This window comes from Pseudomonas sp. NY15372 (assembly GCF_048068215.1).
Classification (GTDB): domain Bacteria; phylum Pseudomonadota; class Gammaproteobacteria; order Pseudomonadales; family Pseudomonadaceae; genus Aquipseudomonas; species Aquipseudomonas guariconensis_A.
Genome location: NZ_JBLUPY010000015.1, coordinates 1 through 93,934, shown reverse-complemented (window position 1 = coordinate 93,934; position 93,934 = coordinate 1). Strand labels below are relative to the sequence as shown.

Annotated in this window: 83 protein-coding genes; 49 read left to right on the top strand and 34 right to left on the bottom strand. The window is 64.9% G+C overall.

Features of this window, described 5'->3' with window-relative positions; genetic code table 11:
• Window positions 1-696: 696 nt before the first annotated feature.
• From ACNFG0_RS13450 to ACNFG0_RS13420, 7 genes are all read left to right on the top strand, one after another.
• Window positions 697-900: a DUF3077 domain-containing protein gene (locus ACNFG0_RS13450; RefSeq protein ID WP_230381297.1), complete on the top strand. Its 204-nt coding sequence runs from the start codon at window positions 697-699 to the stop codon at window positions 898-900.
• Window positions 901-1,173: 273 nt separating this feature from the next.
• The gene (gene ssuE / locus ACNFG0_RS13445; protein WP_196144194.1) at window positions 1,174-1,767 is read left to right on the top strand and encodes an NADPH-dependent FMN reductase; all 594 of its coding nucleotides are present in this window, start codon (window positions 1,174-1,176) and stop codon (window positions 1,765-1,767) included.
• A 93-nt stretch (window positions 1,768-1,860) separates the two neighbouring features.
• Window positions 1,861-2,826 carry a sulfonate ABC transporter substrate-binding protein gene (locus ACNFG0_RS13440; protein WP_416765189.1) on the top strand — a complete coding sequence of 322 codons (966 nt, stop codon included), beginning with the start codon at window positions 1,861-1,863 and terminating at the stop codon, window positions 2,824-2,826.
• Window positions 2,827-2,885: 59 nt separating this feature from the next.
• Window positions 2,886-4,034 (top strand): FMNH2-dependent alkanesulfonate monooxygenase, encoded by a 1,149-nt coding sequence (ssuD, locus tag ACNFG0_RS13435; RefSeq protein WP_196156200.1) that lies wholly within the window; start codon window positions 2,886-2,888, stop codon window positions 4,032-4,034.
• Window positions 4,035-4,044: 10 nt separating this feature from the next.
• Complete coding sequence (gene ssuC / locus ACNFG0_RS13430) at window positions 4,045-4,845, top strand: aliphatic sulfonate ABC transporter permease SsuC (protein WP_416765187.1); 801 nt, start codon at window positions 4,045-4,047, stop codon at window positions 4,843-4,845.
• Complete coding sequence (gene ssuB, locus ACNFG0_RS13425; RefSeq protein WP_196144190.1) at window positions 4,842-5,654, top strand: aliphatic sulfonates ABC transporter ATP-binding protein; 813 nt, start codon at window positions 4,842-4,844, stop codon at window positions 5,652-5,654. The genes ssuC and ssuB overlap by 4 nt, the downstream gene beginning before the upstream one ends.
• A 31-nt stretch (window positions 5,655-5,685) precedes the next feature.
• Entirely contained in the window at window positions 5,686-5,901 is a 216-nt protein-coding gene (locus ACNFG0_RS13420) for a TOBE domain-containing protein (RefSeq protein ID WP_003255829.1), read from the top strand.
• A 44-nt stretch (window positions 5,902-5,945) separates the two neighbouring features.
• Here ACNFG0_RS13420 and ACNFG0_RS13415 read toward each other — a convergent pair whose 3' ends face one another.
• The 5 genes from ACNFG0_RS13415 to ACNFG0_RS13395 all read right to left on the bottom strand — a co-directional run bounded on the left by ACNFG0_RS13415 (window position 5,946) and on the right by ACNFG0_RS13395 (window position 16,673).
• A complete protein-coding gene (locus ACNFG0_RS13415; protein ID WP_416765184.1) occupies window positions 5,946-11,339 on the bottom strand; it encodes a hypothetical protein in 5,394 nt (1,797 codons plus the stop codon).
• Between the two features lie 153 nt (window positions 11,340-11,492).
• Entirely contained in the window at window positions 11,493-12,119 is a 627-nt protein-coding gene (locus ACNFG0_RS13410) for a TetR/AcrR family transcriptional regulator (RefSeq protein WP_416765182.1), read from the bottom strand.
• Entirely contained in the window at window positions 12,119-13,696 is a 1,578-nt protein-coding gene (gene gshA, locus ACNFG0_RS13405; RefSeq protein ID WP_196144187.1) for a glutamate--cysteine ligase, read from the bottom strand. The genes ACNFG0_RS13410 and gshA overlap by 1 nt, the downstream gene beginning before the upstream one ends.
• 272 nt (window positions 13,697-13,968) lie before the next feature.
• Window positions 13,969-14,352, bottom strand: a complete 384-nt coding sequence (locus tag ACNFG0_RS13400) for a PaaI family thioesterase (protein ID WP_196144186.1) — start codon at window positions 14,350-14,352, stop codon at window positions 13,969-13,971.
• Window positions 14,352-16,673 carry a Tex family protein gene (locus ACNFG0_RS13395; RefSeq protein WP_196144185.1) on the bottom strand — a complete coding sequence of 774 codons (2,322 nt, stop codon included), beginning with the start codon at window positions 16,671-16,673 and terminating at the stop codon, window positions 14,352-14,354. The genes ACNFG0_RS13400 and ACNFG0_RS13395 overlap by 1 nt, the downstream gene beginning before the upstream one ends.
• Window positions 16,674-16,904: 231 nt before the next feature.
• On the opposite strand from ACNFG0_RS13395, the gene ompR reads away from it, so the two are divergent.
• Together ompR and ACNFG0_RS13385 are read left to right on the top strand one after the other, a co-directional pair.
• The gene (gene ompR, locus ACNFG0_RS13390; RefSeq protein ID WP_196144184.1) at window positions 16,905-17,645 is read left to right on the top strand and encodes a two-component system response regulator OmpR; all 741 of its coding nucleotides are present in this window, start codon (window positions 16,905-16,907) and stop codon (window positions 17,643-17,645) included.
• 124 nt (window positions 17,646-17,769) lie between these two features.
• On the top strand, window positions 17,770-19,083 hold the full coding sequence (locus ACNFG0_RS13385) for an ATP-binding protein (RefSeq protein WP_196144183.1): 1,314 nt from the start codon (window positions 17,770-17,772) through the stop codon (window positions 19,081-19,083).
• A 155-nt stretch (window positions 19,084-19,238) separates the two neighbouring features.
• Here the strand turns inward: ACNFG0_RS13385 and rimK are convergent, their stop codons facing one another.
• Both rimK and ACNFG0_RS13375 read right to left on the bottom strand, forming a co-directional pair.
• Window positions 19,239-20,144 (bottom strand): 30S ribosomal protein S6--L-glutamate ligase, encoded by a 906-nt coding sequence (gene rimK, locus ACNFG0_RS13380; RefSeq protein WP_084853683.1) that lies wholly within the window; start codon window positions 20,142-20,144, stop codon window positions 19,239-19,241.
• Window positions 20,141-20,623: an ATP-dependent zinc protease gene (locus ACNFG0_RS13375; protein ID WP_328306830.1), complete on the bottom strand. Its 483-nt coding sequence runs from the start codon at window positions 20,621-20,623 to the stop codon at window positions 20,141-20,143. Before ACNFG0_RS13375 ends, rimK begins: the two co-directional genes overlap by 4 nt.
• A 109-nt stretch (window positions 20,624-20,732) precedes the next feature.
• Between ACNFG0_RS13375 and ACNFG0_RS13370 the strand changes: the two genes are divergently transcribed.
• Window positions 20,733-21,134, top strand: coding sequence for an RNA-binding S4 domain-containing protein (locus ACNFG0_RS13370; protein ID WP_196144182.1), 402 nt, complete (start codon window positions 20,733-20,735; stop codon window positions 21,132-21,134).
• A gap of 161 nt (window positions 21,135-21,295) precedes the next feature.
• Here the strand turns inward: ACNFG0_RS13370 and ACNFG0_RS13365 are convergent, their stop codons facing one another.
• Window positions 21,296-22,096, bottom strand: a complete 801-nt coding sequence (locus ACNFG0_RS13365) for a phosphatase PAP2 family protein (protein ID WP_416765178.1) — start codon at window positions 22,094-22,096, stop codon at window positions 21,296-21,298.
• Between the two features lie 107 nt (window positions 22,097-22,203).
• Between ACNFG0_RS13365 and hslO the strand changes: the two genes are divergently transcribed.
• From hslO to ACNFG0_RS13350, 3 genes are all read left to right on the top strand, one after another.
• Window positions 22,204-23,103 (top strand): Hsp33 family molecular chaperone HslO, encoded by a 900-nt coding sequence (gene hslO / locus ACNFG0_RS13360; protein WP_416765177.1) that lies wholly within the window; start codon window positions 22,204-22,206, stop codon window positions 23,101-23,103.
• A gap of 179 nt (window positions 23,104-23,282) precedes the next feature.
• Entirely contained in the window at window positions 23,283-24,824 is a 1,542-nt protein-coding gene (locus ACNFG0_RS13355; protein WP_196144179.1) for a phosphoenolpyruvate carboxykinase, read from the top strand.
• A 418-nt stretch (window positions 24,825-25,242) separates the two neighbouring features.
• On the top strand, window positions 25,243-25,677 hold the full coding sequence (locus tag ACNFG0_RS13350) for an acyl-CoA thioesterase (protein WP_416765174.1): 435 nt from the start codon (window positions 25,243-25,245) through the stop codon (window positions 25,675-25,677).
• A gap of 74 nt (window positions 25,678-25,751) precedes the next feature.
• Here the strand turns inward: ACNFG0_RS13350 and ACNFG0_RS13345 are convergent, their stop codons facing one another.
• Together ACNFG0_RS13345 and fdhD are read right to left on the bottom strand one after the other, a co-directional pair.
• Entirely contained in the window at window positions 25,752-26,240 is a 489-nt protein-coding gene (locus ACNFG0_RS13345; protein WP_196156207.1) for a glycine zipper domain-containing protein, read from the bottom strand.
• Between the two features lie 188 nt (window positions 26,241-26,428).
• On the bottom strand, window positions 26,429-27,271 hold the full coding sequence (gene fdhD / locus ACNFG0_RS13340) for a formate dehydrogenase accessory sulfurtransferase FdhD (RefSeq protein WP_196166420.1): 843 nt from the start codon (window positions 27,269-27,271) through the stop codon (window positions 26,429-26,431).
• Window positions 27,272-27,445: 174 nt separating this feature from the next.
• Between fdhD and lysM the strand changes: the two genes are divergently transcribed.
• The gene (gene lysM / locus ACNFG0_RS13335; protein WP_196156209.1) at window positions 27,446-27,886 is read left to right on the top strand and encodes a peptidoglycan-binding protein LysM; all 441 of its coding nucleotides are present in this window, start codon (window positions 27,446-27,448) and stop codon (window positions 27,884-27,886) included.
• Window positions 27,887-27,982: 96 nt separating this feature from the next.
• Here lysM and yrfG read toward each other — a convergent pair whose 3' ends face one another.
• On the bottom strand, window positions 27,983-28,645 hold the full coding sequence (gene yrfG, locus ACNFG0_RS13330) for a GMP/IMP nucleotidase (RefSeq protein ID WP_196144174.1): 663 nt from the start codon (window positions 28,643-28,645) through the stop codon (window positions 27,983-27,985).
• Window positions 28,646-28,709: 64 nt separating this feature from the next.
• On the opposite strand from yrfG, the gene nudE reads away from it, so the two are divergent.
• Both nudE and cysQ read left to right on the top strand, forming a co-directional pair.
• Complete coding sequence (nudE, locus tag ACNFG0_RS13325) at window positions 28,710-29,276, top strand: ADP compounds hydrolase NudE (RefSeq protein ID WP_416765172.1); 567 nt, start codon at window positions 28,710-28,712, stop codon at window positions 29,274-29,276.
• Window positions 29,273-30,103, top strand: coding sequence for a 3'(2'),5'-bisphosphate nucleotidase CysQ (gene cysQ, locus ACNFG0_RS13320; RefSeq protein ID WP_416765170.1), 831 nt, complete (start codon window positions 29,273-29,275; stop codon window positions 30,101-30,103). Before nudE ends, cysQ begins: the two co-directional genes overlap by 4 nt.
• A 172-nt stretch (window positions 30,104-30,275) precedes the next feature.
• On the opposite strand, the gene ACNFG0_RS13315 is transcribed toward cysQ, so the two are convergent.
• The 3 genes from ACNFG0_RS13315 to ACNFG0_RS13305 are packed head-to-tail and all read right to left on the bottom strand — an operon-like array spanning window position 30,276 to window position 33,948.
• Window positions 30,276-30,731, bottom strand: a complete 456-nt coding sequence (locus tag ACNFG0_RS13315; RefSeq protein ID WP_196144171.1) for a YiiD C-terminal domain-containing protein — start codon at window positions 30,729-30,731, stop codon at window positions 30,276-30,278.
• A complete protein-coding gene (locus tag ACNFG0_RS13310) occupies window positions 30,728-32,137 on the bottom strand; it encodes a sigma-54-dependent transcriptional regulator (RefSeq protein WP_416765169.1) in 1,410 nt (469 codons plus the stop codon). Before ACNFG0_RS13310 ends, ACNFG0_RS13315 begins: the two co-directional genes overlap by 4 nt.
• Window positions 32,134-33,948 carry a sensor histidine kinase gene (locus ACNFG0_RS13305; protein ID WP_196144169.1) on the bottom strand — a complete coding sequence of 605 codons (1,815 nt, stop codon included), beginning with the start codon at window positions 33,946-33,948 and terminating at the stop codon, window positions 32,134-32,136. The genes ACNFG0_RS13310 and ACNFG0_RS13305 overlap by 4 nt, the downstream gene beginning before the upstream one ends.
• 148 nt (window positions 33,949-34,096) lie before the next feature.
• Between ACNFG0_RS13305 and ACNFG0_RS13300 the strand changes: the two genes are divergently transcribed.
• The 5 genes from ACNFG0_RS13300 to ACNFG0_RS13280 all read left to right on the top strand — a co-directional run bounded on the left by ACNFG0_RS13300 (window position 34,097) and on the right by ACNFG0_RS13280 (window position 41,093).
• A complete protein-coding gene (locus ACNFG0_RS13300; RefSeq protein WP_416765167.1) occupies window positions 34,097-36,994 on the top strand; it encodes an aminotransferase in 2,898 nt (965 codons plus the stop codon).
• A 242-nt stretch (window positions 36,995-37,236) separates the two neighbouring features.
• Window positions 37,237-38,343 (top strand): agmatine deiminase, encoded by a 1,107-nt coding sequence (aguA, locus tag ACNFG0_RS13295; RefSeq protein WP_196156214.1) that lies wholly within the window; start codon window positions 37,237-37,239, stop codon window positions 38,341-38,343.
• Between the two features lie 194 nt (window positions 38,344-38,537).
• Window positions 38,538-39,119, top strand: coding sequence for an alpha/beta hydrolase (locus ACNFG0_RS13290; RefSeq protein WP_196144166.1), 582 nt, complete (start codon window positions 38,538-38,540; stop codon window positions 39,117-39,119).
• 64 nt (window positions 39,120-39,183) lie between these two features.
• Window positions 39,184-40,131: a sigma 54-interacting transcriptional regulator gene (locus tag ACNFG0_RS13285; protein WP_416765164.1), complete on the top strand. Its 948-nt coding sequence runs from the start codon at window positions 39,184-39,186 to the stop codon at window positions 40,129-40,131.
• Window positions 40,132-40,307: 176 nt separating this feature from the next.
• Window positions 40,308-41,093, top strand: coding sequence for a MetQ/NlpA family ABC transporter substrate-binding protein (locus ACNFG0_RS13280; RefSeq protein WP_416765162.1), 786 nt, complete (start codon window positions 40,308-40,310; stop codon window positions 41,091-41,093).
• Between the two features lie 308 nt (window positions 41,094-41,401).
• Here ACNFG0_RS13280 and ACNFG0_RS13275 read toward each other — a convergent pair whose 3' ends face one another.
• Both ACNFG0_RS13275 and ACNFG0_RS13270 read right to left on the bottom strand, forming a co-directional pair.
• Window positions 41,402-42,220 carry an alpha/beta fold hydrolase gene (locus tag ACNFG0_RS13275; protein ID WP_416765160.1) on the bottom strand — a complete coding sequence of 273 codons (819 nt, stop codon included), beginning with the start codon at window positions 42,218-42,220 and terminating at the stop codon, window positions 41,402-41,404.
• A gap of 99 nt (window positions 42,221-42,319) precedes the next feature.
• Window positions 42,320-44,701: a penicillin acylase family protein gene (locus ACNFG0_RS13270; RefSeq protein WP_416765158.1), complete on the bottom strand. Its 2,382-nt coding sequence runs from the start codon at window positions 44,699-44,701 to the stop codon at window positions 42,320-42,322.
• 86 nt (window positions 44,702-44,787) lie between these two features.
• Between ACNFG0_RS13270 and ACNFG0_RS13265 the strand changes: the two genes are divergently transcribed.
• Window positions 44,788-45,354 (top strand): sugar O-acetyltransferase, encoded by a 567-nt coding sequence (locus ACNFG0_RS13265; RefSeq protein ID WP_416765156.1) that lies wholly within the window; start codon window positions 44,788-44,790, stop codon window positions 45,352-45,354.
• Here ACNFG0_RS13265 and ACNFG0_RS13260 read toward each other — a convergent pair.
• Window positions 45,333-45,896 carry a DUF6436 domain-containing protein gene (locus ACNFG0_RS13260; RefSeq protein WP_196144160.1) on the bottom strand — a complete coding sequence of 188 codons (564 nt, stop codon included), beginning with the start codon at window positions 45,894-45,896 and terminating at the stop codon, window positions 45,333-45,335. The genes ACNFG0_RS13265 and ACNFG0_RS13260 overlap by 22 nt on opposite strands.
• Before the next feature lie 95 nt (window positions 45,897-45,991).
• Here ACNFG0_RS13260 and ACNFG0_RS13255 point away from each other — a divergent pair, with 95 nt between their 5' ends.
• On the top strand, window positions 45,992-46,921 hold the full coding sequence (locus tag ACNFG0_RS13255) for an alpha/beta hydrolase (RefSeq protein ID WP_416765154.1): 930 nt from the start codon (window positions 45,992-45,994) through the stop codon (window positions 46,919-46,921).
• 1 nt (window position 46,922) lies between these two features.
• Here ACNFG0_RS13255 and ACNFG0_RS13250 read toward each other — a convergent pair whose 3' ends face one another.
• Window positions 46,923-47,675: a hypothetical protein gene (locus ACNFG0_RS13250; protein WP_416765152.1), complete on the bottom strand. Its 753-nt coding sequence runs from the start codon at window positions 47,673-47,675 to the stop codon at window positions 46,923-46,925.
• 114 nt (window positions 47,676-47,789) lie between these two features.
• On the opposite strand from ACNFG0_RS13250, the gene ACNFG0_RS13245 reads away from it, so the two are divergent.
• Window positions 47,790-48,419: a 2OG-Fe(II) oxygenase gene (locus ACNFG0_RS13245; protein WP_196156221.1), complete on the top strand. Its 630-nt coding sequence runs from the start codon at window positions 47,790-47,792 to the stop codon at window positions 48,417-48,419.
• A complete protein-coding gene (locus tag ACNFG0_RS13240) occupies window positions 48,400-48,909 on the top strand; it encodes a DUF523 domain-containing protein (protein WP_196144156.1) in 510 nt (169 codons plus the stop codon). The genes ACNFG0_RS13245 and ACNFG0_RS13240 overlap by 20 nt, the downstream gene beginning before the upstream one ends.
• A gap of 97 nt (window positions 48,910-49,006) precedes the next feature.
• Here the strand turns inward: ACNFG0_RS13240 and ACNFG0_RS13235 are convergent, their stop codons facing one another.
• A complete protein-coding gene (locus tag ACNFG0_RS13235; RefSeq protein WP_196144155.1) occupies window positions 49,007-49,489 on the bottom strand; it encodes a substrate-binding periplasmic protein in 483 nt (160 codons plus the stop codon).
• 226 nt (window positions 49,490-49,715) lie between these two features.
• Between ACNFG0_RS13235 and ACNFG0_RS13230 the strand changes: the two genes are divergently transcribed.
• The gene (locus ACNFG0_RS13230) at window positions 49,716-50,192 is read left to right on the top strand and encodes a DUF4399 domain-containing protein (protein ID WP_416765149.1); all 477 of its coding nucleotides are present in this window, start codon (window positions 49,716-49,718) and stop codon (window positions 50,190-50,192) included.
• A 183-nt stretch (window positions 50,193-50,375) separates the two neighbouring features.
• Here the strand turns inward: ACNFG0_RS13230 and serA are convergent, their stop codons facing one another.
• Entirely contained in the window at window positions 50,376-51,605 is a 1,230-nt protein-coding gene (gene serA / locus ACNFG0_RS13225; RefSeq protein WP_196144153.1) for a phosphoglycerate dehydrogenase, read from the bottom strand.
• 170 nt (window positions 51,606-51,775) lie between these two features.
• On the opposite strand from serA, the gene ACNFG0_RS13220 reads away from it, so the two are divergent.
• The 4 genes from ACNFG0_RS13220 to ACNFG0_RS13205 all read left to right on the top strand — a co-directional run bounded on the left by ACNFG0_RS13220 (window position 51,776) and on the right by ACNFG0_RS13205 (window position 56,034).
• Window positions 51,776-53,173 (top strand): FAD-binding oxidoreductase, encoded by a 1,398-nt coding sequence (locus tag ACNFG0_RS13220; RefSeq protein WP_196144152.1) that lies wholly within the window; start codon window positions 51,776-51,778, stop codon window positions 53,171-53,173.
• Between the two features lie 25 nt (window positions 53,174-53,198).
• Window positions 53,199-53,864, top strand: coding sequence for a fumarylacetoacetate hydrolase family protein (locus ACNFG0_RS13215; RefSeq protein WP_196144151.1), 666 nt, complete (start codon window positions 53,199-53,201; stop codon window positions 53,862-53,864).
• Between the two features lie 240 nt (window positions 53,865-54,104).
• Window positions 54,105-55,031, top strand: coding sequence for an SdiA-regulated domain-containing protein (locus ACNFG0_RS13210; protein ID WP_196156494.1), 927 nt, complete (start codon window positions 54,105-54,107; stop codon window positions 55,029-55,031).
• 91 nt (window positions 55,032-55,122) lie between these two features.
• A complete protein-coding gene (locus ACNFG0_RS13205; RefSeq protein ID WP_196144149.1) occupies window positions 55,123-56,034 on the top strand; it encodes an SdiA-regulated domain-containing protein in 912 nt (303 codons plus the stop codon).
• Window positions 56,035-56,255: 221 nt separating this feature from the next.
• Here the strand turns inward: ACNFG0_RS13205 and rpiA are convergent, their stop codons facing one another.
• Entirely contained in the window at window positions 56,256-56,930 is a 675-nt protein-coding gene (rpiA, locus tag ACNFG0_RS13200; RefSeq protein WP_416765147.1) for a ribose-5-phosphate isomerase RpiA, read from the bottom strand.
• A 143-nt stretch (window positions 56,931-57,073) separates the two neighbouring features.
• On the opposite strand from rpiA, the gene ilvA reads away from it, so the two are divergent.
• The 4 genes from ilvA (at window position 57,074) to ptsP (ending at window position 62,068) form a co-directional block, all read left to right on the top strand.
• Complete coding sequence (gene ilvA / locus ACNFG0_RS13195; protein WP_196156492.1) at window positions 57,074-58,588, top strand: threonine ammonia-lyase, biosynthetic; 1,515 nt, start codon at window positions 57,074-57,076, stop codon at window positions 58,586-58,588.
• Window positions 58,589-58,627: 39 nt separating this feature from the next.
• The gene (locus ACNFG0_RS13190) at window positions 58,628-59,053 is read left to right on the top strand and encodes a DUF2269 family protein (protein ID WP_196144146.1); all 426 of its coding nucleotides are present in this window, start codon (window positions 58,628-58,630) and stop codon (window positions 59,051-59,053) included.
• Between the two features lie 233 nt (window positions 59,054-59,286).
• Window positions 59,287-59,766 carry an RNA pyrophosphohydrolase gene (locus ACNFG0_RS13185; RefSeq protein ID WP_196144209.1) on the top strand — a complete coding sequence of 160 codons (480 nt, stop codon included), beginning with the start codon at window positions 59,287-59,289 and terminating at the stop codon, window positions 59,764-59,766.
• A gap of 22 nt (window positions 59,767-59,788) precedes the next feature.
• Complete coding sequence (ptsP, locus tag ACNFG0_RS13180; protein WP_196144145.1) at window positions 59,789-62,068, top strand: phosphoenolpyruvate--protein phosphotransferase; 2,280 nt, start codon at window positions 59,789-59,791, stop codon at window positions 62,066-62,068.
• 100 nt (window positions 62,069-62,168) lie between these two features.
• Here the strand turns inward: ptsP and ACNFG0_RS13175 are convergent, their stop codons facing one another.
• Window positions 62,169-62,915, bottom strand: coding sequence for an NRDE family protein (locus ACNFG0_RS13175; RefSeq protein ID WP_196144144.1), 747 nt, complete (start codon window positions 62,913-62,915; stop codon window positions 62,169-62,171).
• A 130-nt stretch (window positions 62,916-63,045) separates the two neighbouring features.
• Between ACNFG0_RS13175 and ACNFG0_RS13170 the strand changes: the two genes are divergently transcribed.
• From ACNFG0_RS13170 to ACNFG0_RS13160, 3 genes are read left to right on the top strand one after another with little or no spacing between them, the layout of a single operon-like run.
• On the top strand, window positions 63,046-63,828 hold the full coding sequence (locus ACNFG0_RS13170) for a sulfite exporter TauE/SafE family protein (RefSeq protein WP_416765144.1): 783 nt from the start codon (window positions 63,046-63,048) through the stop codon (window positions 63,826-63,828).
• A 28-nt stretch (window positions 63,829-63,856) separates the two neighbouring features.
• A complete protein-coding gene (gene lgt / locus ACNFG0_RS13165) occupies window positions 63,857-64,666 on the top strand; it encodes a prolipoprotein diacylglyceryl transferase (RefSeq protein ID WP_196144142.1) in 810 nt (269 codons plus the stop codon).
• Window positions 64,667-64,714: 48 nt separating this feature from the next.
• Window positions 64,715-65,686, top strand: a complete 972-nt coding sequence (locus ACNFG0_RS13160) for a thymidylate synthase (RefSeq protein ID WP_416765142.1) — start codon at window positions 64,715-64,717, stop codon at window positions 65,684-65,686.
• Between the two features lie 95 nt (window positions 65,687-65,781).
• Here the strand turns inward: ACNFG0_RS13160 and cadR are convergent, their stop codons facing one another.
• The gene (gene cadR / locus ACNFG0_RS13155) at window positions 65,782-66,225 is read right to left on the bottom strand and encodes a Cd(II)/Pb(II)-responsive transcriptional regulator (RefSeq protein WP_196144140.1); all 444 of its coding nucleotides are present in this window, start codon (window positions 66,223-66,225) and stop codon (window positions 65,782-65,784) included.
• Between the two features lie 184 nt (window positions 66,226-66,409).
• Between cadR and ACNFG0_RS13150 the strand changes: the two genes are divergently transcribed.
• The 5 genes from ACNFG0_RS13150 (at window position 66,410) to ACNFG0_RS13130 (ending at window position 73,629) form a co-directional block, all read left to right on the top strand.
• Window positions 66,410-68,641 (top strand): heavy metal translocating P-type ATPase, encoded by a 2,232-nt coding sequence (locus ACNFG0_RS13150; protein WP_416765140.1) that lies wholly within the window; start codon window positions 66,410-66,412, stop codon window positions 68,639-68,641.
• Window positions 68,642-68,651: 10 nt separating this feature from the next.
• The gene (locus ACNFG0_RS13145; protein WP_416765138.1) at window positions 68,652-69,521 is read left to right on the top strand and encodes a LysR family transcriptional regulator; all 870 of its coding nucleotides are present in this window, start codon (window positions 68,652-68,654) and stop codon (window positions 69,519-69,521) included.
• 261 nt (window positions 69,522-69,782) lie between these two features.
• On the top strand, window positions 69,783-70,847 hold the full coding sequence (locus ACNFG0_RS13140; protein WP_416765137.1) for a putative 2-aminoethylphosphonate ABC transporter ATP-binding protein: 1,065 nt from the start codon (window positions 69,783-69,785) through the stop codon (window positions 70,845-70,847).
• A gap of 1 nt (window position 70,848) precedes the next feature.
• Window positions 70,849-72,573, top strand: a complete 1,725-nt coding sequence (locus ACNFG0_RS13135; RefSeq protein ID WP_416765136.1) for a putative 2-aminoethylphosphonate ABC transporter permease subunit — start codon at window positions 70,849-70,851, stop codon at window positions 72,571-72,573.
• 30 nt (window positions 72,574-72,603) lie between these two features.
• Window positions 72,604-73,629, top strand: coding sequence for a putative 2-aminoethylphosphonate ABC transporter substrate-binding protein (locus tag ACNFG0_RS13130; RefSeq protein WP_196144135.1), 1,026 nt, complete (start codon window positions 72,604-72,606; stop codon window positions 73,627-73,629).
• 102 nt (window positions 73,630-73,731) lie between these two features.
• Here the strand turns inward: ACNFG0_RS13130 and ACNFG0_RS13125 are convergent, their stop codons facing one another.
• Window positions 73,732-75,096 carry a GTPase/DUF3482 domain-containing protein gene (locus tag ACNFG0_RS13125; RefSeq protein ID WP_416765134.1) on the bottom strand — a complete coding sequence of 455 codons (1,365 nt, stop codon included), beginning with the start codon at window positions 75,094-75,096 and terminating at the stop codon, window positions 73,732-73,734.
• On the bottom strand, window positions 75,089-76,480 hold the full coding sequence (locus tag ACNFG0_RS13120; protein ID WP_416765133.1) for a DUF2868 domain-containing protein: 1,392 nt from the start codon (window positions 76,478-76,480) through the stop codon (window positions 75,089-75,091). Before ACNFG0_RS13120 ends, ACNFG0_RS13125 begins: the two co-directional genes overlap by 8 nt.
• A gap of 53 nt (window positions 76,481-76,533) precedes the next feature.
• On the opposite strand from ACNFG0_RS13120, the gene ACNFG0_RS13115 reads away from it, so the two are divergent.
• Window positions 76,534-77,049 carry a dihydrofolate reductase gene (locus tag ACNFG0_RS13115; protein WP_196144132.1) on the top strand — a complete coding sequence of 172 codons (516 nt, stop codon included), beginning with the start codon at window positions 76,534-76,536 and terminating at the stop codon, window positions 77,047-77,049.
• Window positions 77,050-77,079: 30 nt separating this feature from the next.
• Here ACNFG0_RS13115 and ACNFG0_RS13110 read toward each other — a convergent pair whose 3' ends face one another.
• Complete coding sequence (locus ACNFG0_RS13110; protein ID WP_196156658.1) at window positions 77,080-78,471, bottom strand: L-cystine transporter; 1,392 nt, start codon at window positions 78,469-78,471, stop codon at window positions 77,080-77,082.
• Between the two features lie 245 nt (window positions 78,472-78,716).
• Here ACNFG0_RS13110 and ACNFG0_RS13105 point away from each other — a divergent pair, with 245 nt between their 5' ends.
• On the top strand, window positions 78,717-79,772 hold the full coding sequence (locus ACNFG0_RS13105; protein ID WP_196144130.1) for a haloacid dehalogenase-like hydrolase: 1,056 nt from the start codon (window positions 78,717-78,719) through the stop codon (window positions 79,770-79,772).
• A 123-nt stretch (window positions 79,773-79,895) separates the two neighbouring features.
• On the opposite strand, the gene ilvD is transcribed toward ACNFG0_RS13105, so the two are convergent.
• Window positions 79,896-81,737 (bottom strand): dihydroxy-acid dehydratase, encoded by a 1,842-nt coding sequence (gene ilvD, locus ACNFG0_RS13100; RefSeq protein WP_196144129.1) that lies wholly within the window; start codon window positions 81,735-81,737, stop codon window positions 79,896-79,898.
• Window positions 81,738-82,246: 509 nt separating this feature from the next.
• Between ilvD and mgtE the strand changes: the two genes are divergently transcribed.
• A complete protein-coding gene (mgtE, locus tag ACNFG0_RS13095) occupies window positions 82,247-83,302 on the top strand; it encodes a magnesium transporter (RefSeq protein WP_196144128.1) in 1,056 nt (351 codons plus the stop codon).
• A gap of 85 nt (window positions 83,303-83,387) precedes the next feature.
• On the opposite strand, the gene ACNFG0_RS13090 is transcribed toward mgtE, so the two are convergent.
• Together ACNFG0_RS13090 and ACNFG0_RS13085 are read right to left on the bottom strand one after the other, a co-directional pair.
• Entirely contained in the window at window positions 83,388-84,584 is a 1,197-nt protein-coding gene (locus tag ACNFG0_RS13090; RefSeq protein WP_196144127.1) for a class I SAM-dependent rRNA methyltransferase, read from the bottom strand.
• 377 nt (window positions 84,585-84,961) lie between these two features.
• Window positions 84,962-85,501, bottom strand: a complete 540-nt coding sequence (locus ACNFG0_RS13085) for a type 1 glutamine amidotransferase domain-containing protein (protein ID WP_196144126.1) — start codon at window positions 85,499-85,501, stop codon at window positions 84,962-84,964.
• Between the two features lie 193 nt (window positions 85,502-85,694).
• On the opposite strand from ACNFG0_RS13085, the gene ACNFG0_RS13080 reads away from it, so the two are divergent.
• Both ACNFG0_RS13080 and mutM read left to right on the top strand, forming a co-directional pair.
• On the top strand, window positions 85,695-86,507 hold the full coding sequence (locus ACNFG0_RS13080) for an HDOD domain-containing protein (RefSeq protein ID WP_196144208.1): 813 nt from the start codon (window positions 85,695-85,697) through the stop codon (window positions 86,505-86,507).
• A 4-nt stretch (window positions 86,508-86,511) separates the two neighbouring features.
• The gene (mutM, locus tag ACNFG0_RS13075) at window positions 86,512-87,324 is read left to right on the top strand and encodes a bifunctional DNA-formamidopyrimidine glycosylase/DNA-(apurinic or apyrimidinic site) lyase (RefSeq protein WP_196156656.1); all 813 of its coding nucleotides are present in this window, start codon (window positions 86,512-86,514) and stop codon (window positions 87,322-87,324) included.
• 204 nt (window positions 87,325-87,528) lie between these two features.
• Here the strand turns inward: mutM and ACNFG0_RS13070 are convergent, their stop codons facing one another.
• The 5 genes from ACNFG0_RS13070 to ACNFG0_RS13050 form a co-directional block, all read right to left on the bottom strand.
• Entirely contained in the window at window positions 87,529-87,780 is a 252-nt protein-coding gene (locus ACNFG0_RS13070; RefSeq protein ID WP_043208655.1) for a YfhL family 4Fe-4S dicluster ferredoxin, read from the bottom strand.
• 109 nt (window positions 87,781-87,889) lie between these two features.
• On the bottom strand, window positions 87,890-88,369 hold the full coding sequence (gene coaD, locus ACNFG0_RS13065) for a pantetheine-phosphate adenylyltransferase (RefSeq protein WP_014861498.1): 480 nt from the start codon (window positions 88,367-88,369) through the stop codon (window positions 87,890-87,892).
• A gap of 111 nt (window positions 88,370-88,480) precedes the next feature.
• Window positions 88,481-90,079 (bottom strand): GMC family oxidoreductase, encoded by a 1,599-nt coding sequence (locus tag ACNFG0_RS13060; RefSeq protein WP_196156655.1) that lies wholly within the window; start codon window positions 90,077-90,079, stop codon window positions 88,481-88,483.
• 25 nt (window positions 90,080-90,104) lie between these two features.
• Window positions 90,105-90,590, bottom strand: a complete 486-nt coding sequence (locus ACNFG0_RS13055) for a twin-arginine translocation pathway signal protein (RefSeq protein WP_416765129.1) — start codon at window positions 90,588-90,590, stop codon at window positions 90,105-90,107.
• 13 nt (window positions 90,591-90,603) lie between these two features.
• Window positions 90,604-92,034: a coniferyl aldehyde dehydrogenase gene (locus tag ACNFG0_RS13050; protein WP_416765127.1), complete on the bottom strand. Its 1,431-nt coding sequence runs from the start codon at window positions 92,032-92,034 to the stop codon at window positions 90,604-90,606.
• Window positions 92,035-92,256: 222 nt separating this feature from the next.
• Here ACNFG0_RS13050 and ACNFG0_RS13045 point away from each other — a divergent pair, with 222 nt between their 5' ends.
• Both ACNFG0_RS13045 and ACNFG0_RS13040 read left to right on the top strand, forming a co-directional pair.
• On the top strand, window positions 92,257-92,922 hold the full coding sequence (locus ACNFG0_RS13045) for a TetR/AcrR family transcriptional regulator (protein ID WP_196144121.1): 666 nt from the start codon (window positions 92,257-92,259) through the stop codon (window positions 92,920-92,922).
• Window positions 92,923-92,958: 36 nt separating this feature from the next.
• Window positions 92,959-93,813, top strand: a complete 855-nt coding sequence (locus ACNFG0_RS13040; protein ID WP_196144120.1) for a sulfurtransferase — start codon at window positions 92,959-92,961, stop codon at window positions 93,811-93,813.
• The last annotated feature ends 121 nt before the right edge of the window (window positions 93,814-93,934 follow it).

Genomic DNA, 93,934 nt, shown 5'->3' with positions numbered 1-93,934 from the left:
GAATCCTGAGCGAGCAGGGCTGGTTGAGTGCATGGTGATTACCCACACCGGGATGCGATCTGGCTTTGGGTAAAGGGTTGTCTTCATCGCCGGCAAGCCGGCTCCCACAGGATGTGGTTGGCGCTGTACCAGTGGGAGCCGGCTTGCCCACAACCATAGAATCTCCCACAGGTTCACCGCTGCTCTTGAGCTCTTGTGGGAGCCGGTCTTGCCGGCGATGGCTGCAAAGCATCCCCCGCGAACTCGGCTGTGTCAGACATTTCCGAACCTGAAACCAAATGCTTCAGCTTGCTGCAATTAGCGAACTATCCTACGTGCCTGCCGGAAGCCGCCTCATTGTTGGGGGAATACCCCGGGGATAACTTCACCGGGTCGTTACATTTGGCGACCGGGTGTGAGAACCCGATAGCGTAAAGAGCTGGCCTTCCTGTTATGGCAGCCGTGTCCGGGCAGACTTCGGTCTGGCCGAGTTTCTCTTGCGCCTCGGTTTCTCACCCCGTGTGCACGGCTGCCACCCTTGTCTCGTGAGAAAGACCCTGGCGGTAGCGACTTTCCAATCGCGCAGAGAACTTGATCATGAAAAAAATCGTTCCCGACCCACCCCCGCTTAGATTCCCTGACCCTTCCACCGACATTCCCGCTGACGCGCCGAGCGAACCTCCACCCTCTTGGAAGACCGCAGGCGTCCAGACCTGCCTGGACCTGTATCGCATCCAACCCGGCATCCCGTTCCAGCAGGCGTTCGACGAGCTTTCCGTATTGCTGGGGTGTATTCGCCACCTGGCCTGTGAGGCCGAAATGGAAGGTGATCGGATTGCGGGCAGCACGACCCGGATTCTCAGTGCGATGGCCAAGGCGCTGATCGACGACATGGAGATTGGGATGAGTCGCAGGGCCTAGGGGCCGCTTTGCGGCCCTTTCGCGGCACAAGGCCGCTCCTACAGCGGCCAATGTCGCCGATCCCCTGTTGGGGCCAGCGTACGCCGATCCCTGTAGGAGCGGCCTTGTGCCGCGAAGGGCTGCAAAGCAGCCCCAGAAACAACGAAATAAAAATGGCATAAGCAAATGAAAAAATATGATTTCTAGCTATATTTGACAGCCTGTTAATGTCGATTCCATTCCAACGAGGCCACTCCCTCGTGGCCTTGCAAACGAATCGAAGGAAGCGTTTTCATGCTGGTTGTTTCTCTTGGCGGTAGCCCCAGTACCCGTTCACGCTCCGGTGTGCTGCTCGAGCGTTCGCGCCAATGGCTACAGGACCGTGGTGTAGAAGTGGTGACGTTCCAGGTGCGTGAATTCCCCGCCGAGGACCTGCTCCATGCACGCTTCGACAGCCCGCAGGTAAAGCATTTCAACGAACTGGTCGCCCAGGCCGATGGCCTGGTGGTCGCCACCCCGGTGTACAAGGCGTCCTTCGCCGGCGCCCTTAAGACCTTGCTCGACCTGCTGCCTGAGCGCGCCCTGGAGCACAAGGTCGTGCTGCCCATCGCCACCGGCGGCAGCATCGCCCACATGCTGGCGGTGGATTACGCACTTAAACCGGTACTGTCTGCACTCAAGGCGCAGGAGACCCTGCAAGGGATCTTCGCCGACGACAGCCAGATCGCCTATGGCGAGCACGGCAGGCCCGCACAGCTGGCCGAGGCGCTGCAAGCGCGTCTGCTCGATTCGCTGGAACTGTTCCACAGCGCCCTGGCCCGCCGCCCCAAGCCCGTGCCGCCAGGCGTGCTCAACGAACGTTTGCTCACGGCTCGCTGGAGCATCTGAGCCTCCTTTACCGCTTCATCGTTTTCCCACCTTACTCGCCCGCCAACGAGGCAAGCAGGTGCAACCCGAACCCAACTCGCACAGGAGAGCGCCATGCGCACAGTCTTCTTGCGTCGTGGTCTGGTCGCCCTGTTCGCGGCGGCTGTGTCCTTCGGCGCCATCAGCCAGGCCCAGGCCGAAAGCCTGCGTATCGGTTACCAGAAATACGGCACGCTGGTGCTGCTCAAGGCCAAGGGCACGTTGGAAAAACGTCTGGCCGAGCAGGGCATCCAGGTCCAGTGGACCGAGTTCCCCGGCGGCCCGCAGCTGCTCGAAGGGCTGAATGTCGGCTCGATCGACTTCGGTGTCACCGGCGAAACACCGCCGGTATTCGCCCAGGCTGCCGGCGCCGACCTGCTCTACGTGGCTTATGAGCCGCCAGCCCCGCACAGCGAGGCGATCCTGGTGCCCAAGGGCTCGCCGATCCAGTCGGTGAAGGAGCTCAAGGGCAAGAAGGTCGCCTTCAACAAAGGCTCCAACGTGCACTACCTGCTGGTCCGCGCCCTGGAAGATGCGGGCTTGAAATACAGCGACATCCAGCCGGTGTACCTGCCGCCGGCCGATGCCCGCGCCGCCTTCGAACGCGGCAGCGTCGACGCCTGGGTGATCTGGGACCCGTACCAGGCTGCCGCCGAACAGCAGTTGCAGGCGCGCACCCTGCGTGACGGCAAGGGCCTGGTAGACAACCACCAGTTCTACTTGGCCACGCGCCAATACGCCACGGACCATCCGGCCGTGATCCAGACCCTGGTCGATGAGGTGCGTGGCATCGGCCAATGGTCCCAGGCCAACCCGCAAGTGGTCACCGAACAGGTGGCGCCGCTGCTCGGGCTGCCGGCCGACATCGTTCTCACCTCGGTCAAGCGCCAGGGTTTCGGTGCCACGCCGCTGACGCCCGAGGTGATCGCCGCACAGCAGAAGATCGCCGACACCTTCAAGGCCCTGAAGCTGATCCCCAAGCCCTTGAGCATCAAGGACGTGATCTGGACTCCCCCCGCCAAGGTCGCCAACGCGCCTTGACCGATTCGCCAGCGCCGGGGCGCCCCCCGGCTCGAGCCAACCTTGAGGAGACAACTCCAATGAGCCTGAACATCTTCTGGTTCCTCCCGACCCACGGTGACGGCAAGTACCTGGGCACCACCGACGGCGCCCGGGCGGTCGACCACGGCTACCTGCAGCAGATCGCCCAGGCCGCCGACCGCCTCGGCTTCGGTGGCGTGCTGATTCCCACCGGGCGTTCCTGCGAGGACTCTTGGCTGGTGGCGGCGTCGCTGATTCCGGTGACCCAGCGCCTGAAGTTCCTGGTGGCCCTGCGCCCCGGCATCATTTCGCCGACCGTGGCGGCGCGCCAGGCCGCCACCCTCGATCGCCTGTCCAATGGCCGGGCGCTGTTCAACCTGGTGACCGGCGGCGACCCGGACGAGTTGGCCGGCGATGGCCTGCACCTGGACCACCAGGCGCGCTACGAGGCCTCCGTGGAATTCACCCGCATCTGGCGCAAGGTGCTGGAAGGCGAGGTAGTCGACTACGACGGCAAGCACATCCAGGTCAAGGGCGCCAAGCTGCTCTACCCGCCGATCCAGCAGCCGCGCCCGCCGCTGTATTTCGGCGGCTCTTCCGATGCGGCCCAGGACTTGGCCGCCGAACAGGTCGAGCTGTATCTGACCTGGGGCGAACCGCCCGCCGCGGTGGCCGAGAAGATCGCCCAGGTACGCCAGAAAGCCGCCGCCCAGGGGCGAGAGGTGCGCTTCGGCATCCGTCTGCACGTGATCGTACGTGAAACCAACGCAGAAGCCTGGGCGGCTGCCGACAAACTCATCTCGCACCTGGACGACGACACCATCGCCCGTGCCCAGGCGTCCCTGGCGCGCTTCGATTCGGTAGGCCAGCAGCGCATGGCCGCCTTGCACGGCGGCAAGCGCGACAAGCTCGAAGTCAGCCCCAACCTGTGGGCCGGCGTCGGCCTGGTACGCGGCGGCGCCGGTACCGCGTTGGTGGGCGATGGCCCAACCGTGGCGGCCCGGGTCAAGGAATACGCGGACCTGGGCATCGACACCTTCATCTTCTCCGGTTACCCGCATCTGGAGGAGTCGTACCGAGTCGCCGAGCTACTGTTCCCGCACCTGGACGTGCAACGCCCAGAACAGCCCAGCAGCGGCGGCTATGTAAGCCCGTTCGGCGAAATGGTCGCCAACGACATCTTGCCCAAATCCGTGGCGCAGAGCTGAGGGGCAGGTCATGAGTCATGCAATTTCTGCCTCAGCCTGGCCGAAGCGCCTGGCGCCCTGGGCCCTGCCGTTGCTGTTGCTGGCGGTGTGGCAGCTGGCGGTTGCCAGTGGCTGGCTGTCGACCCGCATCCTGCCGGCACCGAGCGCGGTGTTCAGCGCCGGCGTCGAGCTGGTACGCAGCGGCGAGATCTGGACGCACCTGGCCATCAGCGGTTGGCGCGCAGCCCTGGGCTTTGCGATCGGCGGCAGCATCGGCTTGGTGCTGGGCTTCATCACGGGCCTGTCGAAGTGGGGCGAGCGCCTGCTCGACAGCTCGGTGCAGATGATCCGCAACGTGCCGCACCTGGCGCTGATCCCGCTGGTGATCCTGTGGTTCGGCATCGATGAGTCGGCGAAGGTCTTCCTGGTGGCCTTGGGCACCCTGTTCCCGATCTACCTCAACACCTACCACGGCATCCGCAATGTCGACCCGGCCCTGGTGGAGATGGCGCGCAGCTATGGTCTTTCGGGTTTCAGCCTGTTCCGCCAGGTGATCCTGCCGGGAGCGTTGCCCTCGATCCTGGTGGGCGTGCGCTTCGCCCTGGGCTTCATGTGGCTGACGCTGATCGTCGCCGAGACCATCTCGGCCAATTCGGGTATCGGCTACCTGGCGATGAACGCACGGGAATTCCTGCAGACCGACGTGGTGGTGCTGGCCATTGTCCTGTACGCCGTGCTCGGCAAGCTCGCAGACCTGGCCGCTCGTGGCCTGGAGCGTGTCTGGCTGCGCTGGCACCCGGCTTATCAAGCGGCGAAGAAGGAGGGCGTATGACCGTGCTCAAGGAACAACCGCCGCGCCTGCTGCGCGGCATCCCCCTGGCGGCCCAAGGCTTGCGCAAGGCCTTCGGCCAGCGCGAGGTGCTGCGGGGCATCGACCTGCACATCCCGGCAGGGCAGTTCGTGGCCGTCGTCGGCCGCAGCGGCTGCGGCAAGAGCACCTTGCTGCGCTTGTTGGCCGGCCTCGACCAGCCCAGTGCCGGCCAGTTGCTCGGCGGCGCCGCGCCGCTTTCACAGGCGCGCGAAGACACGCGCCTGATGTTCCAGGACGCACGCCTGCTGCCCTGGAAGAAGGTGATCGACAACGTCGGCCTGGGGCTTTCCGGCAATTGGCGCCCTGATGCGCTGCAAGCGCTGGAGGCCGTGGGGCTGGCTGAACGAGCCAACGATTGGCCGGCTGCGCTGTCTGGAGGGCAGAAGCAGCGGGTGGCCCTGGCCCGTGCGCTGATCCACAAACCGCGCCTGCTGTTGCTGGACGAGCCGCTGGGTGCGCTAGACGCGCTGACCCGGATCGAGATGCAGCAACTGATCGAGCGCCTGTGGCGCGAGCACGGTTTCACCGTGTTGCTGGTCACCCATGACGTCAACGAAGCGGTTGCCGTGGCCGATCGGGTGATCCTGATCGAGGACGGCGCCGTGGGCCTGGACCTGGCCGTCGACCTGCCTCGGCCACGCTCGCGGGGCTCCCATCGCCTGGCGGCGCTGGAAAGCGAAGTGCTCGACCGTGTTCTTGCCGTGCCGGGCACGCCGCCCGAGCCGGAACCTGTAGCCCCTTTGCCCACGCAGTTGCGTTGGGCGCATTGAACCCCTGAAGCCATCGAGAAGGAATCAAGCCATGACCATCAAAGCCATCAACGTACGCAACCAGTTCAAAGGCACCGTGAAGGAAATCCTCGAAGGGCCGGTACTGTCGGAAATCGACGTGCAGACCGCCTCCGGCATCGTCACCTCGGTGATCACCACCCGCTCGGTGCGTGAGCTGGAGTTGCAGGTAGGGAGCGAGGTGATTGCCTTCGTCAAATCGACCGAGGTATCCATCGCCAAGCTCTGATACAGGATGCCCGGGCCTTCTGCTGGCCCGGGCGTTCAGCCGTTTCAGGGCTGGTTCGGACGTAGGCCGTCGAACAGCGAAGTGGCTTGGGCCTCGGTCATGGGGCCGCGCCAGGCGCCTGCCCCCTGGTTTCGTTCGCTGGCCAGCTTCAGGTGCCCGGCCTCCAGCCTGCTGAACTGCTGGCGTGGCTTTTTCTTGAAATGGAAATGGGCATACCAGAGCGCAGCGTTCGTGGCGTTGTCGATGATTCGGTATTCCTCCAGATACTCGATAGGATGGCCTTGTCTGTTCTTGGCGGGCTCAAGCACGCGCGACCATTCGAGCGTCACTTGGCCTTCGGCATTGAGGTACTCCAGATGAGCGACCGTGGGATTGTTCGTGGCCTTGGTCTGCTCGATCCTCAGCCGCCGTCCAAGCGCGTCCAGTTGCGCCGCTGCTTGTCTGAGTTGGTTCACCGTGCTGCGCGAGGCATCGGTGATGGCCTGGCCCGCCTGGCGCTCAATCGACGTGGCGAGCTCACGCAGCGGGCTGGCACACCCTTGTGCATAGTCCTCCAGGTCCCTGGGCAGCATCTTCTGCGCCTTGTAACGCTGCAAGGCCGCCTCTGCCTCCGGGACCTTGGCCAAGTGGTTCCGGGCCGCCGATTGCAGCTGCTGCAGCGAGGCATTGTAGCCTTGGGGAGCGGGCGGGGTACGCTGCCATTGCCCTTGTGGCGTTCTGCCGAAGGTGGCATGGGGCTCGTTCGTGGCGCCGTTGGCAATCTGCATTTGCTGTTGGCCAGCCACTGTGTTTTCGCGGCCGATATACAGGCGCTGATCCTCGGTCTCGAACAGGATTGGCTGTCTCGGCCCTCTGTTGGGGCGCCGTGCGACTGGACGAGGGGCTATCGTGGCCAGGGACTGTTCCGTTTCAGTGAGCAGGCGCGATAGTTCAGTGCGCATTGTGCCGATCGCATTGGCCTGGACCTGGTTGGGGTAGGCGTCTTCCCAGATACGCATGCGGGTATCGAAGCGCTGGTACTGCTGCTGCAGCTGGGTCAGGAAGCGGTGTTCATTTCGTTGACTGAGTGGTGTCAACGGCAGGTCGCCGTGGCTGTACAAGGCGTTGCGCAGTGCAGCCAGTTCGTCGTTGAACTGGCGCCAGAACACCAGGTCGAAGGTCGCGTTCGGGTTCAGCAGGGTCGTGCCCAGGGCTGAGAGGCGCACCATTCGGTATCCGTTCGGGTTCAGTGGAATGTCCAGCTTGTCGAGTTTCTCGAGATAGTCGGTAAGGTTCTTTTTTTGTAACTGGTTGCGCATCTTCCCAATGCGTTGAAGTTCCTGTTCGATGTCCCTCAGTGCATCCGCCAATTGACCGTAGGCATGCTGTAGTTCCTTCACGTGGGCAGTTAGTCGAGCGGGGTCGAGGGTGGTGATGGCAGCCTCGAGTGGCGCAAGTCGCTCAAAGTGAGCAAGCATCCTGATATGCAATTGCTGGATCAGATTTGGATGCTGCCGTCCCATATCGAAAGCGAATTCCTCGATGATGTTGCGTGCGCCGGTTCGGCCGATTTCGGCTCGCAGTGACCTCAGGCGTTCCAGGCTCTGTTGGTGAAAGTCCAGGTAGCTGCGCAATTGGCTCACCACGTCGTTCCGGGCCCGGCTTATCTCGGCGGCCGAGGCAGCCGGCCTCACGGGGCCGTCGGGGCCCATGCCAGTGGCGCTGTTCAAGGCATCCACCTTGGACGAGAGCTGGGCCCTGTGGGCCTGTCTGTTGGTGTGGATGTCCTGCAGGATATCCAAGGGTGTGAGCTGCCTCGGTTGCAGGCCCAAGGCTCTGCGCAGAGAGGTCAGGCTGCGGTCGTACAGGGAACTGACATACCCGCCACCGCCTGCCAGGCCGCTATCGACCAGGTGTCCGCTCAAGCTGCCGTGCGTTTCCCATACGCCTGTCGTGCCGAGGCGTATGGGCTGTTTGTAGGTGCGGGTAGCGGTGGCTTTCAGGCGCCAGGTGAGATGGGTCGCGTCCCATTCGACCTGGTAATAGCGCCCGTTGCGGATAATGTAGTCGGTCTGGGAGCCCACATGATGGTGGATCCCGGCGCCATGAGCGCCTGCATGGGCAGCCCAGCGCCCTGTCGGTACTTCGGCTTCATAGCCGCTGAATGACGTCGAGTATCTGTGGTGTCCGTTGAGCGTGGCGCTAGTCAGTTGACGTTGCCGGGTTCTCAGGCGTGCCGTTGGTCGCGGTACTGCAGGGTGTGCCACGGCGGGCGTGAGGTCCATGATGGCGTCGAACAACGACAGGAACACACTGTTGAGGTGCTCGATACCGCTTGCCGAGTCGCCGCGAAGAAAGGCCTCGACACTGTCGGTGGCGGCATGCCAACCGTCGTACAGGGCGATGGCCGTGCCTACGACCGGCACGAAACCCAAGGCTATCTTGATGTAGTCGTACACCCGGCCATGGCGGATGGCTTCCGTTTCCAGATACAGGTCGACCTGGCTACGGGATGTGGCCCGGTTCTGGTGGATCAGGCGGCCCATGAGCAAGGTCGCTCGGTAGGCGGCGAGCTGGCCGGACAACGCTATGCCGGGCCCGATGAACCCAGAAAAGTTCCGGCTCAGGGCGGTGTCGATGTAGGCCAGGTGCTCGGCCTCGGCGCCATCGAGTGGCAGCTTGGCCAGGTATCGACTCATGCTATCGGTCAGTGCCCGGTGCTCGAGGGCTCGGCATGCCAGCGCTGGGGTCGCGTATTGGCTGATACTCTTGCCGTCGGGCGCATCGGGCACCAGCAACAAGGTCGGGCCTGTTGCCGCCTGCAGCAGGAAGATGCCCGCCAGGGTCACGGCATCGCTGGTGCCGTCCGCTGCAGTGCCAGGGCGCAGCAGCACCGTATGAAAGTCGATGGTGCAAGGTTCACTGGGGTTCTCCTGCTCCAGGCAGAAGCGCTCGAGCATGCGCTGGCCTGTTTCGTCCAGGGTGTCCGGTTGGCTCAGCGCGATGATCTTGAGCTGGTGTGCGAACGGGGTACGCAAGGCTTCCTTGCGCCGCTCGCTTTCGAACATGGACTCGCCAGGCAACCCTTTGAAGGTGTCTATGATGCGGTCTTCGTAAGCCTGGGCCAGATCCAGGGTCTTCATCACGTTGGCGATGTAGCTCAGGTTCACGCCCTCGCGAACCTTCGGTTCGACCGGGCCTTCCGCGAAAACGACGTTGGCATTGGTCAGGCGCAGTTTCAGGTCATCGTCGAGCGCCCATAAAAGGAAATCCGCCAGATCGATGAGGCTGCGCGACGTGCTGAACACGATCACTTCCTTGAAGGCATGGCCCACCCCGGACTCGCCCAGAGGCTCGCGTAGGCGGCGGAAGTGGTCGGCAATGTCCAGTTTGATGAGTGCAGTGGTCTCCATGCCGAAGTCGGCGCGCAGTTTCTGCTCCAGTGCACTGCGAACGAATTGCCCGCGCTCCGGGAGGTCGCGCTCGAGCAGTTGGTTGGATGTCAGCATGGCTTTGCGCAGCGCCTCTACCTGGGCCGCCAGTTCGACGCGTGCGTCAGGGGGCAGGCGCTTCAGGTGTTGCAGCCTGGCGCTGATCAAGTCGGTCCGGTTTCTTTCGGCCAGGCGTGCGAATGCATGGCTACGCGCCAGGTTGACGGCCAGGCCCAGGCGCGACACGACGGTATCCAGCGAGGGGGCCTGGGGCAGGCTGGCCAGCAGGGTTTGGGTGCAGTAATCGAATGCATCGGTGGTGATCGGCTCACAGACGAGTTCGAATGCTTGAGGCTGGTCGTACAAGGCATCGAGCAACGCCTGGGCGCCTTGCGGCCAGGCGCTCTGCACCAAGGATTCCGGCCAGGCGCCGTAGAGCGTCGCGCGCACCCGCTCGGCCAGTTGTGCCTGGCTGGCAAGGTGCATCAGCCCGCCGTCCCGCCCGGCCTTGTACAGCAGCCAGGAACGGTCCGGTTCCAGTGTGTCGGCGTCAGGCAAGCCTTGCAGTGCCAGCAGGTTGGTGAGCCGCCAGGATCTCGAGCCGAGCTTGATGCGTAGCGCATAGGGCTGCACCTTGCGCTGAAGGCTGGGTTTGGGGCGTGCTTCGAGTGCTTCCACCCAGGCAAGGTGTTCGTCCTTCAGCTCGCCCAACAGGTGCTGAAGGCGAGCCTCGCTACACAATGCACGGGCTCGGAGCTGACTCAAGTGATCGAACCGGCTGGTCTCTGCGTGTCGCTCGCCCCAGGTAGTCGCAGTGATCGTTGTCGGCAGTTGGGAAAACAATCGCTCGAACTCGGCTTCAATGGCCTCGAGCTGCGCCTGGTGCTCCCTGAGCCTGGCCATCTTGTTCGAAGAGGGGAGGGTATCGTCGCCCAGGTAGGTGGCGAGGAACTGCTCTTGCCGAGCGATGCGCTGCTTACGCCAGCCAAGGGGAAGCTGCTGGGGCAGGGCGTCGAAATGCAGTTCTTCAGTGGCGAGTTGCTGGTCATGGGCGATGAGCGTGTCGATCGTTTGTTCGCTCGTTGGAGGCAGGGCTGGGCGTGGTGCGATTGCCTGTTTTTCTTCCCAGGCCTGAAGTGCGGTCCAGTCCAGCGGGTCGGTCTCGCTTTCCTGGGCGGCCTGGATCAGGTGGTTCGATATGCTGCGTTGCGTGTCGTCCAGGGCTTCCTCGACCCAACTGGCAAACCCATCGGCGGTGATGTCCATCCAGTCGATGGCGCTTTCGCTGCTGCCTGGTACCAACGGGGCGGCGGGGGCTGGCCAGAGTATGTAGCGATTGGAATGCAGCCAGGTACGCAGTGTGTCGTGGTCTGCGAAGGTCTCGATCACGCTGTCGGCATCGGGCCTGTACAGCAACCAGCGAGTTTCTCCGGGCCAGGGCTTGACGAGCAGGGCAGCGATACAGGTCTCGGCCTTGCCGTTGGGGTGAACCCAACGCGCCAAGGCATATTCGGTGGTGGGGCTTGGCTGCCCCTGGCGCCAGGCCGCTGCATCGATCTGGTCGAGCCCGAATGCCAGGTCCAGGCTCGCGGCGAAGTGCTCGCGCAATAGCTGGGCGGCATGGGCTTGGCGGGAGATGGCCTGGCCAGGCATGCGCCCGGACCAATAGTCGGTCCAGGCCCTGATGCCGGTACCGGCCCAGACGGGCACCAAGCCGGACAGCCAGTCACCGGCTTGCCAAGTGGCGTACGGGGAGCCCTCGGGAAACCCCCAGGATGTCCAATCCGCGAAGGGGGCGGCGAATGTGGGGCTGGCAAGCATCCGGGCGGCCAGGGTCAACAGGGTGACCTGGCGTTCGTCGTGTTTCAGGCCGCAGGCATAAGGGTCTACCTTGAACTGGCGCTTGAGTTGGTCCTGCAAGGTGTTCTTCAGCCGCGGGGCTTGCTCGTCCAAGGCCTGCAGTGCCTTGGCTGCGTTCAGGCGGCGTTGTCGTGCGATGCGCAGCGTTTCGCTTCGTCCCGCGCTCACTGCTGTCACTTGCGTGGTGAGCGCAGCGGTGGCGTCAAAGGAAAAAAACTCCAGCGGGGTGGTTTGCGGCATGTTGTGCCTCTCCGAAAACGTGGCATGTGGAACCAGCATTTCAGCGAGAGGGGGTAAAGGCAGGTGTTACATATGCATCGATCAGCGTTTGGGTAGGAACGGCGGCAGGTACAGCCCCAGGTAGGCTTCGAACACCCGTTTGCCTTCCTCGGCCATGCGCGGGGTGATCTGCTCATGCAACTGCACCGACCGTGCATAGACCCGGTCGCTCAACTCCATGGCCAAGGCGAACACATCCACATCCGTCGGCATCGCCGGCAGCTGGAAGTGTTGGTCGAACAGCTTGTGCATCAGCTCGCCCAATTCCATGTCGTGCAGGCGATCGGCCTGGACCACTTCGCTCAACCCGTGCTGGGCCAGGATCAGCTGGCGCGCCGCGGCGTCCTTGTTGTAGATCTCCAGCATGCGTTGCTCGACCAGCCGCGACAGGTCGTGCCAGGTGCTCAACGTCGAGCTGTCTATCGGTGCGCAGAGCGCTTCGCGAAAGGCCAGGTGTACATCGGCGGTCAGCGCCTCGAGCAGCGCTGGGACGCTGGCGAAGAAGTGATATACCGAAGACGGCGGAATTTGCGCCCGCTCGGCCACGCTGTAGATCGACAGGCCCGCCACGCCGTGGTCGGCCAGCAGCTCGCGCGCCGCCGCCAGGATCGCGGCGATCCTGGCCTGGCTGCTGGCGCGGGGCTTGCGCGGGCTGGCGGTGCGGCTCATCAGTTGCTGATCGCCAGGATGCTGGCCTGGTAGGCGCCGACGAACAGGTCGAAGTCACCGACCTCCTGTTGCTCCAGACGCGATTGTTCGGCCAGCGATTCGCGCGCCAGGGTCTCGAAGGCCTGTTGGCGTTCCACGTCCAGTGGCCGCTCGCGGAAGGTTTCGGCGTGCAGGCGGCTCTGGCGCAGGGCGAACTGGACGAAAGTCTCGTCGTGCTCGGTCATGCGCGCCAGTACCTGGGCCGAGGGGGTCAGCGAGGCGTCGTCGACCTTCGCCTGCTGCGCGGCCAGCGCCTTGGCATGTTCGTCGCCACCCTGGGCGCGATCGAGCAGCTCGGCCAGCGGCGCGATGCGGGCGATCAGCTCGCTGGCCCAGTCACGCAGGCCGATTGGCTGGCCATCGCGGCGCAGTTCCAGGCCGGGTCGACGGCCTTCCTTGACCACGGTGAGGAAGTTGCTGGTGCATTGGCCGCATTCGCCGTTGCCCAGCTGCGGGCTGTCGTCGAGCGCGCAGAACAGCAGGAAGGCGTCGAGGAAACGCGCCTGGGGCAGGTCGATGCCCACCGGCAGGAACGGGTTGATGTCCAGGCAGCGCACTTCGACGTATTGCACGCCACGGGACATCAACGCCTGGATCGGACGTTCACCGGTGTAGGTGACGCGCTTGGGCCGGATGTTCGAGTAGTACTCGTTCTCGATCTGTAGGATGTTGGTGTTCAGCTGCACCCATTCGCCATCCTTGTGGGTGCCGATTTCCACATAGGGCGGGTAGGGCGTGCCCACGGCCTTGCGCAGGCTGTCGGTGTAGCTGGCCAGGTCGTTGTAGCACGGCGTCAGGCCTGCCTGGGCATTGCTCTGGTAGCCCAGGTCGCTCATGCGCAGGCTGGTGGCGTAGGGCAGGTACAGGGTCTCGGCGTCCAGCTCCTCGAGCTGGTGCGGATGGCCGCGCAGGAAACCTTTGTCCAGCGCGGGCGATGCGCCGAACAGGTACATCAGCAGCCAGCTGTAGCGGCGGAAGTTGCGGATCAGCGCGATGTACGCCGCCGACTGGAAGTCGCGGTCGTCCTGCTCGCTGCCTTCGGCTTCGCGCAGCAAAGGCCACAGCGCCTCGGGCAGGGAGAAGTTGTAGTGGATACCGGCGATGCACTGCATGGTGCGGCCGTAGCGCAGGGCCAGGCCCTTGCGGTAGACGTGCTTGAGCTTGCCGATGTTGGAGGTGCCGTATTCGGCGATCGGGATGTCCTCCTCGGCCGGCAGCGCGCAGGGCATCGACGGGCTCCACAGGTATTCGTCGCCCAGCTTGGTGTAGACGAAGCGGTGGATCTGGTCGAGGCTCTCGAGCACCTTGGCCGGGTCCGCCAGGGCTGGGGTGATGAACTCCAGCAGCGACTCGGAATAATCCGTGGTGATCTGCTCGTTGGTCAGCGCCGAACCCAAGGCTTCAGGGTGCGGGGTCTGGGCCAGGCGACCTTCGTCGGTTACGCGCAGGCATTCGCGCTCAATACCGTGCAGGCACTGCTTGAGCAGGGGAAGATTGGCGCCGAGCAGGCTCAGGCGGCGGTTGAGGAGTTCGCTCAAGATGGATTCCTTCACGCGTCAGTCGCCCCAATATGGGGGTAGAGATGACGGTCTACAAGGGTAGGGACAAAGGAACTGGCGTTGTCGCCTGGTTTACGCGGTTCCAGCGTCGTTACCTTGGGGCTCTGCGTATCCCCATCGCGGGGGCGGCCCCCCCCCGCCCCCCCGGGGGGGGCGCCGCGGGGGGGGGGGGGCCCCCCCCCGCGATGGGGCGCGTAGCGGCCCCACGATGTTCGATAACGCCGAAAATACCGCAGATCTCACTAGGTGAGCTAGAGAACCGCAAAGGTTCCTTGCGCCTTGGCCACCCGCTTGTCGCCCTGGAATACGTCGGCGTCGACTACGAGAGTGCGGCGTCCGGCGTGCAGCACGCGTGCCGTGCACACGACTTCGCCTTCGCTCACGGCGCGCAAGTAGTTGATCTTGCACTCGATTGTCACGCTCTGCTGGTCGAAGCCATGACTGGCCGAGCAGGCCAGGCCCATGGCGATGTCCACCAGGCTGAAGATCGCCCCGCCATGCAGCTTCTGGCCGCGGTTGCGCAACTGCGGCGTGAGCGCCAGGGCTACCTCGGCAACGCCCGTTTCCAGGCGTTGCAGGCGGCAGCCCAGGAGCTGGCTGAAGGCGCTCTGGACGTATTCGGCCGGAACGTCCATCACTTTTTCTTCAGCTGCTTGGCGTTGGCGAACAGCGCGGCCATGGCATTGTTGGCCGGGGCTTGTGTGGTCTCCCGCTGGCGTGGCGCCTGCTGCTGGCGATTGCCGCCATTGCCGCGATTGCCACCGCGGTTGCCGTCGACCTTCTCGCCCGGGGTATCGCTCATGCGCATGGACAGACCGACGCGCTTGCGCGGGATGTCCACTTCCATGACCTTGACCTTGACCACGTCGCCCGCCTTGACCGCTTCGCGCGGGTCCTTGACGAATTTCTCGGAGAGCGCCGAGATGTGCACCAGGCCGTCCTGATGCACGCCGATGTCGACGAAGGCGCCGAAGTTGGTGACGTTGGTCACCACGCCTTCGAGAATCATGCCCGGCTCCAGGTCCTTGAGGTCCTCGACGCCGTCCTGGAAGGTGGCCGTCTTGAACTCGGGGCGTGGGTCGCGGCCAGGCTTGTCCAATTCCTGAAGGATGTCGGTGACAGTTGGCAGGCCGAAGGTTTCGTCGGTGAATTTTTTCGGGTCCAGGCGCTTGAGGAAGCCGCTGTCGCCGATCAGCGAGCGGATGTCGCGGCCGGTGTCGGCGGCGATGCGCTGCACCAGCGGGTACGCCTCAGGGTGCACCGCCGAAGCATCCAGCGGGTTGTCGCCGTTCATCACGCGCAGGAAGCCGGCAGCCTGCTCGAAGGTCTTCTCGCCCAGGCGGCTGACCTTCTTCAGCGCCGCGCGGGTGGCGAACGGGCCGTTGGCGTCGCGGTGGGCGACGATGTTCTGGGCCAGGGTCGCGTTGAGGCCGGAAATGCGGGTCAACAGCGCCACCGAGGCGGTGTTGACGTCCACACCCACGGCGTTCACGCAGTCCTCGACCACGGCGTCCAGGCCGCGGGCCAGCTTCACCTGGGAGACGTCATGCTGGTACTGGCCGACGCCGATGGATTTGGGGTCGATCTTCACCAGCTCGGCCAGTGGGTCTTGCAGGCGGCGGGCGATGGACACGGCGCCACGGATCGAGACGTCCAGGTCCGGGAACTCGCGGGCGGCCAGCTCCGAGGCCGAGTACACCGATGCGCCTGCCTCGGAGACCATGATCTTGGTGATCTTCAGGGCTGGGTATTTCTTGACCAGTTCGCCCACCAGCTTGTCGCTCTCGCGGCTGGCGGTGCCGTTGCCGATGGCGATCAGCTCCACCGAGTGCTTGGCGCACAAGGCTGCAAGGATGGAGATGGTGCGATCCCAGTCATTCTTCGGCGCGTGCGGGTACACCGTGGTGTGGTCCAGCAGCTTGCCGGTGGCGTCGACCACGGCGATTTTGCAGCCGGTGCGCAGGCCTGGGTCGAAGCCCAGGGTGGCGCGCGGGCCGGCCGGGGCGGCCAGCAGCAGGTCGTGCAGGTTGTGGGCGAAGACGTTGATCGCCTCGCCTTCGGCGTTGTCGCGCAGCTCGCCGAACAGGTCGGTTTCCAGGTGGGTGTACAGCTTGACCTTCCAGGTCCAGCGCACCACTTCGGCCAGCCATTTGTCAGCCGGGCGGTTGCGGTTTTCCAGGCCGAAGTGGCTGGCGATCATCAGCTCGCACGGATGCAGGGTGCCTGGCAGCTCCTCGCCCACCTTCAAGGCGGCGCTGAGCACGCCTTCGTTGCGACCGCGGAAGATCGCCAGGGCGCGGTGCGACGGTACGTTGCGCAGCAGTTCGTCATGGGCGAAGTAGTCGCGGAACTTGGCGCCTTCCTCTTCCTTGCCGGCCACCACGCGGGCGCTGAGTACCGACTCCTGCTTGAGGAAACCGCGCAGCTTGTCGAGCAGGGCGGCGTCTTCGGCGAAGCGCTCCATGAGGATGTACTTGGCGCCTTCCAGGGCGGCCTTGACGTCGGCCACGCCTTTTTCGGCATCGACGAAGCGCGCCGCTTCGGTTTCCGGGGTCAGTTGCGGGTCGCCGAGCAGGCCGTCGGCCAACTCGCCCAGGCCGGCTTCCAGGGCGATCTGGCCTTTGGTGCGGCGCTTTTGCTTGTAGGGGAGGTAAAGGTCTTCCAGGCGGGTCTTGGTGTCGGCCAGCTTGATTTCGCGGGCCAGCTCCGGGGTCAGCTTGCCCTGCTCCTCGATGCTGGCCAGGATGCTGGCACGCCGCTCGTCGAGTTCACGCAGGTAGCGCAGGCGCTCCTCCAGGTGACGCAGCTGGGTGTCGTCCAGGCTGCCGGTCACTTCCTTGCGGTAACGGGCGATGAAAGGCACCGTCGAGCCTTCGTCCAACAGGGCCACGGCCGCCTCGACCTGCTGCGGGCGGACGCCCAGTTCCTCGGCGATACGGCTGTTGATGCTGTCCATGAGAACCACCTGACAAATTGTGAATGCTGGAGGCCGCGAAGGGGCGTTCAGGCCCGGCGGCGCTGGGTGAAAGCGGCGCATTATACCCATCGTGCCGGGCTTGCGGTGATAGCGCCGGGCCAGCGCGGGCCAGGTGGGAACTGGCGCCAGGGGAAAAATCTGCTAACAATGCACACGGCACGCATGGCGGTGGCTACGCCATAATGCGCGGCGATACCAAAGGAGTTATTCATGACCAGCACCGCAAACACCGCTGAAGGCGACAAGATTCTCATCGTCGATGACGATCCGGGGCTGAGCAGCCTGCTGGAGCGCTTTTTCACCAGCAAGGGCTATCGCGCCCGCACGGTGCCCAATACCGAGCAGATGGACCGCCTGCTGTCGCGCGAAGTCTTCAACCTGGTGGTGCTCGACCTCATGCTGCCCGGCGAGGATGGCCTGGCAGCCTGCAAGCGCCTGCGCGCGGCGAACAACCAGATCCCGATCATCATGCTCACTGCCAAGGGCGATGAACTCAGCCGCATCAAGGGCCTGGAACTGGGCGCCGACGACTACCTCGGCAAGCCGTTCAACCCCGATGAACTGGTCGCGCGGGTCAAGGCCGTGCTGCGTCGCCAGGCGCCGACCGTGCCGGGCGCACCCGGCAGCGAGGACGAAACCGTCACCTTCGGCGACTACGAGCTATCGCTGGCCACCCGCGAACTCAAGCGTGGTGAAGAAGTGCACATGCTGACCACCGGCGAATTCGCTGTGCTCAAGGCCCTGGTGATGCATGCCCGCGAACCGCTGACCCGCGACAAGCTGATGAACCTGGCCCGTGGTCGCGAGTGGGATGCCTTGGAGCGCTCCATTGACGTACAGATCTCGCGCCTGCGCCGCATGATCGAGCCCGACCCGTCCAAGCCGCGCTATATCCAGACCGTATGGGGCGTGGGCTATGTCTTCGTGCCGGACGGAAACGCCGGCAAATGACCTTCAGCCTGCAGGCTTGCCAGCACGCGGCAGGGCGACCCGAACGGGTCGCCCTGTTTGCGTCTGAGGCAGCCCGGCAGCCCGGCGAGCCTTCGCCCGTGACCGCAGCGCAGTAGTTGTCCAGATGAAAACGCCCCTTTGGTTCCCGCAAAGCTTCTTCGCCCGCACCTTGTGGCTGGTGTTGATCGTCGTCTTGTTTTCCAAGGCACTGACCTTGGTGTACCTGTTGATGAACGAGGACGTGCTGGTTGATCGCCAGTACAGCCACGGCGTGGCGCTGACGCTGCGCGCCTACTGGGCGGCCGACGAGGAGAACCGCGAGAAGATCGCCGAAGCCGCAGGGCTGATCCGGGTCACCGGCTCCGGCGTGCCCGAGGGCGAGCAGCACTGGCCCTACAGCGAGATCTATCAGCGCCAGATGCAAGCCGAGCTGGGCGAGGACACCGAGGTGCGCTTGCGCATCCATGCACCGCCTGCCTTGTGGGTCAACGCGCCGAGCCTGGGCCCTGGCTGGCTGAAGGTACCGCTGTACCCGCACCCGCTGCGTGGGCAGAAGATCTGGAACGTGCTGGGTTGGTTCCTGGCCATCGGCCTGTTGTCCACCGCTTCGGCGTGGATCTTCGTACGCCAGCTCAACCAGCCCCTCAAGCGCCTGGTGTTCGCCGCCCGGCAACTGGGCCAGGGGCGCAGCGTGCGCCTGCCGATCAGCGATACACCCAGTGAAATGACCGAGGTGTACCGGGCATTCAACCAGATGGCCGAGGATGTCGAACAGGCCGGGCGCGAGCGTGAACTGATGCTGGCGGGGGTTTCCCATGACCTGCGCACACCGCTGACCCGGCTGCGCCTGTCATTGTCGTTGATGGCCAACGACAGCGAGCTGACCGATGACATGGTCCGCGATATCGAGGACATGGATGCCATCCTCGACCAATTCCTGGCGTTCATTCGCGATGGGCGCGACGAGCCGGTGGAAGAAGCCGACCTGGGCGACCTGGTACGCGAGGTGGTGGCGCCGTACAACCAGCCCGAGGAGCGAGTGCGGCTGTGCCTGGAGCCGATCCCGCCGTTCCCGCTGCGCCGGGTGTCGCTAAAGCGCATGCTGGGCAACCTCATCGGCAACGCCCTGCACCATGCCGGCAAGGGCGTCGAGGTGGCGGCCTATGTATCGGGCGACCAGAGCGCGCCCTATGTGGTGCTCAGCGTGTTGGACCGTGGCGCCGGGATCGACGAATCGGAACTGGAGACCATCTTCAACCCGTTCATCCGTGGTGACCGCGCCCGTGGCGGCAAGGGCACCGGGTTGGGGTTGGCGATCGTCAAGCGGATCGCGGCGCAGCATGGCGGGAACGTGGAACTGCGCAATCGCTCGGGTGGCGGGATCGAGGCGCGGGTGAGGTTGCCGTTGGGGTTGTTGCTGCCGCGTAATGCGGTGTGATCATCCCCACCCAATCGCCGGCAAGCCGGCTCCCACAGCGGATCGTCACTGGCCGTTTGCTCTTTGCGCGACAGCGCAGCCCGAAAGTTTTGGGTGATCTCCCACAGGGATGGCGCAAGGCCTCTTGTGGGAGCCGGCTTGCCGGCGATTGGGGTTTACCCCTTGCCCTTGGTCCGGGTCTGGTTGGGCCCGCCGTTCTTCTCCAGGTGCCCGATGATCATCCCGGCCACGTCCTTGCCGGTGGTGACCTCGATGCCCTCCAACCCGGGCGATGAATTCACCTCCATCACCAGCGGCCCATGATTGGAGCGCAGGATATCCACGCCGGCCACGCTCAGGCCCATGACCTTGGCCGCGCGAATGGCGGTCATGCGCTCCTCCGGGGTGATCTTGATCAGGCTGGCGACCCCACCGCGGTGCAGGTTGGAGCGGAACTCGCCAGGCTTGGCCTGGCGCTTCATCGAGGCGATGACCTTGTCGCCGACGACAAAGCAGCGGATATCGGCACCGCCCGCTTCCTTGATGTATTCCTGGACCATGATGTTCTGCTTGAGGCCCATGAAGGCCTCGATCACCGACTCGGCCGCCTTGGTGGTTTCACACAGCACCACGCCGATACCCTGGGTGCCTTCGAGCACCTTGATCACCAGCGGCGCGCCATTGACCATCTGGATCAGGTCGGGAATGTCGTCCGGCGAATGGGCGAAGCCGGTGATCGGCAGGCCGACGCCGCGTCGCGACAGCAATTGCAGCGAGCGCAGCTTGTCTCGCGAGCGGGCGATGGCCACCGACTCGTTGAGTGGGTAGACCCCCATCATCTCGAATTGGCGCAGCACCGCGCAGCCATAGAAGGTGACCGACGCGCCGATGCGCGGAATCACCGCATCGAAGCCTTCCAGCGGTTTGCCACGGTAGTGGATCTGCGGCTTGTGGCTGGCGATGTTCATGTACGCACGCAAGGTATCGATCACCACCATTTCATGACCGCGCTGGGTACCGGCTTCGACCAGGCGGCGGGTGGAATACAGACGCGGGTTGCGCGATAGCACAGCGATCTTCATGCAGCACCTGTAACAGGGGAAAGGGTGGCCGGAAAGGCCGGTTTGTCCTGGACGTACTTCAGGCCGGGGTTGACCACCAGCTGGCCATGGATCAGCGCCTTGGAGCCCAGTAGCAGCCGGTAGCGCATGTTCTTGCGGCAAGCGAGGGTGAATTCCACTTCCCAGACCCGGTCGCCCAGCGCGAGCGGCGTACGGATCACGTAGCGGACCTGGGCTTGGCCGTTGGAGCTCTTGATGGTTTTCATCGTGACCAGCGGCGCCTCGCAACGGCGATGGCGCAGCTGCACCACCGACCCCAGGTGAGCGGTGAAGCGTACCCAGGGCTGGCCGTCGCGCTCGAACGGCTCCACGTCGGTGGCGTGCAGGCTGGAGGTGCTGGCGCCAGTGTCGATCTTGGCGCGCAGGCCCGCCAGGCCGAGGTCGGGCAGGGCGACCCACTCGCGCAGGCCGATCACAGTCAGATGGTCAAATGTCTTCACGAAACACACCCTGCGGATGAGGTGGTGAACTGTAAGCACGGCGCGGACTTTTTGCATCCGCAAGTTACGGTAGTACAGTTCCGTTAAAGACAGAATTCGAGGTATCGGGATGGCACACAAGCCAGAAGACGACGACAAGGTCCGCCTGGACAAATGGCTGTGGGCGGCACGGTTCTACAAAACCCGCGCATTGGCCAAGGCCGCGATCGAAAGCGGCAAGGTGCATTGCCGTGGCGAGCGTTGCAAGCCGGGCAAGGAGCCGCGGGTGGGCGATGAGTTCGTACTGCGCACAGGCTTCGACGAACGCACCGTGGTGGTCAAGGCGCTTTCCGGCGTGCGCCGTGGCGCGCCAGAGGCGCAGGCGCTGTACGAGGAGACCCAGGAGAGCGTGCGCAAGCGCGAGCAGGCGGCCGAAATGCGCAAGGCCGGGGCCATGGGCATCACCACCGACGGTCGCCCGACCAAGAAGCAGCGGCGGCAGATCCACCAGTTGCAGGGCAGTTATGACTAAGAGGCTGTGTTGCGGCCCGATCGCCGGCAAGCCGGCTCCCACAGGGGATCAGCGCTTGCCACGGGTTCTTTGCCAAAGAGCTGGGTGATCTCCCACCTGCCCTGCGCTATTACCTGTGGGAGCCGGCTTGCCGGCGATTGGGCTGCAAGGCCGCTGACCGCTCAGGCCGCGCGTACCACGCTCATCCGGCCGATGACCGGCAACCGCGCCAATACCCCGAACACCGGCGCTGTCCAGCGCATCAACGCCGCACTGGCCTTGGCCGCCAGCGGCGTATAACAACTCCAGCCCAGGGCCAGCACTGCCATCAGCAATCCGCCAATGTAGTCGTCCTGCCCCCAGTGGGCGCCGGCCACCAGGCGCGGCAGCATGAACAGCAGCGCCAATCCCCATATGACCAGACGCTGTACCAACCCACGGCTGAACAGGTTCATGAACAGCGCCCAGATCAGCAGCACCGAGGCGTGGTCACCAGGAAAGCTCTGGCTGGAGCGGTCCTTGAGTTCCCATTTCGCTTCCAGGTTCGGGTAGTAGTCGCTGAGGTGGACGACGTTGTTGAAGACCATCGATGGGCTGTTATGTTGCCAGCCCATGATCGCCACCCACTTGGAAAACAGCGCGCGAATCACCACTAAGAGGATCAACGTGACGAGAAAGCCCAGGAAGGCCTCGCGTACCTGGCCAGCCTTGAACACCCAATTACCTCGAATCAGCAGGGCCAGCAGGATGAGGCCGACGACGATATCGAAGGGGCGCAGGCTACCGACGGTCCAGATGTAGCGCCAGGCAGTGTTATCGGCCAGTGGCGCATTGAGGCTGTGGAACAGCCATTCGTCGAAAGTCAGGCACAAGATCTGGCCAATGGGCCATAACCAGAAACACAGTAATGCAACAGACACCAAGGTGCAGGTCAGCAAAGGTCCCCAGGACCACCTTGCTTGGAACAGTGGTCGATTGTCCATAAAATACCTCTATTACCAGCGGGTTCGAGCATTTCGTGAATGCTCTCCAACAGGGCCTCGTAAACCCTTGTAATCATTTTGTCATCATTTTTAGATAGCCAGAACCTATGAGCGATTTGCCTGATACCGATTTCACCCAGCGTTTCATCTTCGACGACCGCGATATCCGCGGCGAGTGGGTGGCGCTCGACCAGAGCTACGCCGACGTCCTGGCCCGTCACCCTTACCCACAACCCGTCGCCTCGCTGCTCGGCGAGCTGATGGCCGCCACCGCCTTGCTGGTGGGTGCGCTCAAGTTCGATGGCCTGCTGATTCTCCAGGCGCGCTCGGCCGGCCCTATCCCCCTGTTGATGGTGGAATGCTCGGGCGAACGCGATATCCGCGGCATGGCGCGCTACGAAAAAGACCAGATTCCCGCTGACGCGACCCTGGCCCAACTGATGCCCGACGGCCACCTGACCTTGACCATCGACCCGATCAAAGGCCAGCGCTACCAGGGCACCGTCGACCTCGATGGCGCCAACCTGTCCGAATGCTTCACCAACTACTTCGTGCAGTCGCAGCAGCTCAATACCCGCTTCTGGCTCAATGCCGAGGGCGGCAAGGCTCGTGGCCTGCTGCTGCAGCAGCTGCCCCGCGACCGCCAGCCTGACGACGAAGAGCGTGAAGGAAGCTGGCAGCATGTGATTGCCCTGGCCAGCACGTTGAAACCTGAAGAGTGGTCGCTGGACAACGAAACGCTGCTGCATCGCCTTTATCACGAAGACGCCGTGCGCCTGTTCGACATCCAGCCGCTGCGCTTCCGTTGCAGCTGCTCGCGCGAGCGTTCCGGCAACGCCCTGGTCAGCCTCGGCGAGCAGGATGCCAAGGCCCTGGTCGAGGAATGCGGCGGCAAGGTCGAGATCGATTGCCAGTTCTGCAACGAGCGCTATTTCTTCGATACGAGCGATGTGGCGCAATTGTTTGCCGGTGGCGGCACCGAGCCGCCGTCAGATACTCAGCACTGAAACGTTTAACTACAGGAGAATCTCCTGTCGAATTGCGCAAAAGCGCAGTTCTGACAGGAGGGGCCTACTTTTTTTGGGCTTTTCTGGCATAATCCGGCCACTTTTTTCGCTGTAGTAGTTTAAAACAGACGACTACAAAACGTTTGGAGCACTCGGCCTCGGGCCGGATGGGGTATCTCATGACGCAAGCCAACAACACCGTGTACACCGACCTGACCGTCGATGAGCTGGTAAAAGAAGCGCTGTCCCGCGGTGAAGGCGAGCTGGCCGATACTGGCGCACTGGTCGTGAAAACCGGTCATCGTACCGGCCGTTCGCCAGCTGACCGTTTCATCGTCGACGAGCCCAGCACCTCTGCTGCCATCGCCTGGGGCCCGATCAACCGCAAGTTCCCGGCTGACAAGTTCGATGCCCTGTGGGCTCGCGTCGAGGCGTTCAACAACGCCCAAGAGCACTTCGTTTCCCACGTTCACGTAGGGGCTGCCGCCGAGCACTACCTGGCCGTCAAGATGACCACCCAGACTGCCTGGCAGAACCTGTTCGGCCGTTGCCTGTTCATCAACCCGGCCCAGTACAACCCGGCTGGCCGTGAAGAATGGCAGGTGCTGAACGTCGCCAACTTCGAGTGCGTTCCCGAGCGCGACGGCACCAACTCCGATGGCTGCGTCATCATCAACTTCGCCCAGAAGAAGGTGCTGATCGCTGGCATGCGCTACGCCGGTGAAATGAAGAAGGCCATGTTCTCCGTGCAGAACTTCCTGCTGCCGGCCGCCGACGTACTGCCGATGCACTGCGCCGCCAACATCGGCGAGGCAGGCGATGTGACTCTGTTCTTCGGCCTGTCCGGCACCGGCAAGACCACCCTGTCTGCCGACGAAAGCCGCTACCTGATCGGTGACGACGAGCACGGCTGGGGCGAAGGCGTGGTCTTCAACATCGAAGGTGGCTGCTACGCCAAGTGCATCGACCTGTCCGAGAAGAACGAGCCGGTCATCTGGAAAGCCATCAAGCATGGCGCGGTGCTGGAAAACGTCGTCCTCGACGACGCCAAGCACGCCGACTATGCCGATGGCAGCCTGACCCAGAACAGCCGCGCCGCCTACCCGCTGGAGCACGTCGAGAAGCGTTCCGAGAAGAACCTGGGCGGCGAGCCGAACGCGGTCATCTTCCTGACCTGCGACCTGACCGGTGTACTGCCTCCGGTGTCGATCCTGAACAACGAGCAAGCGGCCTACCACTTCCTGTCCGGCTACACCGCGCTGGTCGGTTCCACCGAAATGGGCTCGGGCGGCGGCATCAAGTCGACCTTCTCCACCTGCTTCGGCGCACCGTTCTTCCCGCGCCCGGCCGGCGAATACGCCGAGCTGCTGATCAAGCGCATCAAGGGCTTCGGCTCCAAGGTCTACCTGGTCAACACCGGCTGGACCGGTGGTGGCTACGGTGTCGGCAAGCGCTTCAGCATCCCGACCACCCGTGCCGTGATCGCCGCGATCCAGAGCGGTGCCCTAGTCGGTGCCGAGACCGAGCACCTGGACATCATCAACCTGGACGTGCCGAAGGCCGTTCCGGGCGTCGAGACCGTCCTGCTCAACCCACGCAACACCTGGGCTGACTCGGCTGCCTACGACGAAGCCGCCAAGGGCCTGGCCAAGCTGTTCATCGAGAACTTCCAGAAGTTCGATGTCTCCGAGGCCATCAAGGCCGCTGGTCCGCAGCTGTAAGCGTTAAGCTACTCGGCACATCATTGGGGCTGCTATGCAGCCCATCGCGGGAAAAGCCCGCTCCTACAGGATCACGTGCACCTTACCAGTGGTGGGGTCCCTGTAGGAGCGGGCTTGTCCCGCGATGGGGCGCGTAGCGGCCCCAATTGCTTAACTGACCGGTATGACCTTTTTCATTCTGCTCAAGGCCATTGTTGCAGGCGCATCAGCGTCCCTTGGCCTTGAGCGCAGCGCAGCGTTGGGCAAAGTGCCGCTGGTGTCTTCGTCGCTGATTGGCGCTGCGGTATCAGCGAGGCTGGCCTGGACCTGATCGAGAAGCCAAGCGTCATACGCCGCCGCTTCATGGGCACGCGACTATAGGCCTTCCCAAAGGTTTGTGGGAAGCTTCCTTGTCATGTCGACAAGCCCGGACAACCCCATGACCGAATCTCCTCAGCGCAGCCATTTCAACCATTTCCACCCCATCCTCACCCGCCCTCAGGATAACGACCTCAACGGCCACATCGCCGGCGCCACGGTGCATGGTTATTTCGAGACGGCGCTGCAGGCGTTCCTCGTGGAGCAGGCCGAGCTGGACCTGCGTGACGGCGAGTTGGCGGGGGTGGTGATCAGTTCGGCGGCACAGTTCTATGCCTTGCCGGGGTTTCCCGATGTGTTGGAGGTGGGCCTGGGTGTGGCGCGCCTGGCGGGCAGCACCGTGGAATACCGCTTGGCGCTGTTCCGCCCCGGCGAGGCGCAGGCCTTGGCAGCCGGCACCTTGGTGCAGGTATTCGTGACGCGGGCTACCGGCCAGCCAGTGGCCTTGACCGGTGCATTGCACATGACCCTGGCGGGCCTGCAGCTCAACGGCTGAACATCGGTCTGCCGCGAACGAAAAGGCCCTGCCGGTCAGGGCAGGGCCTTCTTGTGGACTGAGCTGTTCAGCGATCAGTCGTCATAACGCCAGTGGCGCTTGTGCTTGCGATGGCCATAGTGGTGGCCGCGGTCCCAGTGACGGCGGTCGTCGTCATAGCCACGACGGTAGCGACGGCGATCGTCCCAGTCGTCTTCGTCGGCTTTGTTACCCAGGTAGTTACCCAGCGCACCGCCGGCGCCACCGCCTGCTGCTGCACCGATATAGCTACCGGTGGTGCCGCCCACCGAGCGACCGACCACGTTACCGCCTGCAGCGCCCAGTGCGCCGCCGATAGCGGCTTCACCGCGCTGACGCTTGTCGGCACCCAGGGCACCGCCTGCCGCGCCGCCCAGACCGGCACCAATGGCGCCGCCGGTGCTACCACCGATGGAGTTGCCCACTACGGAGCCGAGTACCCCACCCAATGCGCCGCCAATGCCGGCCCCGGTATTGCCGCCTGCCATGGCAACGCCGCTGAGCAGGCTAAAGGACAACAACAGAATCGAGGAGTACTTCTTCATTCAAGAGAGCCTCATAGGGATGACGAGGCGAATGTGAGGCTCGGCGAGGCGTCTGGCAATTGAAATCCGACGAGTAGCACGAGTTGTACACAATTCTCTAAGTTATTGTTTTTCATGCGGAACTTTCTTCATTTTTGCGTGTCTGAGCTATTTGTAACCAAGCCCTGCCCACCCCGGACAGGGCTTTTTTATGGCTGATTGCCAGCCTCAGTGGTCGGGCTGAACACGCGCGGCGGGCTGTGCTTGGGCAGGTGGATCAGGTTGAGGTTGTGTTTGCGCGCCCATTGCAGCGCCAGGCCGGTGGGGGCCGAGAGGCTGACCAAGGTCTGGATGCCCGCGCGCAACACCTTCTGGATCAATTCCAGGCTACAGCGGCTGGTGACGATGGCCAGGCCGCCGTCTGTGTCGATGCGCTGGCGCAGCAGGGCGCCGATCAGCTTGTCCAGGGCGTTGTGCCGGCCGATATCTTCGCGGCCCATCAACAGTTGACCCTGGCGGTCCATGAACAAGGCCGCATGCACCGCGCCGCAGTGCTGCCCCAAGGGTTGATAGGCATCGATGCGCTGGCGCAGGCCGGCCAGCCATTGGGCAGGCGGCAGCGGCGCACCGGGCAGATCGGCCAACTCCGGCAGTGCCTGCTCCAGCGCTTCGACGCCGCACAGGCCGCAACCGCTGGTGCCGGCCAACTGGCGGCGCTGGTTCTTCAGGTTCCAGAACGCGCGGCTGGAGATCTCGAGGTCCGCATACAGGGCCGAGCCGCTGCCGGACAGCTTCACGTCATAGATTTCATCAGTGCTTTCGACGATGCCGCTGCCGACGCTGAAGCCGACCGCGAAGTCTTCCAGGTCGGTCGGGCTGACCAGCATTACCGCCTGGTTCAGGCCGTTGTAGGCGATGGCCAGGGCGACTTCCTCGGCGAGCGGCGTCGCGCCTGCCGCACCATCGGTGAGCTGCACGTAGTCGTAGGTATTGCTGGCGGCCGGCAAGGCAGCAGGCATGGACGCCGCGCAGACCGGGGGTTTGCTGTTCATCAGGGTGGATCACCGGCGGCTTTGTTACGGCACAAGCCTATGCCCCTGGGGCACTGGCGTCCAGTTGCCAGGTTCTATGCGGTGATAGAGCGGGTTGATCGGTTCTTGGGCGGCAAATTGGGCAAAGCTGTCCTAGACTCCTGCTTCCTGGAATTCACCATCAAGGAGTGTGAGATGAGCCTGTTCAGTTTCGTGAAGGAAGCCGGCGAAAAGCTGATCGACCTGCTGACCCCCGGTAACGCCAATGCCGAGGAGCAACTCAAGAAGCACGTGGAAAGTGTTGGCCTGGGCAACCCGAACATTTCCGCCACGGTCGAGGGCGACACGATCATCCTCAAAGGCGAGGTCGCCAGCCAGGAGGAGAAGGAGAAGATCATTCTGGCCGCGGGCAATATCGACGGTGTCGCCACGGTGGACGACCAGATCACCGTCACCGGGCCGGTGGCCCAGGCTGCGCGCTTCGTCACGGTGAAAAAGGGGGACACCCTCAGTGCCATCGCCAAGGCCGAGTACGGCGATGCCAACCAATACAACAAGATCTTCGAGGCCAACAAGCCGATGCTCAAGCATCCGGACAAGATCTACCCGGGGCAGGTGCTGCGCATTCCCGACTGACCCGTAACCTGTACCGGCCCTATCGCGGGCAAGCCGCTCCCACAGAGGTCACCGCCACAGTGTGGGAGCGGCCGACTTGCCCCGCGATTCAGGGCCTCACAGTCCCGCCAGCAACGCCCGGTAATCCTCCACCGCCGCGAACTCCTGGGTATCGCGCGGCCCCGCCTTGCTGTCGGGTTCGCGCACCGCCAGCAGGTGCTGCACGCCAAAGCGCCGCGCACTGCGCAGGATCGCCAAGGTATCGTCGATGAACAGGCTGCGCGCGGGCTCGAAGCCGATATCCGCCTGCAGCGCATCCCAGAACTGCGCGCTTTCCTTTGGGTAGCCATAGTCATGGGAGCTGATCAGCCGCTCGAAGTACGGCGCCAGCTCCACCCGCTCCAGCTTCAACGACAGCGAGTCGCGGTGGGCGTTGGTGATCAATATCACCCGTTTGCCGGCCTTGCGTAGCGCCTCGAGGAACGTGTCGGCATCCGGGCGCAGGGCGATCAGGTCGGCGATCTCTTGCTTGAGCTCGCGGATCGGCAGCTTCAGCTCGCGGCTCCAGAAGTCCAGGCAGTACCAGTTGAGGGTACCGGCGTTGCGTTCGAACAACGGTTGCAATTCCAGCTCCGCCATGGCCCGGCTGACGCCGTGCAGCTCGGCATAGCGCTGGGGCAGGTGTTCCAGCCAGAACTGGTTGTCGTAGTGCAGGTCGAGCAGGGTGCCATCCATGTCCAGCAGGACGGTATCGATGGCGGACCAGGGAAGAACAGGCATGGGAAACTCTCGATCGGTCGGCAAGCCACGGTATAGTAACCCGTTCACGCCAAGGAGCCGCCCCATGCGCCAGAAACCCACCGTACTCGCTCGCGAAATCGTCGCCAGCAGCCGCCTGTTCCGCGTCGAAGCCGTGCAGTTGCGCTTTTCCAACGGCACCGAGCGGACCTACGAGCGCCTGGTCGGCCGCGGCAACGGCTATGGTGCGGTGATGGTGGTGGCCATGCTCGATGCCGAGCATGCGGTGCTGGTAGAAGAATACTGCGGCGGCACCGACGAATACGAACTGTCCCTGCCCAAAGGCTTGATCGAGCCGGGGGAGGACGTGCTGGCAGCCGCCAACCGTGAGCTCAAGGAGGAGGCGGGCTTTGGCGCACACCAATTGGAGCACCTGACCGAGCTGTCGCTCTCGCCTGGCTACATGAGCCAGAAGATCCAGGTGGTGCTGGCCACCTACCTGTATGAGGAGCGCCTGGAGGGCGACGAGCCCGAGCCGATGCGCGTAGACAAGGTCAACCTGCGCGAGCTGTCGGCCCTGGCCATGCACCCGCAGTTTTCCGAAGGTCGGGCGCTGGCGGCGCTGTACCTGGCCCGTGACCTGCTGATCCAGCGGGGGCAACTGAGCGCATGAACGACCAGCAACTGATGCTTGAAGTGGTGAAGCTGGCCCGCCTGGCTGGCGAGGCGATCCTGCCGTTCTGGCGCGCCGATGTGGCGGTGACCAACAAAGCGGACGATTCGCCGGTGACCGCAGCCGACCTTGCCGCCCACCAGGTTATCGCTGAAGGCCTGCAGGCCTTGGCGCCGCACATCCCGGTCCTGTCCGAAGAAGACTGCGACATCGCCCTGGCCGAGCGCCAGGCGTGGACGCGCTGGTGGTTGGTCGACCCTCTGGACGGCACCAAGGAATTCATCGCCGGCAGCGAGGAGTTCACGGTCAACATCGCCTTGATCGAACGCGGCGAAGTGGTGTTCGGCGTGGTATCGATGCCGACCAATGGTCGCTGCTATTTCGGCGGCCGCCAGCTGGGTGCCTGGCGCGCGCAAGCGGGCGCCGAGGCCGAGCCGATCCAGGTGCGCCAGCAACCGCCGCAGAACGGGCGTTTCACCGTGGTGGCCAGCAAGCGCCATTCCAGCCCGCAGCAGGAGGCATTGCTGGGCGGGTTGGGCAGTGCGGTCGGGGAGCTGGAGCTGGCCAACGTGGGCAGCTCGCTGAAGTTCTGCCTGCTGGCCGAAGGGGCAGCCGATTGCTACCCGCGGCTGGCGCCGACGTCCCAATGGGACACCGCTGCTGCCCAGGGCGTGCTCGAAGGCGCCGGGGGCGAGGTGATCGGCCTCGATGGCCAGCCGTTCCGCTACCCGGTGCGTGAGTCGTTGCTCAACCCGTTCTTCCTGGCTTTGCCGGCTACGGCGCCGTGGCGTGCGGCACTGTTGCAGTTGGCTGCTGCGATGGGTTGAGGTTGGGCGGTGCTGCGCCAGCCCCATCGCCGGCAAGCCGGCTCCCACAGGGAATCAGCGCTAGCCGCGCGACAGCGCAGCCCGAAGGGCTGGGTGATCTCCGACAGAAAGGGCCGTACACGTTCCGGTGGGAGCCGGCTCGCCGGCGATGGGGCGCGAAGCGGCCCCTGTTTCAGCGATGCAACACATACTGCCCACTGAAGGTCACCGCAGGCGCGTCGCTGCCAGCGTTGCACACCACCGTCTCCAGCGTCAGCCGCGCCCGCCCACGGCGCTGGTACATCGTCAGGAACCGCTCCCATGTCTTCTCGTCCGGCGCCGGGCAACTCGCGACCGCCACCCCGGTGACCGGCAGCGGATAGCTGATCTGGCCTTCCTGGATGACGATATGCCCATCGTCGATGCCCAGCTCGCGCAGGCGCAGGTGCAACCAGCCCCAGCCCACCAGCACCGCGGCGCAATACAGGCTGCCGCCGAACATGGTGCTCTTGTGGTTGACGTTAGGCGCCAGCGGCAACTGCAGGCGCAGGCGCTGGTCGTGCCAGTCGATGACCGCCATGCCCATCTCGCGGGTCAGTGGGATGTCATTGTGCAGTACGGATTGCAGGTACTGGCTGTCGCTGGTCATGGGCGGTTGTCCTCCGGGTCGTCTTGCCCGCTGGCGCTGTCGGCGAAGCTCAGGCCGTGCTTGCGCAGCTTGTCGTGCAGGGTCTTGCGCGGAATGCCGAGGGCCTCGGCCAGGCTGCGCATGGAGCTGTGCGGCTGGGCCAGTTCGGCGGCGATCAGCGAGCGCTCGAAATGCTCGACCTGTTCGCTGAGGTTGCCGGCGCGCACAGGGGCGGCGGTGGCGGGGGCAGCAGGCGCCTGGCCATCGAGGGCCAGCTCCAGGCCCAAGGCGAAGCGTTCGGCGGCGTTCTGCAGCTCACGCACGTTGCCGGGCCAGTCGTGGCGCAGCAGCAGGGCGCGGTGGGCCGGTTGCAGGCTGTTGGCCGGCAAGCCATGGCGCTGGCTGGCGGCATCGGCGAAATGCTGGAACAGCACCAGGATATCGTCGCCGCGCTCGCGCAGCGGCGGGATGCGCAGCGGCGCGACGTTCAGGCGGTAGTACAGGTCGGCACGAAAACGCCCTTGGTCGGCGGCTTGGCGCAGATCTTCCTTGGTGGCGGCGATGATGCGGATATCCAGCGGGATCAGCTGGTTACCGCCCAGGCGCTCCACGACGCGCTCCTGCAGAAGGCGTAGCAGCTTGACCTGCACGTCGAGGCTCATGCTCTCGATCTCGTCGAGGAACAACGTGCCGCCGTTGGCGAACTCGAATTTGCCGATACGCCGCTTCTGCGCGCCGGTGAAAGCACCCGGTTCATGGCCGAACAGCTCGCTTTCCACCACCGACTCGGCCAGGGCGCCGGCATTGATTGCCACGAACGGGCCGTCGCGGCGACTCGACAGGTCATGCAGGGCGCGGGCCACGACCTCCTTGCCGGCACCGGTTTCGCCGAGGATCAGCACGTCGGCGCGGGTAGCGGCCAGGGCACCGATCTGTTCGCGCAGGCGCTGCATGGCCGGCGACTGGCCGACCAGGCGCGTGGACAGCTCCTGACGGTCGCTCAAGGCCAGGCGCAGGCTGCGGTTGTCCAGCACCAGGCGTCGCAGGGCCAGGGCGCGGCGCACGCTGTCGAGCAGGGCATCGCTGGCGAAAGGTTTCTCCAGAAAGTCATAGGCGCCGGCGCGCATGGCCTGCACGGCCAGCGGCACATCGCCGTGGCCGGTGATCAGCAGCACCGGCAGTTCGTTGTCGCGCCCGTGCAGGTGTTCCAGCAGTTGCAGGCCGTCTATGCCGGGCATACGGATGTCGCTGACCACCACGCCGGGCCAGTCCGGCTCGATACGTTCGGCCAGCCCCTGGGCATCGGCCAGGGCCACGACCTTGAGCCCGGCCAGGTCCAGGGTCTGGCCCAGGGCCTGGCGCAGGTGCGGATCGTCGTCCACCAGGATGACCTGGGTGCGGCTGTCGATCTGTGTCTCGGTCGTCATGCCGAGGGGTCCTCCGAAGATTGCAGGTTGGCGCCGGGCTTGGCCACGCGCAGTCGCAGGGTCAGCAAGGCGCCGCCTTCCGGGTGGTTGCCCAGCAGCAGTTCGCCGCCCAGTGCATGCATCAGGCTCTCGCAGATGGCCAGCCCCAGCCCCAGGCCCTGGGTGCGGGTCTTGGTGGTGAAGAAGGGTTCCTTGGCATGCTCCAGCGCCTGGCGGCTGAAGCCCGGGCCATTGTCGCGAATGTACAGGTAGACGCAGTCATCCTGGCGTTCGGCACTGAGCCACAGCTTGCGTGGGTTGGCTTTTTCGGTGAGCGCGTCGAGGGCGTTGGCCAGCAGGTTGCCGAGCACCTGGCGCAGGCGCGTTTCGCCGGCCTGCACCCACAGCGTGGCCTCGGGCAGGTCGCGCACCAGCTCCACGGCCATGGCCCGGCGGCGCTTGGCCAGCAGCGCCAGGGCATCGTCCAGCGCCGGTTGCAGGGCCACGCTTTCCGGTGCGTGCTGGTCGCGGCGGGCGAACGCGCGCAGGTGGGTGATGATCGAGGCCATGCGTCCGGTCAGCTCGCCGATCAGCTTGAGGTTGCCGCGCACGTCTTCGGTGCGCTGGTGGTCGAGGAGGATCTCGGCGTTCTCGGCATAGCTGCGGATCGCTGCCAAAGGCTGGTTGAGCTCATGGCTGATGCTCGCGGACATGGTCCCGAGCACCGACAGCTTGCCGGCCTGGACCAGTTCGTCCTGGGCGCGCACCAGCTCCTGCTGGGCCTGTTCGCGTTCGAGCACTTCCTTCTTCAGCCGGGTGTTCAGGCCTTCTAGGTCGGCGGTGCGCTCCATGACGCGTTGTTCCAGCTGCTGGCGCCCGCGCGCCTCGAAGTCGATGCGGTCGATGTAGTGTCGCCGACGCTGCATCACCAGGCCGGCCAGCAGCATCAGTACCAACAAGGCACCGGCGCCGATAGCCATGACCGTCTGCACCGAGCGGTCGACCAGCGTACGCGGGGCGAGGATGCTGACTTGCCAGCCTGTTTCCTTGATGTCGCGGGTCTGCACCAGCCAGGCGGCGGGGTTGAGGTTCAGCGGCTGGGGCGCTTGGGTCGGGTAGGGCTGGATGGCGACGATCGCCTCGCGTTCGGCCGGTGTCAGCTCGCGGGTGGCGCGGAAACGCCAGTCGGGGCGGGAGGTCAGCACCACCACGCCGTTCTGGTCGGTCAGCAGCAGTTGTTCGGGCGTACGCCCCCACAGGGTCTCGGTGTGGTCGAGGTCGACCTTGACGACCAGCACGCCCACGACCTTGTCCCGGTCATGCACCGCCGCAGCGAAGAAGTAGCCGCGCTTGGCCGACGTGGTGCCCTGGCCGAAGAAGCGCCCCAGGCGCCCGTCCATGGCTTCGAGGAAGTAAGGGCGAAAGGCGAAGTTGCGGCCCACGAAACTGTCGTGCTTGTCCCAGTTGGACGCCGCCAGGGTATTACCGCTGACATCCATCAGGTACATCACCTCGGCGCCGGTCTGCCTGGTGATTTCCTTGAGCAGACGGTTGGCGTTGGTGATCGCCTCGGTCTTGAACGGGTCGTGCAGCGCACCGCGCAGGGCCGGCAGGTCGCCAAGGATCCGTGGCAGGGTCTCGTAGCGGTGCAGGGTGCCCAGCAGGTTGGCGACGTAGAGGTCGAGGGTCTGGCGATTCTGCGAGGCCAACTCGTCCTGGTAGTAGCGCTCGGCCAGATGATGCAGTGGCCAGAGCAGGGGCGCCAGGCACAGGGCCAGCAGGGCGAGGCTGCGCCAGCGTGGGCGTCGTGGAGGCGTTTGGGTTGGAATCATCTATCGGGCGCCAGAAGGATCTGGCGCAATTATGCGCTACTTGCGCTCGTCCATCAGCGCCGAGTGGCCATGCTTTTGTCATTGGCCTCTTGTATATCGCTGTGAGCAGTGGCGATATAGGCGACAAAAAAAACCGAGGTTCCCTCCCATGCCCTTGAGCACCCTGATCCAGCGTTCCAGCCAGCCCAGCCCCTCGCTGAGCGAAGCCCAGGCCCATGCCCTGCTGCGGGCGCACTACGACCTGGAAGGGTGCCTGCAACCGTTGGGCAGCCAGCAGGACCTGAACCTGCGGCTGGATAGCGACCGGGGGCGTTTCGTGCTCAAGGCTTGTCACGGCAGCTATGCCCAGGTGGAACTCGAGGCGCAGCATGCGGCGCTGGCCTACCTGGGCGAACAGGGCCTGCCGGTGCCACAGGTACGCCGGGCGCGCGATGGCCAGGACCTGCTGGCCGTGGAGGTCGACGGCCAGCCGCTGCGGGTGCGCCTGCTCGACTACATCGAGGGCCAGCCGCTGACCCGTCTTGCGCACATGCCGGCAAGGCTGGTCGCCGAGCTGGGCGCGCTGTGCGCCCGGGTCGACCAAGCCCTGGCCGGCTTCGAACACCCGGGCCTGGAGCGTACCTTGCAATGGGACCCGCGCCACGCCAAGGCGCTGATCGAACACTTGCTGCCGGTGTTGGACGGCGAGCGTCGCCAGCGTGTCGAGTGCGCCACTGGCCTGGCCGCCACACGCCTGCAACCACTGGTGGCCGGCCTGCCGACCCAGGCCGTGCACCTGGACATCACCGACGACAATGCCGTCTGGGCCCGTGATGATGAGCGCCAATGGCAGTTGCAGGGCGTCATCGACTTCGGCGACCTGCTGCGCACCTGGCGCATCGCCGACCTGTCCGTCACCTGCGCGGCGCTGCTGCACCACGCCGAAGGCGACCCGCTGCGCATCCTGCCGGCCGTTCGCGCCTACCATGCCGTCAACCCGCTGCAGGACGCCGAGCTGCGCGCCCTCTGGCCGTTGGTGCTGATGCGCGCCGCGGTGCTGGTGCTCAGCAGCGAGCAGCAACTGCGAGTCGACCCGGGCAACCAGTACATCCGCGACAACATCGACCACGAGTGGGCGATCTTCGATACGGCCGCCGCCGTGCCGCTCGCCCTGATGGAAGCTGCGATTCTCCAAGCCACGGGCAGCGCGCCAGCGCCCCTGGGGCTGGACGATTGCGCGCCGCTGATCCCGGCCCTGGCGGGGCAGGCGGTGACGCGCGTCGACCTGGGTGTGCTCAGCCCGCACTGCGAAGCGGGCAACTGGGAGCAGCCGGGCTTCGACCAGCGGCTGCTGGCGGCCCAGGCTGGCCCGGCCTGCACCCTGCACGGCCAGTATCGGCTGTCGCAGACCCATATCGACCGCCCCGAAGAGCCGGCCACCTGCGCCTTGGGCGTGGAACTCAGCGTACCGGCCGGCACCGCGCTGCAGGCGCCCGAGGCGGGCACCTGGGAGCGGGCCGGCGACGGTCGCGGGCGGCTGCGCACTGCAACCTGGAGCCTTTGGCTGAGTGGGCTGGAAGAGGCGCCGGCAGATGGTCAGGCGCTGGCCAAGGGGCAAGCCCTGGGCCTGACGTGTGGCTTTCTCAACGTCCAGCTGTGCCGGAGCGACGAACAGCGCCCGCCGTTCTTCGTCACGCCGTCGCATGCCGACGCCTGGCTGGCCGTATGCCCGTCGCCACGCCCATTGCTCGGGTTCGATTGCGATGCCGAGCCGCTGGTCGATGCCCAGGCCCTGCTGGCACGCCGCGATGCCAGCTTCGCCCGTTCGCAGAAGCACTACTACGCCCAGCCGCCACACATCGAGCGTGGCTGGCGCAACTACCTGATCGATATGCAGGGCCGTTCCTACCTGGATATGCTCAACAACGTCGCGGTGCTCGGCCACGGGCACCCGCGCATGGTCGCTGAGTCGGCGCGCCAGTGGTCGCTGGTCAACACCAATTCGCGCTTCCACTACGCGGCCATCGCCGAGTTCTCCGAGCGCCTGCTCGAATTGGCACCGGAGGGCTTCGACCGGGTGTTCCTGGTCAACAGCGGCACCGAGGCCAACGACCTGGCCATCCGTCTGGCTTGGGCCTACAGCGGTGGGCGCGACCTGCTCAGCGTGCTGGAGGCCTACCATGGCTGGTCGGTGGCCACCGACGCCATCTCCACCTCCATCGCCGACAACCCCCAGGCCCTGGAGACCCGCCCGGACTGGGTGCACCCTGTGGAGGCGCCGAACACCTTCCGTGGGCGCTTCCGTGGCCCGGACAGCGCCGCCGACTACCTGCGCGACGTCGATGCCAAACTGGCTGACCTGGACGCGCGTGGTCGCCAGCTGGCGGGCTTCATCTGCGAACCGGTGTATGGCAATGCCGGCGGTATTTCCTTGCCGGCAGGTTACCTGCGCGACGCTTACGCCAAGGTACGCGCCCGCGGCGGGGTGTGCATCGCCGACGAGGTGCAGGTCGGCTATGGCCGCCTGGGCGAGTACTTCTGGGGCTTCGAAGAGCAAGGCGTGGTGCCGGACATCATCACCATGGCCAAGGGCATGGGCAACGGCCAGCCGCTGGGCGCGGTGATCACCCGGCGGGAGATTGCCGAGGCTCTGGAGGCCGAGGGTTACTTCTTCTCTTCGGCGGGCGGCAGCCCGGTCAGTTGCCGGATCGGCATGGCGGTGCTGGATGTGATGCAGGAGGAAGGCCTGTGGGAAAACACCCGGGAAGTAGGGCGCTATTTCAAGGCGCGCCTGCAGGCGCTGGTCGATAAACATCCGCTTGCCGGTGCCGCTCACGGTTCCGGCTTCTACCTCGGCCTGGAGCTGGTGCGCGACCGTCAGACCCTGGAACCGGCCACCGAAGAAACCATGGCCCTGTGCAACCGCCTGCGTGACCTGGGCATTTTCATGCAGCCGACCGGCGACTACCTGAACATCCTCAAGATCAAGCCACCCATGTGCACAACGCGCGCCAGCGTGGATTACTTCGTCGATTGCGTGGATCGGGTACTCGGCGAGGGGCTCTAACACTTGCATTAGGCGGCCACCTGAATCGATTGTTATCGGTTTAGGTGGCTTTTTTATGGCGAAATATTTTGAGTTTCGGCTTCTAAGTTCGATTTTTATCGAGTATATAATGGTGCATCTAATGGGGCCGCTGGGCGGCCCCTCGCGGCACAAGGCCGCTCCTACAGGGGCCGCGTCTCTCCGGCGCGCCGATTGATCAACGACCTGGCGCAGTCGGCGCCGGGCTTTTGCAGAGGTTACCGATGAAGACCCTCAATTCGACCCCGCGTGCCGACGGTTTCCACATGCCCGCCGAATGGGCGCCGCAGTCCCAGGTGTGGATGGTCTGGCCGGAGCGTTCGGACAACTGGCGCCTGGGCGGCAAGCCGGCGCAGGCCGCCCACGTGACCCTGGCCAAGGCCATCGCCCGCTTCGAGCCGGTGACCGTGGCGGTTTCCGCTGGCCAGTACGAGAACGCCCGTCGCCAACTGGACGTGCCGAACATCCGTGTGGTGGAAATCAGCAACGACGACGCCTGGGTGCGTGATACCGGCCCGACCTTCGTCATCAACGACCACGGCGACGTGCGCGGCGTGGATTGGGGCTTCAACGCCTGGGGTGGTTTCGACGGCGGCCTGTACGCGCCCTGGAACCGTGACGAGGAGCTGGCTGCCAAGGTCCTGGAGATGGAGCGCTGCCAGCGCTACCACACCGAAGGCTTCGTGCTCGAAGGCGGCTCGATCCATGTCGATGGCGAAGGCACCTTGATCACCACCGAAGAGTGCCTGCTCAACCGCAACCGCAACCCGCACCTCTCCCGCGAGCAGATCGAAGAGATCCTGCGCGAGCACCTGGCGGTGGACACCATCATCTGGCTGCCGGATGGCCTGTACAACGACGAGACCGACGGCCACGTCGACAACTTCTGCTGCTATGTCAGCCCAGGTGAAGTGCTGCTGGCCTGGACCGACGACGTCAACGACCCGAACTACGCCCGCTGCCAGGCTGCCTATGAGGTGCTGAAGAACAGCCGCGACGCCAAGGGCCGTGAATTCGTCGTGCACAAGATGCCGATCCCGGGCCCGCTGTACGCCACGGAAGAGGAATGTGCCGGTGTCGACCAGGTGGCGGGCAGCCAGGAGCGTGACCCGTCGGTGCGCCTGGCCGGTTCCTACGTCAACTTCCTCATCGTCAATGGCGGCATCATCGCGCCGAGCTTCGACGACCCGGCGGACGCCGAGGCGCGGACGATCCTGGCCAAGCTGTTCCCGAACCACGAAGTGGTCATGATTCCGGGGCGTGAGCTGCTTCTGGGGGGCGGCAACATTCATTGCCTGACGCAGCAGCAGCCGGCGCCAGTCAAGCGCTGAGATTCGCTGTTCCGGGGCCGCTTTGCGGCCCATCGCCAAAGGCTGCTCCCTATAGGAGCGGCCTCGTGCCGCGATGGGTCGCGCAGCGGCCCCTTTGTCTATCTGGTTATAACCAAATATCTTCTTATTCCTTTACGTATATATCCGCCTCCCTATACTTGAGCCCAAGCACGCAAACTTCTGGAGGCGTCCCCATGCGCAATGAGTCTATTCGTTACCTGATTGTGCCGGGCTGGCAAGGATCGCCAGACAACCATTGGCAAAGTCACTGGCAGCGTAGCCTGCCCAACAGTGCCCGGGTCGAGCAGCACGACTGGCTCACCCCGCAGCGGCATGACTGGGTGCACGCGCTGGAGCAGGCGATCATCGCCGAACGCTCGCCGGTGATCCTGATCGCCCACAGCCTGGGCTGCATTACCGTCGCCCACTGGGCTGCGCAGGCAAACCCAGCCCTGCTGCGTCGGGTGCATGGGGCGCTGCTGGTGGCGCCGGCCGACGTTGAGCGGCCGACCTGCGCACCGGCGCTGCGCAACTTCGCGCCGATTCCGCTGCAGGCCTTGCCGTTCCCCAGCCAGGTGGTCAGTTCCGACAACGACCCGGCGGTGAGCGTGCCCCGTGCGCTGCACCTGGCACGGGCGTGGGGTGCCGAGGCGGGGCTGCTGGCCAATGCCGGGCACATCAATGTCAAGTCCGGGCACGAGCGTTGGGAGCAAGGCTTCGCCTACCTCTACCGCCTGCAGGGGCGTATCGAGCAGCGGGCCTTGCGCCGCGCCTGATTCGCCACCGCTTCCCTGAATACCTTGACGCCCGGTCGGCAACGGCCTCGGGCGGGAGCTCGTCATGACTGTGCACAACGCCTTCGGCCAGCCGCTGCTGACCTTTCCCGAACTGGACAAGAGCCCACTGAGCATCCGCGCCAAGGCGCTGGTGTTCATCGACCCCCGCTCGCAGCAGCTGCGCGATGCCTTGGAGCGCCTGGCGCCGCAACCGGTGCCGGTGCTGATCCGCGGCGAGACCGGCACCGGCAAGGAACTGCTGGCCCGCCAGGTGCACCGGGCCAGCGACCGCGGCGGGCTGTTCGTCTCGGTGAGCTGCGCGGCGATCAGCCCGACCTATGCCGACGCCGAGCTGTTCGGCTACAGCGCCGGTACTCAGGGCGGGACGGCCAGCGGCCGGGCCGGCTGGTTCGGCTCGGCCAACGGCGGCACCTTGTACCTGGACGAGATCGCCGACCTGCCCCTGGCGATCCAGGGCAAGCTGCTGGCGGCGCTGGAAAACCGCGAGGTCACCCGCGTCGGTACCCAGCGGCCGCAACCGGTGGACGTGCGCCTGGTCGCCGCCTCCAGCATCGACCTGGCCCAGGCCGTGCGCGCCGGGCATTTCAACGAACGCCTCTACCATTACCTGCACGAAGGCCAGCTGGAGCTGCCGGCGCTGCGTGAGCGGGTCGGGGATATCCTGCCGCTGGCCGAATATTTCGTGGGCATCTACAGCGTGCGCCTGGGGCGCCCGGTGCCGCTGATCAGCGAGGCCGCACAGCAAGCCCTGGAAGCCCATGCGTGGCCGGGCAATACCCGGGAGCTCGAGAACGTCATCCACTTCGCCTTGCTGGTGAGCGAAGGCGAGCAGCTCCTGCCAGAGCATCTGGACCTACCGGACACCACGCCCTTGGCCAGCCTGACCCGGCAACTCGAGCAGCTGACCCGCAGCCGCGAGCCGCAAACCCGTCTTGCCTTGCGTCGGTTGCTGGAAGGCAGGCTGTCGGACTTGGATGCGACCGCACGCTAGAGCGGGGCCGTCCGTCATGCCCGAAGCCCGTAATGGCCATTTGTTTTTGGAATAAGCAGCTAAGTAAAAGATATTGTTAAGGAATAAAAATTCCCGGTATCGTCCACTTCACGCCCCTGTCGAAGGGGCACCGACTTCGCCACATCGATGGCATCAGCTTGATAACAAGGATCACCATGAAAAAGACCCTGCTGACCGCAGCCCTGGCCGCAGCCCTGTCGCTGACCGGCTTCGCCAATGCCGCTGAAAAACTGGTGGTAGCTGCCACCCCGGTGCCCCACGCCGAGATCCTCGAGCTGATCAAGCCGACGCTGGCCAAGGAAGGTGTGGACCTGCAGATCAAGGTCTTCACCGACTACGTACAGCCCAACGTCCAGGTCGATCAGAAGCGTCTGGATGCCAACTACTTCCAGACCCTGCCGTACCTGAAGAACTTCAACGAAGGCAAGGGCACTCACCTTGAGACCGTCGTCGGTGTACATGTCGAGCCTTTCGGCGGCTACTCGAAGAAGGTCAAGAACCTGGCTGACCTGGAAGAGGGCGCCACTGTCGCGATCCCCAACGAAGGCAGCAACAGCGGCCGTGCGCTGCTGCTCCTGCAGAAGGCTGGCCTGATCACCCTGAAAGACCCCAAGAACGCCCTGGCCACCCCGAAAGACATCGCCGAGAACCCGAAGAGGCTCAAGTTCCGCGAGCTGGAATCGGCCATGCTGCCGCGTGTGCTGGACCAGGTCGACCTGGACATGATCAACACCAACTACGCCTTGGAAGCCGGCCTGAACCCGGCCAAGGATGCCCTGGTGATCGAAGGCAGCGACTCGCCCTACGTGAACTTCCTGGTGGCCCGCCCGGACAACAAGGACAGCGAGGCCATCCAGAAACTGGCCAAGGCGCTGACCAGCCCGCAGGTCAAGGAATTCATCGCCAAGAAGTACAGCGGTGCGGTATTGCCGGCGTTCTGATTCAGGCGCCTGGAAACAAAAACGCCGACGCATTTTGCGTCGGCGTTTTTGTTTGTGCAGGGCCAATCAGCGCGAATTGGCCAGCGCCCGGCGCAAGGCCAGGAGCCATTGAAGCTGTTCGTTGGAAACCGGCGGGCAAGAGCTGTTCATTGTTGTCGTTCCAGGTGGGGCCGTACGGGTCAGAGCTCTTGGAAAAGGTTTTTGCAGGAAAGATCCCTCGCCACGCATAAATTTCCTGGTCATCCGACGAACGTGATGCGCAGGGCGGCGATCCGGCCCGATCGCCGCCCGAAGCGGTGGCTTCTGGCTCAGGCGTTCCGGGGCAGCCAGTTCAACAGGAAGTCGATTATGACCTTTGGGTTTTCCAGGCTTGAGATATGCCCTGCAAACGGAACCTGTGCCGCCAGGCAGCCGATCAACTGGGCCATCTCGTTGGACTCCTCAGGCGGGCGCGGGATATCTTGATCGCCGCACAACACGATGGTGCGCTCGGCGGGCAGGTTCTCAAGGCGCTGAAGCAGGTCCGGCCGGCCGAAGATCACCCGGCCCAACGGGTCCAGGCTCATGCGGATGGTGTCTGCGCTGCAGGCCTTGAGCGCGGCACGAAATGCCTCGCGAATGTCTGGCACGGTCTGGCCGCCCGCATGGAAGAAGATCGGTACGATGATATCGAGCAGATCATCGGTGAACCCGCCTGCGGCGCTGGCGGCATCCAGCAGTTCGAAGTACTTCAGGCGCGTGGCTTCGGGTTCGGCGCCCAGGTAGGTGTCCATCAGGACGAGGCGGTCGACGCGCTCGGGGTGATCGAGCGCTAACTCCGCGCCCCACATGCCACCGACCGACAAGCCGACCAGGTGGCACTTCGGAATATCCAGGGCATCGAGCAGAGCCAGGTGCTGCTGCGCCAGCGCACTCATGTCACCCGTATTGGCCGGTGGTGCATCGGAGTCGCCATGGCCCCAGAGCTCCGGGACGATGACACGAAAGTGTTGCGACAGCGCGTCGATTTGGGGTTGCCACATGGCTGCGGACCACAGGTAGCTATGGCCCAGTAGCACAGGGAAGCCCTGGCCTTGGTCGACGTAGCTCATGCGCGCGCCGTCGATTTCCACGAAGTGTTTTTGCATCGGTCGTTCCTAACTCAGTCAAGTCGCAAAGTTGGAACGGTAGCGATGCCAAAGGCGTTTCGCTACTGGCAGGCCTCCCAGCTAGTGGTCAGATATTTCCTAAGGTAATGCATTTGTACGGGGCGCCGGCACCAGCCGCAGCGTGCTCTGGGCCGGAATCTCGCCCATCCGTACCCTGTGATAGCGCCCTTCGATGTAATCCTGCGCCTGGTCACCGTAATGCCGGTCGAAGGGCACGCCGCTTTGGCCTACGGGGTTGATGGTCAGCGCGGCGCCAGGGTCGGCGAAGTCGACCAGGCGCCGGGTCGAGGGGCCGTAGTTGACCGCCCAGGGTGCCGGGCCGATCTTCGCCGACAGGTTGTTCGGCACCTCGTGGCTGCCGGGCGCGGCGAACGGGCCGACATTGAGCAGCAGGTTCAGCGGCTTCTTCGCCCCCAGCGGGTGGCTGTGGGTAAGGGTGTGGGCCTTGCCCCATTGCCAGCTGGCCGGGTCCTTGCCCATCACGTCGCGCAAGTGCGCGATGCTGCGCTGCCAGGCCAGCCGGGCGATGGCGGTACGGTCGGTATGCGCGTTGCTGCCCTGCGTGTTCCACCAGGGCGCATCCGGGTCGGCAGCCAGGCGCGGCAGGGCGGCATCGATGACGCGGGTATTGATCAAGGCGGGGAACCAGGTGTCGCCGAGTTCATCGTGCAGGGCGGCGAAGGCCAGTTCATAGAGGAACTGGTTGAACAAGGTCGCGCTGGTCGAGCCCAGTGGGTAGTCGCCGCGCCAGGCCGCCAACTGTTCCACCAGCTCCTTTTCCTCATCGCCCTGGGCGATGGCGCGCAAGGTGCCCAGCAGCGGCGCCAAGGTCCGCGGGCCGTAGTCCGTGGCGTCGTCGAGCTGCAGGGCCTGGCTGTTCTGGGTATCCCACTTGATGCTCGGGTCGGCCAGGTGCCGGTCGAGTTGCCGGCCGCGGTCCGGTAGGTTGTAGTAGCCCGGGATCGGCACCACCGCCGGGGGTTGCACGTTCGCCGAGACGATGTAGCCGCTGGCGGGATTTTCCTGCTGCGGGTTGACGCTGAAGGGGTAGAAGCCGAGCTTGTCGGCCTGGGCCGTGCTGCCGTCGAGGATGAAGGCCGGGTCGACGCCATCTGGGCGGATCGGCAGCTGGGCGGCCGCCCACCAGCCGATATCGCCCCGGGCATTGGCCCACACCAGGTTCAGCCCGGGCGCCTGGACCTTGGCCGCCGCCTCGCGCATCTTGGCCAGGGTGTCGGCGCGGTTGATCTGGTAGAAGGCGTCCAGGATCGGGTTGTCGGTCTCCAGGAATGCCCACCACATGGCAATGGGCGTGGCGCCTGCGGTCTCACCCAGCACGGTGTTGACGATCGGGCCGTGGGGCGAACGCTGCAGGGTGATGTTCACCGGCGCCTCGCCCTTGACCGCGATCTGCTGTTCGCTTTGCTCCAGCGGCTGCCAGCGGCCATCGATACGCACCTGCTTCGGGTCGCTCGGGTTGACCTGTTCGGCCACCAGGTCGACGTCATCGTTCTGGAACATGGTCAGGCTCCAGCCGAAATCGCGGCTGTGGCCGAGCAGGGCGAAGGGGTTCAAGGCCTGGAAGTAGCCGTACAGGTTGAAGCCCGGCGCCGACAGCTCTGCTTCGTACCACACGGCCGGCACGGCGAAGCCGATGTGCGGGTCGCCTGCCAGCAGCGGGCGGCCGCTGCGGGTGCGGCTGCCGGCGACGGCCCAGGCGTTGCTGCCTTCGAACTGGGGCAGGCCGGCATCGCCGAGAGCTTCGTGGCTCAAACGCGCCAAGTGTTCCAGGCTGCGCCAGTCGGCCGCCGCCAAGGGCGTGGCCAGGGCGCCTTCGGGTTGCCAGCTCAGGTCGAAGATCTTCAGGTAGTCGGGGCCGAGCTGGTCGCGCACGTAGGTGAGCGCCGGCTCGGTGCGGAATGCGGCGGCGAAGCTGTAGGCCAGGTAGCCGGCGATGCTGAGGGTGTCCTCGGCGGTGAAAGGGCGCGGCGCGATGCCCAGCAGGTCGAACTCCATGGGTTTGGGATGGCTGGCCTGCCACTGGTTGATGCCGTCCAGGTAGGCTTGCAGGGCCTGCCAGGCAGGGGATTGCCGGTCCTGGCGCTGGGCCATGCGCGTGGCCTGCTCGCGAATGCGCAGGCTGCGGAACAGGGTATCGGTGGGCAGCAGCGTGGCGCCCAGCACCTCGGCCAGCTCGCCCCGGGCCAGGCGGCGCAGGATTTCCATCTGGAACAGGCGGTCCTGGGCATGCACGTAGCCCAGGGCGCGGTACAGGTCAGGCTCGTTGTCGGCCAGCAGGTGGGGCACGCCGCGGGCGTCGTAGCGCACGCTGACCGGCGCCTGCAGGCCTGCGATGGCGGCCTCGCCCTCGCGTTGCGGCTGCTTGCCTTGCACGTACCAGAAACCGGCGCCCACGGCGGTGGCGAGCACCACGGCCAGCAAGGTCAGGCTGCGCTTCATCGAGACTCCTTGTGCACTCGAGCGAAAAATGTGGTCCGATCATCGACGGATTCGCGAACTCAGCATAGCCCCTGGAAGGAGTCTCCATGTCCCTGAGCGAAAAACAGAAAATGCTGGCTGGCCAGCTCTACCACGCGGGATGCCCCGAACTGCAGGCCGAGCAGATCGCCAACAAGCACTGGATGCATCGCTACAACAACAGTACCGACCTGCTCAACGATGCGCGCCACGCGCTGTTGGTCGCGCACTTCGCCCATGCAGGCAGCGGTGCGGTGATCCGCCCGCCGTTCTACTGCGACTATGGCTACAACATCAGTGTTGGCGCCAATACCTTCATGAACTTCAACTGCGTGATCCTCGACGTGCTGCCTGTGCGTATCGGCCAAGACTGCCAGATCGGCCCGGCGGTGCAGATCTACACCGCCGACCACCCGCTCGATGCCGAGGTACGCCGCACGGGGCTCGAAAGCGGGCGGCCGGTGACCATTGGCAGCAATGTGTGGATCGGTGGTGGGGCGATCATCCTGCCGGGGGTGACCATCGGTGACGATGCGGTGATCGGCGCCGGCAGCGTGGTGACCCGTGACGTGCCGGCAGGCGCGATCGCGGTGGGCAACCCGGCGCGGGTGCGTCAGCCGGCCCAGGGGCAGTAGCAGCCCTGTGCCAGGGTGTTGGATGCATCGACCGAGCGGCCGTCTAGCAGTGCCTTGAGGATCGGTTCGACGAAGCTGTTGCTGGCATTGCACACCGCGCCCTCGCTATAGGGGCCGAAGTAGGCCAGGCGGCCATTTCGGTCCCAGATCGCCACGGCGGGCGAGGCCGGGATGCGCTCGCTGCCGGGCAGTTGGGGCAGGGGCTCGAGGCCGGCGAGGTTGGCGGGCAGCTGGCCGTTGCTGCCGGGTTTCTGCACGACATGGAAGCTCACGCCCTGGGGCGCGAAGTGTTCGACCAGCTCGCCCAGGTGTTGCTGGTTGCCAACGTTGCAGGGGCAGGCCGGGTCCCAGAAATGCACGACCCGGATCGGCCCTGGGCCGGCGAGCTCCGGTGGCAGCCGCAGTTGGCCGCCTTCGAATAACGTGGCCGGGTTGTCGAACGGGCGCAGGTAGCGGGCCTGGAAGCTGGCGTAGGCCCACCAGAGGGCGGCACCGCAGAGCAGCAGGGCGAGGGTGGTCAGCAGGGTTTTCCGGATGGGCATGGTGTGTCCGCTAGCCGCGTGGTGCATCAGCTTGCCATGATGCGGCCCAGAGCTGAATATCACAGGTCAATACTCGCTTCGCTGTGGATGTACCGATGCCCGCTTGCTTTCACCCCGACCTGCTGCGCACCAGCCTCCGGCCCTTGGCCGACCGCCAACCGCTGTCGCCCCAGGCCCGGGACTACCAGCACTATTACGGCCTGGACCTACCCGCAGGGCAAAGCTGGCTGGGTGTCTTCCAGGCAGCGGGGTTCGAGCTGGTGGGGCAGGTCTGGTTGCCGCCGCAGCCGCTGGCGACCCTGTTTCTGCTGCATGGCTACTACGACCACATGGGCCTGTACTGCCATGTGATCGAATGGGCCTTGCAGCAGGGGTTCGCGGTCATCAGCTGCGACCTGCCCGGGCATGGGCTGTCCAGCGGCGAGCGGGCCAGCATCGCCGACTTCGGCATCTACCAGCAGATGCTCGATGCCTTGTTCGAACAGGCGCGAACGCTCGACCTGCCACGCCCCTGGCACCTGTGCGGGCAAAGCACCGGCGGGGCGATCGTGGTCGATCACCTGCTGCACCGCGGCGAGCAAAGCCCGGCCGATGGCCAGGTGATCCTGCTGGCGCCCCTGGTGCGGCCACGGGCCTGGCATTGGTCCAAGCTCAGCTATTGCGTGCTGCGCCATTTCGTCAACGGCATCGAGCGGCGCTTCAGCGAGAACAGCAACGACCCGGCCTTCCTGCCGTTCCTCGAGGCCGACCCGCTGCAGCCACGCCAACTCCCCACCGCCTGGGTCGGTGCCCTGGTGGCCTGGGTCAAGCGTATCGAGGCCGCGCCGCGCAGCCTGCGGCGGCCATTGATCGTACAGGGGGAGGCAGACGCCACGGTGGATTGGCCCTATAACCTCAAGGTGCTCAAGGCCAAGTTCGCTGACCCACAGATCCTGCTGCTGCCCGAGGCCAGGCACCACCTGGCCAACGAACTGCCGGGCATCCGCCAGCGCTACTTCGCCTTCCTCGACCAGCGCCTGGGTTGACTCAGTTCAGGTTGGCAGCGTTCTGGCCCACGGCCAGGCCCGCACGCACGGCGGCGATGGCGGCTTTGTAGTAGGCCTGGCCGTCGGCCGATTCGGCGAAGGTGGCGAACTCTTCCAGCTCGGTGTCGGAGAGGTCGCGGTAGACATACAGCAGGGTATTGTTGAGATCTTCGCCGATCTGCTGCATCAGGCGTTGCCGCTGGCCATCGAGCAGGCCTTGGGCCTGGCCTGCGCCGAACAGGCCGGGCAGCATCGAGCTCAGGCTGTCGGCTGCCACGCCGGCAATCGCCAGGCTGACTTCGGCACCCGCTTCTCGGGCCGGCAGGGCCTGGGCCAGGTGGCCGATAATCAACAGGCGGTTGTCGCTTGCCTGGATCTTCGGCAAGCCCTTGGCATGCTTGGCCAGTTGGTCCTTGCGTGTGGCCAGCAGTTCGGCGGCCACCACCTTGCGCCCCAGCGGCGACTGGAAGAACGCCAGTGCGGGTGACGGGTTCGGCAGGTTGGCGCGCAATTGCGCCTGGGCCCGGCGGTCGATGGCCTGGGCCTGGAAGCGTTGGTTGCTGTTGTTGACCAGCGCCTGGTAGACAGCCGGGGGCAGGCTGTTCTTGTAGCGTTGCTGGGCGGCGCTCACCGCGTCGGTGAAGTGGGCGCGCTGGTCCGGCCAGCCGGCGGCCTTGTACAGCTGGTCGAGGCTGTCTGCCCAGACAGGCATGGTGCAGATCATCAGCAGCAGCAGGGGAAACAAACGGCGCATTCAGGACTCCTGTCGGCAGGCCGCTATTGTCCGTGGCGCGGCGGGGCTTTGTCGAGACGCCGATGACGGTTGGCGGCCAAGTGGCGCTGTCGGTTTTCATGGCGAGTGGATACTATGCGTCATCACCTCTCTCTTGAGTATCCAATGCTTTCTAACATTGTCGATGAGCTGGCCAACCATGGTTGGAGCCGGCAGCCCTTGTTTGTGCCCGCTGCACTGACTCGCGCCTTGGCGGCCGAGTGTCGACAACGTTCTGCCGAGGGCGAGCTGAGCCCTGCCAGCGTGGGCCGCGGTATCGGGCAGGAGGTGCGCGAAACGATCCGTGGCGACCACATCCAGTGGCTCGAGCCGGGCCAGTCCGAGGCCTGCGACCGTTACCTGGACATCATGGAAGGCTTGCGTCAGGCATTGAACCAGGGGCTGTACCTGGGGCTCGAAGATTTCGAGTGCCATTTCGCGCTGTACCCGCAGGGCGCGTTCTACCGCCGCCACCTCGATCGCTTTCGCGATGACGACCGGCGCGCGGTGTCGGCGGTGCTCTATCTGAACGAAGATTGGCAACCCGAGGATGGAGGGCAATTACGCATGTTTCTCGCCGATGGGGTGGAGCACGACGTGCAGCCCGAAGCGGGCACCCTGGTGGTATTCCTGTCGGGCGACATCCCTCACGAAGTGTTGCCGGCCGGGCGCGAGCGCCTGTCCTTGACCGGCTGGTTCCGTCGCCGTGGCAACGACCTCTTCTGATTTGGCCAAGGTCCTGGTCAGCGCCTGCCTGTTGGGGCAGCCGGTGCGCTACGATGGGCGTGACAGTGGGCACCCCGACGTGCTGCAGCGCTGGCAGGCCGAGGGCCGCGTGGTAGCGCTCTGCCCGGAAGTGGCCGGCGGCCTGCCGACACCGCGCCCGCCGGCGGAAATCCCGGGCGGGCAGGGTGGTGCTGTGCTGGACGGCCTGGCCCAGGTGGTGACGGTCGTCGGAGACGATGTCAGCGCAGCCTTCCTGGCTGGCGCGCGGCAGGCCCTGGCCTTGGTCCGCGAGCATGGTATCCGGGTGGCGGTGCTCAAATCGGGCAGCCCGTCCTGTGGCAACCGGCTGACCTATGATGGGACGTTCAGCGGGGTGAAGGTCGCGGGTGAGGGCGTGACCACGGCGCTACTGCGGCGCGAAGGGGTGCAGGTGTTCAGCGAGCTGGAGCTGGAGGCTGCGCAGCGGGCCTTGGCTGGCCTGGAGATTTGAGGCGCCTGTTCGGCCCAATCGCCGGCAAGCCAGCTCCCACACCATGGCGCCATTCCATCTGTGGGAGCCGGCTTGCCGGCGATTGGGCAGGACAGGGTCACTGGCCGGCAGATGTTTCTCGCGCCCCCTTGAGCCACTTCTGCTCCAGCGCCGCCAGCCGGCCGTCTTCCTTGATTCGTTGCAGGGCGTTGTTCACCGCGGTTTCGAAGGCTGGGTTGTCTTTCTGGAACGGAATCACCCGGGCCTCACTGCCGTAAGGCTCACTGGCGGCCAGTTGCGGGGCCTGCTCGGGTTCGGGTTGGTCGAGTGCGATGTCGAATTTGCCGCTCTCGACGCCCGGGATCGCTTCTTCTGCGGGGGCTTCGATGAACTCGGCGCGTACGTCCAGCTCCTTGGCCAGTGCCTGGCCCAGCTCCACGTCGAAGCCGGTCAGGTGTTCGTTTTCCTTGAACGCGTAAGGCGGTGTATCCGCTTGCACGGCAATGCGCAGTTCGCCCCGGTCGTTGACCTCGTCTATGAGTTCGGCCTGGGCCAGTGGGCTGATCGCAAGTGCCAGCAGTACGCCAATGCTCAACCGCATGAATGCCCCCATTCTCGTTTGGCAGATGAATTTGATGCCGCAGCTTTGTGTCATGCCGCGGTCACGGTGCAGGCTATGACCTCCACTCGCTTCCAATGTTTAGTTGAAGTTCAAATATTTCTGGCCATGGCCGGCGAGACCTTTGCACACAATTGAACTATGTTGTTCTAGCGCCGCCGTTCGTCGATGGACAGTGGTCAATGGAAGTGAAACACAGGAGAAGTGAATGAACAGCCTATTTTCGCGTGCTGCCGTTGCCGGCCTGCTGATGGGGGCGTCGGTTCTGGCTAGCGCCGCGGATGCCCTGAAGAGTCAGGTGCCGCCCCAGGGCGCCAAGGTCTTCATCGTTGCCCCTGCCGATGGGGCTACCGTCGACAAGACCTTCACGGTCAAGTTCGGCATCGAAGGCATGGGGCTCAAGCCTGCGGGCGACCAGACGCCGCATACGGGCCATCACCACTTGCTGGTGGATGTGGACAAGGCGCCCCTGGCCGACCAGCCGTTGCCGACCAGCCTGATGCCGGAAAACAACGCCCCGCTGCCGGCCGGCCCGCAAGTGCTGCACTTCGGCAAGGCACAAACCGAGGCCACCATTACCCTGACGCCGGGCAAGCACACCTTGCAGCTGGTGTTGGGCGACATGTACCACGTGCCGTTCAAGCCGAGCGTCGAGTCGCAGAAGATCACCGTGAACGTGAAGTAACTGCGAAATGCGGTCGCTGCACGCCCATCGCCGGCAAGCCGGCTCCCACAAGTAACGCGTCAGCCTTGCGGCCAGCACTGTCTCTGTGGGAGCCGGCTTGCCGGCGATGGGCTGCGTAGCAGCCCCAAGTGCAGCCGATAAGGCTTAACTGACGGGCATTAACCCTTCACGCAGCGGTATGGCTTAGAACAGCACGCGGGAACGGATGGTGCCCTTGACCTGCTGCAGCTTCTCCTGCGCCAGGTCGGAGTATTCGGCATCCACGTCGATGACCACGTAACCGACTTTCTCGTCGGTCTGCAGGAACTGGCCGGAGATGTTGATACCGTTCTCGGCGAACACCTTGTTGATCTCGCTGAGCACACCTGGGATGTTTTCGTGGATGTGCAGCAGGCGGTGCTTGCCAGGGTGCGCCGGCAGGGCGACTTCCGGGAAGTTGACCGACGACACGGAAGTACCGTTGTCGCTGTACTTGACCAGCTTCTCGGCCACTTCCAGGCCGATGTTGGCCTGGGCTTCGGCAGTGGAACCACCGATGTGCGGGGTCAGGATCACGTTGTCCAGGCCGCGCAGTGGGCTTTCGAACTGCTCGTCGTTGGAGCGCGGCTCGACCGGGAACACGTCGATGGCGGCGCCGATCAGGTGCTTGTCCTTGATGGCGGCAGCCAGGTGGTCCAGCTCGACCACGGTGCCACGGGCGGCGTTGATCAGGATCGAGCCCTTCTTCATCGCGCGGATTTCCTTCTCGCCGATCATCCACTGGGTGGACGGCAGCTCAGGCACGTGCAGCGAGACGATGTCGGCCAGGCCCAGCAACTCGTGCAGGTTGGTCACCTGGGTGGCGTTGCCCAGCGGCAGCTTGGTCAGCGGGTCGTAGAAATACACCTGCATGCCCAGGCTTTCGGCCAGGACCGACAGCTGGGTGCCGATCGAGCCGTAGCCGATGATACCCAGCTTCTTGCCACGGATCTCGAAGGAGTTGGCCGCGCTCTTGATCCAGCCGCCGCGATGGCAGGACGCGTTCTTCTCGGGGATGCCGCGCAGCAGCAGGATGGCTTCGGCCAGCACCAGCTCGGCGACGGAACGGGTGTTGGAGTAGGGGGCATTGAACACGGCGATGCCGCGCTCGCGAGCCGCGGCCAGGTCGACCTGGTTGGTGCCGATGCAGAAGCAGCCGACGGCGACCAGCTTCTTCGCGCAGTCGAAGATTTCTTCGGTCAGCTGGGTGCGGGAGCGGATGCCGATGAAATGGGCATCGGCGATCTTTTCCTTCAGCTCGGCTTCCGGCAAGGAACCAGTGAGGTACTCGATGTTGGTGTACCCGGCAGCCTTGAGGGTATCGACCGCATTCTGGTGCACACCTTCAAGAAGAAGGAACCTGATCTTGCTCTTGTCGAGAGAAGTCTTGCTCATCTGCGTAAACCTGTATCCCGGAGAAAAAATGGCAGGGGGGTAAAGCGGCGCGGCGTCGGCCTTAGCACGAACGGCGGGAGCGCTATGCTAGCATACGCGACAGAATCTGAGCTTATCCCGACAGGTGAAGAGTGCTCAGGGTGACTATGAATAGTTCGAGAGTTCTACCGATGACCAACACAGCGGTACTTGATGAGCTGATGACCCTGGTCGACCCGAGCAAGGTCCTCACCGACCCAGCTTCGCTGGAGGCCTACGGCAAGGACTGGACCAAGCACTATCCACCGGCACCTTCGGCAATCGTCTTCCCGCGCTCGATCGAGCAGGTGCAGGCCATTGTCGCCTGGGCCAACCGCCACAAGGTCGCGCTGGTGCCCTCTGGCGGGCGTACTGGCCTTTCCGGCGCTGCGGTCGCGGCCAATGGCGAAGTGGTGGTGGCCTTCGACTATATGAACAAGGTCCTGGACTTCAACGCCTTCGATCGCACCGTGGTGTGCCAGCCAGGCGTGGTCACCCGCCAGTTGCAGCAGTTCGCCGAGGAGCATGGGCTTTACTACCCGGTCGACTTCGCCTCGTCCGGCTCCAGCCAGATCGGCGGCAACATCGGCACCAATGCTGGCGGGATCAAGGTCATTCGCTACGGCATGACCCGCAACTGGGTCGCGGGCCTCAAGGTGGTGACCGGCAAGGGCGAGGTGCTCGAGCTGAACAAGGACCTGATCAAGAACGCCACCGGCTACGACCTGCGCCAGCTGTTCATCGGTGCCGAGGGCACGCTGGGCTTCGTGGTCGAGGCGACCATGCGCCTGGACCGGGCCCCGCGCAACCTCACCGCCATGGTCCTGGGCACCCCTGACTTCGATTCGATCATGCCGGTGCTGCACGCCTTCCAGGGCCGGCTCGACCTCACCGCCTTCGAGTTCTTCTCCGACAAGGCCCTGGCCAAGGTCATGGGCCGCGGCGACGTGCCGCCGCCGTTCGAAACCGATTGCCCGTTCTATGCCTTGCTGGAATTCGAAGCCTGCAACGAGGACGTGGCCAACGAAGCCCTGGCCACCTTCGAACAGTGCGTCGAGCAGGGCTGGGTGCTCGATGGCGTGATGAGCCAGAGCGAGACCCAGCTTAAGAACCTGTGGAAACTGCGCGAGTACATCTCCGAGACGATTTCCCACTGGACGCCCTACAAGAACGACATCTCGGTCACCGTCTCCAAGGTGCCGGCGTTCTTGCGCGACATCGATGCCATCGTCGGCCAGCACTACCCGGATTTCGAAGTGGTCTGGTACGGCCATATCGGCGACGGCAATCTGCACCTGAACATCCTCAAGCCCGACGACATGGCCAAGGACGAGTTCTTCGCCCGCTGCGCCACGGTGAACAAGTGGGTGTTCGAGATCGTCGAGCGCTATAACGGCTCGATCTCCGCCGAGCACGGCGTGGGCATGACCAAGCGCGACTACCTGGGCTACAGCCGCTCTGCCGCCGAAATCGCCTGTATGAAAGCGATCAAGGCGGTATTCGATCCAAACGGCATCATGAATCCGGGTAAGATCTTCGCTCCTGAATAAAAAGCAGTATCCAGAGGAGTCGGCCATGAGTTACCAGCACCAGTACCTAGACGGCACGCGCATCCACTTCCCGCTGGGCAAGGTGGTATGCATCGGCCGTAACTACGCCGAACATGCCAAGGAGCTGGACAACCCCATTCCCAGCGAGCCGCTGTTGTTCATCAAGCCGGGCAGTTGCGTCGTGCCTCTGGAAGGTGGCTTCAAGATCCCGAACGACCGTGGTGCGGTGCACTACGAGGCGGAGATCGCGGTGTTGCTGGGCAAGCCGCTGTCCACCCATCCATCCGAGGAAGAGGTGCGTGACGCCATCTCCGGCTTCGCCCCGGCCCTGGACCTGACCCTGCGCGACGTGCAGGCCAGGCTCAAGGAAAAGGGCTTGCCGTGGGAGTTGGCCAAGAGCTTCGATGGCGCCTGCGTACTGCCGCCGTTCGTGGTCGCCGACAGCTTCGAGGACCTGGCCGATATCGGCATCCGCCTGTCGATCAACGGCCAGGTCCGCCAGGACGGCAATAGCGCCCTGATGCTCAACCCCATCGTGCCGATCATCCAGCACATCGCGGCGCATTTCTCGCTGCAGCCGGGCGATGTGATCCTTACCGGTACGCCGGCTGGCGTGGGGCCGCTGGACGTTGGGGATGAGCTGGTGCTGGAGCTGCCGGGGGCGAGCCGGTTCGAAAGCCGGGTGCTCTGACACCGCGTATGGCGTGAGTGTGCTGGGGCCGCTGGGCGGCCCTTTCGCGGCACAAGGCCGCTCCTACAGGGCGCGCCCGTACCCCTGTAGGAGCGGCCTTGTGCCGCGAAAGGGCTGCGAAGCAGCCCCCTAATCGACGATTTGCCATTTTTTTCACAAAGCATCTGGATAATCCTGCCGATCACCCTCATCCGCCGGCGTTATGGAGAACTTCGGCAACAGATCCAGGAAGCATCGTCGATGGTCGTCTCCCCCAGCGCTCCCGTTCCTCCCCTGCACAAACGCAGCCTCTTGCGGCGCTGGCAGCTCTGGCTCGGCCTGGCCGTGGTGCTGGGTTACGGCCTGTCGGTGATCATGCACTGGGATGACCGTGGTCTGCTGTGGATCAAGGAAGGCATGCAGAGCAAGGCCGAGCGGGTGGAAAGCGTCTGGTTGCCGAACTACGTGGCGGACATCCAAGCCAAGGTGCTCCCTGGCATGTCCGACGACGAACCGTCGGACCTGGCGTTCAACCCGCTGACCCGGACCCTGTTCTCTGTCATGGGCAACAACCCCTTCCTCGTCGAGTTGGACCTGGACGGTGAGGTGCTGCGCAAGATGCCGCTGGTGGGCTGGGACAACCCCGAAGGCGTCGCCGTATTGGCCAACGGTCAGCTGGCGATCGTCGACGAGCGTAAGCACGACCTGACCTTGGTGACCGTGGATGCCCATACCGCCAGCTTGAATCATGCCGACTTCCAGCACTACGACCTGGGCAAGTCAGCCAACAAGAACAAGGGCTTCGAGGCGATTGCCTGGGACCCTGCACGCCAGCGGTTGCTGATCGGCGAGGAGCGTCCGCCCAAGCTGTACACCTGGGCCACCGACGGCAAGAGCCCGCTGACGGGCGACAAGCAGGCGCTGCCCAGCGACGAGCTAGACCTGCGCAACCTCTCGGCGCTTGGCGTGGACCCCCGCACCGGCCACGTGCTGGTGCTGTCCGCGGATTCCAACATGCTGCTCGAGCTGGACGAAAAAGGTGAGCAGGTCAGTTTCATGACCCTGTTGGGCGGTTTCAATGGGCTCAAGCATACGATCCCGCGGGCCGAAGGCGTAGCCATGGACGACCAGGGCACGCTGTACATGGTGAGCGAACCTGATCTTTTCTACCGATTCAGAAAAAACTGACTGAGCCCGTCGTTTTTTGGGTAGTGGCATTAAGCTTTATTTCAGCTGATTCGTGGTTAGATTCGTCATTCCTTTGTCGAGCCTGCCCTTCATGCGCCTTAGCCCACGCCTATTTCGTTTCCTGATCGTCCTCTTGGTGGGGGGGCTCGTGCTCGCTGGGCTCGCGGCGCAGGAGTTTCGCCTGTTCGAGCGCGGCTGGTTCAATCTGCGCACCTGGTGGCAGCCCGCCGAGCTGAGTATGGGGCTCGATCGCTACCAGGTCGTGGTCGAGGGGCAGCCCATCGAGGGGCTGGATGACGACCTCTCGGCGTTGACCTACGACCCGGACCGCAAGAGCCTGTTCACCGTCACCAATGCCCGTTCGGAACTGATCGAGCTTTCCCTGGACGGGCGCATCCTGCGCCGTGTGCCGCTGACAGGGTTCGGCGACCCGGAGGCCGTCGAGTACGTGGGGCCCAACAGCTACGTGATCACCGACGAACGCCAACAGCGGTTGATTCGCGTGCGCCTGGACGACGACACGCTGTTCCTCGACGCCAACGATGCCGAGCAGCTCACGCTGGGCATTGGCTTGAACGGCAACAAAGGCTTCGAGGGCCTGGCCTATGACTCCGTGGGCAAGCGCCTGTTCGTGGCCAAGGAACGCGACCCCATGATGATCTACGAGATCCACGGTTTCCCTCACGACAAGCCCGAACAGCCCTACGCCGTGCATGTCGTGCAGGATCGCAAGCGCGATTCACGGTTGTTCGTGCGGGACCTGTCGAGCCTGCAGTTCGATGAGCGCAGCGGCCATCTGCTGGCCTTGTCGGACGAGTCGAGGCTGGTGCTGGAGCTGGATGTGAAGGGGCGGCCGCTGAGTACCCTGTCGCTGAACAAGGGCTTCCAGGGCCTCAAGCGCAGCGTGCCGCAGGCCGAGGGCATCGCCATGGACGATGCCGGGACCATCTACCTGGTCAGTGAGCCGAACCTGTTCTACGTGTTCAAGCAGCCCGCAGATTGAGGGGCGTTTGCTGCCCATCGCTGGGCAAGCCCGCTCCCACAATGACCGCAGCGACCTCTAGGCATGAGCCGACTTGTGGGAGCCAACAGTCTTGGGTTGCTTGCCCCGGCCCTATCGCCGGCAAGCCGGCTCCCACAGGTACGGCGGTGTCTCTGAAAACAGCGCAGGCCTGGTGGGAGCGGGCTTGTCCCGCGATTCGAGGGCGAAGCCCTCGTGGGGGATTACTCGGCCTTGAGGCTCTTCACGCCTTCGGCGGTCCCCAGCAACAGCAGATCGGCCGGGCGTGCCGCGAACAGGCCGTTGGTGACCACGCCGACGATGGCGTTGATCTTCTGCTCCAGGCCCACCGGGTCGGTGATCTGCAGGTTGTGCACATCGAGGATGACGTTGCCGTTGTCGGTCACCACGCCTTCGCGGTACACCGGGTCGCCGCCGAGCTTGACCAGCTGGCGCGCCACATGGCTGCGGGCCATCGGGATCACTTCCACCGGCAGTGGGAAGGCGCCCAGCACCGGCACCAGCTTGCTGGCATCGGCGATGCAGATAAAGGTCTTGGCCACCGCCGCGACGATCTTCTCGCGGGTCAGGGCCGCGCCGCCGCCCTTGATCAGGTTCAGGTGCGCGTCGCTTTCGTCGGCACCGTCCACGTAGAACTCCAGCTCGCTGACGCTGTTGAGCTCGTAGACAGGAATGCCATGGCCCTTCAGGCGCTCGGCGGTGGCCTCGGAGCTGGCGACAGCGCCGTCGAAGGCGATCTTGTGCTTGGCCAGGGCGTCGATGAAGAAGTTGGCGGTCGAACCGGTGCCGACGCCGACGACGCTTTTCTCATCCAGCTTGGGCAGAATGAAATCGACGGCGGCCTGGGCGACGGCCTGTTTGAGTTGGTCCTGGGTCATGCGGGCTCCGAGAGGGGCGGGAGTTTGAAAGCTGCCTATTATAGCGGCAAGCGCCAGCAAAACCTCGGTTTCGCTGTGGTCGCCCGACGTGGCGCTGGGGTAGACTCCCAGGCCTTGTCCCGCGGCCCAGTGATGCTTTCCCGATGCTCGAACAGTACGTCAAGAAGATCCTCACCTCGCGCGTCTACGACGTTGCCGTCGAAACCCCGCTGCAGAGCGCCGGCCAGCTGAGCAAGCGGCTGGGCAATCAGGTCCTGCTCAAGCGCGAGGACCTGCAGCCGGTGTTTTCCTTCAAGATCCGCGGGGCGTACAACAAGCTGGCGCAGCTGAGCCCGGAAGAACTGGCCCGTGGCGTGGTCACCGCCTCGGCCGGCAACCACGCCCAGGGCGTGGCCCTGGCCGCGCGGGAGCTGGGTATCAAGGCGACCATCGTGATGCCCAAGACCACCCCGGAAATCAAGGTCGAAGGCGTGCGCTCGCGCGGCGGCAAGGTGGTGCTGCACGGGGATTCCTTCCCCGAGGCGCTGGCCTATTCCTTGAAGTTGGTGGATGAAAAGGGCTTCGTCTATATCCACCCCTACGACGACCCGCACACCATCGCAGGGCAAGGCACCGTGGCCATGGAAATCCTGCGCCAGCACCCAGGTCGCCTGGACGCGATCTTCGTGCCGGTCGGTGGCGGCGGCCTGATCGCCGGCATCGCTGCCTACGTGAAGTACCTGCGTCCGGAGATCAAGGTGATCGGCGTCGAGCCGGACGACTCCAACTGCCTGCAGGCCGCCATGGCGGCCGGCGAGCGGGTGGTGCTGCCGCAGGTCGGGTTGTTCGCCGACGGCGTGGCAGTGGCGCAGATCGGCCAGCACACTTTCGATATCTGCCGCCATCATGTGGATGAGGTGGTGACGGTCAGTACCGATGAAATCTGCGCAGCTATCAAGGATATATACGACGATACCCGCTCGATCACCGAACCTGCCGGCGCCTTGGGCGTCGCAGGCATCAAGAAGTACGTAGAGCTGCATGGCGTGACGGGCCAGACCCTGGTGGCCATCGACTCGGGCGCCAACGTCAACTTCGACCGCCTGCGCCATGTGGCCGAGCGCGCCGAGCTGGGCGAGAAGCGCGAGGCGATCATCGCCGTGACGATCCCTGAACGCCCGGGCAGCTTCAAGGCCTTCTGCGAGGCCATCGGCAAGCGCCAGATCACCGAGTTCAACTACCGGTACCACGCCGACAAGGAAGCGCACATCTTCGTCGGTGTGCAGACCCACCCGGAAACCGACCCGCGCGCCGCCTTGGTGCAGCAGCTGGTCGAGCAAGGCTTCCCGGTCACCGACCTGACCGATAACGAGCTGGCCAAGCTGCATATCCGCCATATGGTCGGTGGCCATTCGGCAGGCGCCAGCGACGAAATGGTGCTGCGCTTCGAGTTCCCGGAACGCCCGGGCGCCTTGTTCAACTTCCTGACCAAGCTGGGCGGGCGCTGGAACATCTCCATGTTCCATTACCGCAACCATGGCGCGGCCGATGGCCGGGTGGTGGCAGGCCTGCAGGTGCCGGACGACGAACGCCACCTGGTGCCGGCGGCCCTGGCCAAGATCGGCTATCCCTACTGGGACGAGACCGACAACCCGGCGTACAAGCTGTTCCTGGGCTAAAGCGACTAAGCTTGGCCTAACACTCAAGGACGTGAAGCAATGGAATACCTGACCACCCTCAAGGCCGTGCACATCGCCGCCACTGTGTTGCTGCTGGCCGGCGCCTTGGGCCTGGCCGCCTGGACTGTCCTCGCGCGCCGGCGCGGCGACGCCCAGGCTTATGGCAAGCTGCTGCGCCGGCCGCTGGTGTTCGTCTGGCTGCTGATGGGGCTGTGCCTGGTGAGCATGCCGTTCACCGGCTGGTGGCTGGTGCACCTGGTCGGCTGGCCGCTGGGCCAGACCTGGATCCTGGCTTCGAGCGTCATCTATACCCTGGGTGCGTTCAGCGCCTGGTGGCTGCTGGTACGCCTGAACCGGCTGCGCAAGGCCGAACCGACCGGGCTGCGCTTTACCCTGGCGTTGGCGGTGATCAGCGGGGTGTGCTTCCTGTCCATCGCCGGGCTGATGGGCGCCAAGCCGGTTTGACCTTTGGGGGCGCACGCTGTCTCTGTAGGAGCGGCCTTGCGCCGCGAATGGGCCGCGCAGCGGCCCCGTCCTGTCACCTGCCTTTCACCAAAGCCAGGTATACCAGTGTCCCTGGACAGACCCTCGCAAAACACAGAGTTTTCACCTCGCCGCACATAAGCTTGGCGGGCGCGTTGCTGCGCTCGTGAGCTTTGTGGAACAATGCGATGACATGCGTTTGCGAGGTTGCTGCCGTGATCGACCCGGATGGTTTTCGCCCCAATGTCGGGATCATTCTCACGAATGATGCCGGGCAGGTGCTATGGGCTCGCCGGATCAACCAGGATGCCTGGCAGTTCCCCCAGGGTGGCATCAACCCTGAGGAGACGCCGGAAGACGCCCTGTACCGCGAGCTGAACGAAGAGGTGGGCCTGGAGCGCGAGGATGTGGAAATTCTTGCCTGCACCCGTGGCTGGTTGCGGTATCGTTTACCCCAGCGGCTGGTGCGCACCCATAGCCAGCCATTGTGCATCGGCCAGAAACAGAAGTGGTTCCTGCTGCGCCTGGTGTCCAACGAGCAGCGGGTGCGCATGGACCTGACCGGCAAGCCGGAATTCGACGGCTGGCGTTGGGTCAGCTACTGGTATCCCTTGGGCCAGGTGGTGACGTTCAAGCGCGAGGTCTATCGCCGCGCCTTGAAAGAGCTTGCCCCGCGCCTGTTGACGCGCGACTGACGACGGAGTCCGACCCCGAGCCATGCTCAATACGCTGCGCAAGATCGTCCAGGAAGTGAACTCCGCCAAAGATCTCAAGACGGCGTTGGGGATCATTGTCTTGCGCGTCAAGGAAGCCATGGGCAGCCAGGTCTGCTCGGTCTACCTGCTCGACCCGGACACCAACCGCTTCGTGCTGATGGCCACCGAAGGCCTGAACAAGCGCTCCATCGGCAAGGTCAGCATGGCCCCCAACGAAGGCCTGGTCGGCCTGGTCGGTACTCGGGAAGAGCCGCTGAACCTCGAGGACGCCGCCGCCCACCCTCGTTACCGCTACTTCGCCGAAACCGGCGAGGAGCGCTTCGCCTCCTTCCTCGGTGCACCGATCATCCACCACCGCCGCGTAGTGGGCGTGCTGGTCATCCAGCAGAAGGAGCGCCGCCAGTTCGACGAAGGCGAGGAAGCCTTCCTGGTCACCATGAGCGCCCAGCTCGCCGGCGTGATCGCCCATGCCGAGGCCACCGGCTCCATCCGCGGCTTGGGCCGCCAGGGCAAGGGGATCCAGGAGGCCCGTTTCGTCGGCGTGCCTGGTTCGCCGGGCGCGGCCGTCGGCAGGGCCGTGGTGATGCTACCGCCGGCCGACCTGGACGTGGTCCCGGACAAGACCGTCGAGGATATCGACACCGAACTCAAGCTGTTCAACAACGCCCTGGAGGGTGTTCGCGCCGACATGCGCAAGCTGTCGGCCAAGCTAGCCACCCAGCTGCGCCCCGAAGAACGGGCGCTGTTCGACGTCTACCTGATGATGCTCGAAGACGCCGCCCTCGGTGGTGAGGTGATCGAGGTCATCAAGACCGGCCAATGGGCCCAGGGCGCCTTGCGCCAGGTGGTGGGCGAACACGTCAATCGCTTCGAACTGATGGACGACGACTACCTGCGCGAGCGGGCCTCGGACGTCAAGGACCTTGGCCGCCGCCTGCTGGCCTACCTCCAGCAAGCGCGCTCGCAGTCGCTGGTGTATGCCGACAACACCATCCTGGTCAGCGAGGAGCTGACCCCGGCCATGCTGGGCGAGGTGCCCGAAGGCAAGCTGGTAGGCCTGGTCTCGGTACTGGGATCGGGCAACTCGCACGTGGCGATCCTGGCGCGGGCCATGGGCATCCCGACGGTCATGGGCCTGGTCGACCTGCCGTATTCGAAGGTCGACGGCATCGAGCTGATCGTCGATGGCTACAAGGGCGAAGTGTTCACCAACCCGGGCGAGGTGCTGCGCAAGCAGTACAGCGACGTGGTCGAGGAAGAGCGCCAACTCGCCCAGGGCCTGGACGCGCTGCGCGAACTGCCCTGCGTCACCCCGGATGGCCACCGCATGCCGCTGTGGGTCAACACCGGCCTGCTCGCCGATGTGGCCCGTGCCCAGCAGCGCGGTGCCGAAGGCGTGGGCCTGTACCGCACCGAAGTGCCATTCATGATCAACCAGCGCTTCCCCAGCGAGAAGGAACAGCTGGCGATTTACCGCGAGCAGTTGCAGGCCTTCCACCCGCTGCCGGTGACCATGCGCAGCCTCGACATCGGTGGCGACAAGGCGCTTTCGTATTTCCCGATCAAAGAAGAAAACCCGTTCCTTGGCTGGCGCGGCATTCGCGTCACCCTCGACCACCCGGAAATCTTCCTGGTGCAGACCCGCGCCATGCTCAAGGCCAGCGAGGGCTTGAACAACCTGCGTATCCTGCTGCCGATGATTTCCGGCATCCATGAGCTGGAAGAGGCGCTGCACCTGATCCACCGCGCCTGGGGCGAGGTGCGGGACGAAGGCACCGACGTGCCGATGCCACCGGTCGGGGTAATGGTCGAAATCCCTGCGGCGGTCTACCAGACCCGCGAACTGGCGCGCCAGGTGGACTTCCTCTCGGTCGGCTCCAACGACCTGACCCAGTACCTGCTGGCGGTCGACCGCAACAACCCACGGGTCGCCGACCTTTACGACTACCTGCACCCCGCCGTGCTGCAAGCCTTGCAGACGGTGGTGCGCGACGCCCACGCCGAAGGCAAGCCGGTGAGCATCTGCGGTGAAATGGCCGGCGACCCGGCCGCGGCCGTGCTGTTGATGGCCATGGGCTTCGACAGCCTGTCGATGAACGCCACCAACCTGCCGAAGGTGAAGTGGATGCTGCGCCAGATCAACATGAGCAAGGCCAAGGAACTGCTGACCGAGGCCATGGCCCATGACAACGCGCAAGTTATCCACAGTGCGTTGCAGTTGGCCCTGAAGAACCTGGGGCTGGCGCGCATGATCGGGCCCGGGGCCAACAAGACCTTGTAGCCAAGGTATCTCAAACGCCGGCAAGCCGGCTCCCACAGAAGCGGGATTGCGCTGTCATGTAGGGCTTGCCCCGCGATGGGCCGCAAAGCGGCCCCATTCGCTAGGCCAGAATCTCCACCTCGCCCAAATGGCCACCAAACGGCCCGAAACTGCGCTCGATCATCCGCCGCCGCCCTTGGGCATCGACGATCAACACCGTGCTGGCCCGCGTCCCATAGTTCTGGCTGGCGATAAACACACTCGACAGCAACTTCTCGGTCGCCAGCCCCACACCGGTTTCCGGCAGATCCGCCTCTGGCGCGGGCTCGCCATCACCCAGCAACCCCAGCAGCCGCTGCGGGTCCGGGTTGTCGAGCATGCCCTGCAACCCTCTGCGTGCCTTGACCAGCTTGGGCCAGGGTGTATCCAACCCAGCATTGGACACTCCGTATATACCCGGCTCGAGCAGGCGCGGCGCTGCCTCGCGGGCATGCAGGTAACCCAGCCGCTCGCCGTCGCCTACCAGCAGGTTGAACCCTGAATACTGGCTGGCGCGGCTGGCCACTTGGTCCAGGTAGGCGTCCACGCCCAGCGTTCCGCTCAGATACGCTGCCACCAGTTCCCCGCGGGAGCGGGGGCCAAGGGGCTGGCCAGGGTCGCGAATGTTGGTCAAGGCGGCGAACCGGCCGTTCGGGCCGACACCCAGCCAGGTGCCGCCGGCCTCCAGATCGCGCCCGGCATGTACGCCGGGGGCATCCTCCCAGGCGCCCAGGGCCTGGGTGGGGCGGGCATAGAACTCGTCGCGGTTGGCCGCGACGATCAGCGGCAGGGCGTGCCCTGGCCGCCAGGCGAACACGATCAGGCACATGGCGGGGCCTCGGTTGTTTTGGCCACTCTACCGGCTGCTCCCGTGTCGATCCATCATCTAACGCAGAGTTCACTAGAGCCCCAGGGCTGGCATCCGTTACCATGCCGGATTGTTTCCATGGGGGCGGCGAATGGAATTCGTACTCTATCTGTTGTTGGGCGCATGCGCCGGCGTACTGGCCGGGCTGTTCGGCGTGGGTGGCGGCATCATCATCGTGCCGGTGCTGGTGTTCAGCTTCACCTTGCAGGGCTTCGACCCGTCGGTGCTGACTCACCTGGCCGTCGGTACTTCGTTGGCGACCATCGTCTTCACGTCCATCAACGCCGTGCTTGAGCACCAGCGAAAGGGCGCGGTGCAATGGCCGATCTTCGCCTGGATGACCCTGGGTATCCTCATCGGTGCCGGCATCGGCGCCAAGACCGCCTCGCTGATCCAGGGGCCGATGCTGCAGAAGATCATCGGCGTGTTCGCCCTGGTGATCGCCGTGCAGATGGCTCTGGATCTCAAGCCCAAGGCCAGCCGTGGCATCCCCGGCAAGCCCGGGTTGGTCGGTGCTGGCGGAGTGATCGGCTGGGCCTCGGCGATCTTCGGCATCGGCGGTGGTTCGCTGACCGTGCCGTTCCTGACCTGGCGCAGCCTGCCGATGCAGAAGGCGGTGGCGACCTCGTCGGCCTGCGGCTTGCCGATCGCCGTGGCCAGCGCCCTGAGCTTCATGTGGTTGGGCTGGCATGACGAGCACCTGCCGGCCCACAGCCTGGGTTACGTCTACATCCCTGCGTTGGTGGGCATCGCCGTGACCAGTATGTTCTTCGCCCGCTTCGGCGCGCGCCTGGCACACCGGTTGTCGCCACGCCTGCTCAAGCGTCTGTTCGCCGCGCTGCTGTTCTGCGTCGGCCTGAGCTTCCTGATCTAGCTTCCTGATTTGACCTAGAGGAACCACCATGCTGCCTTACCCGCAGATCGACCCCGTGGCCGTGGCCATCGGGCCGCTGAAAATCCACTGGTACGGGTTGATGTACCTGATCGGCATTGGCGGTGCCTGGCTGCTCGCCTCGCGTCGGCTGAACCGCTTCGACCCCACCTGGACCCGCGAAAAACTCTCCGACCTGGTGTTCTGGCTGTCCATGGGCGTGATCGTCGGTGGGCGCTTGGGCTACGTGCTGTTCTATGACCTGCACCAGTACCTGGCCAACCCGACCTTGATCTTCGAAGTGTGGAAGGGCGGCATGTCGTTCCATGGCGGCTTCATCGGCGTGATGCTGGCGGCGCTGTGGTTCGGCAAGCGCAACAACAAGTCGTTCTTCGAGCTGATGGACTTCGTCGCCCCGTTGGTGCCGATCGGCCTGGGCGCCGGGCGCATCGGCAACTTCATCAACGCCGAGCTCTGGGGCAAGGCCACCGACGTGCCCTGGGCGATGGTCTTCCCGCCGTTCAGCGACCCGGCCCAACTGCCGCGTCACCCGTCGCAGCTGTACCAGTTCGCCCTCGAAGGTGTGGCATTATTCGCCATCCTCTGGCTTTACTCGCGCAAGCCGCGCCCGACCATGGCCGTTTCCGGCATGTTCGCGCTGTTCTACGGCATCTTCCGCTTCATCGTGGAGTTCGTGCGGGTGCCCGACGCCCAGCTGGGCTACATCGCCTTCGGCTGGTTGACCATGGGTCAGCTGCTCTGCGTGCCGATGATCGTCGGCGGCATCTTCCTGATCTGGTGGGCCTACAACCGTAAACCGACGGCCAAGGCCACCGTTTGATTTCCACGGCAGGGGCGATCCTCCTGCCGTTCTTGCTACAGGTAAGCCATGAAACAGTATCTAGACCTGGTCCGCGACGTCATCGAAAACGGCACGTTGCAGGAAAACCGCACCGGCATCCGCACCATCAGCCTGCCGGGCGCGATGCTGCGTTTCGACCTGCAGAAGGGCTTCCCAGCCATCACCACCCGTAAGCTCGCGTTCAAGTCGGCGATCGGCGAGATGGTGGGCTTCCTGCGTGGCGTGAAGAACGCCGGCGAATTCCGCGAGCTGGGTTGCAAGGTCTGGGACCAGAACGCCAACGAAAATGCCCAGTGGTTGGCCAACCCGTTCCGCCAGGGCCATGACGACCTCGGCGAGATCTACGGCGTGCAGTGGCGCCAGTGGCCGGGTTACAAGCGCATCCCGCTGAGCAACCCGGCGGCCATCGAAATGGCCGAGAAGGCAGGGTTCCGCCGGATCGCCCAAGACGAGGAGAACGGCCAGGCGTTCGTCATCCTGTACAAGGCCATCGACCAGGTGCGCCAGTGCCTGGACACCATTGCCAATGACCCGGGCAGCCGACGCATCCTGTTCCACGGCTGGAACTGCGCCCAGCTCGATGAAATGGCGCTGCCGCCGTGCCACCTGCTGTACCAGTTCCACCCCAATGTCGAAACCCGGGAAATTTCCCTGACGCTGTACATCCGCTCCAATGACCTGGGCCTGGGCACGCCGTTCAACCTCACCGAAGGGGCGGCGCTGCTGTCGCTGTTCGGTCGCCTGACCGGCTATACGCCGCGCTGGTTCACCTACTTCATCGGCGATGCCCATGTGTACGAGAACCACCTGGACATGTTGAACGAGCAGATGAAGCGCGAGCCGCTGGCGGCGCCCAAACTGGTGATCAGCGACCGCGTGCCTGAGTTCGCCAAGACCGGCAAGTACGAGCCAGAATGGTTGGAGAAGATCGAGCCGAGCGACTTCAGCCTGGAAGGGTACGAGCACCATGCGCCGATGACGGCGCCGATGGCGGTCTGATCCCAAGTTGCCGGGGCTGCTTTGCAGCCCATCGCCGGCCAGCCGGCTCCCACGGAGCCTGGTGGGTGCCGGCTTGCCGGCGATGGGGCAATCCATCAATGCCCGTGGCTTCTTCCCACATGGGAATGCTCGGTCTCCGGTAGCGACACCGCGCCATTGGTCTCCAGGCGCTGCAAGATCGCGCACTCCGATCCCTTGGCATTGCATCGCTGGCGCAACTCCACCAGTTGCGCCTGCAACGCCATCAACCCATCGATCCGTGCCTGTACATGCTCGATATGTTCGTCGATCAGCGCATTGACGCTGCCGCACGAGCCATCGGGGCTGTCGCGTAGCGTCAACAGGCTGCGGATTTCGTCCAGGGTCATGTCCAGCGTGCGGCAGTTGCGGATGAAGGTCAGGCGCTCGACATGGGCCTGGGTGTAGAGCCGGTAGTTGCCTTCGGTACGTGCCGGTTCGGGCAGCAGTCGCTCGCGCTCGTAGTAGCGGATGGTCTCCACGGCGCAATCGGTGGCCTTGGCCAGTTCTCCGATCTTCATGGCGAATCTCCAGGAGGGGTTGACCCTATAGTGACTACAGGGTGTTCACTTGGCAACAACCCCTTCCTGTAGGAGCGGGTTTGCCCCGCGATGCGTCAGCCGCAACGACGCGATTGCCTGACCGGATGCCATCGCTGGGCAAGTCATTCCTACAAAGGCCAGTGCTCACGTTAAGGATGATTCCATGAACCAGCCTGTCAGCCCCGAACACAAGCATGACCACGATCATGGCCATGAACCCCATGCCCACCGTTGCTGCGGCGCCAGTGCCGCGCCGGCCTTGGTGCAACTGACCGAAAAGGCCAGTGGCAGTGCGCGCCTGAGCCGTTTCCGCATCGAGGCGATGGATTGCCCCACCGAGCAGAGCCTGATCCAGGACAAGCTCGGCAAGCTGGCCGGGGTCGAGCAGTTGGAGTTCAACCTGATCAATCGGGTGTTGGGTGTGCATCACACCTTGAACGGCACCGCCGAGATCGAACGGGCCATCGACAGCCTGGGCATGCGCGCCGAGCCCCTGGCCAGTGAGGACGACGGTACCCACACCGCGCCGCAGCCCGGCAAGACGCGTTGGTGGCCGCTGGCGCTTTCCGGCGTGGCGGCGATTGCCGCCGAGGTGGTGCACTTCGCTGGCCTGGCGCCGGAATGGGTCGTTGCCGCGCTGGCGCTGGCGGCCATCCTGGGCTGTGGCCTGGGGACCTACAAGAAGGGCTGGATCGCCCTGAAGAACCGCAACCTCAACATCAACGCATTGATGAGCATCGCCGTGACCGGCGCGGTATTGATCGGCCAATGGCCGGAGGCCGCGATGGTCATGGTGTTGTTCACTGTCGCCGAATTGATCGAGGCGCGTTCGCTGGACCGCGCCCGCAATGCCATCGGTGGCCTGATGCAACTGAGCCCGGACATGGCCACGGTGCAGCAGCCCGATGGCCAGTGGCGTGAGGTCGAGGTTCGCGAGGTAGCCCAGGGGACCTTGGTGCGGGTGCGCCCGGGCGAACGCATCGGCCTGGATGGCGAAGTGGTCAGTGGGCAATCGAGCGTCGATCAGGCGCCGATCACTGGCGAAAGCCTGCCGGTCGAGAAAGCCGTGGGCGACAAACTGTTCGCCGGCACCATCAACCAGGCCGGCGCGCTGGAATACCGCGTCACGGCCCTGGCTGGCCAGTCGACCCTGGCGCGCATCATCAAGGCCGTGGAAGAGGCCCAAGGCGCCCGGGCGCCGACCCAGCGCTTCGTCGACCAGTTCTCGCGCATCTACACCCCAGTGGTGTTCGCCGTGGCCCTGGCGGTGGCGATCTTCCCACCCTTGTTCATGGCTGGCGCCTGGTTCGACTGGATCTACCGTGCCTTGGTGCTGCTGGTGGTAGCGTGCCCGTGCGCACTGGTGATCTCCACCCCGGTGACCATCGTCAGCGGCCTGGCCGCTGCGGCACGCAAGGGCATCCTGATCAAGGGCGGGGTCTACCTGGAGGGCGGGCGCAAGCTGGACTTCCTCGCCCTGGACAAGACCGGCACCATCACCCATGGCAAGCCGGTGCAGACCGACAGCAAAATTCTCGACCCGTTGTTCGAAGGCCGTGCCCAGGCGTTGGCCGCGAGCCTCGCCGGGCGCTCCGACCATCCGGTGTCCGGTGCCATTGCCCAGCATGCCCGCGAACAGGGCCTGGCCTTGGGCGAGGTGAGTGACTTCACCGCCCTGGCCGGTCGCGGCGTGAAGGGCGAGATCGACGGCACCCTGTATCACCTGGGCAACCACCGCCTGGTCGAGGAACTGGGCCTGTGCTCGCCCGCGCTGGAAGCCGAGCTCGACCAACTGGAACGCCAGGGCAAGACCGTGGTGCTGCTGCTCGACGGCTCCGGCCCGCTCGCACTGTTCGCCGTGGCCGACACGGTCAAGGACAGCAGCCGCCAGGCCATCGCTGAGCTGCACGCGTTGGGTATCAAGACTGTCATGTTGACCGGCGACAATCCGCACACGGCCCAGGCCATCGCCGCCCAGGTGGGCATCGACCGCGCCGAGGGCAACCTGCTGCCTGCGGACAAGCTCGGCAGCATCGAGCAGCTGTATGCCCAAGGGCATCGTGTGGGCATGGTCGGCGATGGCATCAACGACGCGCCGGCCCTGGCCCGTGCCGAGATCGGCTTCGCCATGGCGGCAGCGGGCACCGACACCGCCATCGAGACCGCCGATGTAGCGCTGATGGACGACGACTTGCGTAAAATCCCCGCCTTCGTCAGGCTGTCGCGCCAAAGTGCGGCGATCCTCACCCAGAACATCGTGCTGGCCCTGGGTATCAAGGCGATTTTCCTGGCGATCACCTTCGCCGGCATGGCGACCATGTGGATGGCGGTGTTCGCCGACATGGGCGTGAGCCTGCTGGTGGTGTTCAATGGCTTGCGCCTGCTGCGCAAATAGAGGTAACCCGATGCTGAGCGCCGAGCTCAAGGCTTTCTACATGGTGGCTCGCCTGGGCAGTATTACCTTGGCCGCGAAGAAGCTCGGGCTCAGCCAGCCCACGGTGACCACGCAGATCCGCAACCTGGAGAGCCAATACGCGGTAGAGCTGTTCTACCGTGGCGGGCGGCGCCTGGTGCTGAGCGAGGAGGGCGCGCGGCTGTTGCCGATGGTCAAGGCGTTGCTCCAGCAGGAAGCCGACATCGAGTTCGAGCTGCGCAACAGCGGCCAGGCCCAGGGCGGCTTGCGCATCGCGGCCACCGCGCCGTACTACATCCTCGACCTGGTGAAGGTCTTCCGCGAGCGCCTGCCCCAGGTGGAACTGACGGTGGAGATCGGCAACTCCCAGCAGGTGCTGGAAATGCTCGAGGACTACCGCGTGGACATTGCGGCGTCGTCGCAGTTGGTGGAGGACAACCGCCTGGTGCGCAAGGTATTGGGGGCCGACCCGTTGGTGGTGGCGGTGCACCGCAATCACCCCTTGGCCCATCGTGAGGCGGTGTCGATCGAGGCGCTGGCCGGGCATTGCCTGCTGATGCGCGAGCAGGGCTCGACCACCCGCAAGCTGACCGAGCGGATGCTCGAGGACGCCGGGATCGGTGGTGGGACGCTGCTGGAGATCGGCAGCCGCGAGTCGATCCGCGAGGCGGTGCTGCGCAACATCGGCATCAGCATCATCGCCCGTCATGAAGTGCCGCATAACCCGGAGCTGCGGGTGCTGGCGCTGGACAACGCACCGGTGATGCATGAATACCTGTATTGCCTGAAGGAGCGCCGCCAAGCGCGACTGCCGGCGGCGTTCCTCGGGGGGGCGCAAGAGGTGGCTGGGTCGCGGTTCTGAGCACCCAATCGAGGGGCAAGCCCGCTCCCACAGGGTTTGCGCAATGCCTGTGGGAGATCACCCAGTCCTTCGGGTTGCGCTGTCGCACAAAGAACGAGTGGCAAGCGCTGCCCTCTGTAGGAGCGGGCTTGTCCCGCGATTGGGCCGGTGAATTCACTACAAAATTTTTGAATAGCACTATCGGCAGCTTTTACCTCCAAGCCACATAACCTTCGCATTGAGTTCCTAGCATGGGCCCCATCTGTTCGATGAGGCCCTGTCATGAACAACGTCATCACCACCCCAGGCGCACAAATGAAAGTGCGCGGCATCCACAAGCGCTTCGGCGCCTTCACCGCACTGAACGATGTGTCCCTGGACATCGCCGCAGGCGAACTGGTCTGCCTGCTCGGCCCTTCGGGCTGCGGCAAGACCACGCTGTTGCGCTGCATCGCCGGCCTGGAGCGCCAGGATCGCGGTGAGCTGTACATCGGTGAGCGCGACATCTCCGAGCTGCCACCCCAGGCCCGTGACTACGGCATCCTGTTCCAGTCCTACGCGCTGTTCCCCAACCTCACCGTCGAAGCCAACATCGCCTACGGCCTGACCGGCTGCAGCCGCGAAGAGGCCCGCCACCGCGTGGCCGAGATGCTCGAGCTGGTCGGCCTTTCCGGCAGCGAGAAGAAGTACCCCGGCCAGCTATCCGGTGGCCAGCAGCAGCGCGTGGCCCTGGCCCGCGCCCTGGCGCCGGCACCTTCGTTGCTGTTGCTCGACGAGCCGATGTCGGCCCTCGATGCTCGCGTGCGCGAACACCTGTGCACCGAGCTGCGCCAACTGCAGCGTCAGTTGGGCATCACCACCTTGATGGTGACCCACAACCAGGACGAAGCCATGCTGATGGCCGATCGCATTGCCGTGATGAACCACGGCCAGGTCGAGCAGTACGCCACCCCGCAGGAAATCTACGACCAACCCGCCACCCCCTTCGTCGCCGAGTTCGTCGGCCAGGGCAACTGGCTGCCGTTCCAGCGCAGTGGCGAGCATCATGCCCAGGTCGGTGACGTGAACATGCGCCTGGCCCCGGGCGCTGTGCAGGCGGGCAGTGGCCGCCTGTTCTGTCGGCCGGAGGCGATTACCGTCAACCCGCCGGTGCATGAGGAAAACCTGTTCCCGGCTCTGGTTCGGGAAATCACCTTCCTCGGCAACCGCTGCCGCATGAGTTTCGAACTCAAGGCACTGCCAGGCCATTCCTTGCTGGCGGAAGTGGCCCCGGAGGCCATGCCGCGCCTGGGCTCCCAGGACATCTGGGTGGCCCTGCCGCCGCGCAGCCTGCAGGTCTTTGCCTGAGATGGCCGCGCCAATGTCCGTGCCGATCGCTCAGGCCAAGGCCGCGCCCCGCAGTGGTGTGGCGCTGGGGGATCGCCTTTTCGTCGTCGGCGGCAAGAGCCTGCTGCTGGCCCTGCTCATCCTCGCCGTGCTGATGCCGCTGCTGGCGATTTTCTGGCGCGGCTTCAATGGCGACGCTGGCCAAGGCGGCGGCCTGGTCGCTGCCCGCGAGTTGTTCGCCAGCGAGAACTTCCACTGGTTGCTGGGCAACAGCCTCAAGGTGGCCTTCAGCGTCGCGGCCATCGTCGTGCCGCTGGCCTACCTGTTCGCCTATGCCCTGCAGCGCACCCTGATACCGGCCAAGGGCCTGTGGCGCGGGATTTCCCTGTTGCCGCTGCTGGCGCCGTCCATGCTGCCGGCCATCGCCCTGGTGTACCTGTTCGGCAACCAGGGCCTGTTGCGCGGGCTGCTGACCGACAACGTCTACGGCTTCTGGGGCGTCGTCCTGGGCGAGGCCATCTACACCTTCCCCCATGCCTTGATGATCCTGCTCTCGGCGCTGTCGCTGGCCGATGCCCGGCTGTTCGACGCCGCCTCGAGCATGGGCGCAGGGCCATGGCGGGCGTTTCGCAGCGTCACCTGGCCGGGCACGCGCCAGGCGGTGTTCGCCGCGTTCTGCCTGGTGTTCACCTTGACCATCACCGATTTCGGCGTGCCGGTGGTGGTGGGCGGCGACTATCAGGTGCTGGCGCTGGAGGCCTACAAGGCCGTGGTCGGCCAGCAGCAATTCGGCCGCGGTGCGCTGATCGGCATGGTCCTGCTGGTGCCGGCGCTGCTGAGCTTTGCCGTGGATGCCTGGCTGCGTCGTCGCCAGGGCGAGGCCATGAGTGGCCGCGCCCAGGTGTTCCAGCCCAAGCCTTCGGGCAGCCGTGATGCCTGTTTCCTGGCCATCGTGTTGCTGGTGTGCGCGGTGCTGCTGATGGTCATCGGCATGGCGGTGTACTCGTCGCTGGTCACGTTCTGGCCTTACAACCTGTCGCTGTCGTTCAAGCACTATATGTTCGACGATACTGCCGGTGGCGGCTGGCTGGCCTATCGCAACAGCGTGACCATGGCCCTGGCCACCGCCGTGATCGGCAGCGCGGTGATCTTCACCGGTGCCTACCTGATGGAGAAGACCCAGGGCCAACGGCCGCTCAACCAGGCCTTGCGCCTGCTGAGCTTCATCCCCATGGCCGTACCTGGGTTGGTGCTTGGGCTGGGCTATGTATTCTTCTTCAACCTGGCGGGCAACCCGCTGCACGTGTTCTATGGCGGCATGGCGCTGCTGGTGGTGTGCACCATCGCCCACTACCTGACCACCGCGCAGATGACCGCGACCACTGCGTTGCGCCAGCTGGACAGCGAGTTCGAGGCCGCGGCGCTGTCGCTCAAGGCTCCGCTGTACAAGCATTTTGCCCGGGTCACCGTACCGATCTGCCTGCCAGCGCTGCTGGACATCATCCGTTACCTGTTCGTTTCGGCGATGACCACGGTGTCGGCGGCGATCTTCCTGTACAGCCCTGACACCATCCTCGCCGCCGTCGCCGTGCTGAACATGGACGACGCCGGCAACGTGGGCGGCGCCGCCGCCATGTCGACGTTGATCCTGCTGACCAGCGCGACTGCTTCGCTGCTGCTGGCCGGTGCTTCCCGCGGCCTGCTGCGCCGCTCCCAGGCCTGGCGCCAGCGCGCCCCCGGCCATTGACCGACTGCCAACCCTGTAAGGAACCGCATCATGTTCAAGCCCCTCGCACTTGTCGCTGCCGTATCCGCTGTGTTCAGCCTGCAGGCTTCGGCTGCCGCGACCCAGTTGACCGTATACACGGCCCTGGAGGCCGAGCAGCTCAAGAGCTACAAGCAGGCCTTCGAGAAGGCCAACCCGGACATCGAGATCAAGTGGGTGCGCGACTCCACGGGCATCATCACCGCCAAACTGCTGGCCGAGAAGGACCGCCCGCAGGCCGATGCGGTTTGGGGCCTGGCCGCATCCAGCCTGGCGATCCTCGACCAGAACGGCATGCTCGAGGCCTATGCGCCCAAAGACCTGGGCAAGATCTCGCCGAACTACCGGGATGCGGCTAACCCGCCGGCCTGGGTCGGCATGGACGTATGGGCTGCGACTATCTGCTTCAACACCATCGAGGCCCAGAAGCAGGGGCTGAGCAAGCCGGTGAGCTGGCAGGACCTGACCAAGCCTGAATACAAGGGCAAGATCGTCATGCCGAACCCGGCGTCGTCCGGCACGGGCTTCCTGGATGTCAGCGCTTGGTTGCAGACCTTTGGCGAACCGCAGGGTTGGGCCTACATGGACGCCCTGCACCAGAACATCGGCCAATACGTCCATTCCGGTTCCAAGCCGTGCAAGCTGGCGGCTGCCGGCGAGTTCCCGATCGGTATCTCGTTCGAATACCCGGCCGTGCAGCTCAAGCGCCAGGGTGCGCCGCTGGACATCGTCCTGCCCAAGGAGGGCCTGGGCTGGGAAATCGAGGCCACCGCAGTGATCAAAGGTTCGCCGAAGGCCGATGCGGCCAAGCGCCTGGCCGACTTCTCGGCGAGCCCGGCCGCCATGGAGCTGTACAAGGAAAACTTCGCGGTGCTGGCTGCGCCGGGTATCGCCAAGCCTCAGACCGAGCTGCCGGCGGACTACGAGCAGCGCCTGATCAAGAACGATTTTGCCTGGGCCTCGAAGAACCGCGACCAGATCCTCGCCGAGTGGCGCAAGCGCTATGACGGCAAGTCGGAGAAGGTTGCCCAACAGTAAAGGTATCGCGAGGCCTACGGCCTCGAATCGCCGGCAAGCCGGCTCCCGCCTGTCCTGCGCTTGCCGCCGTACTTGTGGGAGCCGGCTTGCCGGCGATTGGGCCTAAAGGTCCTTCACCAAGGCGTCGAGTTGCTCCTGCCGCTCGGTCTGGTTGAGGCGCGCCCCAGGGTTGAGCGACGACCACTGCGGATGTGCCCGCGCACGCTTGAGCGCCTCGGGTAGCTTGCCCTCGCGCCAGGTGCTTTCATCCAGCTCACCCAGGCGAATGCTGTCTTGCGCCGCGTGCCCGCGGCTGTCGAGCGCGGCGATCAGCTGCTGTTGGCGCAACGCCAGCAGGCGCAGCACGGTGTCGTCCACGGTCAGTTCACGCTGGCCCTTGAGCTTGCCCATCAACCGCGACCCATAGTTGCGCGCGGTCTGCAGCGCACCTCCGGCAATGGCCCCGGCCAGCGCTGCGGCGCCCAGGGTCAGGCCGCCCACCAGCAGGTCCACCCCGGCTCCGGCGGCGGCTCCGGCGGCGACGCCGCTGCCCAGGCGCACCCCCAGCAGCTTGAGGGTTTCGGGGTTGAACAGGTCGTCCCCCCAGCGCCCGTCCAGCAAGGGCAGGTCGCTGGCATGGGCGTCCTCGCGGCGGAAGGCGTAGAGTTTGAGCAGCGCCTCGACGCAACGTTGCTCCCGCTGGCGCACTTCGTGATGCAGGGCTTCGATGGCCTGCGCCTCGGCGGCTGGCTCGGCGGGTACGCTGCGCCGGCAGGCGGCGCAGTCGAGCAGCAGCTCGGCGACCAGGCGCTTGGCACCCTGGCGCCGGGCCAGACGCTGGACCTGTTGGTCATCGACCAGGCGCTGCAGGGCCGGGCGGGCATCTTCCAGGAGCAAGGCCAGACTCTCGTACAGGCGGCGCTCGCCATCTTCCGGTGGCGCCACGCTGTCGAAACGCACCAGCGCATGCAGGCCCAGACGGGCCAAGGCCTCGCGCCACTCCGGCTCACGGTGCTGGTTGCTGGCGACGAAGTTGAGCACCGGCAGCAATGGCTTGCCGCAACTGGCCAGGACTTCCAGTTCGTCGCGGTACTTGGCCAGCACCGGCTCGCGCGCATCGATCACATAGAGCCCGGCATTGCTGGCCAGCAGCTGGCGCAGCACCTTGGCTTCCTGCTCGAAGCGCTGACGGGCCTCGCTGCCCTGCAGGAAGCGCTCCAGCCGCGCCGGGCCATCCAGGCGTTCGCCGGGGCGTTCCAGGCGCTCCAGGTAGTCGAGCAGGGCGATGGCATCTTCCAGTCCCGGCGTGTCGTACAGCTCCAGCAAGGGCTGGCCGTCCACCGACAGGCGTGCGCCTTCCACGTGGCGGGTGGTGCTGGGGCGATGGGAGACCTCGCCGAAGCCGACGTCACGGGTCAGGGTGCGCAGTAGCGAGGTCTTGCCGACGTTGGTATGGCCGACCACGGCCAGCTTCAGGGGCTCAGTCATGGCCATGCTCCAGCCAGGTCAAGGGCGCGGTGTCGGCGTGGGGCAGGCCGAGACGGTCAAGGGCGTCGTGCCAGTCGCCCAGGCGGTCGGCATCCAGCGGCTGGCCGGGAAGCGCCTGGAGCAGCCAGATTCGCGTGGCGCCGGCGTTGCGTGCCAGCTCGGCCAACAGCGCGAGGCTGCCGCGATCCGGCGAGCGGCGCGGGTCGCAGGCGATGGCCAGGCGCGCCGGCGGGAAGCGGCTGAGCTGCTCCAGCAGCTTGTGGCGCGACTCGCGGCTGTCGAGCACACCGGCATTGCCGATGCTATGAGGCAAGGCCGGTGGCCAGGGGCGCTGGTCGTCCAGCTCCAGGCCGACCAGCAGGGCGCCGCCGTCCTGGCTTTCGCGCTGGGCTGCCTGGAGCTGCGGCAGGGCCTCGGGAGCCGCATCCTGCACGCCGAGCCGCTCGCTGCTGGGCATCAGCACATCGCGCAGCTGGCTATAGCCCGGCAGGTTCAGGTCCAGGGCCAGGCGTTCGCGCCCCTGGCGCCAACGCCACAGGCACAGGGCGGCCAGCAGCAGGCGTGGCAGCAGCCCATACACCAGCACCACGCCGAGCAGCCAGCTGGCCCAGGCCTGGCGTGCCAGCTCCAATGCCGGCAAGGTATCGCCGCTGGCGCGGATCATGGCCTCGTCCGGCACCGCGAAGCCCAGCAGCGACGGTAGTGCGCCCAAGGCTTGGGTCAGGCCGATGAAGGGTTCGGCGGCCAGCAAGGTGGTTTCCCAGACGAAGCCGTAGCGCCGGGTGGCCAGCAGGGCCAGCAGCATGCCCAGCGCGACCGCCATCGCCAGCGACCACAGGCTGTGCACCAGAACGCCCAGCAACCAGCGGTTCAGGCGTTGGCGCTGCAGCATCACCAGCAAGGCCGGGGCCAGGTGTGCGGCCTTGGCGTCGCGCGCCAGGCGTTCGCTGAGCCATAGCCATAGGCGGCCAAGGCCCGCACCGTGCTCGCCGGCCAGTAGCAGGCCCGCAGCCCAGCCCAGCAGCATCAAGAGGTTCAGGCCAAGCAAGCTGCCCAAGGCCCAGAACACATTCACCGGGCGCTGGCCATCGCCCAGGGCAGCCAGGCCCAGGCCTGCGCCGCTGAGCGTGGCGAGCAGCGACAGGGCCAGCAAGGCCAGGCGCGCGCCTTGTTTCCAATGCCGCAGGGCATCGGCCATGCCATCGCGTTCGGCCAGCCACAGGGCGCGGGTTTCGATGCGCGCCGCCAGGTCGCCGCCCTGCTGGCGGGCGCGACGGTTGGCTTCCTGGTCCTCCAGGGGGCCGGCCTGTTCCTCGCGCAGGCGCACCGCTTCGGTAAGCCAGCGTTTGTCGAATCGGGTGGGTGCAGTCACGAGCTCTTCCATTGCACAAGTCAGGGCAAAGCATAACCCAGGCGCCGGGTGCTATCCTCGCCCCCATGAATACATCACTCCCTCTCAGCCTGATCGCGGCGCTCGCCGAGAACCGCGTGATCGGCATCGACAATTCCATGCCCTGGCACCTGCCGGGGGACTTCAAGTACTTCAAGGCCACGACCCTGGGCAAGCCGATCATCATGGGGCGCAAGACCTGGGATTCGCTCGGGCGACCGCTGCCGGGGCGGCTGAACATCGTGGTCAGCCGCCAACCGGGCCTGACGCTTGCCGGGGCTGAAGTGTTCCCGTCGCTGGAGGCCGCGGTGGCGCGCGCCGAACAGTGGGCACGGGAGCAGGGGGTTGGCGAGCTGATGCTGATCGGAGGCGCGCAGCTGTATGGGCAGGCGTTGGAGAAGGGGCTGGTGAACCGGATGTACCTGACCCGGGTGGAGCTGTCGCCGGAGGGGGATGCGTGGTTCCCTGAGTTCGACAAGGCGCAATGGACGCTGACCTCGACTGAGCCGCAGGTCGAGGAAGGCAAGCCTGCCTATCATTTCGAGGTGTGGGATCGGGTTTGAGCACTGGGGCCGCAAAGCGGCCCCAACGCCTTAGGAGTGGCTCAGCTCAGCATGCGCATCGTCGCCCAGCACCTGCTGGTCGGTCTGCTTGAGCAACTGGCTGGTCACGACGCCCGCCATCATCGACCCATTCACGTTCAACGCCGTGCGGCCCATGTCGATCAGCGGTTCCACCGAGATCAGCAGCGCCACCAGTTCCACCGGCAGGCCCATGGCCGGCAGCACGATCAGTGCGGCGAAGGTCGCGCCGCCGCCGACGCCGGCCACGCCCGCCGAGCTGAGGGTGACGATGGCCACCAGGGTGGCGATCCACAGTGGGTCGAAAGTGTCGATGCCCACTGCCGGGGCGACCATCACTGCCAGCATGGCAGGGTACAGGCCGGCGCAGCCGTTCTGGCCGATGGTCGCGCCGAACGAGGCGCTGAAGCTGGCGATCGACTGCGGCACACCCAGACGACGGGTCTGCGCCTCGATGTTCAGCGGGATGCTCGCGGCGCTGGAGCGGCTGGTGAAGGCGAAGGTCAGTACCGGCCAGACCTTGCGGAAGAAGCGCAGCGGGCTGACGCCGGTCGCGGCCAGGACCAGGCCATGAACCACGAACATCAGCCCCAGGCCGAGGTACGAGACCACCACGAAGCTGCCCAGCTTGAGGATGTCGTCCAGGTTGGAGCTGGCCACCACCTTGGTCATCAACGCCAGCACGCCGTAGGGGGTGAGCTTCATCACCAGACGCACCAAGCGCATCACCCAGGCTTGCAGGGTGTCGATGGCGGCCAGCGCACGGTTGCCCTTGTCGGCATCGTCCTTGATCAGCTGCAGCGCTGCCAGGCCCAGGAACACGGCGAAGATCACCACACTGATGATCGAGGTCGGCTTGGCCCGTGCCAGGTCGCCCACCGGATTGCTGGGGATGAACGACAGCAGCAGCTGCGGGATGTCGAGGTTGGCGACCTTGCCGGCATAGTCGCTGTGGATAGCCTGCAAGCGGGCGCTTTCCTGAGCGCCGGCGACCAGCCCCTCGGCACTGAGGCCGAACAGGTTGGTCAGGACGATGCCGACCAACGCGGCGATGGCGGTGGTCAGCAGCAGCGTGCCGATGCTCAGCACGCTGATCCGGCCCAACGAGGAGGCATTATGCAGGCGGGCGACGGCGCTGAGGATCGAGGCGAAGATCAGCGGCATGACGATCATCTGCAGCAGGCCGACATAGCCGTTGCCGACCAGGTCGAGCCAGCCGATGGTGGCCTTGAGGACCGGGTGGCCGGCGCCGTAGAGCGTGTGCAGCACCAGGCCGAACAGCACCCCCAGCACCAGGCCGAGCAATACTTTCTTCGCCAGGCTCCAGTCGGTACGGCGGGTTTGCGCCAGGCCCAGCAGCAGGGCCAGGAACGCCAGCAGGTTGAGTGACAACGGCAGGTTCATTGAAGCTCCAGGGTAAAGCAGAAGGGGCATCGCCTCTGCATGAGCGATTGCGAACGGAAATGCTAACAGCCTGAAAACAAACGAAATTATATCTAAATCGAATTTGCTTAGTCGCTATTGGAATATGCAGGTGTCGTTTTTGCGATGTTGCGTGGCGCTCGAAGCGGGTTGAAGGTCGTTGTAGGAGCTCCGGGCAGGGTGGGGGTTGTCTAGCGTTGCAGGTCCACTGTTCAGGAGAACTTGCAATGAAGTCTGCTCCGAAAGTCCTCGCCGCGGGCCTGGCCCTGCTGCTCAGCGTCGAGACATGGGCCACCGAGCTCAAGCACTGGCCCGCAGAGGCCGCCAAGCAGTTGGACAGCATGATCGCGGCCAATGCCCACAAAGGTAATTACGCGGTCTTCGACATGGACAACACCAGCTACCGCTTCGACCTCGAAGAAGCCTTGCTGCCGTTCATGGAGAACAAGGGGCTGATCACCCGTGACAAGCTCGACCCTTCGTTGAAGCTAATGCCGTTCAAGGACACCGCCGAGCACAAGGAGAGCCTGTTCAGTTACTACTACCGGCTGTGCGAAGTCGACGACATGGTCTGCTACCCCTGGGTCGCCCAGGTATTTTCCGGCTTCACCCTCAAGGAGCTGAAGGTCCAGGTCGACGAGATGATGGCTTCCGGCAAGCCGATCCCGACCACCTATTTCGAGGGCGACCAGGTCAAGCGCATGGAGGTGCAGCCGCCGAAGGTCTTCACCGGGCAGACCGAGTTGTTCAACAAGCTGATGGAGAACGGCATCGACGTCTACGTGATCTCCGCCGCGTCCGAGGAACTGGTGCGGATGGTCGCGTCCGATCCCAAGTACGGCTACAACGTCAAGCCGCAGAACGTCATCGGCGTGAGCCTGCTGCTCAAGGACCGCGCCAACGGCCAACTGACCACGGCGCGCAAGCAAATCAGCGAAGGGGGGTATGACCCGAAGGCCAACCAGAACCTGGAGCTGACCCCTTACCTGTGGACCCCGGCCACCTGGATGGCAGGCAAGCAGGCCGCGATCCTCACCTATATCGATGAATGGAAGAAGCCGGTGTTGGTCGGCGGCGACACGCCCACCAGCGATGGCTACATGCAGTTCCATGGTGTGGATGTGAACAAGGGCGGCATCCACCTGTGGATCAACCGCAAGGCCAAGTACATGGACCAGATGAATGGCATGATCGCCAAGAACGCTGCGGCCCAGGCCAAGGAAGGGCTGCCGGTGACGGCGGACAAGAACTGGGTGATCGTGACGCCGGAGCAGATCCAGTAAGACTGTGTAATGGGGCTGCCTTGCAGCCCTTTCGCGGCACGAGGCCGCTCCTACAGAGATTTGCGTGATCCCTGTAGGAGCGGCCTCGTGCCGCGAAAGGGCCGCGAAGCGGCCCCTTGGCCTTTACAGCCCTTCGAGCATCGCCTTGTTACGCACCGCACCCTTGTCGGCACTGGTGGCCAGCAGGGCATACGCCTTCAGCGCGGTGGTCACCTTGCGTGGGCGGGCTTCGGCCGGCTTCCAGCCTTTCTTGTCCTGCTCGATGCGGCGGTGCGCCAGCTCCTCGTCGCTGACCAACAGGTTGATCGAGCGGTTGGGGATGTCGATGAGGATCTTGTCGCCATCGCGCACCAGGCCGATGGCACCGCCTGCGGCGGCTTCCGGCGAAGCGTGGCCGATCGACAGGCCCGAGGTACCGCCGGAGAAACGGCCATCGGTGAGCAGGGCGCAGGCCTTGCCCAGGCCCTTGGACTTCAGGTACGAGGTCGGGTAGAGCATTTCCTGCATGCCCGGGCCGCCTTTCGGGCCTTCGTAGCGGATGATGACCACATCGCCTGCCTTCACTTCGTCGGCGAGGATGCCGCGCACAGCGCTGTCCTGGCTCTCGAAGATCTTGGCGGTGCCTTCGAATACCAGGATCGACTCGTCGACACCGGCAGTCTTCACCACGCAACCGTCCATCGCGATGTTGCCGTACAGCACCGCCAGGCCACCTTCCTGGGAGTAGGCGTGCTCGACGCTGCGGATGCAGCCTTCGGCGCGGTCGGCGTCGAGGGTGTCCCAACGGGTCGACTGGCTGAACGCGGTCTGGGTCGGGATGCCGGCCGGGCCTGCCTTGAAGAAGGTGTGCACGGCTTCGTCATCGGTCTGGGTGATGTCCCACTTGGCGATGGCTTCTTCCATGCTGCGGCTGTGCACGGTCGGCAGGTCGGTGTGCAGCAGGCCGCCACGGGCCAGCTCGCCGAGAATGCTGATGATGCCGCCGGCGCGGTGCACGTCTTCCATGTGGTACTTCTGGATGTTCGGCGCCACCTTGCACAGCTGCGGCACCTTGCGCGACAGGCGATCGATGTCACGCAGGTCGAAGTCCACCTCGGCTTCCTGGGCCGCGGCCAGCAGGTGCAGGATGGTGTTGGTCGAACCGCCCATGGCGATGTCCAGGGTCATGGCGTTCTCGAAGGCCTTGAAGCTGGCGATGTTGCGCGGCAGGACCGATTCGTCGTTCTCGCCGTAGTAGCGCTTGCACATTTCCACGATGGTGCGCCCAGCGGTGAGGAACAGCTGCTCGCGGTCGGCGTGGGTGGCCAGGGTCGAACCGTTGCCCGGCAGGGCGAGGCCCAGGGCTTCGGTCAGGCAGTTCATGGAGTTGGCGGTGAACATGCCGGAGCAGGAGCCGCAGGTCGGGCAGGCGCTGCGCTCGTACTCGGCGACCTTCTCGTCCGATGCCGAGGAGTCGGCGGCGATGACCATGGCGTCGACCAGGTCCAGGCCGTGGCTGGCCAGTTTGGTCTTGCCGGCTTCCATCGGGCCGCCGGAAACGAAGATCACCGGGATGTTCAGGCGCAGGGCGGCCATCAGCATGCCGGGGGTGATCTTGTCGCAGTTGGAAATGCACACGATGGCGTCGGCACAGTGGGCATTGACCATGTATTCCACGGCGTCGGCGATGATCTCGCGGCTCGGCAGCGAGTACAGCATGCCGTCGTGGCCCATGGCGATGCCGTCGTCGACAGCGATGGTGTTGAATTCCTTGGCCACGCCACCGGCGCGTTCGATCTCGCGGGCGACCAGCTGGCCCAGGTCCTTCAGGTGCACGTGCCCCGGGACGAACTGGGTGAACGAGTTGGCGATGGCGATGATCGGTTTCTTGAAGTCTTCGTCCTTCATCCCGGTGGCGCGCCACAGGGCACGGGCGCCGGCCATGTTGCGGCCTTGGGTGGAAGTCTTGGAACGATAATCAGGCATGAAGCACTCCTGGCGGCTGAATCAGGTCACGAATAGGGGAGTGAGCTTCTCTTTTCCTTGACGCCGAGGCCGGTTGCCGCTGGCACGGATGGGGGTCGAAGACCGCGCGGGATCGCCGCAGGCTCGACCAGAGCTCATAAACCCGCCGGGGATGACTGGCGATGAATGGGTCGATTCTACACCGCTGGCGCCCGGAGGGAATGGGCATATGGATGGTCGGCGGCCTCTGTCCTGGGGTTCGGCGATGTTTTCGTCTTCCCTGGTGTTTGTAGGACGTTTCCCAAATCTGCAAAACCTACCCTGGCGGCGCTGACGCACCCGTTTGCTTGGCCTATTATCCCGGCGCCGCATGTGCGGCTTCACGAGACATGACCTCAATGGACCTTCCCAGTTTCAGTTCTTCACGAACCTGCAATCTGGCACTGAGCGCGCCGTCGCCAGGGCTTCCGAAGGCTTGAGCCTGTCTGGCTGAGGTCTGCGGGCGCCTGTCACGGCGCCAGGAGAACCTCATGCAACACACCACCGATACGCTTGTTTCGCCCCTCGACCTGCGCCTGGCCGCCCAGGCCCGCCGCGACCACCTGCTGGATGGTCGTCGCTACCCCGAAGGCACCGCCGGCGCGTTGATGACCAGCGAATACTCGAGCCTGGACAGTGGCCTGAGCGCCAGCCAGGCCATCGACATGCTGCGGCGCGAAGCCGCCGATGCCGAGACCATCTATCAATCCTACGTCCTGGATGCCCAGCGCAACTTGCTGGGTACCGTATCCCTGCGCGAGCTGATCCTCGCCGCCCCTGACCAGCCTATCGACCGGATCATGGTGCGCAAGGTCATCTGCGTGTGCACCGCCACCTGCCAGGAAGATGTGGCGCGGCTGATGCGCGAGCACGACCTGCTGGCCGTGCCGGTACTGGACGAGCAGGGGCGCCTGGTGGGTATCGTCACCTACGACGATGCCCTGGACGTGGTGGTCGACGAGGCCACCGAGGACTTCCACAAGGGCGCGTCGATCACCAACCATGTCGGCAACCTGAAGGACGCGACCATCGGCCTGCTGTATCGCAAGCGCGTGTTGTGGCTGGTGCTGCTGGTGTTCGGCAACCTGTTCTCGGGCGCGGGTATCGCGGCGTTCGAGGAAACCATCGCTGCACATATCGCCTTGGTGTTCTTCCTGCCGTTGCTGGTGGACAGCGGTGGCAATGCCGGTGCGCAGTCGGCGACCTTGATGGTTCGTGGCCTGGCCACTGGCGAGGTGGTGATGCGCGACTGGTTGCGCATGCTGACGCGCGAATGCGGCGTGGCGTTGGCGCTGGGAGGCACCATGGCGGTGGCGGTGGCGTCGCTCGGGGTATTGCGCGGCGGCCCGGAGATCGCCGTGATCGTGGCCAGCAGCATGCTGGTGATCGTGTTGGTCGGCAGCCTGATCGGTATGAGCCTGCCGTTCCTGCTCAGCCGCTTCAGGCTCGACCCGGCTACAGCCAGTGGGCCCTTGGTGACGTCGATCGCCGATGCGGCGGGTGTGCTGGTGTATTTCGGGATCGCGTCGCAGGTGTTGGATATTTGAGTGAAACGGGGCCGCGTTGCGGCCCTTTCGCGGCACTAGGCCGCGCCTACAGGGGGTAGCGTTGTAGGCGCGGCTTTAGTGCCGATCAGCTATTGGGCAGCAACCGGCAGGTGATGCTCTTGATGTAGCGGGTCTCGGCGATGGCCGGGTGTACCGGATGATCCGGGCCCTGGCCACCGCGCTCGAGCAGCTGCAGGTTGCGGTCCAGGTGGCGGGCGCTGGTCAGCAGAATATTGTGCAGGTCGTCCTCTGGCAGGTGCATCGAGCACGAGGCGCTGACCAGGATGCCGTCCTTGGTGAGCATGCGCATGGCCTGTTCGTTGAGGCGGCGGTAGGCGGCCTCGCCGTTCTTCAGGTCCTTCTTGCGTTTGATGAAGGCGGGTGGGTCGGCGATGATCACGTCGAAACGCTCCTCGGCCGCCTTCAGCTCGCGCAGGGCCTCGAACACGTCGCCTTCGATGCAGGTCAGCTTCTCGGCGATGCCGTTGAGCGCCGCGTTGCGCTCCACGCCATCGAGGGCAAAGCCCGAGGCATCCACGCAGAACACTTCGCTGGCGCCGAATGCGCCGGCCTGTACGCCCCAGCCACCGATGTAGCTGAACAGGTCCAGCACGCGCTTGCCCTTCACGTACGGAGCCAGGCGCGCGCGGTTCATGCGGTGGTCGTAGAACCAGCCGGTCTTCTGGCCGTCACGCACCGGCGCCTCGAACTTCACACCGTTTTCTACCAGCGGCACCCAGTCCGGTACTTCGCCATAGACTGTCTCGACGTAGCGTTCCAGGCCTTCGGCATCGCGGGCGGCGGAGTCGTTCTTGAACAGGATGCCGCTGGGCTTGAGCACCTGCACCAGGGCGGCGACCACGTCGTCCTTGTGGGCTTCCATGGTGGCCGAGGCCAGCTGGACTACCAGGATGTCGTGGAAGCGATCGACCACCAGGCCCGGCAGCAGGTCGGAGTCGCCGTAGACCAGGCGGTAGCAGGGCTGGTCGAACAGGCGTTCGCGCAGGGACAGGGCGACGTTCAGGCGGTGCACCAGCAGCGACTTGTCCAGCGGCAGCTTGGCGTCGCGCGACAACAGGCGGGCGCAGATCAGGTTGTTGGGGCTGACCGCCACCACGCCCAGCGGTTTGCCGGTGGCCGTCTCGAGGATCGCCTGCTGGCCGGCGCGCAGGCCTTGCAGCGGGGTCGCGGCGACGTCGACTTCATTGCTGTAGACCCACAGGTGGCCGGCGCGCAGGCGGCGGTCGGCATTGGCTTTGAGGCGAAGGCTGGGCAGGGACATGACGTCGCTCCGGGAAAAAAGAGCGGGATTATAGCGTGTTGGCCGAGGCGTGGGCGGTGGCCCTGTCGGGATTTCAACGCGCTTGAAGGCCCAATCGCCGGCAAGCCGGCTCCCACAAGTTGCTCTGTTCCTTGAGCCTGCGAGATCCCTGTAGGAGATTACCCAGCCCTTCGGGCTGCGCTGTCGCGCAGAGGACAAGCTGCTAGCGCCACCTCCTGTGGGAGCGGGCTTGCCCCGCGATCAAGGGCGAAGCCCTTGCCAGGCGACGGTGATATCGGGCCCGGCCCAATCGCGGGACAAGCCCGCTCCCACAGGGCCTGCGAAATCAAATAGTTATGCGTTGTTCTATGAGAGCCGGCTTGCCGGCGATCAGGGGTTCAGGCCGCCAGGGCCTTGACCAACTGTTCGCTGAACGCCGGGATGTCATCGGGCTTGCGGCTGGTGATCAGGTTGCCGTCGACCACCACTTCCTCGTCCACCCAGTTGCCGCCGGCGTTGCGGATGTCGTCCTGCAGGGTCTTGTAGCTGGTCAGCCGGCGTCCCTGGGCCAGTCCGCACGACACCAGCAACCAGGCGCCGTGGCAGATCACCGCCAGCGGCTTGTTGGCCGAGTCATGGCTCTTCACCAGTTTTTGCGCCGCCGGGATGATTCGGATGGTGTCTGAGTTCTGCACCCCGCCTGGCAGTACCAAGGCATCGTAGAGGTCGAGGCTGGCCGCTTCGAAGGTGGCATCCACGGCAAACTCCTCCGCGGGTTTGTCATGGTTCCAGCCGCGCACGCTGCCCTCTTTGTCGCTCAGGATGTCGACCACCGCACCGTTGCGTTCCAAGGCCTCGCGCGGGCCGGTTAGCTCCGCCTGCTCGAAGCCGTCGGTCACCAGGAAAGCCACGCGCTTGCCGTTGAGTGTTGCGCTCATGGGAGTGTTCTCCTATTTCGGGATGGGCCTGTGAAAGGAGGCCTGCAAGGCATGGGGAAAGTTCCGACGCAACGCACCAGTGGGTGTCCTGCCGGGCGGACGAGGGTAGAATTCGTCGTCCTTACCAAGTGTGCGCCCCATGTCCCAGGAACTCAGCCCCGAACAGATCCAGCAAGCCCTGCAAGGGATCAGCATTCCACCGCAGCCGCAGATCATGGTCGACCTGCAGTTCGAGCAGTACATGCCCGACCCGGACCTGGAGACCATCGCCCGGCTGATCGCTCAGGACCCGGGTCTGTCCGGTGCCTTGCTCAAGCTAGTGAACTCGCCGTACTTCGGCCTGGCCAACAAGATCGGCTCGATCCAGCGCGCGGTGAACTTGTTGGGCAGCCGCTCGATCATCAACCTGATCAACGCCCAGTCGATCAAGGGCGAGATGAGCGACGAAACCATCGTGACCCTCAACCGCTTCTGGGACACCGCCCAGGACGTGGCCATGACCTGCCTGACCCTGGCCAAGCGCACGGGTATCCAGGCGGTGGACGAAGCCTACACCCTGGGCCTGTTCCATGATTGCGGCGTGCCTTTGATGCTCAAGCGCTTCCCCGATTACATGGGGGTGCTGGAAGCGTCTTATGCCAACGCCGGCATGGACACGCGAGTGGTGGACACGGAAAACCGCATCTTCAACACCAACCATGCGGTGGTGGGCTATTTCACCGCCAAGTCCTGGCGCCTGCCGGAGCACATCAGTTCGGCGATCGCCAACCACCACAACGCCTTGGCGATCTTCCGCGACGAGTCTTCGCGCAACACCCCGCTCAAGAACCTGCTGGCGGTGCTGAAGATGGCCGAGCACATCTGCGCATCCCACCGGGTGCTGGGCAACCAGGCCCAAGACCATGAGTGGAACGTGGTCGGCCCGCTGGTGCTCGACTACATCGGGTTGTCGGAGTACGACTTCGAACACCTCAAGCAAACCATTCGCGAACTGGGCGGGCACTGACACCATGCCGGAACTACCTGAAGTCGAGACAACCCGGCGTGGCATCGCGCCGTACCTGGAAGGCCAGCGGGTCAGCCGTGTGCTGGTGCGCGACCGGCGCCTGCGCTGGCCAATCCCCGAGGACCTGGACATCCGCCTGTCCGGGCAGCGCATCGTCACCGTGCAGCGGCGCGCCAAGTATTTGCTGATCAATGCCGAGGTGGGCACCTTGATCAGCCACTTAGGGATGTCGGGCAACCTGCGTCTGGTAGAGCAAGGCCTGCCGGTGGGCAAGCACGAGCATGTGGATATCGAGCTGGAGTCGGGGTTGGCGCTGCGCTACACCGACCCGCGCCGTTTCGGCGCCATGCTGTGGAGCCTGGACCCGCTCAACCATGAGCTGCTGGTGCGCCTGGGCCCGGAGCCACTGACCGACCTGTTCGATGGCGAGCGTTTGTTCCAGCTGTCCCGCGGGCGGTCCATGGCGGTCAAGCCGTTCATCATGGACAACGCCGTGGTGGTGGGCGTGGGCAACATCTACGCCACCGAGGCGCTGTTCGCGGCCGGCATCGACCCACGCCGCGAAGCCGGGGGGATTTCCCGGGCCCGCTACCTGAAGCTGGCGATCGAGATCAAGCGCGTGCTGGCCGCGGCGATCGAGCAAGGCGGGACCACGCTGCGCGATTTCATCGGCGGCGATGGGCAGCCGGGGTATTTCCAGCAGGAGCTGTTCGTCTACGGGCGCGGCGGGCAGCCGTGCAAGGTCTGCGGCACGACATTGCGGGAAGTGAAGCTGGGGCAGCGGGCGAGCGTCTATTGCCCACGCTGCCAGCGCTGAATTGGCAGGCCCAATCGCCGGCAAGCCGGCTCCCACAGGGGCCGCAATTCAGCCTTGTAAGAGCCGGCAGGCCGGTTGCCATAGGGGCCGCAATTCAGCCTGGTACCACATGGGCCGCAATTCAGCCTGGCTACCACATAGGCCACAATTCAGCCTTGTGGGAGCCGGCTTGCCGGCGATTGGGCCCTGCAGGCTGGCCTGGGCTCAGGCCTTGCCGGTGATGCGCTTGTACTTTTCCATCAGCTCGTCGTGGGTCTCCGGGTGGGCTTCATCCAGAGGGATGCAGTCGACCGGGCAGACCTGCTGGCACTGCGGCTCGTCATAGTGGCCTACGCACTGGGTGCACAGGTTGGGGTCGATCACGTAGATCTCTTCGCCTTGGGAGATGGCCGCGTTCGGGCACTCGGGTTCGCAGACGTCGCAATTGATGCAATCGTCGGTGATGATCAGGGACATGGGGGCTCCGGCCGGGGCTCTTGGCCCGGGCATGTATCAAACCAGTGGGCACAATTGTGCCGCATTCGCGCCCGCTGTGCACGCGGGCGCGATGATCAGGCAGTGGCGGTCACTTTTTGAAGCGTTCGGTCAGCGCCTCGGCCACCACCGGGTGGACGAACTTGCTGATGTCGCCGCCCAGCGCGGCGATTTCCCGGACCAGGGTCGAGGAAATGAACGAGTAGCGCTCCGAAGGCGTCAGGAACAGGCTCTCGACGTCAGGTGCCAGCTGCCGGTTCATGTTGGCCAGCTGGAACTCGTACTCGAAGTCCGACACCGCGCGCAGGCCGCGCAGGAACACGTTGGCACCTTGCTCCTTGGCGAAGTGCGCCAGTAGGCTGGAAAAACCGATGACTTCGACATTGGGCAGGTGCTTGGTGACCTCACGGGCCAGTTCCACGCGTTGTTCCAGAGGGAACAGCGGGTTTTTCTTCGGGCTGGCCGCCACCGCGATGATCACATGGTCGAACAGACGCGAGGCGCGCTCGACCAGGTCGCCATGGCCTTTGGTAATGGGGTCGAAAGTACCCGGGTACAACACTCGGTTCATCGCGTCATCCTGGCTGGAGTGCGTTGGGGAGTCGGATGGTAGCGCAGCGACTGCGCCCGGCCAAGTCGCGCGGCCGATTGGGGGCACTATAGACAGCCTGCCCGTGGCTTGTCATGCGCCCTGTGCCAATCGGCTGGCCAAGGCATCGCTGAGCAAGGCGCAAAGCGCATAGACCGACAGCTGCGGGTTGGCACCGATGCTGGTGGGGAAGAGCGAGCCGTCATGGATCGACAGGTTCTCCAGCTGGTGATGCCGGCCAAGGCTGTCGCACACCGCCTGGCGCGGGTCTTCGCCCAAGGCGCAACCGCCCATCACATGGGCACTGCCTAGCTTGGTTCGGAAGGGCTCCAGGCGCAGCTCGTCGATCATCGCCAGGGTTGGGCGCAGTTCACCGGCGAAGCGGGCATCGCTGTGTATCGGCATCACCCGCACAGCGCCGGCGGCGAACTGGATCTGCGCCATGCTCCGGTAGGCCCGGCGCAGGCCATCGCGCAGGTAGTCGGTGAGCGGGTAGTCGAGCACCGGCGAGCTGTCGCCGCGCAGCTCCACCTGGCCGCCCTGGCTTTGCGGGTGGAAGCCGTCGCGCAGCAGCGCCAGCATCATATGGGTGTGGGGCAGTTCGGCCATGCGCCGGGCGTTTTCCTGGCCATGGGCGCCCAGCAGGGTGCTGGCCAGGGCCGGGTGCAGTGGGGGCACTTCCAGTTTGTAGCCGATCGGCCCGTCGATACCCCCCTGCCATTGGAACTGGTCGCTGTAGATCGACTGGGGGGCACCGTAGTAGGGGTCGATGCGATCGGCGAACACGGCCGCGCTGAAATTGACCAGGTGCAGGAAGGTGCGCTTGCCCAGGCGCTGGTGCGGGTCGGGCGCTTCGGAGCGCAGCAGCAACCCTGGGCTGTTGATGCCGCCGCCGGCCAGGACATAGTGCCGGGCCCGTACACGGACCTGATGCCCGTTCGGCTGTACACCCTGGCTGTCGAGCGCCTGGCACAGCAGTTGGGAGATGCGTTCGCCGTTGTGCTCCAAGCGCTGCGCACGGGCCAGGTACAGCAGCTCGCCGCCTTGGTCGAGGGTCGCCGGGATGCGGGTCACCAGCATCGACTGCTTGGCATTGACCGGGCAACCCATGCCGCAATAGCCCAGGTTGCGGCAGCCGCGCACATTACGCGGGATCACCGCCCAGCGGTAGCCGAGTGCCTCGCAGCCACGGCGCAGCACATCGTTGTTGGCGTTGGGCGGCATGATCCAGGGCGTGATACCAAGGTCTTGTTCCACGCGTTCGAACCAGGGACGCAGTGCTTCGCTGTCCAGCCCCTTCACGTTGTGTTCGCGCGCCCAATGCTCGAGGGTTTGCGCAGGCGTGCGAAAGCTCGACGTCCAGTTCACCAGGGTGGTACCGCCCACGGCGCGGCCCTGGAGGATGGTGATGGCGCCATCCTTGCTCATGCGCCCAAGCCCTTCTTGGTAGAGGTGGGCGTAGGCCTCGTTTTCCAGCAGGTGGAAGTCGCTGCTGGTCTTGAGCGGGCCCTCTTCGATCAACAGCACCTTGAAGCCTGCGGCGCTGAGGATTTGCGCGCTGGTGGCGCCGCCTGCGCCGCTGCCGATCACGGCGACGTCCGCCTCCAGCGTCAGGTCCTGGCTCAGGCGCGAGCCATCATGGGTGATCCAGCCGCGGGCAAGGCCTTGGCGAAACGGGTCGGTCGTAGGCATTCGGGGATGCTCTTGTGGTTATGGGTCAGATCTTCGGCGGCCCTGGGTAGCCACAGGCGGCCCAGGCTTCGGAGCGCTCGTACCAGGCCATCAGCAGCAATTGCAGCAGCGAGGCGTGGCCCATGCGCAGTAGGTCCAGCGAACTGTTGCTCCAGCGGCGCAGGAAGGCATTCACCTGGGCCGGGCTGGCAGTTTCCCAACGGCCCCAGATGCCTGTCAGCGGGCCACGGGTCAGCGGCAGGCTGAGCACGTCGAACAGCTGGCGGGTGAGCTTGAGCATCTGCGGCGACAGTGCCGCCAGGGTGTGGTCCAGGCTGTGCAGCACCAACGGCGTGGAGGCCTGGGTGCCGGCGAGCACCACAGGTATCAGTGCATTGAGCATCGGCAGGTCATCGTCGCGCAGCACGCGCAAGCCCGCCGCCGGCGCTTGGGGCGCGCAACCGACCAGGCTGGCGGTGGCAAGGAAGGCGCTGGCGCCGAGGCTGAAGGCAAGCAGGTCACGGCGGTGCATGGCAGGGCCTCGCTCAGCGGATGAACAGTTTGAAGACCAGGCGCTGCAAGGCTTTGCTATAAGGCGGGTAGATCAGCCGGGCGGCGTTCAAGCGCTGCTTGGCCAGCACCGCCTTGGCCTTGCTGAAGGTCAGGAACCCCTCGTGCCCATGGTAATGGCCCATGCCGGAGGCGCCGATACCGCCGAATGGCAGGTCGTCCTGGGCGACGTGCAACAGGGTGTCGTTCAGGCATACGCCACCGGAATGGGTATGGCTCAGTACATGAGCCTGCTCGGCACGGTCATACCCGAAGTAGTACAGCGCCAATGGTCGTGGGCGTTGCTGGACATAGGCCAATGCCTGTTCGAGGGTGTCGTAGGGCACCAGCGGCAGCAGCGGGCCGAAGATCTCGTCCTGCATCACCTGCATATCATCGCTTGCCTCCAGCACCAGATGGGGTGGCAGGCGTCGGCTCTGGCGGGGTTCGCCGGGGTAAAGGTCGAGCACCCGGGCACCCTTGTCACGGGCGTCGGCCAGTAGGTGCTCCAAGCGTTGCAGTTGCCGTGGGTTGATGATGGCGCTGTAGTCGGGGTTGCCAGCGATGCGTGGATACAGCCGGTGCACGGCGCGCCGGTAGGCCTCGGCAAAGGCGTCGAGGCGCTCGCGGGGCACCAGCACATAGTCGGGCGCTACGCAGGTCTGGCCGGCATTGACCAGCTTGCCGAAGGCGATGCGCTCGGCTGCGGTGTCCAGCGGTACGCTGCCGGAAACGATCGCCGGCGATTTGCCGCCCAGTTCGAGGGTGACCGGGGTGAGGTTCTGTGCCGCGGCCGACATGACATGACGGCCCACGGTGGTGGCACCTGTGAACAGCAGGTGGTCGAAAGGCAGGCGGGAAAAGGCTTGGCCAACCTCCATCTCGCCGAGCACGACGCTGACCAGGTCGCTGGGGAATACGCGCTCCAGCAGGGCCTTGAGCAGCAACCCGGTGGCTGGCGTGGCTTCGCTGAGCTTGAGCATCACCCGGTTGCCGGCGGCCAGGGCGCCGGTCAGCGGGCCGATGGCCAGGAACAACGGGTAGTTCCAGGGCACGATCACCCCTACCACACCCAAGGGCTGGTAGAGCACCTGGGCGCGGGCCGGTTGGAAGGCCAGGCCGACCTTGCGCCGCGAGGGTTTCATCCAGCGATGCAGGTGTCGCTCGGCATGGCGAAGCCCTTGGACGGACGGCAGCAATTCGGCCAGCAAGGTCTCGTCGGCACTGCGGCCTTCGAAGTCGCGATCAATCGCCTCGATCAACGGCTGTTGGTGCTCCAGCAACAGCTCGCGCAGGCTTTTCAGCCATTGCCGGCGCTGGGCCGCCGGGGGCATCGGGTTCGCGGCGAAGGCGGTGCGCTGGGCGGCGAACGTCGCCTGCAGGTCGCGGTCAGAATGCACAGGAGGCTGGGTAATTGGCGAGTTCATGGCGGCTCCGCGAAGGTGCGTGATGGCTAGAGCCTATACTCTAGTTTTTGCCTTGTGCAGCCCAGCAGGGGCAGGGAATTGAATTATTTATTGGCAGCAGGCTGTCGGAGCGGGTTTATCTGCGGATATCTCGGGTGCCGCGATCAAACACCACACAAACCATCGGTACATCCTTTGGCCGATACGCCGTAAGATGAAGCATCGCAGAACATGGAGCTGAGCATGGCCCCGCGCATGAAGACCCGAGAGCGCATCGTGCAGAACAGCCTGGAGCTGTTCAACCAGCAGGGCGAACGCAGCGTCAGCACCAACCACATTGCCGCGCACATGGAAATATCGCCCGGCAACCTGTACTACCACTTCCCTAACAAGCAGGCGATCATCGCTGTGCTGTTCAGCCAGTACGAAGAGCTGGTGGACAGCTTCCTGCGCCCACCCCAGGGCCGGGTCGCTACGGTCGAAGACAAGCGTTTCTACCTCAAGGCCCTGCTGGCCGCGATGTGGAACTACCGTTTCCTGCACCGCGACCTCGAGCACCTGCTGGAGAGCGACCCTGAGTTGGCGGCCCGTTATCGGCGCTTCTCCCAGCGCTGCCTGCAGCAGGCCCAGGCCATCTACCGGGGCTTCGTCGACGCCGGCATCCTGGCGATGGACGCAGCGCAGATCGAATCGCTGACCATCAACGCCTGGATCGTCCTGACGTCCTGGGTGCGTTTTCTCAGTACCACCCGCGAGCACTCCGCCCACCTGGGCGAAGAGGCCTTCAAGCGCGGGGTCTACCAGGTACTGTTGCTGGAGCTGGGCTTCGTCACGCCCAGTGCCCGGGCTGCCGTGGACGCCCTTTGCGATGAGTTCCACGTTCCTTTCAACCAGGCCCTGGAGCAGTGAGCCGGGGTCTTTCGTGCCATCGATCAGGAGATTGTCATGCCCCTTGCGCAATTGATCACCCCACCACAGTTGGCCGAGCGCTTGGACGCGCCGGGGTTGGTGATCCTCGATTGTCGTTTTGCCTTGGAGGATGTGGATTACGGCCAGCGCAGCTATGCCCAGGGGCATATCGCCGGTGCGCACTTCGCTGACCTGGAGCGTGACCTGAGCGGGCCGGTGGTCAAGGGCCACACGGGGCGTCATCCATTGCCCGACCCACAGCGGCTGGTGGAGCGCCTGCGCGAATGGGGTGTGGATAACGACAGCCAGGTGGTGCTGTACGACGACGGCCCTGGTGCATTCGCCGCCCGCGCCTGGTGGTTGCTGGCTTGGCTGGGCAAGCGCGATGGGGTATTGATCCTCGATGGTGGCCTGAAGGCCTGGCACGCAGCGCATCTGCCGTTGAGCCTGGACCCTCCGGCCCGACGCGAAGGGACCTTCACCGGCACGCCGGACATGAAGTTGCTGATCGACGCCGAGCACCTGGCCAAGCGTCTGGACAAGCCGGAGCTGACCCTGATCGATGCCCGCGGTCTGCCGCGTTTTCGCGGCGAGGTCGAGCCGATCGACCCAGTGGCCGGGCATATCCCTGGCGCCCAGTGCGCAGCGTTCACCGACAACTTGGGGCCGGATGGGCGTTTTCTGCCTGTGGAGCAACTCAAGCAACGCTTTGCGGAAAAACTCGCAGGGCGGGCGCCGGAACAGCTGGTGGCCTATTGCGGTTCAGGTGTGACCGCATGCCACAACCTGTTCGCCCTGGCGTTGGCGGGGTATCCATTGGGGCGGCTGTATGCCGGATCGTGGAGTGAGTGGATCAACGACCCGTCGCGTGGTGTGGCCAGGGGGGACTGAGCACGCTCCGATCGCCGGCAAGCCGGCTCCCACCGGTACTTCGCCAACCACACCCTGTGGGAGCGGGCTTGTCCCGCGATCAAGGGCGAAGCCCTTGCTTGGTGGCGGTGATAGCGGGCCC

What these genes read in the sequence shown, in the direction of transcription:
- ACNFG0_RS13300 (WP_416765167.1), top strand. Translation starts at nt 34,097, where the DNA reads ATGCCCTTGAGCACCCTGATCCAGCGTTCCAGCCAGCCCAGCCCCTCG.
- ACNFG0_RS13355 (WP_196144179.1), top strand. Translation starts at nt 23,283, where the DNA reads ATGACGCAAGCCAACAACACCGTGTACACCGACCTGACCGTCGATGAG.
- ACNFG0_RS13350 (WP_416765174.1), top strand. Translation starts at nt 25,243, where the DNA reads ATGACCGAATCTCCTCAGCGCAGCCATTTCAACCATTTCCACCCCATC.
- ACNFG0_RS13040 (WP_196144120.1), top strand. Translation starts at nt 92,959, where the DNA reads ATGCCCCTTGCGCAATTGATCACCCCACCACAGTTGGCCGAGCGCTTG.
- ACNFG0_RS13395 (WP_196144185.1), bottom strand. Translation starts at nt 16,673, where the DNA reads ATGGACAGCATCAACAGCCGTATCGCCGAGGAACTGGGCGTCCGCCCG.
- ACNFG0_RS13315 (WP_196144171.1), bottom strand. Translation starts at nt 30,731, where the DNA reads ATGACCAGCGACAGCCAGTACCTGCAATCCGTACTGCACAATGACATC.
- ACNFG0_RS13135 (WP_416765136.1), top strand. Translation starts at nt 70,849, where the DNA reads ATGGCCGCGCCAATGTCCGTGCCGATCGCTCAGGCCAAGGCCGCGCCC.
- ACNFG0_RS13215 (WP_196144151.1), top strand. Translation starts at nt 53,199, where the DNA reads ATGAGTTACCAGCACCAGTACCTAGACGGCACGCGCATCCACTTCCCG.
- ACNFG0_RS13265 (WP_416765156.1), top strand. Translation starts at nt 44,788, where the DNA reads ATGTCCCTGAGCGAAAAACAGAAAATGCTGGCTGGCCAGCTCTACCAC.
- ilvD (WP_196144129.1), bottom strand. Translation starts at nt 81,737, where the DNA reads ATGCCTGATTATCGTTCCAAGACTTCCACCCAAGGCCGCAACATGGCC.
- ptsP (WP_196144145.1), top strand. Translation starts at nt 59,789, where the DNA reads ATGCTCAATACGCTGCGCAAGATCGTCCAGGAAGTGAACTCCGCCAAA.
- ACNFG0_RS13145 (WP_416765138.1), top strand. Translation starts at nt 68,652, where the DNA reads ATGCTGAGCGCCGAGCTCAAGGCTTTCTACATGGTGGCTCGCCTGGGC.
- ACNFG0_RS13140 (WP_416765137.1), top strand. Translation starts at nt 69,783, where the DNA reads ATGAACAACGTCATCACCACCCCAGGCGCACAAATGAAAGTGCGCGGC.
- ACNFG0_RS13235 (WP_196144155.1), bottom strand. Translation starts at nt 49,489, where the DNA reads ATGCGGTTGAGCATTGGCGTACTGCTGGCACTTGCGATCAGCCCACTG.
- ACNFG0_RS13090 (WP_196144127.1), bottom strand. Translation starts at nt 84,584, where the DNA reads ATGTCCCTGCCCAGCCTTCGCCTCAAAGCCAATGCCGACCGCCGCCTG.
- ACNFG0_RS13120 (WP_416765133.1), bottom strand. Translation starts at nt 76,480, where the DNA reads ATGGAAGAGCTCGTGACTGCACCCACCCGATTCGACAAACGCTGGCTT.
- ACNFG0_RS13370 (WP_196144182.1), top strand. Translation starts at nt 20,733, where the DNA reads ATGGCACACAAGCCAGAAGACGACGACAAGGTCCGCCTGGACAAATGG.
- ACNFG0_RS13250 (WP_416765152.1), bottom strand. Translation starts at nt 47,675, where the DNA reads ATGCGCCGTTTGTTTCCCCTGCTGCTGCTGATGATCTGCACCATGCCT.
- ACNFG0_RS13400 (WP_196144186.1), bottom strand. Translation starts at nt 14,352, where the DNA reads ATGGACGTTCCGGCCGAATACGTCCAGAGCGCCTTCAGCCAGCTCCTG.
- cysQ (WP_416765170.1), top strand. Translation starts at nt 29,273, where the DNA reads ATGAACGACCAGCAACTGATGCTTGAAGTGGTGAAGCTGGCCCGCCTG.
- ACNFG0_RS13205 (WP_196144149.1), top strand. Translation starts at nt 55,123, where the DNA reads ATGCGCCTTAGCCCACGCCTATTTCGTTTCCTGATCGTCCTCTTGGTG.
- yrfG (WP_196144174.1), bottom strand. Translation starts at nt 28,645, where the DNA reads ATGCCTGTTCTTCCCTGGTCCGCCATCGATACCGTCCTGCTGGACATG.
- lysM (WP_196156209.1), top strand. Translation starts at nt 27,446, where the DNA reads ATGAGCCTGTTCAGTTTCGTGAAGGAAGCCGGCGAAAAGCTGATCGAC.
- ssuB (WP_196144190.1), top strand. Translation starts at nt 4,842, where the DNA reads ATGACCGTGCTCAAGGAACAACCGCCGCGCCTGCTGCGCGGCATCCCC.
- ACNFG0_RS13170 (WP_416765144.1), top strand. Translation starts at nt 63,046, where the DNA reads ATGGAATTCGTACTCTATCTGTTGTTGGGCGCATGCGCCGGCGTACTG.
- ACNFG0_RS13440 (WP_416765189.1), top strand. Translation starts at nt 1,861, where the DNA reads ATGCGCACAGTCTTCTTGCGTCGTGGTCTGGTCGCCCTGTTCGCGGCG.
- ACNFG0_RS13045 (WP_196144121.1), top strand. Translation starts at nt 92,257, where the DNA reads ATGGCCCCGCGCATGAAGACCCGAGAGCGCATCGTGCAGAACAGCCTG.
- ACNFG0_RS13230 (WP_416765149.1), top strand. Translation starts at nt 49,716, where the DNA reads ATGAACAGCCTATTTTCGCGTGCTGCCGTTGCCGGCCTGCTGATGGGG.
- ACNFG0_RS13060 (WP_196156655.1), bottom strand. Translation starts at nt 90,079, where the DNA reads ATGCCTACGACCGACCCGTTTCGCCAAGGCCTTGCCCGCGGCTGGATC.
- ssuE (WP_196144194.1), top strand. Translation starts at nt 1,174, where the DNA reads ATGCTGGTTGTTTCTCTTGGCGGTAGCCCCAGTACCCGTTCACGCTCC.
- ACNFG0_RS13160 (WP_416765142.1), top strand. Translation starts at nt 64,715, where the DNA reads ATGAAACAGTATCTAGACCTGGTCCGCGACGTCATCGAAAACGGCACG.
- ACNFG0_RS13220 (WP_196144152.1), top strand. Translation starts at nt 51,776, where the DNA reads ATGACCAACACAGCGGTACTTGATGAGCTGATGACCCTGGTCGACCCG.
- ilvA (WP_196156492.1), top strand. Translation starts at nt 57,074, where the DNA reads ATGCTCGAACAGTACGTCAAGAAGATCCTCACCTCGCGCGTCTACGAC.
- ACNFG0_RS13210 (WP_196156494.1), top strand. Translation starts at nt 54,105, where the DNA reads ATGGTCGTCTCCCCCAGCGCTCCCGTTCCTCCCCTGCACAAACGCAGC.
- hslO (WP_416765177.1), top strand. Translation starts at nt 22,204, where the DNA reads ATGAGCGATTTGCCTGATACCGATTTCACCCAGCGTTTCATCTTCGAC.
- ACNFG0_RS13050 (WP_416765127.1), bottom strand. Translation starts at nt 92,034, where the DNA reads ATGAACTCGCCAATTACCCAGCCTCCTGTGCATTCTGACCGCGACCTG.
- ACNFG0_RS13110 (WP_196156658.1), bottom strand. Translation starts at nt 78,471, where the DNA reads ATGAACCTGCCGTTGTCACTCAACCTGCTGGCGTTCCTGGCCCTGCTG.
- nudE (WP_416765172.1), top strand. Translation starts at nt 28,710, where the DNA reads ATGCGCCAGAAACCCACCGTACTCGCTCGCGAAATCGTCGCCAGCAGC.
- ACNFG0_RS13305 (WP_196144169.1), bottom strand. Translation starts at nt 33,948, where the DNA reads ATGATTCCAACCCAAACGCCTCCACGACGCCCACGCTGGCGCAGCCTC.
- ACNFG0_RS13345 (WP_196156207.1), bottom strand. Translation starts at nt 26,240, where the DNA reads ATGAAGAAGTACTCCTCGATTCTGTTGTTGTCCTTTAGCCTGCTCAGC.
- ACNFG0_RS13385 (WP_196144183.1), top strand. Translation starts at nt 17,770, where the DNA reads ATGAAAACGCCCCTTTGGTTCCCGCAAAGCTTCTTCGCCCGCACCTTG.
- ACNFG0_RS13410 (WP_416765182.1), bottom strand. Translation starts at nt 12,119, where the DNA reads ATGAGCCGCACCGCCAGCCCGCGCAAGCCCCGCGCCAGCAGCCAGGCC.
- coaD (WP_014861498.1), bottom strand. Translation starts at nt 88,369, where the DNA reads ATGAACCGAGTGTTGTACCCGGGTACTTTCGACCCCATTACCAAAGGC.
- ACNFG0_RS13105 (WP_196144130.1), top strand. Translation starts at nt 78,717, where the DNA reads ATGAAGTCTGCTCCGAAAGTCCTCGCCGCGGGCCTGGCCCTGCTGCTC.
- ACNFG0_RS13130 (WP_196144135.1), top strand. Translation starts at nt 72,604, where the DNA reads ATGTTCAAGCCCCTCGCACTTGTCGCTGCCGTATCCGCTGTGTTCAGC.
- ompR (WP_196144184.1), top strand. Translation starts at nt 16,905, where the DNA reads ATGACCAGCACCGCAAACACCGCTGAAGGCGACAAGATTCTCATCGTC.
- ACNFG0_RS13245 (WP_196156221.1), top strand. Translation starts at nt 47,790, where the DNA reads ATGCGTCATCACCTCTCTCTTGAGTATCCAATGCTTTCTAACATTGTC.
- ACNFG0_RS13420 (WP_003255829.1), top strand. Translation starts at nt 5,686, where the DNA reads ATGACCATCAAAGCCATCAACGTACGCAACCAGTTCAAAGGCACCGTG.
- rpiA (WP_416765147.1), bottom strand. Translation starts at nt 56,930, where the DNA reads ATGACCCAGGACCAACTCAAACAGGCCGTCGCCCAGGCCGCCGTCGAT.
- ACNFG0_RS13125 (WP_416765134.1), bottom strand. Translation starts at nt 75,096, where the DNA reads ATGACTGAGCCCCTGAAGCTGGCCGTGGTCGGCCATACCAACGTCGGC.
- cadR (WP_196144140.1), bottom strand. Translation starts at nt 66,225, where the DNA reads ATGAAGATCGGAGAACTGGCCAAGGCCACCGATTGCGCCGTGGAGACC.
- ACNFG0_RS13055 (WP_416765129.1), bottom strand. Translation starts at nt 90,590, where the DNA reads ATGCACCGCCGTGACCTGCTTGCCTTCAGCCTCGGCGCCAGCGCCTTC.
- ACNFG0_RS13260 (WP_196144160.1), bottom strand. Translation starts at nt 45,896, where the DNA reads ATGCCCATCCGGAAAACCCTGCTGACCACCCTCGCCCTGCTGCTCTGC.
- ACNFG0_RS13280 (WP_416765162.1), top strand. Translation starts at nt 40,308, where the DNA reads ATGAAAAAGACCCTGCTGACCGCAGCCCTGGCCGCAGCCCTGTCGCTG.
- ACNFG0_RS13255 (WP_416765154.1), top strand. Translation starts at nt 45,992, where the DNA reads ATGCCCGCTTGCTTTCACCCCGACCTGCTGCGCACCAGCCTCCGGCCC.
- mgtE (WP_196144128.1), top strand. Translation starts at nt 82,247, where the DNA reads ATGCAACACACCACCGATACGCTTGTTTCGCCCCTCGACCTGCGCCTG.
- ACNFG0_RS13275 (WP_416765160.1), bottom strand. Translation starts at nt 42,220, where the DNA reads ATGCAAAAACACTTCGTGGAAATCGACGGCGCGCGCATGAGCTACGTC.
- ACNFG0_RS13175 (WP_196144144.1), bottom strand. Translation starts at nt 62,915, where the DNA reads ATGTGCCTGATCGTGTTCGCCTGGCGGCCAGGGCACGCCCTGCCGCTG.
- ssuD (WP_196156200.1), top strand. Translation starts at nt 2,886, where the DNA reads ATGAGCCTGAACATCTTCTGGTTCCTCCCGACCCACGGTGACGGCAAG.
- ACNFG0_RS13365 (WP_416765178.1), bottom strand. Translation starts at nt 22,096, where the DNA reads ATGGACAATCGACCACTGTTCCAAGCAAGGTGGTCCTGGGGACCTTTG.
- ACNFG0_RS13115 (WP_196144132.1), top strand. Translation starts at nt 76,534, where the DNA reads ATGAATACATCACTCCCTCTCAGCCTGATCGCGGCGCTCGCCGAGAAC.
- ssuC (WP_416765187.1), top strand. Translation starts at nt 4,045, where the DNA reads ATGAGTCATGCAATTTCTGCCTCAGCCTGGCCGAAGCGCCTGGCGCCC.
- fdhD (WP_196166420.1), bottom strand. Translation starts at nt 27,271, where the DNA reads ATGAACAGCAAACCCCCGGTCTGCGCGGCGTCCATGCCTGCTGCCTTG.
- ACNFG0_RS13310 (WP_416765169.1), bottom strand. Translation starts at nt 32,137, where the DNA reads ATGACGACCGAGACACAGATCGACAGCCGCACCCAGGTCATCCTGGTG.
- aguA (WP_196156214.1), top strand. Translation starts at nt 37,237, where the DNA reads ATGAAGACCCTCAATTCGACCCCGCGTGCCGACGGTTTCCACATGCCC.
- mutM (WP_196156656.1), top strand. Translation starts at nt 86,512, where the DNA reads ATGCCGGAACTACCTGAAGTCGAGACAACCCGGCGTGGCATCGCGCCG.
- lgt (WP_196144142.1), top strand. Translation starts at nt 63,857, where the DNA reads ATGCTGCCTTACCCGCAGATCGACCCCGTGGCCGTGGCCATCGGGCCG.
- ACNFG0_RS13190 (WP_196144146.1), top strand. Translation starts at nt 58,628, where the DNA reads ATGGAATACCTGACCACCCTCAAGGCCGTGCACATCGCCGCCACTGTG.
- serA (WP_196144153.1), bottom strand. Translation starts at nt 51,605, where the DNA reads ATGAGCAAGACTTCTCTCGACAAGAGCAAGATCAGGTTCCTTCTTCTT.
- rimK (WP_084853683.1), bottom strand. Translation starts at nt 20,144, where the DNA reads ATGAAGATCGCTGTGCTATCGCGCAACCCGCGTCTGTATTCCACCCGC.
- ACNFG0_RS13070 (WP_043208655.1), bottom strand. Translation starts at nt 87,780, where the DNA reads ATGTCCCTGATCATCACCGACGATTGCATCAATTGCGACGTCTGCGAA.
- ACNFG0_RS13270 (WP_416765158.1), bottom strand. Translation starts at nt 44,701, where the DNA reads ATGAAGCGCAGCCTGACCTTGCTGGCCGTGGTGCTCGCCACCGCCGTG.
- ACNFG0_RS13085 (WP_196144126.1), bottom strand. Translation starts at nt 85,501, where the DNA reads ATGAGCGCAACACTCAACGGCAAGCGCGTGGCTTTCCTGGTGACCGAC.
- ACNFG0_RS13285 (WP_416765164.1), top strand. Translation starts at nt 39,184, where the DNA reads ATGACTGTGCACAACGCCTTCGGCCAGCCGCTGCTGACCTTTCCCGAA.
- ACNFG0_RS13290 (WP_196144166.1), top strand. Translation starts at nt 38,538, where the DNA reads ATGCGCAATGAGTCTATTCGTTACCTGATTGTGCCGGGCTGGCAAGGA.
- ACNFG0_RS13150 (WP_416765140.1), top strand. Translation starts at nt 66,410, where the DNA reads ATGAACCAGCCTGTCAGCCCCGAACACAAGCATGACCACGATCATGGC.